Annotated in this window: 105 protein-coding genes and 1 other RNA gene (2 of these 106 cut by a window edge); 42 read left to right on the top strand and 64 right to left on the bottom strand. The window is 54.2% G+C overall.

Features of this window, described 5'->3' with window-relative positions; genetic code table 11:
• On the top strand, positions 1 to 924 hold the 3' portion of the coding sequence (locus tag AC0LWE_RS14955; protein ID WP_219346949.1) for an EAL domain-containing protein. Its footprint begins 639 nt before the window's first position; 924 of the gene's 1,563 nt are visible here — the last part of the coding sequence; the start codon falls outside the window, past its left edge; its stop codon occupies positions 922 to 924.
• A 37-nt stretch (positions 925 to 961) separates the two neighbouring features.
• On the opposite strand, the gene AC0LWE_RS14950 is transcribed toward AC0LWE_RS14955, so the two are convergent.
• From AC0LWE_RS14950 to yczE, 4 genes are all read right to left on the bottom strand, one after another.
• The gene (locus AC0LWE_RS14950; protein ID WP_059177919.1) at positions 962 to 1,315 is read right to left on the bottom strand and encodes a DUF1428 domain-containing protein; all 354 of its coding nucleotides are present in this window, start codon (positions 1,313 to 1,315) and stop codon (positions 962 to 964) included.
• A 62-nt stretch (positions 1,316 to 1,377) separates the two neighbouring features.
• Entirely contained in the window at positions 1,378 to 4,464 is a 3,087-nt protein-coding gene (locus tag AC0LWE_RS14945) for a beta-galactosidase (RefSeq protein WP_219346950.1), read from the bottom strand.
• 103 nt (positions 4,465 to 4,567) lie between these two features.
• On the bottom strand, positions 4,568 to 5,635 hold the full coding sequence (locus AC0LWE_RS14940) for a LacI family DNA-binding transcriptional regulator (protein WP_202694280.1): 1,068 nt from the start codon (positions 5,633 to 5,635) through the stop codon (positions 4,568 to 4,570).
• A 76-nt stretch (positions 5,636 to 5,711) separates the two neighbouring features.
• Positions 5,712 to 6,323: a membrane protein YczE gene (gene yczE / locus AC0LWE_RS14935; protein WP_216981786.1), complete on the bottom strand. Its 612-nt coding sequence runs from the start codon at positions 6,321 to 6,323 to the stop codon at positions 5,712 to 5,714.
• A gap of 84 nt (positions 6,324 to 6,407) precedes the next feature.
• Here yczE and yczR point away from each other — a divergent pair, with 84 nt between their 5' ends.
• Positions 6,408 to 7,829 (top strand): MocR-like transcription factor YczR, encoded by a 1,422-nt coding sequence (yczR, locus tag AC0LWE_RS14930; RefSeq protein ID WP_202667276.1) that lies wholly within the window; start codon positions 6,408 to 6,410, stop codon positions 7,827 to 7,829.
• 66 nt (positions 7,830 to 7,895) lie between these two features.
• Here the strand turns inward: yczR and AC0LWE_RS14925 are convergent, their stop codons facing one another.
• The 3 genes from AC0LWE_RS14925 to ffs form a co-directional block, all read right to left on the bottom strand.
• Positions 7,896 to 8,111 (bottom strand): hypothetical protein, encoded by a 216-nt coding sequence (locus AC0LWE_RS14925; RefSeq protein ID WP_041689306.1) that lies wholly within the window; start codon positions 8,109 to 8,111, stop codon positions 7,896 to 7,898.
• Complete coding sequence (locus AC0LWE_RS14920; protein WP_012016329.1) at positions 8,108 to 8,359, bottom strand: hypothetical protein; 252 nt, start codon at positions 8,357 to 8,359, stop codon at positions 8,108 to 8,110. The genes AC0LWE_RS14925 and AC0LWE_RS14920 overlap by 4 nt, the downstream gene beginning before the upstream one ends.
• A gap of 288 nt (positions 8,360 to 8,647) precedes the next feature.
• Positions 8,648 to 8,744, bottom strand: an RNA gene (ffs, locus tag AC0LWE_RS14915) — signal recognition particle sRNA small type.
• Positions 8,745 to 8,906: 162 nt separating this feature from the next.
• On the opposite strand from ffs, the gene AC0LWE_RS14910 reads away from it, so the two are divergent.
• Together AC0LWE_RS14910 and AC0LWE_RS14905 are read left to right on the top strand one after the other, a co-directional pair.
• On the top strand, positions 8,907 to 9,347 hold the full coding sequence (locus AC0LWE_RS14910; RefSeq protein ID WP_202667277.1) for a GNAT family N-acetyltransferase: 441 nt from the start codon (positions 8,907 to 8,909) through the stop codon (positions 9,345 to 9,347).
• 3 nt (positions 9,348 to 9,350) lie between these two features.
• Positions 9,351 to 9,662, top strand: a complete 312-nt coding sequence (locus AC0LWE_RS14905; protein ID WP_216981789.1) for an MGMT family protein — start codon at positions 9,351 to 9,353, stop codon at positions 9,660 to 9,662.
• Between the two features lie 32 nt (positions 9,663 to 9,694).
• On the opposite strand, the gene AC0LWE_RS14900 is transcribed toward AC0LWE_RS14905, so the two are convergent.
• Positions 9,695 to 10,264 (bottom strand): YbaY family lipoprotein, encoded by a 570-nt coding sequence (locus AC0LWE_RS14900; RefSeq protein ID WP_059177910.1) that lies wholly within the window; start codon positions 10,262 to 10,264, stop codon positions 9,695 to 9,697.
• A gap of 205 nt (positions 10,265 to 10,469) precedes the next feature.
• On the opposite strand from AC0LWE_RS14900, the gene tesB reads away from it, so the two are divergent.
• Positions 10,470 to 11,330, top strand: a complete 861-nt coding sequence (gene tesB / locus AC0LWE_RS14895) for an acyl-CoA thioesterase II (RefSeq protein WP_059177909.1) — start codon at positions 10,470 to 10,472, stop codon at positions 11,328 to 11,330.
• Between the two features lie 184 nt (positions 11,331 to 11,514).
• Here tesB and amtB read toward each other — a convergent pair whose 3' ends face one another.
• The 5 genes from amtB to AC0LWE_RS14870 form a co-directional block, all read right to left on the bottom strand.
• Positions 11,515 to 12,801: an ammonium transporter AmtB gene (amtB, locus tag AC0LWE_RS14890; protein WP_059177908.1), complete on the bottom strand. Its 1,287-nt coding sequence runs from the start codon at positions 12,799 to 12,801 to the stop codon at positions 11,515 to 11,517.
• Between the two features lie 35 nt (positions 12,802 to 12,836).
• Positions 12,837 to 13,175 (bottom strand): P-II family nitrogen regulator, encoded by a 339-nt coding sequence (gene glnK, locus AC0LWE_RS14885; protein ID WP_012016323.1) that lies wholly within the window; start codon positions 13,173 to 13,175, stop codon positions 12,837 to 12,839.
• Between the two features lie 222 nt (positions 13,176 to 13,397).
• Positions 13,398 to 15,179 (bottom strand): SmdB family multidrug efflux ABC transporter permease/ATP-binding protein, encoded by a 1,782-nt coding sequence (locus tag AC0LWE_RS14880; protein ID WP_059177907.1) that lies wholly within the window; start codon positions 15,177 to 15,179, stop codon positions 13,398 to 13,400.
• Positions 15,172 to 16,944, bottom strand: a complete 1,773-nt coding sequence (locus tag AC0LWE_RS14875) for a SmdA family multidrug ABC transporter permease/ATP-binding protein (protein ID WP_219346951.1) — start codon at positions 16,942 to 16,944, stop codon at positions 15,172 to 15,174. Before AC0LWE_RS14875 ends, AC0LWE_RS14880 begins: the two co-directional genes overlap by 8 nt.
• Before the next feature lie 42 nt (positions 16,945 to 16,986).
• Positions 16,987 to 17,445 carry an Lrp/AsnC family transcriptional regulator gene (locus AC0LWE_RS14870; RefSeq protein WP_059177905.1) on the bottom strand — a complete coding sequence of 153 codons (459 nt, stop codon included), beginning with the start codon at positions 17,443 to 17,445 and terminating at the stop codon, positions 16,987 to 16,989.
• A gap of 116 nt (positions 17,446 to 17,561) precedes the next feature.
• Between AC0LWE_RS14870 and AC0LWE_RS14865 the strand changes: the two genes are divergently transcribed.
• Positions 17,562 to 18,608, top strand: a complete 1,047-nt coding sequence (locus AC0LWE_RS14865; RefSeq protein ID WP_202667281.1) for a PLP-dependent cysteine synthase family protein — start codon at positions 17,562 to 17,564, stop codon at positions 18,606 to 18,608.
• A 40-nt stretch (positions 18,609 to 18,648) separates the two neighbouring features.
• On the opposite strand, the gene cof is transcribed toward AC0LWE_RS14865, so the two are convergent.
• Positions 18,649 to 19,467, bottom strand: coding sequence for an HMP-PP phosphatase (cof, locus tag AC0LWE_RS14860; RefSeq protein ID WP_059177903.1), 819 nt, complete (start codon positions 19,465 to 19,467; stop codon positions 18,649 to 18,651).
• 101 nt (positions 19,468 to 19,568) lie between these two features.
• On the opposite strand from cof, the gene AC0LWE_RS14855 reads away from it, so the two are divergent.
• Together AC0LWE_RS14855 and queC are read left to right on the top strand one after the other, a co-directional pair.
• The gene (locus AC0LWE_RS14855) at positions 19,569 to 21,269 is read left to right on the top strand and encodes an SgrR family transcriptional regulator (RefSeq protein WP_474265750.1); all 1,701 of its coding nucleotides are present in this window, start codon (positions 19,569 to 19,571) and stop codon (positions 21,267 to 21,269) included.
• Between the two features lie 66 nt (positions 21,270 to 21,335).
• On the top strand, positions 21,336 to 22,031 hold the full coding sequence (gene queC, locus AC0LWE_RS14850) for a 7-cyano-7-deazaguanine synthase QueC (RefSeq protein WP_219346953.1): 696 nt from the start codon (positions 21,336 to 21,338) through the stop codon (positions 22,029 to 22,031).
• A gap of 87 nt (positions 22,032 to 22,118) precedes the next feature.
• Here the strand turns inward: queC and AC0LWE_RS14845 are convergent, their stop codons facing one another.
• From AC0LWE_RS14845 to bolA, 9 genes are all read right to left on the bottom strand, one after another.
• Positions 22,119 to 22,517: a YbgC/FadM family acyl-CoA thioesterase gene (locus AC0LWE_RS14845; RefSeq protein ID WP_202667284.1), complete on the bottom strand. Its 399-nt coding sequence runs from the start codon at positions 22,515 to 22,517 to the stop codon at positions 22,119 to 22,121.
• Positions 22,518 to 22,617: 100 nt separating this feature from the next.
• Positions 22,618 to 23,007 carry a helix-hairpin-helix domain-containing protein gene (locus AC0LWE_RS14840; protein WP_202667285.1) on the bottom strand — a complete coding sequence of 130 codons (390 nt, stop codon included), beginning with the start codon at positions 23,005 to 23,007 and terminating at the stop codon, positions 22,618 to 22,620.
• Positions 23,008 to 23,155: 148 nt separating this feature from the next.
• Positions 23,156 to 25,030 (bottom strand): peptidylprolyl isomerase, encoded by a 1,875-nt coding sequence (ppiD, locus tag AC0LWE_RS14835; RefSeq protein ID WP_202667286.1) that lies wholly within the window; start codon positions 25,028 to 25,030, stop codon positions 23,156 to 23,158.
• 211 nt (positions 25,031 to 25,241) lie between these two features.
• Positions 25,242 to 25,514 (bottom strand): nucleoid-associated protein HU-beta, encoded by a 273-nt coding sequence (gene hupB, locus AC0LWE_RS14830; RefSeq protein WP_012016312.1) that lies wholly within the window; start codon positions 25,512 to 25,514, stop codon positions 25,242 to 25,244.
• Between the two features lie 210 nt (positions 25,515 to 25,724).
• Entirely contained in the window at positions 25,725 to 28,079 is a 2,355-nt protein-coding gene (gene lon / locus AC0LWE_RS14825; RefSeq protein ID WP_059177897.1) for an endopeptidase La, read from the bottom strand.
• Between the two features lie 183 nt (positions 28,080 to 28,262).
• Positions 28,263 to 29,537: an ATP-dependent protease ATP-binding subunit ClpX gene (gene clpX / locus AC0LWE_RS14820; RefSeq protein WP_012016310.1), complete on the bottom strand. Its 1,275-nt coding sequence runs from the start codon at positions 29,535 to 29,537 to the stop codon at positions 28,263 to 28,265.
• Between the two features lie 127 nt (positions 29,538 to 29,664).
• Positions 29,665 to 30,288, bottom strand: coding sequence for an ATP-dependent Clp endopeptidase proteolytic subunit ClpP (gene clpP, locus AC0LWE_RS14815; protein ID WP_059177895.1), 624 nt, complete (start codon positions 30,286 to 30,288; stop codon positions 29,665 to 29,667).
• Positions 30,289 to 30,547: 259 nt separating this feature from the next.
• Positions 30,548 to 31,846 carry a trigger factor gene (gene tig, locus AC0LWE_RS14810; RefSeq protein ID WP_012016308.1) on the bottom strand — a complete coding sequence of 433 codons (1,299 nt, stop codon included), beginning with the start codon at positions 31,844 to 31,846 and terminating at the stop codon, positions 30,548 to 30,550.
• A 332-nt stretch (positions 31,847 to 32,178) separates the two neighbouring features.
• Complete coding sequence (gene bolA, locus AC0LWE_RS14805) at positions 32,179 to 32,496, bottom strand: transcriptional regulator BolA (protein WP_012016307.1); 318 nt, start codon at positions 32,494 to 32,496, stop codon at positions 32,179 to 32,181.
• Positions 32,497 to 32,802: 306 nt separating this feature from the next.
• Between bolA and AC0LWE_RS14800 the strand changes: the two genes are divergently transcribed.
• The 8 genes from AC0LWE_RS14800 (at position 32,803) to AC0LWE_RS14765 (ending at position 41,870) form a co-directional block, all read left to right on the top strand.
• Positions 32,803 to 33,381, top strand: a complete 579-nt coding sequence (locus AC0LWE_RS14800) for a lipoprotein (RefSeq protein WP_059177894.1) — start codon at positions 32,803 to 32,805, stop codon at positions 33,379 to 33,381.
• Positions 33,382 to 33,427: 46 nt separating this feature from the next.
• The gene (gene ampG / locus AC0LWE_RS14795) at positions 33,428 to 34,903 is read left to right on the top strand and encodes a muropeptide MFS transporter AmpG (protein WP_474265745.1); all 1,476 of its coding nucleotides are present in this window, start codon (positions 33,428 to 33,430) and stop codon (positions 34,901 to 34,903) included.
• A gap of 479 nt (positions 34,904 to 35,382) precedes the next feature.
• Entirely contained in the window at positions 35,383 to 36,330 is a 948-nt protein-coding gene (gene cyoA / locus AC0LWE_RS14790; protein WP_012016304.1) for a cytochrome o ubiquinol oxidase subunit II, read from the top strand.
• Positions 36,331 to 36,346: 16 nt separating this feature from the next.
• Complete coding sequence (cyoB, locus tag AC0LWE_RS14785; protein ID WP_012016303.1) at positions 36,347 to 38,338, top strand: cytochrome o ubiquinol oxidase subunit I; 1,992 nt, start codon at positions 36,347 to 36,349, stop codon at positions 38,336 to 38,338.
• Positions 38,328 to 38,942, top strand: a complete 615-nt coding sequence (locus tag AC0LWE_RS14780) for a cytochrome o ubiquinol oxidase subunit III (protein ID WP_219346954.1) — start codon at positions 38,328 to 38,330, stop codon at positions 38,940 to 38,942. Before cyoB ends, AC0LWE_RS14780 begins: the two co-directional genes overlap by 11 nt.
• Positions 38,942 to 39,268, top strand: coding sequence for a cytochrome o ubiquinol oxidase subunit IV (locus tag AC0LWE_RS14775; protein ID WP_059177891.1), 327 nt, complete (start codon positions 38,942 to 38,944; stop codon positions 39,266 to 39,268). Before AC0LWE_RS14780 ends, AC0LWE_RS14775 begins: the two co-directional genes overlap by 1 nt.
• Positions 39,269 to 39,279: 11 nt before the next feature.
• A complete protein-coding gene (gene cyoE / locus AC0LWE_RS14770) occupies positions 39,280 to 40,167 on the top strand; it encodes a heme o synthase (protein ID WP_059177890.1) in 888 nt (295 codons plus the stop codon).
• 341 nt (positions 40,168 to 40,508) lie between these two features.
• A complete protein-coding gene (locus tag AC0LWE_RS14765) occupies positions 40,509 to 41,870 on the top strand; it encodes an MFS transporter (RefSeq protein WP_204772273.1) in 1,362 nt (453 codons plus the stop codon).
• Positions 41,871 to 41,901: 31 nt separating this feature from the next.
• On the opposite strand, the gene AC0LWE_RS14760 is transcribed toward AC0LWE_RS14765, so the two are convergent.
• Positions 41,902 to 42,393: a YajQ family cyclic di-GMP-binding protein gene (locus tag AC0LWE_RS14760; protein ID WP_012016298.1), complete on the bottom strand. Its 492-nt coding sequence runs from the start codon at positions 42,391 to 42,393 to the stop codon at positions 41,902 to 41,904.
• Positions 42,394 to 42,585: 192 nt separating this feature from the next.
• Between AC0LWE_RS14760 and panE the strand changes: the two genes are divergently transcribed.
• Positions 42,586 to 43,497 (top strand): 2-dehydropantoate 2-reductase, encoded by a 912-nt coding sequence (gene panE, locus AC0LWE_RS14755; RefSeq protein WP_219346955.1) that lies wholly within the window; start codon positions 42,586 to 42,588, stop codon positions 43,495 to 43,497.
• Positions 43,460 to 44,053 carry a protein deglycase YajL gene (gene yajL, locus AC0LWE_RS14750; RefSeq protein ID WP_219346956.1) on the top strand — a complete coding sequence of 198 codons (594 nt, stop codon included), beginning with the start codon at positions 43,460 to 43,462 and terminating at the stop codon, positions 44,051 to 44,053. Before panE ends, yajL begins: the two co-directional genes overlap by 38 nt.
• Positions 44,054 to 44,128: 75 nt before the next feature.
• On the opposite strand, the gene thiI is transcribed toward yajL, so the two are convergent.
• On the bottom strand, positions 44,129 to 45,577 hold the full coding sequence (gene thiI, locus AC0LWE_RS14745; RefSeq protein WP_202667371.1) for a tRNA uracil 4-sulfurtransferase ThiI: 1,449 nt from the start codon (positions 45,575 to 45,577) through the stop codon (positions 44,129 to 44,131).
• 191 nt (positions 45,578 to 45,768) lie between these two features.
• Between thiI and xseB the strand changes: the two genes are divergently transcribed.
• The 4 genes from xseB (at position 45,769) to AC0LWE_RS14725 (ending at position 49,839) form a co-directional block, all read left to right on the top strand.
• Positions 45,769 to 46,011 (top strand): exodeoxyribonuclease VII small subunit, encoded by a 243-nt coding sequence (gene xseB, locus AC0LWE_RS14740; protein ID WP_219346957.1) that lies wholly within the window; start codon positions 45,769 to 45,771, stop codon positions 46,009 to 46,011.
• Positions 46,012 to 46,911: a (2E,6E)-farnesyl diphosphate synthase gene (gene ispA / locus AC0LWE_RS14735; RefSeq protein ID WP_219346958.1), complete on the top strand. Its 900-nt coding sequence runs from the start codon at positions 46,012 to 46,014 to the stop codon at positions 46,909 to 46,911. It abuts the gene before it with no gap.
• A gap of 24 nt (positions 46,912 to 46,935) precedes the next feature.
• The gene (gene dxs, locus AC0LWE_RS14730; protein WP_219346959.1) at positions 46,936 to 48,798 is read left to right on the top strand and encodes a 1-deoxy-D-xylulose-5-phosphate synthase; all 1,863 of its coding nucleotides are present in this window, start codon (positions 46,936 to 46,938) and stop codon (positions 48,796 to 48,798) included.
• 66 nt (positions 48,799 to 48,864) lie between these two features.
• Complete coding sequence (locus AC0LWE_RS14725; protein ID WP_202667291.1) at positions 48,865 to 49,839, top strand: aldo/keto reductase; 975 nt, start codon at positions 48,865 to 48,867, stop codon at positions 49,837 to 49,839.
• 59 nt (positions 49,840 to 49,898) lie between these two features.
• Here AC0LWE_RS14725 and thiL read toward each other — a convergent pair whose 3' ends face one another.
• The 5 genes from thiL to nrdR form a co-directional block, all read right to left on the bottom strand.
• Complete coding sequence (gene thiL / locus AC0LWE_RS14720; RefSeq protein ID WP_219346960.1) at positions 49,899 to 50,870, bottom strand: thiamine-phosphate kinase; 972 nt, start codon at positions 50,868 to 50,870, stop codon at positions 49,899 to 49,901.
• Between the two features lie 77 nt (positions 50,871 to 50,947).
• A complete protein-coding gene (nusB, locus tag AC0LWE_RS14715) occupies positions 50,948 to 51,367 on the bottom strand; it encodes a transcription antitermination factor NusB (protein ID WP_012016289.1) in 420 nt (139 codons plus the stop codon).
• 19 nt (positions 51,368 to 51,386) lie between these two features.
• A complete protein-coding gene (ribH, locus tag AC0LWE_RS14710; protein WP_059177881.1) occupies positions 51,387 to 51,857 on the bottom strand; it encodes a 6,7-dimethyl-8-ribityllumazine synthase in 471 nt (156 codons plus the stop codon).
• Positions 51,858 to 51,944: 87 nt separating this feature from the next.
• Positions 51,945 to 53,048 (bottom strand): bifunctional diaminohydroxyphosphoribosylaminopyrimidine deaminase/5-amino-6-(5-phosphoribosylamino)uracil reductase RibD, encoded by a 1,104-nt coding sequence (gene ribD / locus AC0LWE_RS14705; RefSeq protein ID WP_216981804.1) that lies wholly within the window; start codon positions 53,046 to 53,048, stop codon positions 51,945 to 51,947.
• Positions 53,049 to 53,052: 4 nt separating this feature from the next.
• A complete protein-coding gene (gene nrdR, locus AC0LWE_RS14700) occupies positions 53,053 to 53,502 on the bottom strand; it encodes a transcriptional regulator NrdR (protein WP_059177879.1) in 450 nt (149 codons plus the stop codon).
• A gap of 155 nt (positions 53,503 to 53,657) precedes the next feature.
• Between nrdR and AC0LWE_RS14695 the strand changes: the two genes are divergently transcribed.
• Complete coding sequence (locus tag AC0LWE_RS14695; protein WP_131486710.1) at positions 53,658 to 54,197, top strand: SadB/YajI family lipoprotein; 540 nt, start codon at positions 53,658 to 53,660, stop codon at positions 54,195 to 54,197.
• 273 nt (positions 54,198 to 54,470) lie between these two features.
• Positions 54,471 to 55,349, top strand: a complete 879-nt coding sequence (locus AC0LWE_RS14690; protein WP_131486709.1) for a nucleoside-specific channel-forming protein Tsx — start codon at positions 54,471 to 54,473, stop codon at positions 55,347 to 55,349.
• A 195-nt stretch (positions 55,350 to 55,544) separates the two neighbouring features.
• Here the strand turns inward: AC0LWE_RS14690 and secF are convergent, their stop codons facing one another.
• The 5 genes from secF to queA all read right to left on the bottom strand — a co-directional run bounded on the left by secF (position 55,545) and on the right by queA (position 61,028).
• The gene (gene secF, locus AC0LWE_RS14685) at positions 55,545 to 56,516 is read right to left on the bottom strand and encodes a protein translocase subunit SecF (RefSeq protein ID WP_059177877.1); all 972 of its coding nucleotides are present in this window, start codon (positions 56,514 to 56,516) and stop codon (positions 55,545 to 55,547) included.
• 10 nt (positions 56,517 to 56,526) lie between these two features.
• Positions 56,527 to 58,374 (bottom strand): protein translocase subunit SecD, encoded by a 1,848-nt coding sequence (gene secD, locus AC0LWE_RS14680; protein ID WP_131486707.1) that lies wholly within the window; start codon positions 58,372 to 58,374, stop codon positions 56,527 to 56,529.
• 26 nt (positions 58,375 to 58,400) lie between these two features.
• Complete coding sequence (yajC, locus tag AC0LWE_RS14675; protein WP_012016281.1) at positions 58,401 to 58,733, bottom strand: preprotein translocase subunit YajC; 333 nt, start codon at positions 58,731 to 58,733, stop codon at positions 58,401 to 58,403.
• A gap of 22 nt (positions 58,734 to 58,755) precedes the next feature.
• Positions 58,756 to 59,883 (bottom strand): tRNA guanosine(34) transglycosylase Tgt, encoded by a 1,128-nt coding sequence (gene tgt / locus AC0LWE_RS14670; protein WP_012016280.1) that lies wholly within the window; start codon positions 59,881 to 59,883, stop codon positions 58,756 to 58,758.
• 74 nt (positions 59,884 to 59,957) lie between these two features.
• Positions 59,958 to 61,028, bottom strand: a complete 1,071-nt coding sequence (gene queA / locus AC0LWE_RS14665; RefSeq protein ID WP_059177875.1) for a tRNA preQ1(34) S-adenosylmethionine ribosyltransferase-isomerase QueA — start codon at positions 61,026 to 61,028, stop codon at positions 59,958 to 59,960.
• Positions 61,029 to 61,119: 91 nt separating this feature from the next.
• Between queA and acpH the strand changes: the two genes are divergently transcribed.
• Positions 61,120 to 61,701, top strand: coding sequence for an ACP phosphodiesterase (gene acpH / locus AC0LWE_RS14660; protein WP_219346961.1), 582 nt, complete (start codon positions 61,120 to 61,122; stop codon positions 61,699 to 61,701).
• A 128-nt stretch (positions 61,702 to 61,829) separates the two neighbouring features.
• On the top strand, positions 61,830 to 62,432 hold the full coding sequence (locus AC0LWE_RS14655) for a peroxiredoxin (RefSeq protein WP_012016277.1): 603 nt from the start codon (positions 61,830 to 61,832) through the stop codon (positions 62,430 to 62,432).
• A 71-nt stretch (positions 62,433 to 62,503) separates the two neighbouring features.
• On the opposite strand, the gene malZ is transcribed toward AC0LWE_RS14655, so the two are convergent.
• From malZ to phoB, 5 genes are all read right to left on the bottom strand, one after another.
• A complete protein-coding gene (gene malZ, locus AC0LWE_RS14650; RefSeq protein WP_219346962.1) occupies positions 62,504 to 64,321 on the bottom strand; it encodes a maltodextrin glucosidase in 1,818 nt (605 codons plus the stop codon).
• Between the two features lie 133 nt (positions 64,322 to 64,454).
• A complete protein-coding gene (proY, locus tag AC0LWE_RS14645) occupies positions 64,455 to 65,825 on the bottom strand; it encodes a proline-specific permease ProY (protein WP_219346963.1) in 1,371 nt (456 codons plus the stop codon).
• Positions 65,826 to 65,903: 78 nt separating this feature from the next.
• Positions 65,904 to 67,223: a branched-chain amino acid transporter carrier protein BrnQ gene (gene brnQ / locus AC0LWE_RS14640; RefSeq protein WP_059177871.1), complete on the bottom strand. Its 1,320-nt coding sequence runs from the start codon at positions 67,221 to 67,223 to the stop codon at positions 65,904 to 65,906.
• Between the two features lie 409 nt (positions 67,224 to 67,632).
• On the bottom strand, positions 67,633 to 68,928 hold the full coding sequence (phoR, locus tag AC0LWE_RS14635; protein WP_059177870.1) for a phosphate regulon sensor histidine kinase PhoR: 1,296 nt from the start codon (positions 68,926 to 68,928) through the stop codon (positions 67,633 to 67,635).
• Between the two features lie 21 nt (positions 68,929 to 68,949).
• The gene (phoB, locus tag AC0LWE_RS14630; protein ID WP_059177869.1) at positions 68,950 to 69,639 is read right to left on the bottom strand and encodes a phosphate response regulator transcription factor PhoB; all 690 of its coding nucleotides are present in this window, start codon (positions 69,637 to 69,639) and stop codon (positions 68,950 to 68,952) included.
• Positions 69,640 to 69,943: 304 nt separating this feature from the next.
• Here phoB and sbcD point away from each other — a divergent pair, with 304 nt between their 5' ends.
• Positions 69,944 to 71,149, top strand: coding sequence for an exonuclease subunit SbcD (gene sbcD / locus AC0LWE_RS14625; protein ID WP_219346964.1), 1,206 nt, complete (start codon positions 69,944 to 69,946; stop codon positions 71,147 to 71,149).
• Complete coding sequence (sbcC, locus tag AC0LWE_RS14620; protein WP_219346965.1) at positions 71,146 to 74,277, top strand: exonuclease subunit SbcC; 3,132 nt, start codon at positions 71,146 to 71,148, stop codon at positions 74,275 to 74,277. Before sbcD ends, sbcC begins: the two co-directional genes overlap by 4 nt.
• Positions 74,278 to 74,680: 403 nt before the next feature.
• Here sbcC and mak read toward each other — a convergent pair whose 3' ends face one another.
• Positions 74,681 to 75,586, bottom strand: a complete 906-nt coding sequence (gene mak, locus AC0LWE_RS14615) for a fructokinase (RefSeq protein ID WP_059178038.1) — start codon at positions 75,584 to 75,586, stop codon at positions 74,681 to 74,683.
• A 123-nt stretch (positions 75,587 to 75,709) separates the two neighbouring features.
• Between mak and rdgC the strand changes: the two genes are divergently transcribed.
• Positions 75,710 to 76,621 (top strand): recombination-associated protein RdgC, encoded by a 912-nt coding sequence (rdgC, locus tag AC0LWE_RS14610; protein ID WP_012016268.1) that lies wholly within the window; start codon positions 75,710 to 75,712, stop codon positions 76,619 to 76,621.
• Positions 76,622 to 76,660: 39 nt separating this feature from the next.
• Here the strand turns inward: rdgC and ppnP are convergent, their stop codons facing one another.
• The 5 genes from ppnP to AC0LWE_RS14585 all read right to left on the bottom strand — a co-directional run bounded on the left by ppnP (position 76,661) and on the right by AC0LWE_RS14585 (position 79,427).
• Positions 76,661 to 76,948: a pyrimidine/purine nucleoside phosphorylase gene (gene ppnP / locus AC0LWE_RS14605; RefSeq protein ID WP_174342438.1), complete on the bottom strand. Its 288-nt coding sequence runs from the start codon at positions 76,946 to 76,948 to the stop codon at positions 76,661 to 76,663.
• A 71-nt stretch (positions 76,949 to 77,019) separates the two neighbouring features.
• Positions 77,020 to 77,697: an AroM family protein gene (locus tag AC0LWE_RS14600; protein WP_219346966.1), complete on the bottom strand. Its 678-nt coding sequence runs from the start codon at positions 77,695 to 77,697 to the stop codon at positions 77,020 to 77,022.
• 241 nt (positions 77,698 to 77,938) lie between these two features.
• Positions 77,939 to 78,130, bottom strand: coding sequence for a protein YaiA (gene yaiA, locus AC0LWE_RS14595; RefSeq protein ID WP_059177864.1), 192 nt, complete (start codon positions 78,128 to 78,130; stop codon positions 77,939 to 77,941).
• A gap of 43 nt (positions 78,131 to 78,173) precedes the next feature.
• Positions 78,174 to 78,698, bottom strand: coding sequence for a shikimate kinase AroL (aroL, locus tag AC0LWE_RS14590; RefSeq protein ID WP_202665307.1), 525 nt, complete (start codon positions 78,696 to 78,698; stop codon positions 78,174 to 78,176).
• 270 nt (positions 78,699 to 78,968) lie between these two features.
• Complete coding sequence (locus AC0LWE_RS14585) at positions 78,969 to 79,427, bottom strand: YaiI/YqxD family protein (RefSeq protein ID WP_059177862.1); 459 nt, start codon at positions 79,425 to 79,427, stop codon at positions 78,969 to 78,971.
• 141 nt (positions 79,428 to 79,568) lie between these two features.
• Between AC0LWE_RS14585 and proC the strand changes: the two genes are divergently transcribed.
• Complete coding sequence (gene proC / locus AC0LWE_RS14580) at positions 79,569 to 80,378, top strand: pyrroline-5-carboxylate reductase (protein WP_059177861.1); 810 nt, start codon at positions 79,569 to 79,571, stop codon at positions 80,376 to 80,378.
• A 16-nt stretch (positions 80,379 to 80,394) separates the two neighbouring features.
• On the opposite strand, the gene adrA is transcribed toward proC, so the two are convergent.
• The 6 genes from adrA to AC0LWE_RS14550 all read right to left on the bottom strand — a co-directional run bounded on the left by adrA (position 80,395) and on the right by AC0LWE_RS14550 (position 86,099).
• Complete coding sequence (gene adrA, locus AC0LWE_RS14575) at positions 80,395 to 81,510, bottom strand: diguanylate cyclase AdrA (protein ID WP_131486696.1); 1,116 nt, start codon at positions 81,508 to 81,510, stop codon at positions 80,395 to 80,397.
• 89 nt (positions 81,511 to 81,599) lie between these two features.
• Positions 81,600 to 81,920, bottom strand: coding sequence for a phosphate starvation-inducible protein PsiF (gene psiF / locus AC0LWE_RS14570; RefSeq protein ID WP_059177859.1), 321 nt, complete (start codon positions 81,918 to 81,920; stop codon positions 81,600 to 81,602).
• Between the two features lie 92 nt (positions 81,921 to 82,012).
• Positions 82,013 to 83,428: an alkaline phosphatase gene (phoA, locus tag AC0LWE_RS14565; protein WP_059177858.1), complete on the bottom strand. Its 1,416-nt coding sequence runs from the start codon at positions 83,426 to 83,428 to the stop codon at positions 82,013 to 82,015.
• 98 nt (positions 83,429 to 83,526) lie between these two features.
• A complete protein-coding gene (iraP, locus tag AC0LWE_RS14560) occupies positions 83,527 to 83,787 on the bottom strand; it encodes an anti-adapter protein IraP (protein ID WP_059177857.1) in 261 nt (86 codons plus the stop codon).
• A 244-nt stretch (positions 83,788 to 84,031) separates the two neighbouring features.
• Complete coding sequence (locus tag AC0LWE_RS14555; RefSeq protein WP_096759572.1) at positions 84,032 to 85,246, bottom strand: multidrug efflux MFS transporter; 1,215 nt, start codon at positions 85,244 to 85,246, stop codon at positions 84,032 to 84,034.
• Positions 85,247 to 85,415: 169 nt separating this feature from the next.
• Positions 85,416 to 86,099, bottom strand: coding sequence for an extensin-like domain-containing protein (locus AC0LWE_RS14550; RefSeq protein WP_219346967.1), 684 nt, complete (start codon positions 86,097 to 86,099; stop codon positions 85,416 to 85,418).
• 103 nt (positions 86,100 to 86,202) lie between these two features.
• Between AC0LWE_RS14550 and ddlA the strand changes: the two genes are divergently transcribed.
• Positions 86,203 to 87,303, top strand: coding sequence for a D-alanine--D-alanine ligase (gene ddlA / locus AC0LWE_RS14545; protein ID WP_059177854.1), 1,101 nt, complete (start codon positions 86,203 to 86,205; stop codon positions 87,301 to 87,303).
• Here the strand turns inward: ddlA and AC0LWE_RS14540 are convergent.
• A complete protein-coding gene (locus AC0LWE_RS14540; RefSeq protein WP_059177853.1) occupies positions 87,300 to 87,536 on the bottom strand; it encodes a DUF2754 domain-containing protein in 237 nt (78 codons plus the stop codon). The two genes, ddlA and AC0LWE_RS14540, sit on opposite strands and share 4 nt — an antisense overlap.
• Before the next feature lie 248 nt (positions 87,537 to 87,784).
• Here AC0LWE_RS14540 and AC0LWE_RS14535 point away from each other — a divergent pair, with 248 nt between their 5' ends.
• Positions 87,785 to 88,102 carry a DUF2755 family protein gene (locus tag AC0LWE_RS14535; protein WP_059177852.1) on the top strand — a complete coding sequence of 106 codons (318 nt, stop codon included), beginning with the start codon at positions 87,785 to 87,787 and terminating at the stop codon, positions 88,100 to 88,102.
• On the opposite strand, the gene AC0LWE_RS14530 is transcribed toward AC0LWE_RS14535, so the two are convergent.
• From AC0LWE_RS14530 to AC0LWE_RS14520, 3 genes are all read right to left on the bottom strand, one after another.
• On the bottom strand, positions 88,091 to 89,191 hold the full coding sequence (locus AC0LWE_RS14530; RefSeq protein ID WP_216981810.1) for a DUF1615 domain-containing protein: 1,101 nt from the start codon (positions 89,189 to 89,191) through the stop codon (positions 88,091 to 88,093). The two genes, AC0LWE_RS14535 and AC0LWE_RS14530, sit on opposite strands and share 12 nt — an antisense overlap.
• Before the next feature lie 14 nt (positions 89,192 to 89,205).
• Complete coding sequence (gene sbmA, locus AC0LWE_RS14525; RefSeq protein WP_216981811.1) at positions 89,206 to 90,426, bottom strand: peptide antibiotic transporter SbmA; 1,221 nt, start codon at positions 90,424 to 90,426, stop codon at positions 89,206 to 89,208.
• Between the two features lie 99 nt (positions 90,427 to 90,525).
• The gene (locus tag AC0LWE_RS14520; RefSeq protein ID WP_216981812.1) at positions 90,526 to 91,059 is read right to left on the bottom strand and encodes an isochorismatase family protein; all 534 of its coding nucleotides are present in this window, start codon (positions 91,057 to 91,059) and stop codon (positions 90,526 to 90,528) included.
• 194 nt (positions 91,060 to 91,253) lie between these two features.
• On the opposite strand from AC0LWE_RS14520, the gene ampH reads away from it, so the two are divergent.
• Positions 91,254 to 92,420, top strand: coding sequence for a D-alanyl-D-alanine-carboxypeptidase/endopeptidase AmpH (gene ampH / locus AC0LWE_RS14515; protein WP_410199991.1), 1,167 nt, complete (start codon positions 91,254 to 91,256; stop codon positions 92,418 to 92,420).
• 4 nt (positions 92,421 to 92,424) lie between these two features.
• Here ampH and AC0LWE_RS14510 read toward each other — a convergent pair whose 3' ends face one another.
• Positions 92,425 to 93,051 carry a helix-turn-helix domain-containing protein gene (locus tag AC0LWE_RS14510; RefSeq protein ID WP_174342448.1) on the bottom strand — a complete coding sequence of 209 codons (627 nt, stop codon included), beginning with the start codon at positions 93,049 to 93,051 and terminating at the stop codon, positions 92,425 to 92,427.
• Positions 93,052 to 93,142: 91 nt separating this feature from the next.
• Entirely contained in the window at positions 93,143 to 95,917 is a 2,775-nt protein-coding gene (locus AC0LWE_RS14505) for an autotransporter outer membrane beta-barrel domain-containing protein (RefSeq protein WP_219346968.1), read from the bottom strand.
• A gap of 467 nt (positions 95,918 to 96,384) precedes the next feature.
• On the opposite strand from AC0LWE_RS14505, the gene hemB reads away from it, so the two are divergent.
• Positions 96,385 to 97,359, top strand: coding sequence for a porphobilinogen synthase (gene hemB, locus AC0LWE_RS14500; protein ID WP_059177845.1), 975 nt, complete (start codon positions 96,385 to 96,387; stop codon positions 97,357 to 97,359).
• A 119-nt stretch (positions 97,360 to 97,478) separates the two neighbouring features.
• On the top strand, positions 97,479 to 99,224 hold the full coding sequence (gene olsF, locus AC0LWE_RS14495; protein ID WP_219346969.1) for a bifunctional ornithine lipid synthase OlsF: 1,746 nt from the start codon (positions 97,479 to 97,481) through the stop codon (positions 99,222 to 99,224).
• 652 nt (positions 99,225 to 99,876) lie between these two features.
• Here the strand turns inward: olsF and tauD are convergent.
• Genes tauD through tauA form a run of 4 tightly spaced genes read right to left on the bottom strand, consistent with a single transcriptional unit; the run spans position 99,877 to position 103,288 of the window.
• The gene (gene tauD, locus AC0LWE_RS14490) at positions 99,877 to 100,728 is read right to left on the bottom strand and encodes a taurine dioxygenase (RefSeq protein WP_202694305.1); all 852 of its coding nucleotides are present in this window, start codon (positions 100,726 to 100,728) and stop codon (positions 99,877 to 99,879) included.
• Entirely contained in the window at positions 100,725 to 101,552 is an 828-nt protein-coding gene (gene tauC, locus AC0LWE_RS14485) for a taurine ABC transporter permease TauC (protein ID WP_219346970.1), read from the bottom strand. The genes tauD and tauC overlap by 4 nt, the downstream gene beginning before the upstream one ends.
• Positions 101,549 to 102,316: a taurine ABC transporter ATP-binding subunit gene (gene tauB, locus AC0LWE_RS14480; protein WP_219346971.1), complete on the bottom strand. Its 768-nt coding sequence runs from the start codon at positions 102,314 to 102,316 to the stop codon at positions 101,549 to 101,551. The genes tauC and tauB overlap by 4 nt, the downstream gene beginning before the upstream one ends.
• A 9-nt stretch (positions 102,317 to 102,325) precedes the next feature.
• Positions 102,326 to 103,288 (bottom strand): taurine ABC transporter substrate-binding protein, encoded by a 963-nt coding sequence (tauA, locus tag AC0LWE_RS14475; RefSeq protein WP_219346972.1) that lies wholly within the window; start codon positions 103,286 to 103,288, stop codon positions 102,326 to 102,328.
• 693 nt (positions 103,289 to 103,981) lie between these two features.
• On the opposite strand from tauA, the gene AC0LWE_RS14470 reads away from it, so the two are divergent.
• The 6 genes from AC0LWE_RS14470 to fbpC all read left to right on the top strand — a co-directional run bounded on the left by AC0LWE_RS14470 (position 103,982) and on the right by fbpC (position 111,901).
• A complete protein-coding gene (locus AC0LWE_RS14470) occupies positions 103,982 to 104,611 on the top strand; it encodes a response regulator transcription factor (protein ID WP_059177843.1) in 630 nt (209 codons plus the stop codon).
• Positions 104,611 to 106,152 (top strand): MASE1 domain-containing sensor histidine kinase, encoded by a 1,542-nt coding sequence (locus AC0LWE_RS14465; protein ID WP_219346973.1) that lies wholly within the window; start codon positions 104,611 to 104,613, stop codon positions 106,150 to 106,152. The genes AC0LWE_RS14470 and AC0LWE_RS14465 overlap by 1 nt, the downstream gene beginning before the upstream one ends.
• A 58-nt stretch (positions 106,153 to 106,210) precedes the next feature.
• Positions 106,211 to 107,539, top strand: a complete 1,329-nt coding sequence (gene uhpC / locus AC0LWE_RS14460) for an MFS transporter family glucose-6-phosphate receptor UhpC (RefSeq protein ID WP_279062060.1) — start codon at positions 106,211 to 106,213, stop codon at positions 107,537 to 107,539.
• A 12-nt stretch (positions 107,540 to 107,551) separates the two neighbouring features.
• The gene (locus AC0LWE_RS14455; RefSeq protein ID WP_148400274.1) at positions 107,552 to 108,583 is read left to right on the top strand and encodes an ABC transporter substrate-binding protein; all 1,032 of its coding nucleotides are present in this window, start codon (positions 107,552 to 107,554) and stop codon (positions 108,581 to 108,583) included.
• Positions 108,584 to 108,771: 188 nt separating this feature from the next.
• Positions 108,772 to 110,850 (top strand): ABC transporter permease, encoded by a 2,079-nt coding sequence (locus tag AC0LWE_RS14450; protein ID WP_059177839.1) that lies wholly within the window; start codon positions 108,772 to 108,774, stop codon positions 110,848 to 110,850.
• A gap of 4 nt (positions 110,851 to 110,854) precedes the next feature.
• Positions 110,855 to 111,901 carry a ferric ABC transporter ATP-binding protein gene (fbpC, locus tag AC0LWE_RS14445; RefSeq protein WP_131486673.1) on the top strand — a complete coding sequence of 349 codons (1,047 nt, stop codon included), beginning with the start codon at positions 110,855 to 110,857 and terminating at the stop codon, positions 111,899 to 111,901.
• A 90-nt stretch (positions 111,902 to 111,991) separates the two neighbouring features.
• Here fbpC and mmuM read toward each other — a convergent pair whose 3' ends face one another.
• Together mmuM and mmuP are read right to left on the bottom strand one after the other, a co-directional pair.
• Positions 111,992 to 112,927 (bottom strand): homocysteine S-methyltransferase, encoded by a 936-nt coding sequence (gene mmuM / locus AC0LWE_RS14440; protein ID WP_202667311.1) that lies wholly within the window; start codon positions 112,925 to 112,927, stop codon positions 111,992 to 111,994.
• Complete coding sequence (gene mmuP / locus AC0LWE_RS14435) at positions 112,914 to 114,314, bottom strand: S-methylmethionine permease (RefSeq protein WP_219347717.1); 1,401 nt, start codon at positions 114,312 to 114,314, stop codon at positions 112,914 to 112,916. The genes mmuM and mmuP overlap by 14 nt, the downstream gene beginning before the upstream one ends.
• 417 nt (positions 114,315 to 114,731) lie before the next feature.
• Here mmuP and AC0LWE_RS14430 point away from each other — a divergent pair, with 417 nt between their 5' ends.
• Positions 114,732 to 115,343: the 5' portion of an AI-2E family transporter gene (locus tag AC0LWE_RS14430; protein WP_219346975.1), read on the top strand. 498 nt of this gene lie beyond the right edge of the window; 612 of the gene's 1,110 nt are visible here — the first part of the coding sequence; the start codon lies at positions 114,732 to 114,734; the stop codon falls past the right edge of the window.

Below are 115,343 nucleotides of genomic sequence, written 5' to 3'. Positions count from 1 at the left end.
TACGTCGTCAAATCCGTCCCAGATTTGCGCTTTGCGGTCGTCGCCTGGGCCTCTCTTGAGCCGCTCAAGGCGAGCTGGCATCAACAGCTGCTGTTCTGGTTCCCGTTTGGTGCTCTGGTCAGTCTTGTGGCCGCGGCCTTTGTGATGCGGCTTTTACGCCGCCTGCAATCCCCGCGTAATCGTCTGCTGGATGCGATCCACGCCCGTGAATTTGTTATCCATTATCAGCCCATCGTGGCGCTTGATAGTGGCAAGATAACCGGCGCCGAGGCACTCACCCGCTGGCCTCAGCAGGACGGCAGCCTGCTTTCGCCAAACATTTTTATTCCGCTGGCTGAGCAAACGGGGCTGACGTCTAAATTAACCAGGCTGGTGATTGAGAAGGTCTTTGAGGATATGGGCGAATGGCTACGCCATCACCCCCATCAACATATTTCCATTAACCTTTCCGCCGCCGATCTATTTTGTGATGAACTGCCGCAGGTGTTGAGTCGTCTGCTTAAACACTGGCAGATTCAGCCGCAGCAAATTGCGCTGGAATTGACCGAACGGGAGTTTGCCGATCCCGCGGTGAGTGCGCCGCTCATCGCCAGTTTGCGTCGTTCAGGCCACCCCATCTATATCGACGATTTTGGCACCGGCTACTCCAGCCTCAGCTATCTCCAGGATCTGGATGTCGATACGTTGAAAATTGATAAATCATTCGTGGATGCGCTGGAGTACAAAAATGTCACGCCGCACATTATTGAAATGGCAAAATCGCTCAACATGGCAATGGTTGCTGAAGGTATCGAAACCGAAGGGCAATTAGAGTGGCTGCGTCGCCACGGCGTGCAGTACGGGCAGGGCTGGTTATACAGTAAAGCGTTGCCAAAAGTGGAGTTCATCTTATGGGCAGAGAACAATCTCGACCCTGACGAATAAGTCGCCCGGCACGCGGTGCGTCGCCGGGCGCAAACCCTCACTCATCCAGTAACGGCATAAACCCGCCGTAGATCATTCGCTTGCCGTCGAACGGCATGGAATCTCCCCACTCTTTCATGCGCGGGTCGGACATCAGCTTTTTGTTCGCCTCATCGCGAACCTCTTTCGACGGATATTCAATCCAGCTGAAAACGACTTCTTCGCCCTCTTCCGCTTTGACCGCCATGCGAAAATCGGTCAATTTTCCATCCGGAACGTCCTCGGCCCAACACTCCACAACCCGCGTCGCGCCAAACTCTTTAAACAGTGGAGCCGCCCTGGACGCCATCTCGCGATAAGCCTCCTTATTTTCTGCAGGAACGGCAACCACAAAACCATCGACATACTTCATGAGTCAAACCTCCGAAGTGAGCGTGCGGCCACCAGCTGTGACCGCAACCGACGAGGTTAAGTTTAGTCCTGTCGCCAGCTAAACGCGTAACGTATCACGCGGTGTTGCAGGATAAATTCCGGCGACACGCTTGGGCTCCAGGAGTCATCGCCGCCGACGCCCATATGGAAGGCGTCGATATTCAGCCAGCAGCCCGGTTCAGGTTCCAGCAAATGATGATGGCTGGTTTCACGCAGCTGCTGCTGACTGTAGCGGCTCAATGAAAAGTGGAAATCACCCTGCAGCTGATGCGTGCCAAAAGTCAGTTCGCGCGTATCGCAGCGCAGGCCGTTATCCGTCGGGAAAATATACGGCGTATGCAGCGCGTCCAGCGGCAACGTCCAGCGCCCCTGACGGGCGGCCAGTTTTCTGTCCGGGTAGTTCTCGTCCGGTCCCAGGCCGAGCCAGCTTGCCGTTTGCGGCGTTTGCGCCAGCTGACAGCTCAGGCCAATGCGCGCGGGTTGCGGAATATCATTCGCCACTTGTACCTGCACGTCGCCATGCAGCACGCCAGAACGGTCAATTGTCCAGGTTTTGCGGCTCAGGAACAGCGTTTTGCCGTTTGATTCCCAGGCGTGCAGGGTGGTGATTGTCACGGCCTGCGCGCGTTGTTCTCCTTCGCAGTGCAACAGACGCGGCGTGAGGTTGTACATGCCCGCCGCTTTCCAGCGCTCAACCCACGCATTTGGATCGATACGCGTGGCTTCGCTGACGCCGATATCATTATCGAGCGGCGCACGGGTGAAATTATCACTCAGCGGGGCGAGGAGCGTCGCGGTGCCGTTATTCCACCACTGGGTCAGATTTCCGCTGGTACGATCAAAATGCCAACGCTGTGACTGATGGCTGACTTCGAGCCGATCCTGTTTTACCGTCAGGTCTGGCTTCGTCGTTCCCTCAACGGACGGCGCAATATAGAGCGGCGCGGGCAGCTGCCACTGATCCCAGGCGCAGCGATGATTCGCCGGAGACCAGGCGGTCGACGCCGTCTGAACGATATCCACATTCAGCCAGATTTCGCCTGCCGCCGCGGCAAATTCCGGTGCGTCGATTTCAATACGCTGCGTTTGCTGCGGGGCAATCGTGAGCGCCACGTCCCCACTCGCCAGCACTTCGCCGTCGCGTGCAATATTCCAGGACAACTGCTCATTATCACTCTGGCGGAACAGATAATCGCTGTGCACGTCGACCACCAGCGGTGAAGTGCTTACCAGCGTAAACGTGAAAAATTGCTGCGCGCGCTGGGCTTCAAACAACGCCGGATGCGGCGTGCGATCCGGGAACACCAGCCCATTCAGGCAGAACTGACGGTCATTCGGTGTATCACCAAAATCGCCGCCATACGCCCAAAAAGGGTTGCCGTTGTCGTCTTTTTTGGTCAGCGCCTGATCCACCCAGTCCCAGACGAATCCTCCCTGTAAGCGTGGGTGATCGCGAAATGCCTGCCAGTATTTTGCAAATCCACCAAAACTGTTACCCATGGCATGGGCGTATTCGCACAGGATCAGCGGGCGCGTCTCATCCGGCATGCCGATCCACTTTTTCAGTGACCATTTTGGTACGGCCTCAAACGGCTGATCCTGATCGACACGGGCATACATCGGGCAGACGATATCGGTCGCAGCGGTATTTGCGCCGCCGCCTTCATACTGCACCGGACGCGTGGGATCGGTGGTTTTAACCCAGCGGTAGAGCGCGTCATGGTTGGCGCCATGCCCGGATTCATTGCCCAGCGACCAGATGATAATGGACGGATGGTTACGATCGCGCATCACCATGCGCGTCACGCGTTCGCTCATCGCAGGCAGCCAGCGCGGATCGTCGGCCAGACGGCTCATCGGCACCATGCCGTGTGTTTCAATATTCGCTTCGTCCACCACGTACAAGCCATACCGGTCACACAGCGTGTACCACAGCGGATGGTTCGGGTAATGCGAGCAGCGGACGGCGTTAAAGTTGTGCTGTTTCATCAGCTCGATGTCACGGCGCATGGTGGCTTCGTCCATCACCTGCCCGTTTTCCGGATGGTGCTCATGGCGGTTGACGCCACGGATCAGTAGCGGTTTGCCGTTCACTTTTAACAAGCCGTTGCTGATTTCCACACGACGGAAGCCGACGTCGCAGGCCTCCACGTCCAGGAGTTCACCTTGCCCGCTGCGCAATGCAATCGTTAAGCGATACAGTTCCGGGGTTTCGGCGCTCCACAGCGCCGGATCATTCACCGGCAACGTGACGTTTAAACGCTCCGCCCAATTGCCACGCTCATCAATAATGGCTGACCCGGGCCTGGCGCAGACCGTCGCGACTGAAAGCCCGTCACGCCACAGGGTCACCGCCACTTCGCAATCGGCAAACTGCTCACCGGCAAGCGCCACTTCAACCTGTAATTTTGCGCGGTCGTAATCGGCGTTCAGCTCCGTCACGACATGATAATCCGCTATCTGAGTGTGCGGTTTATGCAGCAGCGACACGTCGCGGAAAATGCCGCTCATCCGCCACATGTCCTGATCTTCAAGGTAACTTCCGTCGCACCAGCGCAACACCAGCACCGCCAGGCGGTTGGTTCCCGCGCGCAAAACCGTGCTTAAATCAAACTCTGCGGGCAAGCGGCTGTCCTGCGAATAGCCAATCCATTTGCCGTTGCACCAGAGATAAAACGCTGAGTTCACGCCCTCAAAAACAATGCGCGTTTGCCCGCTTTCGAGCCACTGCTCATCCACTTCAAATGTGAGCGAGTAACAACCGGTTGGATTCTCTGCGGGCACAAACGGCGGATTCAGCGGAATCGGATAGGTCACGTTGGTATACACAGGCGTATCAAAGCCCTGCATCTGCCAGTTTGACGGAACCGGCGTTGTCACCGCGTCGGCGCAATCGTCTGTCACCCAGCTTTCCGGCACCTGCTCTGGTGCCGCGTAATAGCTAAACTGCCAGTCACCGTTCAGCGAGCGCTTACGGGAGGAATTTTCGTCGGCCCGCGCGAGTGCTTCATCGCGCCAGCTGTTGAACGGGGCATGGGCAGGCAGGCGATGCCATTGGGTCACGCCGGGGTTTTCCCAGTCGCGGCGGGCTAAGATTTTGCTAAGTGACATTGGGGATGCAGTAAACATTTTAACCTCTTTGCGAAGCGCTCACAATTTTAGTCACAATGCCCTGCAGAAATGATCCGGTAAAGGATCGAAAGGCCGCAAAGCGAAGTCGATCACAAAAGCGTTATTGTCGCGCCAGCTGCTCGGCCACGATCGCCAGTGATTTCAGCTGTTGCGCCAGCGCTTCGCGATCGGCCTGCTGTGGCGAAAATCGGGCGCTGGAGTGCCGTTCGACCAGCGTGACGGGCAGCTGCGTTTGCCAGAGTTCATCCGTTGCGGGAGAAAGCAGCCACTCGACGCTGCGCTCACCGGCGTCACGAAACGCCTGGCGAATTGTGGTTAACGGCGGTGAAAACCAGGCGCTGTCAGCGGTATCATCAAATCCCACCACCGATATTTGCCCCGGTACGGCGATCCCTTTTTCTGCGCAGGCGCGCATCACGCCCAGTGCCATCTGATCGTTGGCCACCAGAATGGCGTCGGGAAGCGCTGCGCCAGACAAAAGCTGATGTCCTTTTTCATACCCGGAGGCGGCACTCCAGTCACCGTGAGCAATAGCACACGGCGTAATATCAGACTGCCCCAGCCGCGCCTGCCAGCCGGCTAACCGCGCGCGTGACGAGACCGAGCTTTCAGGCCCTGCGAGGAGTGCAATCTGCTGATGCCCGAGTGAAAGCAGGTGTTCTGCACCCAGCGTCGCGCCCTGCTCAGCGTCAAAAGCCAGGCGATGGACGTTCGCAGAAGGAGAAACATCAAAGAACAGTACCGGAACCGGCGCGGCCAAATGGCGAATTTTTTCCGCTTCGGCATCGTCCAGCGGAACGTTCACCAGCAGGCCCTCAACGCGCTGCGCCAGCAGTTCCTGCAACGCAGCCTGACAAAACTCTGGCTGTTCCACCATCGAGATCATCACGCTCACGCCGCGCTCACCCGCACGGGATTTTACCGCAGAGGCAATCTGCGAGGGCGCATGCAACGCCAGATCGGTGGTAATCAGCCCGAGCGTGCGGGTGCGTTTGCCGGCGAGCTGCTGCGCGCCGCGATTGGGCACGTAATGCAGCTCGGTCATTGCCTGCTGCACTTTTTCACGGGTGCGAGAAGAGACGTGTTCCGCATCGTTAATCACGCGGGAAACCGTCTGATAAGAGACGCCCGCCAGGCGGGCAACGTCATAGAGTGTAATGGCTTTCATGCTGTATACATCGCAACGGAAGATGCCGATATTCTGGCACAGCGCGTCTGTTAAAGCATGTGAGCGCTTCGCAAAATTAAACAACGCTTTCCGGTTGCGGGGTCACACTCATTTTCGGTTTCTGACGAAACCACGGCAGGCAAATTTGAATCAGTGGGCCGATGGCGAGCGCATACAGCACGGTACCTACGCCGAACGTTCCACCCAGCACACAGCCGATCAGTAAAACCGAAACTTCAATCGCCGTACGCACACTGCGCACCGACCAACCCGTACGGGCGTTGATGCCGGTCATCAGCCCGTCTCGCGGGCCCGAGCCAAAACCCGCACCGATGTACATTCCGGTGGCGAGCGCATTCACCACTACCGCTGACAGCAACAGCACGCTGCGCGCCACCAGCGAACTCATTTCTGGGAGCAATGCCAGCGAGGCATCGGCCGCCAGACCAATTACAATCACATTGCTAATGGTCCCCAGCCCTGGACGCTGGCGCAGTGGGATCCAGAACAGCAACACCAGCGCGCCGGTTAAAATCATCACCGTACCGATGTCCATCGCCAGCAGTTTGGCTACGCCAAGGTGAAACACGTTCCACGGATCAGCCCCGAGATCGGCACGGACGAACATCGCGGTGGAAAGCCCGTAAAATCCCAGCCCGACGTAAAGTTGCAGTAAGCGACGCAGCATTCTTTTTCTCCTGAAGTTTATGCTTTCATCTTCGCCGGAAATGGCCCTATGATTAATGTCCAGTTTTCAAATAGTGGACTGCATATGTCATCACGTCGCTTTGGTAGCCAGTCGCTGGTGCGCCTGTTGGGCCACTGGCAGCAAGTTTCTTCGCGCACGCCGCTGTGGCGTCAGTTAGCCGATGCCCTGCGCTTGCTCATTCTGGACGGCAGACTGGCGCTGGATACACGCTTGCCCGGCGAGCGGGAGCTGGCAAGCGCGCTGAATGTCAGCCGCACTACCGTCAGCAGCGCCCTGGCGCATTTACGCGACGAAGGTTATCTGGAAAGCCGTCACGGCAGCGGGTCGCGCGTCATTCTGCCGGAAAGCCACGCCGTCCCGACTCGCGCAGCCATCACCTCGGCGCTGGATCTCTCCACTGCCGCGCTCAGCGCCGGACCGGAAATTCATCAGGCTTATACCCACGCCCTCACCGCCATGACGCAGCATCTGTCGCTAACGGGTTACGATCAGATGGGGTTGCTGGCGCTGCGCGAGGCGATTGCCGCACGGTACAGCGCGCGCGGATTGCCGACGCGCGCGGATGAAGTGATGGTAGTGAATGGCGCGGTCAGCGGGCTGGCATTGGTATTACGAATGCTTACCGGCCCAGGCGATCGGGTGGTGGTGGATCATCCGACCTATCCGCTGGCGATTGCCGCGATTCAGGGGGCATCCTGTCGTCCCGTCGGTGTCTCGCTGCCTGAATCGGGATGGGATACCGACGGTTTTGCCGCCACGGTGGCGCAAACCGCGCCGCGTCTGGCGTACGTGATGCCGGATTTCCATAATCCGACTGGACGTTGTATGGACGCCGCCACCCGCCAGACGATAACGGATATTGCCGCTCAGACCCGCACGACGCTGGTGGTCGACGAAACCATGGTTGATCTGTGGTTTGATGCCCCGCCACCGCCACCGCTGGCGGCATTTAACCCACAGGCCAGCGTGATTACACTGGGTTCAGCAGGAAAAAGCTTCTGGGGAGGATTACGCCTTGGCTGGATCCGCGCGTCTTCTCGCACCATCGCTACGCTTGCGCAGACGCGCGACACGCTCGATCTTGGATCGCCGTTGCTTGAACAGCTTGCTACGCTCTGGTTGATTGAGCATTCAGCGTCGTTTCTTCCGGCAAGACGAGAGATGCTGCTTGAACGCCGGAACCAATGTGGCGCATTGATGCGCGAGCATTTTCCTGAATGGCGCTTTTGTGAGCCAGAAGGGGGGCTTTCTTACTGGGTAGAACTTCCAGGCATGGTGGCGACTCAGCTGGCGGCCCGAGCAGAAGCGCTGGGAATCCATCTGGGTACCGGCACGCGGTTTGGTGTTTCGGGGGCGTTTGATCGCTACCTGCGGATGCCTTTTTCATTGGATCCCGCGGAGCTTGAGAAAGCGCTTTTGCAAATTAAACCGCTATGGGCAAATTTGAATAAAACAGACGTTTTTTTAAAACGCGCTGTTATATAGCGCTTCAGAAATAATAAAAACTGCTGGCTGCAATGCATGCAGTCAGCAGTTTTCACAGGTTTGTTCTCAGTGCTGAGGAGGAATAGGGAAACCCTTAAGAGAAATAACAAAACTTTCTCCTTCTTTCTTTATTTTTGCGCCGGTATCACACCAGTCAGACGCAATGCGAAAGAACTCATCACTTCCTACATTCCAGCCAAGACGTACATGCTTTACATAGCCTGAGCGAAGCAGATCGCAGGCCTCTTTGTAGTCACTGGCATTAGACAGTTGTTGTTTCATTTTCTCTTCTTCAGAATTTTTCGTAGTGCTTTGATTTCTTTAGGAGTAAATGGCGCTACACTCTCTTCTTCCGTATGTTGATTATCGATATCCTCTTCCGATACTCCCGCCTCTTCTACTGCTTCAAAGGCCAGCAGCAGCAGTTTTTCTGTGGTGACACTTAAATTCTCGTTATTCACTTCTGCGTAATGACGAAGTCTTTCTTTTAGCGCTTCATCTATTTTTACGTTAAGTACCGCAGTGACCATGTTTGTGACTTCCCTTCGGAATAAGTTATTTATTTAATACACGAAGTTATCAGCGCAATCCACATATATATTTTTTGCTTATGACAGAATAAAAACACCCAACAATAATTTGCCAGTCTATTATTACAGGTTTATGACAATAATATTTCAGATGGATGAAAGATATATTACATAACCCATTTAATCGTAAGGCTAATAACAAAAAAACAAGCTATGGGTTCTGCGGACGGTGAATGAAGATCGAAGATGTTACGCGAGAGCGTCGAGACAGGCAGAAATGGGTGGGGGCCCTGCCAGCTACATCCCGGCACACACGTCATCCGCTTTGGCTGCTTCCTTCCGGATCTGACCTGGTAAACAGAGTAGTGTTGCGGGAGAACCAACAGAGCCCCCATTGAGAGCGTTGTTCCCAACGCGCTGGCGCATTATCCCTGCACAGGATCGCAATTGCAAGTTCACCGCGACCGGATGATGGTTTATTGCGCAAAGAACATCATTTATCCGCTATTATCGTCATCCCGGCATGAAATGAACGCAAGGATGAGGCATGGCTGTGAAAATTAGACCCGCAGTTCCAGGCGATGTTCCCGGTTTATTCGACGTCCGCACGTCGGTCACGGAAAACGCCATGAACCAGGAAGAGATGCAGGCGCTGGGCATTACGCCCGCAGCGATAACATCCATGATACAGACTTCTGACTGCGCGTGGGTCGCAGTGGATAACGAGAAAACTGTCGGTTTTTCCATGATTATCCCGGAGGATAACTGCCTTTTCGCCGCGTTTGTTCTGCCACAATTTGAAGGTCTGGGGCTGGGTAAACAGCTTGTACACATTGCTGAGCAGGCCCTTTTCAAGCACAGCGCCACGATTTGGCTGGAAACCGGAAAGAACACGCGCGCAGCGGGCTTCTATCGTCATCTGGGATGGGGAAATGAACAAGACGCTGGCGACGGCGATATCCGTTTAGAGAAACGTCGACAGGACTAACGCATGGATAATAACGACACCTTCTCGCAACGGGTATGGCAAATTGTGGCTTCTATTCCGCAAGGTTTCGTCACGACCTATGGCGATGTGGCCCGACTGGCAGGTTCACCACGCGCGGCGCGTCAGGTGGGCGGCGTGCTCAAGCGCTTGCCGGAAGGCAGCACGTTGCCGTGGCATCGGGTCGTGAATCGTCATGGGGAGATTTCCCTGACTGGGCCTGATTTACAGCGTCAACGCCAGGCGTTGCTGTCAGAAGGCGTGCAGGTGTCGGGAAAAGGCCAAATCGATATGCAGAAATATCGGTGGGAGTATTAAAACCCTCTCCCCGCAAGGAGAGGGTCAGGGGATTAATACTGTGTCGGTGCAGGAACCGCAGAAGACGGGTTAACCTGCGTTGGCGAGGTTGATGGAACGGTTGTTGCCGAACCACCGCCCTGCTGCATCGGAACGGCTGTCTGCTGAACCGGAACCAGCGTCAGATCGGCTTTTGTCCCGCCCTGGTTGATCACTGGCTGTACCGTATCAGTGATAAACACCAGTTTGTCATTGACGGTCACCGCTGCGCTCAACAAGATACGCGCGTTCGGCTGAATGTCTGCCGGGTTAAAGGGCAGCACGAAGCTGAACGGGGACTGTTTACCTTCGGTTCGCACCGCTTTCTGCGAAAGCACTTTTGACGGCGCATCAGCCAGCGAAGCATCCGACAGGGTCACGGTTAATACGGCATCCGGCGGCAGAGCCACTTTCTGACGGATCCAAACCGTACCCGAAACATTCGGCTGCTGCATGGTCGGCTGCGTTGTCGCCCCTGCCGCATTTGGGTTTGGCGCTGGCGTCTGAATGTCTGCACTTTTGTCCGCACACGCAGACAGAGCAACCGCTACCGCTAAACCACTTAACATGTGCACGAGTTTCATTGAGTTCTCCTTATCTTCAATGCACAAGCGGGATCGATCCCGCCCGAAGTCGTTAACAAAAACATAACGTGACTAAGTGTGGCACATATCACTTATTTATGCCTGGTTTCGCCTCGTTATTCAGATTATTGCACCCATCGGACCACTTCCCATTCTGCGTTATAATCAGCGTATCTTTCGCGATAGCGCTTTATTGAGGACGACTATGAGTCAAGCATTGAACAATCTGCTGACATTACTGAATCTGGAAAAAATTGAGGAAGGACTCTTCCGTGGACAGAGCGAAGATCTCGGCTTACGCCAGGTCTTTGGCGGTCAGGTCGTGGGTCAGGCGCTGTACGCTGCCAAAGAGACCGTGCCCGAAGACCGTCTGGTTCACTCTTTTCACAGCTACTTTTTACGTCCGGGCGATAGCGCAAAACCCATTATTTATGACGTAGAAGTCCTGCGCGACGGCAACAGTTTTAGTGCCCGGCGTGTGGCTGCCATTCAAAATGGTAAACCGATTTTTTACATGACGGCCTCATTCCAGGCCCCGGAACCGGGTTATGAGCATCAAAAAACGATGCCGTCCGCCCCAGCGCCTGATGAGTTGAAATCAGAAACGGATATTGCGCGTGCGCTGGCGCATTTGTTGCCGCCGCAGGTTAAAGAAAAATTCCTGTGTGATAAGCCGCTTGAAATCCGCCCGGTCGAGTTCCACAACCCGATGAAAGGCCATATCGCCGAGCCAAAGCGTCAGGTATGGATGCGCGCTAACGGCGCAATGCCGGAAGATCTCCGCGTTCATCAATATTTGCTGGGCTACGCCTCTGATTTCAATTTCCTGCCGGTGGCATTGCAGCCGCACGGCGTGGGCTTCCTGGAAAAAGGGATGCAGGTGGCAACTATCGACCACTCCATGTGGTTCCACCGCCCGTTTGATATGAACGAATGGCTGCTGTACAGCGTGGAAAGTACGTCTGCATCCAGCGCGCGCGGCTTTGTGCGCGGTGAGTTTTATACTCAGGATGGTGTTCTGGTGGCTTCGACGGTACAGGAAGGGGTGATGCGAAATCGCGGTTAAGCCTTGTGCAGGCTGATGCCCTCACCCCAGCCCTCTCCCACGGGAGAGGGGGAAACATTAAAAAAGGCAACTTACGTTGCCTTTTTGCCTGGACCTTGTGCGGTCTGCTCCCCTCACCCCAGCCCTCTCCCACGGGAGAGGATGAAACATTAAAAAGGCAACGTAAGTTGCCTTTTTGCTTTTATTACGCGTTATACGCATTCTCGCCATGGCTGTTGACGTCCAGACCTTCGCGTTCCTGCTCTTCCGGTACACGCAGACCCACGGTCATATCAGCAAGTTTGTAGGCGATGAAGGCGACGACACCAGACCAGACAATCGTCACGCCGATGCTTTCCAGCTGAACCAGAACCTGATGGCCCATGGTCACACCTTCTGCATAACCCACACCGCCCAGGGACGTTGAGGCAAAGATACCGGTCATGATGCAGCCAACGATACCGCAAACACCGTGCACGCCGAAGACATCACAAGGGTCATCTACACGCAGAATACGTTTCAATGCAGTCACGCCCCACAGACCTGCCAGACCGGCAACCAGACCCACGATGAGTGCTCCGCCTACGCCCACATAACCACAGGCTGGCGTGATACCGACCAGACCGGCAATTGCACCGGAACACGCGCCCAGCAGAGACGGTTTACCACGTACTACCCACTCACCGAACACCCATGAAAGGATTGCGCCAGCGGTTGCGACAACCGTGTTCACAAAGGCCAGAGCGGCGATTTCGTTCGCGGCGCTCGCAGAGCCAGCGTTGAAGCCAAACCAGCCAAAGTACAGAATCGCGGTGCCCGTGAAGACCATCGGCAGGTTGTGCGGTTTAAACGCTTCTTTGCCAAAACCTACGCGCTTGCCAATCAGGTATGCACCCACCAGGCCGGCTACCGCGGCGTTAATGTGGACAACCGTACCGCCTGCGAAGTCCAGCGCGCCATGGGAAGCCAGCAGACCGCCGCCCCAGACCATATGCGCGATTGGCACATAAGAGAGCGTCAGCCAAACCACCACGAAAATGAGCACCGCTGAGAAGCGAATACGCTCCGCCAGCGCGCCAACAATCAGGCCAACCGTAATCGCGGCAAAAGAGCCCTGGAACGCGACGTGGATATACTGGTAGAAACTGCCCATCAAAGCGGTCAGTTCAATATTTTTCAGCATTACCCAGTTAAAGTTGCCGAAGAAGGCGTTGCCTTCGCCGAACGCGAGTGAATAGCCGTAAACCACCCACAGCACGCAGACCAGCGCGAACGTGACGGCAACCTGAGTCAGCATCGACAGAACGTTTTTACCGCGGATTAAGCCGCCGTAGAACAGCGCGATGCCAGGAATAGTCATGAACAGCACCAGCGCGGTGCAAATCATCATAAAAGCGTTATCGGCTTTATCAGCCACCGCAGGGGCCGCCATTGCCAGGCCCGGCAGCAGTGCCAGAGACCCCAGAGCCAGTTTGATTGTTGTTTTCTTCATTTTCTCGATCCCTATCACTGTGTGCCAGGAGTTACTTACAGTGCCGCTTCGTCAGCTTCGCCCGTACGGATGCGAATGACGCGCTGCAATTCGGCAACGAAAATTTTGCCGTCGCCAATTTTGCCGGTGTAGGCCGCTTTGCTGACCACATCGATCACTTCATCAAGCTGATCGTCAGCAATCGCCACATCAATCTTCACTTTAGGCAGGAAGTTGACGCTGTATTCTGCTCCACGATAGAGCTCCGCATGACCCTTCTGACGACCAAAGCCTTTCACTTCGGTGACCGTCAGTCCCTGAATACCCATTGAAGACAACGCTTCACGTACGTCTTCGAGTTTGAATGGTTTGATGACAACCGTAACCAGCTTCATAGATCCCCTCCAGTCAGAATTCAATAATGGCCGCAGCGTTTACGAAAGAGATATTGCAAGCCCTGTGCCAGAGTTGGAAAAGAGGACAAAATCAGGCTGGCGTGGCGAAGCGAGGGGGGATTTCGGGCTTAACTAAAAAAAACGCACCATGACAGTGCATGATGCGTTGTATTTTTGCACCAACAGAAAATCCCTGTTAGCAATGTGCGTAATTCTGGTGCATTACGCGCTCAGCGATTCCTCTTCGCGTGTGCTGGCGGCCAGCTCTTCACCGGCAAGCTGCAATTGATACATTTGCCAGTAGCGCCCTTTAGCCTCAAGCAGCTGGCGGTGATTCCCACGCTCAACGGCTTGTCCGCGATGCAGCACCAGAATGGTGTCCGCATCGACAATCGTCGAAAGGCGGTGTGCAATCACCACCAGCGTGGTGTGCTCTCTGACGGCAGCCAGCGCCTGCTGAATGGCCTGCTCGGTACCCGAATCTATACTGGCGGTCGCTTCATCCAGGATCAGCACCTGCGGCGTTTCAATCAGCACGCGCGCCAGCGCCAGCAGCTGTTTCTGTCCGACGGAAAGCGTATTCCCCTGCTCACCGAGCATCGTGAATATTCCGTCGTTCATACCGCGAACCAGATCGGCGAGTTGGACTTTCTCCAGCACGTCCCAGACCTGTTCTTCCGTAAACGGCCGTCCCAGCGTGACGTTGGAAAAGAAGGAGTCAGCCATCACCACCGGATCCTGCTGCACCATCGCTACCCCTTTGCGCAGCACGCCGTGACTCAGTGAAGCTAGCGGTCGGCCATCAATGCGGATTTCGCCGTGGCTCAGCGGATAGTAGCCCATCAACAGGCTGGCGAGCGTACTCTTCCCGCTCCCCGTATGCCCCACCAGCGCCACAAAGCTGCGCGACGGGATGTCAAGGTTGATATCCTGAAGCACCAGCCGATCCTCGCGATAGGCGAAAGAGACATTTTCAATCGCAATGGCGCCGCTTTGCAGCTCACGCTCATCATCGCCATAGGTCTGACGCGGGCGGTCCATCAGCTCAAATACGCGCTCCCCCGCCACCACCGCCTGTTGCAGCATGGATTGCTGCGTCGTTAGCTCAATCAGCGGCTCGTTCAGACGCCCCAGATAGCTAATAAACGCATACAGCACGCCGACTTCAATTGTGCCACCGGAGCCGAAACCAAACAGCATCAGCAGACCGCACAGCACCAGGGCCGAAAACAGGCTCAGTAGCGGGCGCAGCAGGAAACCGTCAAGACGCAGCGTTTGCATGCGGGCCATGTAGTGCGAGCGGCTTGCCTCGCCCATACGCTCACCAAAACGCCCCTGCTGGCGGAACTGCTGAATCACGCTCATGCCGTTAATAACTTCGTTGAAGCCGTCATTAATATCAGCGAGATAGGCACGCAGTCGACGCACAATAGGCGTGCTATAGCGCTGATAAATGACCATCACAATCATCACTGCCGGGAAAATGGTAATCGCCACCAGCGCCATCCGCCATTCGAGGCTGAACATCGCCACCAGCATGGCGCCAATTAACGCTGCGCTACGCAGAACCGTGGCCACGACGGTGACGTACAGATCGCGGATCACTTCGGTGTCGTTGGTGACGCGCGAAATCACCTGCCCGACGGGTTGGGTATCGAATTCACTCAGCGGCTGGCGCAGTGCGGCGTCCATCACATCCGTGCGCAACTGCTGCACGACGCCGACCGCTGCCTGATTGAACAGTAGCGATTGCGCATAATGCAGCGAGGCGGCCAGCAGTTGCAGGCCCACATAGGCCACACCCAGCCCGGCCACCAGCCCTAATGGCATGTAGCTTTTCGCGACCATATTGTCGATAAAATAGCTGATCAGCAGCGGACCACTGACCTCGGCAATCGCCGCTATCCACAGCATGACGACCGCGATAGAGAGCGGTTTACGCCATGGCGAACCGTAGGCCAGCAGCCGTTTTAGCGTAGGCCAAAGCTGGACGAATTTACGCATCGGTGGCCTCCTCATTCAGATCTGGCGCGTCGTTCAACGCCGCTTCCAGCTGTTGATAGCGATACATATCGCGATACCAACCCGCCTGATCGGCAAGCTGGTCGTGATGGCCGCGCTGGGCAATATGCCCGTGCTGCATCACCAGAATTTCGCTCGCTTCGGTCAATGCCGACAATCGGTGAGCGCTGATGATCACCGTGCGCCCCTCGCCCCACTGGCGTAAGTTGTGCAAAATCTGGTGTTCCGTCCGACCATCAACCGCTGAGAGGGCATCGTCCAGAATCAGGATTTCGGCATTCAGTAACAACGCGCGGGCAATGGAAATTCGCTGTTTCTGCCCGCCGGAGAGCATCACGCCGCGCTCGCCGACTTCAGTTTCATACCCCTGAGGCAGGCGCAGAATATCGTCGTGGACGCTGGCAAGCCGCGCCATATGCTCAACTTCTTCTTGTGTCGCATTCGGGTGCCCCAGCGCAATATTGTTTGCCACCGTATCGGAGAACAAAAACGGCGTCTGACTCACAACCGCAAGACGGCTGCGCCAGGCGTCGAGCTGCAAATGCGTCAGCGGGAGATCGTGAAAACGAATTTCACCCTGCGTGACATCAAAGTGACGCTGAATCAGAGACAGCACGGTACTTTTCCCGGCACCTGTCGGCCCGCAAATCCCCAGCATTTGTCCCGGATGCAACGTGAAATTCACGTTCTCAAGCGTCGGGTTTTCGGTTTGCGGATAGGTGAACTGACGGATGGCAACGTCCAGCACACCGCGCCCTTCCGGCACGGATTCGGTGCCGTCGTTAACAACAGGCGCTTCGGCGAGCATCGCGCGAATACGGCTGTACGCTGCACTGCCGCGTTCAACGATGTTAAACATCCACGCCAGCGCCAGCATCGGCCAAATCATCAGGCCAAGATACATGGCAAAGCTGGTCAGTTGGCCCAGCGTCATTGAACCGTTGACGACCATCCAGCTTCCGCCACCGATCGCCAGCATGTTCGCGGTACCGATGGCGATATAAATTGTGGGATCAAACCGGGCGTCAATCCGCGCCACGCGGAGGTTTTTCGCGCCGGTGTCCGCGGCATCCGCAGCAAACAGCGCCGACTGGCGATCCTCAAGACCAAAAGCTTTGATCATCCGGATGCTGGTCATGCTCTCCTGGGTTCTGTCGTTGAGCGACGAGAACGCCGCCTGCGCCAGCTTGAAACGCTCGTGCAGTTGATCGCCATAGCGCTTGATCGCCAGCGCCATAATCGGCATCGGCAACAGCGCCAGCAGCGTGAGCTGCCAGCTGATTTGCGTCGACATAACAATCAGCACCGCACAGCCCATCACCAGCGAATCCACCAGCGTTAAGACCCCTTCCCCGGCGGCAAAGACCACGCGATCCACGTCGTTGGTCGCGCGCGCAATCAGATCGCCAGTACGATGGCGGAGGTAGAACTCAGGATGCTGACGGCTTAACTGGCGATAAAAATCCTCGCGTAGCTCCACGGCCAGCTGATAAGACGCCCCGAACAGCAGCACACGCCAGACGTAGCGCAACAGGTAGACAATCACCGCAGTCAGGACCAGCGTGCCTACCCACATCATCACCCGTGCGGTGGTGTAATGTTGTTCCGTGACGCCATCCACCACATATCCCACCACTTTGGGCGGAATCAGTTGCAGAATGGCAATGATAATAAGCAGGGCTACTGCGCCGAGATAGCGTCGCCACTCCCGGCGGAAGTACCAGCTTAATTGAGCAAATAATCGCACGCGGTAAATTCCTGAAGGTGTTGTTCCGGCAAAGTCCGGATGTTATTCAATGGGTAAAGCTGTGGTGTATTTTATCTGTTCCATGGCAAAACTCGAGGTGACATCCGAGAGGCCCGGCACGCTGTTGACCAGCCGTTTGTAGAAGTCATCATAGCGTTTCATGTCCGCCACCTGAACGCGCATCAGATAGTCATACTCACCCGCCATGCGCCAGAACCCGAGCACTTCTGGCATCTCCGAGACTTCGGTGACAAATCGGCAATACCAGTCGCTGCTGTGATGCTGCGTTTTTATCAGAACAAACGCGGTCAGTCCTAGCCCCAGTTTTTCGGGATCCAACAGGGCCACGCGGCCCAATAAAACGCCTTCATCTTCGAGTCGTTTGAGCCGTTTCCAGCAGGGCGTGGTGGTCAGATTAACGGCATCAGCGAGTGCCTGCAAAGAGAGGGTGCAATCCTTTTGCAGCAAAGAGAGCAGCTTGCGGTCAATTTTATCTAACATACCCCACCTCACAGAGAATATTTTTCTCCTGTCATTCTATTTTAAAGGCCAGATAGCAACAATTTTTTCCGTGCTATTCGCTATGCTGGGCACAAAATGACAAACGGATTCCTACGATGAATAGCACTTGGGTCAAACATGCGATCAGTGAGATTAACGCCGATTATCAACGTTCGGCGGATACGCATCTGATTCGCCTCGCACTGCCGGGTTTTACAGGCATTCAGCTCTATCTAAAAGATGAAAGCACTCACCCTACCGGCAGCCTGAAGCACCGTCTGGCGCGATCGCTGTTTTTGTATGGTTTATGCAACGGCTGGATCAAAGAAGGCACAACGATTATTGAATCGTCATCGGGTTCAACTGCCGTGTCAGAAGCCTATTTCGCGCGCCTGCTTGGCCTGCCGTTTATCGCCGTGATGCCCTCCTGTACCGCGAAACGTAAAATCGAACAGATCGAATTTTACGGCGGACGCTGCCACTTTGTTGAAAGCGCCTGCGAGATTTACGCCGCCTCGGAAATGCTCGCCCGCGAGCTAAACGGCCATTATATGGACCAGTTTACGTTTGCCGAACGTGCGACCGACTGGCGCGGGAATAACAACATTGCCGACAGTATTTTCCGCCAGATGAACAATGAGCCGCATCCGCAGCCGTCCTATATCGTCATGAGCGCCGGGACGGGCGGCACCTCAGCGACGATTGGCCGCTATATTCGCTGCCAGGGATATGACACTCAACTGATGGTGGTTGATCCGCAGAACTCTGTGTTTATGGACTACTGGCAGAGCCGCGATGCCACGCTTCGAAGCCTGGTGGGCAGCAAAATCGAAGGGATTGGTCGCCCGCGCGTTGAGCCTTCTTTCATCCCTGATGTTGTCGACGAGATGTTGCGTGTGCCCGATGCGGCAAGCGTGGCGACGGCGCACTGGCTGGAAACGCAGCTTGGCCGCAAAGTGGGCGCGTCAACCGGTACCAACATGTGGGGCGTTCTGCACCTGGCTTCGCGGATGCGCGAAGAAGGCCGCACGGGTTCTATCGTGACTCTGCTATGCGACAGCGGCGAGCGCTATCTCGACACCTATTACAACGCAGAATGGGTGAAAATGAATATCGGGGATATCGCCCCGTGGAAAGCACAGATTGCGCAGATGCTGAAATAAAAAAAGCCAGACCGAGGTCTGGCTTGCTGGAAGGGTCTCACTATTCGGGGGAATACGGGAGGTTTGGTTGATCCAGCCAATGTGTCAAAAAATGGGACACCGCTTCGTTACGGCAATGCCCGATAACCGGTAGATGGGATAGCTCCGCCTTAAGCTGCGGCATCGCATTCCCCATAATCAGACCGCGACCCACGCTTCCCAGCATTTCGCGGTCGTTCATGGCGTCACCGAACGCCATACAATCCTGCAGGGTTAAGCCCAGGTGGTCGCTCAGCACCGCCAGGGCGGAGCCTTTGTTGCATCCCACGGGCAGCACTTCCAGACAATCCATCGCCGAAAACGTGAGATGCGCGCGGCTGCCTAACGCTTCGTTAAGCTGAATGCGCAGACGGCGGAGATCGTCGTGATCGCCGCAGAAACAGATTTTCGTCACCGAATGTGAGGGGATACGGCGCAAATCTGTGAGTTGATAGCGAAACCCGCTGTAGACATGGGCATGCAGCAACTCCGGAATCTCTTTGCCCGTTAACCAGCCCGTATCATTGAACACGTGAATACTCGCCTCGGTCTCCCAGGTGCTGTGCAGAACTAAATCTGCGACCTCAGGATCGAGATCCTGACGATGCAATACCTCACCTTCTACAGAGTGAATACGTGTGCCATTGCCGGTTATCAAAAACGCATCAATCGAAAGCGCCCCCAGCAGATGGCGCATCTCCAGTTCATGGCGACCCGTGGCAAACGTCAGCGTGATATCACGCTCATGCAGGCGCTTCAGCGTGCTCAGGGTTTTATCCCCTAAGCGGTGGTCCGGCATTAAAAGCGTGCCGTCCATATCAAATGCTGCAAGCCGCGCCATGATGACTCCTGAAATGTGATGGGATTAACTTGTGGATCAGTATTGCCTGAGATATACGGAAGTAATAGTGAATAGATGACAATAATTGTTCCGGGTTTAATATGCGCCAGCTAAATCGTCTCAACCAATATCAACGACTGTGGCAACCGTCTGCGGGTGCCCCCCAACACATTACGGTGACCGAACTTGCCAGCCGCTGCTTTTGCAGCGAACGGCATGTACGCACGCTGTTGCGACAGGCTCAGGATGCCGGATGGCTGAGCTGGCGGGCACAATCAGGGCGCGGCAAGCGAGGTGAATTGACCTTCCACGTTTCGCCAGACTCGCTGCGCAGTAACATGATGGAAGAGGCGCTAAAAAGCGGGCATCAGCATAATGCGCTGGAACTGGCGCAAATTGCGCCGCAGGAACTCCGCACGCTGCTGCATCCGTTTCTGGGGGGGCATTGGCAAAACGATACGCCAACGCTGCGTATTCCTTACTATCGTGCGCTTGATCCGCTGCACGCGGGTTTTTTACCGGGTCGGGCAGAGCAGCATCTTGTGGGGCAAGTCTTCTCGGGGCTTACACGGTTCAACGGTAACAGTAGCGAACCCACAGGGGATTTGGCGCATCACTGGGAGGTGTCAGCCGATGGGCTACGCTGGCATTTTTATATTCGCTCGACGCTGCACTGGCATAACGGCGACAAGGTCGAAACGGCACAGCTTCAGCGCAGCCTGATAAAATTGCTCGCTCTGCCTGCGCTACGCCGATTGTTCAACAGCGTATTGCGCATCGATGTGACGCATCCACAATGCCTGACGTTTGTTTTACATCAGCCGGATTACTGGCTCGCGCATCGCCTGGCTAGTTATTGCAGCCGCCTGGCCCATCCTGATCGCCCGTTGACGGGAAGCGGCCCCTTCCGTTTGACGGCATATGAGCCTGATCTCGTCCGCCTGGAGAGCCATGAGCAGTACCACCTCAGCCATCCTTTGTTGAAGGCCATTGAATACTGGATCACCCCGCAACTTTTTGAGCAGGATTTAGGCACCAGCTGTCGCCATCCCGTGCAAATCGCGATTGGTGAGCCGGATGAACTGGCCAATCTGAGTCTGGTCAGCAGTAGCACCAGCCTGGGATTCTGTTATCTCACGCTGAAACAAAGCCCGCGCCTTAGCCAAACACAGGCGCAGCGGCTCATCACTATCATCCATCACACCACGCTTTTACATACGCTCCCGCTGGATGAAAACCTGATCACTCCTGCGCAGGAGTTGCTGCCGGGCTGGACCATCCCAGACTGGTCAACGCAAAATGGTGTCGCGCTGCCCAAATCACTGACCCTCGTTTACCATTTGCCCGTTGAACTGCATACCATGGCAGAGCAGCTCAAACGTTATCTGGCTAAACTGGGCTGCAATCTGACGGTCGTTTTTCATGACGCCAAAACCTGGGACGGATGCAGCGGGCTTGCCGACGCCGATCTGATGATGGGCGACAGGCTCATAGGCGAAGCGCCGGGCTATACGCTGGAGCAATGGCTCCGCTGCGATACGCTGTGGCCGCATCTGTTAAGCGCGCCGCACTATGCCCATCTGCAGGCAACGCTGGACGCGGTACAGATTCAAACTGATGAGCAAGCACGCCACGCGGGGCTGAAATCAATCTTCACGCATCTGATGGAAAACGCCGTACTGACGCCACTGTTTAACTATCAATACCAAATCAGCGCCCCGCCGGGGGTTAACGGTATCCGTCTCAATACCCGTGGCTGGTTTGATTTCACGCAGGCATGGGTTCCAGCGCCAAATACGTGAAGAAGCTGGTCGGCACGATCGTCAGACGTTACCATGATGCCTTTACCGTTCCTGATGAGATTATTTATGAAACGTGCCGTCGTCGTGTTCAGCGGAGGACAAGACTCCACCACCTGCCTGATTCAGGCTTTGCATCAATATGATGAAGTGCATTGCGTCACGTTTGACTATGGACAGCGTCATCGTGCAGAAATCGACGTGGCTCAGGAACTGGCGCTAAAGCTTGGTGCACGTGCGCATAAAGTCCTGGACGTTACGCTGTTAAACGAACTGGCCGTTAGTAGCCTCACGCGCGACAGTATTCCCGTGCCCGACTATGAACCCGATGCCGACGGCATTCCGAATACTTTCGTCCCTGGCCGCAATATTCTGTTCCTCACGCTAACAGCGATTTATGCTTATCAGGTGAAAGCCGAAGCGATCATTACGGGCGTCTGCGAAACAGATTTCTCCGGCTATCCAGATTGCCGTGACGAGTTTGTTAAAGCGCTCAACCACGCCGTCGATTTGGGTATGGCAAAAGAGATTCGCTTCGAAACACCGCTCATGTGGCTCGATAAAGCGGAGACCTGGGCGCTGGCGGATTACTGGGAAAAGCTGGAACTGGTCCGTACTGAAACGCTGACCTGTTATAACGGCATTAAAGGCGACGGATGCGGACAGTGCGCCGCCTGCAACCTGCGCTCCCACGGGCTGAATCATTATCTGACCAATAAGCCCGCTGTGATGTCGGCAATGAAAGCCAAAACAGGGCTGAAATAACGGCCTTTGACTACCGTGCTGTCGAACGATTCGCCGCGCCAGCACGGTCACGAAAATCTTTCCAGTCCCTTCCCTTTTCCAGGGGCGTTATACGATCATCAACTCGAGCTTTTCTCGTAACTCGCCTTCCAGCGGCAGCGCTTTCTGCGTTTTGAGATCGATACAGACGAAAGTGATCAGCGCATCTGCCACAACCTGCCCTTCGGGATCAAGCGTCACTACCTGACTTAGCACCCCGCTTTTACCGTTTAGCTGCTGCACCTGGCTCGTCACCGTGAGCCTGTCGCCCAACACGGCTGGACGGCGATAGTTGATATTGATGTTAGCGACCACAAAAGCAATGTTATGCGCCGTGAGCCACTGGAAACTTTCGCTATTTTCCAGCCCGTCCCAGCGCGCTTCCTCCAGGAACTCAAGATAGCGTGCATTATTCACATGCTGGTAAACATCAAGATGATAACCGCGAACTTTAATTTGGGTCTGCATAGCACAATAGCCTTTACTGTTGTTATAGGATAAAAAGGTCACAACTGGTATGACCTCTTTATCCTGGCAAATTTTTGCTGCTCTGCAAGCTATTACATGATTACAACGTCAAGTGTGTGAGGTTACGCTCAACCAATGAGCTGCCAATGCCTGGTACTTGCTTAAGATCGTCGAGGGTTTTAAAGGGGCCGTACTCATCGCGATAGGCAACAATCGCCTGCGCTTTCTTCAACCCTACACCGTTCATGGCATGGGCCAAATCTTCTGCTGATGCAGAGTTGATACTCACCTGCGTGCCCTCTTCATCCGAGGCTTTGACGGTCGCTTTTGCCTTGGTTTGTTCAGATGCCGATGCCGACGTAGCCGTTGAATCTGCTGCGGATGAAGTGGCATGGGTTTTCGCCACTGGTGTCGCCGCCAAAGCGCTAAAGCTCATTCCCGCCGTAGCGATTGCAAGAGTAATAAAAAGTACTTTGATTCCACGTTTCATGCTGTTTTCTCCTTGTTTGTTGACAGCCAGGTGACGATAGCGCCCGGACGAAACAAGAACAAACGGCAGATTGCAGAAATGGAAAAGGCCGCGAAAGCGGCCTTTGTGTTTTGCATTACGTTACGAAAATTTGCGAGCAGCGACGTAATTACTGCTGCTGAGTGATGATATCGCCCAGCTTGATTTTCGCTTCTTTACGCAGGTTACTCATCAGTGCTTCGAAAGCGATCTGAGCGTTGTTCTGAGTGATACCCTGAACCATCGCCTTTTTCTGCTCATCCGGCATTGTGCCTGCTTTCACTTCATCCAGTGCCAGCACAACGATGTTGCCCTGCATGTCGGATGCGGTACCAAAACTTGGCTTATCTTTCGCTGGAAGACTCAGACCAAACGCCGCCTGGCTGATCGGATCCTGACCCGTACGGCTTAAGGTTTTCGCTTCACCAAAGCTCAGGCCCGCCGCTTTCAGCGCTGCGTCACCCTTACCTGCTTTCAGCTCAGCCAGCAGTTTTTCAGCATCGAGTTTCGCCTGCTGTTCAGCTTTAATGTGTTTCACCAGAGCTGCAATCTGATCTTTGACTTCTGCCAACGGCTTAATGGCTTCTGCTTTATGTTCGGTAACACGAAGCACGAAGGCACGATCGCCATCGACTGTGATGATGTCAGAGTTGTTGCCCGGCGCACCGTTGTCACCCAACAGACCACCGTTGAAGATGGCATCCGCTACCGGTTTAAAGTTCAGTTCTTCCGGCAGGTTATCGTGCCCAAACCAACCGGTCACAACGGCTTTAACGCCTGCGGCTTGCTCAGCACCGGCCAGCGATTCGTTGTCGTTGCTCGCAGCATCGCTCACTTTCTGCTGCAGCGCATAGTAAGCGTCCAGCGCTTTTTCCTGCTTCACTTTCGCCGCGATATCATCACGAACTTCAGCCAGTGGTTTGGTTTTTGCAGGTTGGATATCATCCAGACGCACAACCAGGAAACCAACAGAGGATTTAATGACTCCGGACAGCTGACCTTTTTCTTTCAGGCCTGCATTTTTCAGCTCTTCTGGCGTCGTCGCATCTTCCAGCCATCCCATATCACCGCCATTTTTAGCAGAGATGATATCGGTGGATTTCGCTTTCGCCACGGTCGCAAAATCTGCGCCTTTAGCGAGTTCGTCAACGACGGCCTTCGCGTCGGCTTCCGTTTTCGTCTGAATCACGCTGTAACGGTTACGCTGCGCCTGAGTGAACTGATCCTGATGCTGGTCGTAATAGGACTGAATATCGCTGTCGGAAGCGGTTTCAGGCATAGTCGCCGCGTCCAGCTTGATATAGCTCACGCGGAACTGCTCAGGTGCGGTGAAGTTGTTTTTATTCTGCTCATAATAAGCTTTAACTTCTTCGTCGCTGGCCTGCTGTTTTGCCGCCAGGGCATTCACGTCGATCGTGGCTGTACGCACTACGCGCTGCTGTGACACCAACGCCGCCAGCTCGTCAGTTTCGCCTTTGAGCATGAAATCGGTACCCACTACCGCGTTGATCAGTTGCTGAGAAGTCAGCTGATTACGCAGAGCCTGCGCGTACTGATCCGCCGTCATCCCCATCTGGTTGACGATAGCGTTATAACGGGTGTTGTCGAATTTGCCGTTTGTCTGGAAAGCCTGAGTCGAGAAAATGGCTTTTTTGACCTGGTCATCACTGATGCCCAGACCCAAATGTTTAGCGTATTGGTCCAGTAGCGCTTCGTCGATAAGACGATTCACCGTCTGCTGGCGTAAGGTTTTCATGTAGCCTTCGTTCGCTGCAAGCTCAGAAAACTGGTCGCCGAGCTGCTGCTGCATGCGATTGCGTTCTCCGGCAAAGGCATTTTCAAACTGCCCGCGGCTGATTTCCTGGCCATTCACTTCCGCGGCGTAGTTGCTGCTACCGCCAATCAGGTATCCACTCACGCCGGTCAAAATGAATGACAGGATAATGATACCGAAAATAATCTTGAGCACGAGACTGTTAGCAGCCGTGCGTAAGCTGTCCATCATGGTGTGACCACACTCCGCTGTAGGTGACTGGAGACCTGACGCTGGCGGAAATCCTGACCGCAGCGCATAAAGTCCTATTGTGACAAGAAACCGGGGCAATTGTCAGCCCACAACTCGCATAAACTCGTATAAAGTCGTACTGGACAAACAAAAAAGGCACATCAAATGATGCGCCCTTGTACTTTTCAACTTCCCTTGAACGAGAATTCGATCAGTTTACTGCGTCTTTCAGTGCTTTACCTGCACGGAAACCCGGTACTTTGGCGGCAGCGATGGTGATCTCTTTACCGGTCTGAGGGTTGCGGCCAGTACGGGCAGCACGCTCTTTAACAGCAAAAGTACCAAAACCTACCAGCGCAACGTCATCCCCAGACTGCAGAGTTTCGGTTACAGAGGCAATTAATGCATCTAACGCACGTCCAGCCGCAGCTTTAGAGATATCAGCACCCGCAGCAATTTTGTCAATCAGTTGAGATTTATTCACTGTTCTCTTCCTCTCTTTATAATTTATATCGCGCCTGAATCCTTCACGACGCGACCGCGCAGCAGTTATATCAGGCCTGCCATGACCTTACAACACCCGTTGTTGATGGCTAACCCAATCAGCAATCTAAATTAGCTATACAAAAAAAGGCTGGCAAGTGCGAATTCACTTACCAGCCCTGTTTTTATTGACGCTCTTTGCGCGAGGTCACTATTTTGCGGTCACAACCTGCATTCCTGAAGGCTCATTCTGCAATGCGAGGGTCAAAACCTCTTCAATGCGTTTCACCGGATGGATATCCAGATCGGCAATAACATTGTCAGGAATCTCTTCCAGATCACGTTTGTTCTCGTATGGAATCAATACGGTTTTGATACCACCGCGATGCGCAGCCAGCAGTTTTTCTTTTAAACCACCGATCGGCAGCACCAAACCACGCAGTGTGATTTCACCTGTCATCGCCACATCGGCGCGAACAGGGTTGCCTGTCAGGCAAGAAACCAGCGCTGTACACATGGCGATACCGGCACTTGGGCCGTCTTTTGGCGTCGCCCCTTCCGGAACGTGAACGTGGATGTCGCGCTTTTCGTAAAAATCGGGATTAATACCCAGTTTTTCCGCACGTGCACGCACCACAGTCAGCGCTGCCTGAATGGATTCCTGCATCACTTCACCGAGAGAACCGGTATAAGTCAGTTTCCCTTTGCCTGGTACACAGGCGGTTTCGATGGTCAGCAAATCGCCGCCCACTTCCGTCCATGCCAGACCAGTGACCTGACCCACGCGGTTTTCGTTATCAGCACGGCCGTAATCGAAGCGCTGTACGCCCAGATATTCGTGCAGATTGTCGCCGTTAATCTCGATGTGTTTCAGGGATTTATCCAGCAACAGCTGTTTAACCGCCTTACGACACAGTTTAGAGATTTCACGTTCCAGGCTACGCACACCGGCTTCACGCGTGTAATAACGAATGATGCTAACAATCGCGCTGTCGTCGACTGTGATTTCACTTTCTTTCAGGGCGTTACGCTCGATCTGCTTGGACAACAGATGGCGTTTGGCAATATTCAGCTTTTCGTCTTCGGTGTAACCGGAAAGACGGATCACTTCCATTCGATCCAGCAGCGGTGCTGGAATGTTCATGGAGTTGGACGTTGCAACGAACATGACATCGCTCAGATCGTAGTCAACTTCCAGATAATGGTCACTAAATGCCACGTTCTGCTCTGGATCTAACACTTCCAGCAGAGCCGACGCCGGATCGCCACGCATGTCTGAAGACATTTTGTCGATCTCATCCAACAGGAACAGCGGGTTTTTAACGCCCACTTTCGCCATTTTTTGGATCAGTTTACCCGGCATAGAACCGATGTAAGTTCGACGGTGACCGCGGATTTCAGCTTCGTCACGCACGCCACCCAGCGCCATACGGATGTATTTGCGTCCGGTCGCTTTCGCGATAGATTGCCCCAGGGAGGTTTTACCCACCCCCGGTGGCCCAACCAGGCAAAGAATCGGGCCTTTGAGCTTATTCACACGGCTTTGAACCGCGAGATACTCAAGAATACGATCTTTGACGCGTTCCAGACCGTAATGGTCGGTATCGAGGATTTCCTGTGCCTGGCGCAGGTCTTTTTTGACCTTGCTACGCGCATTCCACGGAACCTGAACCATCCATTCGATATAGCCGCGCACGACGGTCGCTTCGGCTGACATCGGAGACATCATTTTAAGCTTCTGCAATTCTGCTTCAGCTTTCTCTTTTGCCTCTTTCGGCATTTTTGCCGCGTCAATCCGGCGCTTCAGCGCTTCGTTTTCGTCAGGGGCATCATCCATTTCACCGAGTTCTTTCTGAATGGCTTTCATTTGCTCGTTCAGATAGTACTCGCGCTGGGATTTCTCCATCTGCTTTTTAACGCGGTTACGGATGCGTTTCTCGACCTGAAGCAGATCGATTTCAGATTCCATCATCGCCATCAGATATTCCAGACGTTCATTCACGTCGGACATCTCCAGCACTGACTGTTTATCTGCCAGTTTCAGCGGCATATGTGCTGCGATAGTGTCCGCCAGACGCGCAGGATCGTCGATGCTATTCAGTGACGTCAGCACTTCTGGTGGGATTTTTTTGTTTAGCTTGATATAGCCTTCGAACTGGCTAATCGCGGTGCGCACCAACACTTCCTGCTCACGCTCATCAAGCTGAGGCGACTCGAGGTACTCCGCTTTCGCGGAGAAATGTTCGCCATCGTCAGATAGCGTGGTGATACGCGCACGCTGCAGGCCTTCTACCAGCACCTTAACGGTGCCGTCAGGCAGCTTAAGCATTTGTAAAATAGAGGCCACGGTCCCGACGGTGAAAAGATCGTTAACACCCGGCTCATCCGTTGATGCTTCTTTCTGCGCAACCAGCATGATTTTTTTATCATGATCCATGGCAGCTTCAAGGCAACGGATGGATTTTTCCCGCCCTACAAATAAGGGTATGACCATGTGCGGATAAACCACCACATCGCGCAACGGCAATACGGGGATTTCAATGCGTTCAGAACGCTCAGGATTCATAGAGCTCTCTCTTAGTTTAGTGTCCGCCAGGGAAACTGGTTCTGCAACTGTGCTTTACATAACCATTAACATGTAACCAGTATATGGGGATGTTTCCCACACATTCAACGCTATGAATACGGAAAAATAAAAGGGGAGATAAAATCCCCCCTTTTTGAGTAACTGCTTGTATGATTTGGTTAATTATTCGCCAGATGCCTGCTGCGCTTCCGGTTTGCCATAAATCAGCAGTGGCTTGGTTTGCCCACTGATAACGGCCTCGTCGATAACCACTTTCTCAACATCTTCCATGGACGGTAGATCGTACATGGTGTCGAGCAGAGCCGCTTCAACAATAGAGCGCAGACCACGCGCACCGGTTTTGCGGATCATCGCTTTCTTCGCGATGGCGATTAACGCTTCGTCACGGAATTCCAGATCAACACCTTCGAGGTTAAACAGCGCCTGATACTGCTTGGTCAGGGCGTTTTTCGGCTCTTTCAGGATCTGAATCAGCGCATCTTCACTCAGTTCGTTCAGCGTTGCCACAACAGGCAGACGACCAATGAACTCAGGAATCAGACCGAATTTGATCAAATCTTCTGGCTCAACCTGAGACAGCAGCTCACCTTCGTTCGCTTTTTCGGACTTCGCTTTCACCGTCGCGCCAAAACCAATGCCGGAGCCGGTTTCTACACGATGGGAAATGACTTTATCCAAGCCTGCAAACGCACCGCCGCAAATGAAGAGGATCTTAGAGGTATCCACCTGCAAGAATTCCTGCTGCGGATGCTTACGACCACCTTGTGGCGGAACAGCGGCAACCGTGCCTTCGATTAGCTTCAGCAGGGCCTGCTGCACGCCTTCACCTGAAACATCGCGGGTGATTGACGGGTTATCGGATTTACGGGAGATCTTGTCGATCTCATCGATATACACGATACCGCGCTGGGCTTTCTGCACGTCGTAATCGCACTTCTGAAGCAGTTTCTGGATGATGTTTTCAACGTCTTCACCCACGTAACCGGCTTCGGTCAGCGTGGTAGCATCAGCCATAGTAAATGGAACGTCGAGCAGGCGTGCCAGCGTTTCGGCCAGCAGGGTTTTCCCAGAACCGGTTGGGCCGATCAGCAAAATGTTACTTTTGCCCAGTTCAACCCCATTGCTGGTATCGCCATTGCGCAGACGTTTGTAATGGTTATACACCGCAACAGCCAGCACTTTCTTAGCCGGCTCCTGACCGATGACGTAATCATCAAGATGATGACGAATCTCGTGCGGAGTCGGCAATGCGCTGCGCTCACGGTGCGGTGCTACTTCTTTAATCTCTTCGCGGATGATGTCGTTACATAAATCGACACATTCGTCGCAGATATACACGGACGGTCCGGCAATCAATTTACGCACTTCATGCTGGCTTTTGCCGCAAAAAGAGCAATACAGCAGTTTGCCCGAACCATCTTTGCGTTTATCTGTCATGAGTCCAAACCTCTTTTTAAGTTCTTTGTGCCGCACATGACGACGCAAATGCCATTCTCGGACGCAAGTTGCTATTCAGCAAAGTGCCGCCCTACCTTAGTATAGCGGCACACTCGCGCCGTGGGCATCAATTACGATGGGTCAAAATGGAGTCGACTAAGCCGTACTCAACTGCCTCTGATGCGGAGAGGAAGCGATCGCGCTCGGTATCACGCTCGATCTGCTCAAGTGATTGACCCGTATGGTGCGCCATAAGTTCATTCATACGCCCTTTTACCTTCAGGATTTCACGCGCATGAATTTCAATATCTGTTGCCTGACCCTGATATCCGCCCAGCGGTTGGTGAATCATCACGCGGGAATTAGGCAGACAGAAACGCTTGCCTTTAGCGCCTGCCGTCAGCAAGAACGCCCCCATGGATGCCGCCTGCCCCATACAAATGGTGCTGACATCAGGCTTGATAAACTGCATGGTGTCATAAATTGACATCCCAGCAGTAATGACGCCGCCTGGTGAGTTAATGTACAGGTAAATGTCTTTTTCCGGGTTTTCCGCTTCCAGGAACAGCATCTGCGCCACGATCAGGTTTGCCATGTGGTCTTCCACCTGGCCAGTCATAAAGATGACGCGCTCCTTGAGCAGACGGGAATAGATATCAAAAGAACGTTCACCGCGAGATGTCTGTTCGATAACCATTGGCACCAAAGCCATATGGGGTGCAATGTTATCTCGTTCGCCATTGTATGACATTTCCGTCTCCTGGATAAAAATTGGAAAATACCTGCTGTACTGATTGTAACCTTATGGACGGATTATCAGCCAGTCTCATTCATCGTGATTACACACTTATGGGGACGGCAGCGCCCTATTTCAAGCATAACAATATTTTGCTGTTACGCTAACACTGAAAGGGCGTTTTAGCACTCTTCCTGGTCTATTACAGCGATAAAAAAACCCGTCACCGGAAGGCAACGGGTTTTTGTTCAAACTTTAAACCGCTTGGGCAGAATTACGCCTGCTGGTTCATCAGTTCGTTGAAAGAAGTCGCTTTTTCAGAAACTTTAGCTTTAGCCAGAACCGCTTCAACAGCTTGTTCTTCCAGCGCTACGTTGCGCATGTTGTCCATCAGTTCTTTATTGCTGCCGTAGAACTGAACAACTTCGCTTGGATCTTCGTAAGCAGAAGCCATTTCTTCGATCAGACCTTTCACGCGCTCATCGTCAGCTTTCAGCTCGTGGGTACGAATCACTTCGCCCAACAGCAGACCAACAACAACGCGGCGCTTAGCCTGCTCTTCAAACAGTTCGCGTGGAAGTTCCAGCGCTTGCTGCTGGTTGCCACCGAAACGCTGAGCAGCCTGACGACGCAGAACGTCGATTTCGCTGTCGATCAGTGCAGCAGGAACGTCGATTTCGTTCGCTTTAACCAGGCCGTCGATAGCCTGAGATTTCACGCGGTTACGCACAGCGCCGTTCAGTTCGCGTTCCATGTTTTTACGCACTTCAGCACGCAGACCGGCAACGGAACCATCTTCAACGCCGAAACGTTTGATGAACTCTTCAGTCAGTTCTGGCAGTTCGCGCTCTTCAACTTTCTTCAGGTTGATAACGAACTTCGCTGCTTTACCTTTCAGGTTTTCAGCGTGGTATTCTTCAGGGAAAGTCACGTCGATAGTGAACTCTTCGCCCGCTTTGTGGCCTTTGATACCTTCTTCGAAGCCTGGGATCATACGACCCTGACCCATCGCCAGTACGAAGTCAGACGCTTTGCCGCCTTCGAACTCTTCACCGTCTACAGAACCGGAGAAATCGATGGTGACACGGTCTTCAGCGTCAACGGCGCCGTCTTTGTCTTTCCAGTTCGCCTGCTGCTTGCGCAGGGTGTCCAGCATGCCATCAACATCAGCATCGGTCACTTCAACAACTGGTTTTTCAACTTCGATCGTTTCCAGACCTTTCAGCTCAACTTCTGGGTACACTTCGAACTCTACGGAGTAGGTGAAGTCTTCGCCCTGCTTGTATTCGCCTGGAACGTAGTTAGGTGCGCCAGCTGGATTGATTTTTTCTTTGATGATGGCATCAATGAAGTTGCGGCTCATCAGCTCGCCCAGCACGTCCTGGCGAACAGACGCGCCATAACGCTGAGCAACAACGTTCATCGGTACTTTACCTTTACGGAAGCCGTCAATACGTACCTTTTTTGCTACGTTGACCAGCTCGCTTTTCACAGCAGTTTCGATGCTGTCAGCAGCGATAGTAATCGTTACACGGCGGCCAAGGCCTTGAGTGGTTTCAACTGAAACTTGCATCTTGTTACCTCAAAAAAATCACGGTGCTCGGTCAACTCTGAATTTGTCTCGCAATCCCGGGATGCTCACTATTAGCAGATTCACATTCCCTGTCGCCAGAATCATCCCGAAGACATTCATTAAGACGCGGCATTATAGCGGCATCACATAGGTGAGTCGAGAACGGTTGGGGTATCTTCCTGCGGCTTTTTTCACAATTTAAGGCTATTTTTGGCCTAAAATCTGCCCCACACGCTCAAAACGCAGACAAAACAAAACGGCCCGCAGGCCGTCTTGATATCATTCTGCATGCAACATACTGGAAAAACTCCCGCTGTTGCAACCAGGATTTATTAAGCGATGCTTCCCGCGCCTCGACAAGGCGGAGAGGCGAAAATGGTATCCTGCAACCCTTCCCACTCCTTAATGGTGTAGGTATGCAGCGCCAGCGCGTGCACGGTAGTGGAAAGCTCTTCCGTCAATGTCCCGTAAATCATACGGTGACGATTAAGAAAACGTTCGCCAGCGAAGCGATCGCTCACAAGCACCACTTTGAAATGACTCTCAGAACCAGCCGGTACGTTATGACGGTAGCTCTCGTCGACGACTTCGAGAAACACGGGATTAAACGCTGTCCTTAGTTTTTCTTCGATCTGTTCACGTATCATCATGAAATTACTCCTCCGACAACGCTGATATGTCACCCATCCCTTTAAATGTTAGCCGCTTTTACCGCTTCCATTACATCAAGGCAACAAATATTTAGCTTTCGTCTGATTTTCTCATTCAAACGGATGATCTTAACTGTGTTGCTCATACGTTTTGTCTCGAATGACATATGTAAAGTACATAGAGTGGTCATATTTCGGACAACACGATGAATTTACATGCGTTGACCACTTCCCCTTGCCGATTGCGATGTTATGATGGCGACAATTTTCCTCTTTACTATGCTTACGATCCGTTGAGAACCTGAAATGTTAAAAAAACTCTTCTTTCCGTTGGTAGCACTCTTTATGTTGGCGGGTTGTGCAACGCCTCCTACGACCATTGATGTTTCCCCGAAAATTACCCTGCCACAGCAGGACCCTAGCCTGATGGGTATAACCGTAAGCATTAACGGTGCCGATCAGCGTCAGGATCAAGCGCTGGCAAAAGTGACTCGTGACAACCAGCAAGTGACGCTGACAGCCTCTCGCGACCTGCGCTTCCTGCTGCAGGAAGTGCTTGAGAAGCAAATGACTTCTCGCGGTTACATGGTTGGTCCAAGCGGTGCCGTTGACCTGCAAATTATCGTGAACAACCTGTACGCAGATGTCTCTCAGGGCAATGTGCGCTACAACATCGCCACGAAGGCCGATATCGCCATCATCGCCACCGCGAAGAACGGCAACAAAATGAATAAAAACTATCGTGCTAGCTACTCTGTTGAAGGGGCTTTCCAGGCCACCAATAAGAATATTGCTGACGCGGTAAACAGCGTGCTGACCGATACCATCGCCGATATGGCACAGGACACCAGCATTCACGATTTCATCAAGCAGAACGCGCGTTAATTCTGCCCACTGACCCGGCGATTCGTCGGGTCAGTTCTGTCTACTCATGCCCAATAATTACTTACGCATTTTCCAGCAACCTAAATCAGCCATTCTGCTGATCCTCGGTTTTGCCTCTGGTTTGCCACTCGCCCTCACTTCCGGCACGCTTCAGGCGTGGATGACCGTGGAGAATATCGATCTTAAAACCATCGGTTTTTTCTCTCTCGTCGGTCAGGCCTACGTCTTTAAGTTCTTGTGGTCGCCAGTGATGGACCGCTACACCCCGCCTTTTCTCGGACGCCGACGCGGCTGGTTAATCATGACGCAGGTCATGCTGCTGCTGGCCATCGCTGCGATGGGGTTCCTGGAGCCTTCCACACAGTTGCGCTGGATGGCGGCATTGGCGGTCGTGATTGCCTTCTGTTCAGCGTCGCAGGATATCGTTTTTGACGCCTGGAAAACGGACGTCTTACCGGCCGAAGAACGCGGCGCAGGTGCGGCGATCAGCGTCCTGGGCTATCGTCTGGGCATGCTGGTCTCCGGCGGATTAGCGCTATGGCTGGCGGACCGATACCTCGGCTGGCAGGGCATGTACTGGATGATGGCCGTGCTGCTAATACCCTGCATTATCGCCACCGTATTTGCGCCAGAACCCAGCGATGTCATTCCTGTTCCGCGATCGTTAGAGCAAGCCGTCGCAGAACCATTAAAAGATTTCTTTGGCCGCAACAATGCCTGGCTGATTTTACTGCTGATCGTCCTTTATAAGCTTGGTGACGCCTTTGCCATGAGCCTGACCACCACATTCCTGATTCGTGGTGTCGGATTTGATGCGGGTGAAGTGGGTGTGGTCAATAAATCATTGGGGCTGTTGGCTACAATTATCGGCGCCCTTTACGGCGGCGTGCTGATGCAGCGTCTAACGCTGTTCCGCGCGCTTCTGATCTTCGGCATTTTGCAGGGCATTTCCAACGCGGGCTATTGGCTCCTTGCCATTACTGATAAGCACATGATCAGTATGGCAAGCGCGGTGTTCTTCGAAAACTTATGCGGCGGGATGGGGACGGCAGCATTCGTGGCGCTTCTCATGACGCTGTGCAATAAGTCCTTTTCTGCCACGCAGTTTGCGCTCCTCTCTGCCCTTTCTGCCGTGGGCCGCGTTTACGTGGGGCCGATTGCGGGCTGGTTTGTTGAAACGCATGGCTGGCCAACGTTCTATCTCTTCTCCGTCTTTGCCGCTGTGCCAGGGATACTTCTTTTATTGGTGTGTCGGCAGACTCTGGAATATACCCAGAAGACAGCGCATTTTATGCCTCGTACGGAATATCACTCTGCCTATCGATTCGCTCTGCGTTTATTAATGGCGGGATGCCTGTTGCTCGCACTGTGGTTGGTGGTACTTATCATTAATGCTGCAACGATGCTTGAGCTGCCGTTTGAAGCGCTACTGCTGGACATCGGCGCGCTGCTCGCCGTGTCAGGTATCGTCACGGGCGGTGTCCTTGATTTTATGGCGCTACGTAAAACGCAGATGACCTAAAAATATCCCCGACAGTTATTTCCCGTTGTAATCACGGATCGGAATTATAACGGTGAAATAACGGCGTCTGATCAAAAAAAATATTTGTTGTTTTGTGCGGGATAGTTTCCGGAAATTACTGGAAGGCTGAACGAGTCCGCCTTTTTAATTAACCGATTCAGCATTCGAAAGATTAAATTTTCGTATTTTAATTGTCTCCCAATTGATGCTTTATTGTTAATTAATTGTATATTTACAGCAATGGTTATACCAATTGCCCCTTTTAGGGTATCCTTGAGACTCCATTCGTTATAACTCCCGTCTCATGCGGCTTTTGTCTTAAAATTAGACATAATTTGCAACACATGTGACATGTGCGGCAGAACCCGGTAACACCTTCCTGACACAGGGCTAATGATGTTTACAGTAATGTAACCTTCCCGTAAAATGCCCCCACACTTTAAACGCCACCAAGGTCCCCGTGGAATTGAGGTCGTTAAATGACACTTAGGAAATACAATAAAAGTTTGGGATGGTTGTCGTTATTTGCAGGCACTGTATTACTCAGTGGCTGTGATTCTGCGCTTCTTGACCCCAAAGGACAGATTGGACTGGAACAACGTTCACTGATTCTGACGGCTTTTGGCCTGATGATGATTGTCGTCATTCCCGCCATTTTGATGGCAGTGGGTTTTGCCTGGAAGTACCGTGCAAGCAATAAAGATGCGAAGTATAGCCCTAACTGGTCACACTCCAATAAAGTGGAAGCTGTGGTCTGGACGGTTCCTATTCTGATCATCCTGTTCCTGGCCGTACTGACCTGGAAAACCACTCACGCGCTTGAGCCGAGCAAACCTCTGGTTCACGATGAAAAACCGATTACCATTGAAGTGGTCTCCATGGACTGGAAATGGTTCTTCATCTATCCGGAACAGGGTATTGCTACCGTGAATGAAATCGCCTTCCCGGCGAACACTCCGGTTCAGTTCAAAGTGACGTCTAACTCCGTGATGAACTCCTTCTTTATTCCGCGTCTGGGCAGCCAGATTTACGCGATGGCCGGCATGCAGACTAATTTGCATCTGATCGCGAATGAAGCAGGCACCTACGATGGTATCTCCGCCAGCTATAGTGGCCCGGGCTTCTCAGGTATGAAGTTCAAAGCTATCGCTACGCCGGACCGTGCCGCTTTCGACCAGTGGGTTGAAAAAGCGAAGCAGTCTACCAACACCATGTCTGACATGGCGGCATTCGATAAAGTGGCAACACCTAGCGAATACAACAAGGTGGAGTACTTCTCTAACGTGAAACCAGATTTGTTCAAAGACGTTATTGGCAAATTTATGGACCACGGCAAGAGCATGAACGTGACCCAACCTGAAGGTGAGCACAGCTCGCACGAAGGAATGGAAGGCATGGACATGAGCCACGCGGAAACCTCTCACTAAGGGGCCGAGGAAGAAAATGTTCGGAAAATTGACACTGGATGCGGTGCCGTACCATGAGCCTATTATCGTGGTTACGATCGCTGCAATTATCATTGGCGGCGCGGCCTTACTGGGCCTGATCACTTACTTTGGTAAGTGGAGCTACCTGTGGAATGAGTGGCTGACCTCGGTTGACCACAAAAAACTCGGCATCATGTACTGCATCGTCGGTATCGTCATGTTAATTCGTGGCTTTGCCGATGCAATCATGATGCGTAGCCAGCAGGTGCTTGCCTCTGCGGGTGAAGCGGGCTTCTTGCCACCGCACCACTACGACCAGATCTTTACCGCGCATGGCGTGATTATGATCTTCTTCGTGGCGATGCCGCTGGTTATCGGTCTGATGAACGTTGTCGTTCCGCTGCAGATTGGCGCACGTGACGTTGCGTATCCGTTCCTGAACAACCTGAGCTTCTGGTTCACGGTTGTCGGCGTAATCCTGGTTAACTTGTCTCTGGGCGTCGGTGAATTCGCGCAGACGGGTTGGCTGGCCTATCCGCCGCTTTCGGGAATTGAATACAGTCCAGGCGTTGGCGTCGATTACTGGATATGGGCGATTCAGCTCTCCGGTATCGGTACGACCCTGACCGGTATTAACTTCTTTGTGACCATTATCAAGATGCGTGCCCCTGGCATGACGATGTTCAAGATGCCGGTATTTACCTGGGCATCTCTGTGCGCCAACATCCTGATTATCGCGTCATTCCCAATTCTGACTGTCACCGTCGCGTTGCTAACCCTGGATCGCTATCTGGGCACCCATTTCTTCACCAATGATATGGGCGGCAACATGATGATGTACATCAACCTGATTTGGGCATGGGGTCACCCTGAAGTGTACATCCTGGTTCTGCCGGTCTTCGGTGTGTTCTCCGAAATCGCAGCGACCTTCTCGCGTAAGCGCCTGTTTGGTTACACCTCGCTGGTGTGGGCAACCGTGTGTATTACCGTTCTGTCGTTCATTGTTTGGCTGCACCACTTCTTCACGATGGGTGCGGGCGCGAACGTTAACGCCTTCTTCGGTATCACCACGATGATTATCGCCATCCCAACAGGGGTGAAGATTTTCAACTGGCTGTTCACCATGTATCAGGGCCGTATCGTGTTCCACTCAGCAATGCTGTGGACGATTGGCTTCATCGTCACCTTCTCCGTAGGTGGGATGACCGGCGTACTGCTGGCTGTACCAGGTGCTGACTTCGTTCTGCACAACAGTCTGTTCCTGATTGCGCACTTCCATAACGTGATCATCGGCGGCGTCGTCTTCGGCTGCTTTGCAGGTGTGACGTACTGGTGGCCTAAAGCGTTTGGCTACACGCTGAACGAAACCTGGGGCAAACGCGCATTCTGGCTCTGGATTATTGGCTTCTTCGTCGCATTTATGCCGCTGTATGTGCTGGGCTTCATGGGCATGACCCGTCGCCTGAGCCAGCAGATCGATCCGCAATTCCACCCAATGCTGGTTATCGCAGCCTGTGGTGCGGTGCTGATTGCTTGCGGTATCGCGTGTCAGCTGATTCAGTTCTACGTTTCTATTCGCGACCGCGAGCAGAACCGTGACCTGACCGGTGACCCGTGGGGTGGTCGTACGCTGGAGTGGGCAACGTCTTCTCCGCCTCCGTTCTATAACTTTGCCATTGTGCCGCAGATTCATGAGCGTGACGCATTCTGGGAAATGAAAGAAAAAGGCGAAGCGTACAAGCAACCTGAGCATTACGAAGAGATCCACATGCCGAAAAACAGCGGTGCAGGCATTGTTATTGCTGCGTTCGCGACGGTATTTGGCTTCGCCATGATCTGGCACATCTGGTGGCTGGCGATCGTTGGCTTCGCTGGCGTGATCATCAGCTGGATTGTGAAGAGCTTTGACGAGGACGTGGACTACTACGTACCAGTCCGTGAAGTTGAAAAACTGGAAAACCAGCATTTCGACGAGATTTCTAAAGCGGGGCTGAAAAATGGCAACTGATACTTTGGGGCACTCAACTGCCCATGCGCATGAACACGCGCACCACGATACAGGACCGATGAAAGTCTTCGGTTTCTGGATCTACCTGATGAGCGACTGCATTCTGTTCTGCTGTCTGTTCGCGACCTATGCCGTTCTGGTGAACGGCACGGCTGGCGGCCCGACCGGTAAAGACATTTTTGAACTGCCGTTCGTTCTGGTTGAAACAGGTCTGCTGCTGTTCAGCTCCATCACCTACGGCATGGCGGCTATCGCCATGTACAAAAACAACAAGAGCCAGGTTATCTCCTGGCTGGCGTTGACCTGGCTGTTTGGTGCTGGATTTATCGGGATGGAAATCTATGAATTCCATCACCTGATTGTTGAAGGCTTTGGCCCGGATCGCAGTGGTTTCCTGTCAGCGTTCTTCGCATTGGTAGGGACTCACGGTCTGCACGTCACCTCTGGTTTGATCTGGATGGCGGTGCTGATGTTCCAGGTTTATCGTCGTGGCCTGACCAATACTAACCGCACGCGTATCATGTGCCTGAGCTTGTTCTGGCACTTCCTGGACGTTGTGTGGATCTGTGTGTTCTCGGTTGTTTATCTGATGGGGGCGATGTAATGAGTCATTCAAACGATCATGGCGCTTCCCACGGTAGCGTCAAAACCTACATGACAGGTTTTATCCTGTCGATCATCCTGACGGTCATTCCGTTCTGGATGGTGATGAACGGTTCTGCTTCTAAGCCGGTACTTCTGGGCGTAGTCCTGGTTACCGCCGTGATTCAGATTCTGGTGCATCTGGTTTGCTTCCTGCACATGAACACCAAATCCGATGAAGGCTGGAACATGACGGCCTTTGTCTTTACCGTGATTATCATCGCTATCCTGGTAGTCGGTTCCATCTGGATTATGTGGAACCTCAACTACAACATGATGGTTCACTAAGAGCGGCGAGTATGTTTAAGCAATACCTGCAAGTCACAAAACCAGGCATCATCTTTGGTAACCTCATCTCCGTGATCGGAGGGTTCCTGCTGGCCTCTAAGGGCAGCATCGATTACACCCTCTTTGCATCGACGCTGGTTGGGGTATCACTGGTGGTTGCGTCCGGTTGTGTATTTAACAACTACATCGACATGGATATCGACAGGAAGATGGAAAGGACCAAAAATCGGGTGCTCGTCAAAGGCCTGATGTCTCCTACCGTCTCGCTGGTGTACGCCACCTTGCTGGGTATTGCTGGCTTTATGCTGCTGTGGTTTGGCGCTAATCCTCTGGCCTGCTGGCTGGGGGTGATGGGTTTCGTGGTGTATGTGGGCGTCTACAGCCTGTATATGAAACGTCACTCCGTCTATGGCACGCTGATTGGTTCTCTCTCCGGCGCTGCGCCGCCGGTGATTGGCTACTGTGCTGTCACGAATGAGTTCGACAGTGGTGCGCTTATCCTGCTGGCTATCTTTAGCCTGTGGCAGATGCCGCACTCTTACGCCATAGCGATTTTCCGCTTTAAGGATTATCAGGCGGCGAACATCCCGGTACTGCCGGTCGTGAAAGGCATTTCCGTTGCCAAGAATCACATTACGCTGTACATCATCGCTTTCGCCGTGGCGACGCTGATGCTCTCTCTGGGCGGTTACGCTGGATACAAATATCTGGTCGTGGCGGCTGCGGTGAGCGTCTGGTGGCTTGGTATGGCGCTGCGCGGTTACAAAGTAGAAGATGACAAAGTTTGGGCTCGCAAACTGTTTGTGTTCTCGATTGTCGCTATCACTTCGTTATCCGTGATGATGTCCGTAGACTTTATGGTGCCGGATTCACATAGCTTGCTGACTTACGTCTGGTAAGAGATCGGTCTGGTCAACAAAAGGGTGCTTCGGCACCCTTTTTCATTCAATAAATCAATTCATCACGCATGCATTCCCTAAATAATTTGAGTTGCAGGACAAAACGCTTTTAGCGTTTTGAATAGTGCTGCACTGGCCCCGACGGGGCGAGCCATAGGCCGAGTAACGTAGTAAGAGAGTGAATTCCCTAGAGCTTACATAAGTCAGGACTGGGGAGAATGAGCGAACCCACCGCACCTGCAGCTTGAAGTATGACGGGGGTAATATTTGTTAAATAACCCTTTGTTGTCCCCGCCCCTTCCCCACACTACACTAGTGCCTGCTTTTGAACTGAGGTGGTAATGAACGATTATAAAATGACGCCAGGCGAATTGCGCGCGACCTGGGGTTTAGGGACTGTTTTCTCGCTGCGTATGCTTGGCATGTTTATGGTCCTGCCGGTTCTGACCACTTACGGAATGGCGCTTCAGGGGGCCAGCGAAGCATTGATTGGTCTGGCGATCGGCATTTACGGTCTCGCGCAGGCTATTTTCCAAATTCCTTTCGGGCTGCTTTCCGATCGCGTGGGCCGTAAGCCGCTGATCGTAGGCGGGCTGATTATCTTTGTTATCGGCAGCATCATTGCCGCGCTGTCGCACTCCATTTGGGGCATCATTCTTGGGCGAGCGCTACAAGGCTCTGGGGCCATTGCTGCCGCCGTCATGGCGCTACTTTCCGATTTAACGCGTGAGCAGAACCGCACCAAAGCGATGGCCTTTATCGGCGTCAGCTTTGGCGTGACCTTTGCCATCGCCATGGTGCTTGGCCCTGTCATTACCCATAAACTGGGGCTAAATGCGCTGTTCTGGATGATTGCCGTTTTAGCCACTCTCGGTATTGCGCTCACGATTTGGGTGGTTCCGGACAGCAAAAACCATGTGCTGAACCGCGAATCAGGCATGGTGAAAGGCTGCTTTAGTAAAGTCCTTGTTGAGCCGCGTCTGCTCAAGCTCAACTTTGGCATTATGTGTCTGCACATTCTGCTGATGTCCACGTTCGTGGCCCTTCCCGGTCAGTTGGCCGCGGCAGGATTCCCCGCCGCTGAACACTGGAAAGTGTATCTGGTGACGATGCTCATCTCCTTCGTCTCCGTTGTGCCCTTCATTATCTACGCAGAAGTGAAACGCCGCATGAAGCGCGTATTCCTGACGTGTGTTGCGCTGCTGCTGATTGCCGAAATCGTACTATGGGGCTCCGGTCCGCACTTCTGGGAACTGGTCATCGGCGTACAGCTTTTCTTCCTCGCCTTTAATCTCATGGAAGCCCTGTTACCCTCGCTTATCAGTAAAGAGTCCCCGGCGGGCTACAAAGGTACGGCGATGGGAATTTACTCCACCAGCCAGTTTCTCGGCGTGGCCATTGGCGGTTCGCTGGGCGGTTGGGTAGATGGCTTCTTTGATTCGCAGACGGTATTTCTTGCCGGTGCGCTGTTGGCGATGGTTTGGCTGCTGGTTGCCAGCACCATGAAAGAACCACGCTATGTCAGCAGCTTGCGAATCGAGATCCCGGAAGGCGTCGATATTAGCGACGCGCTGAAACAGCGGCTGGAGACAAAAGAGGGTATCAGCGAGGTACTGCTTGTCCCGGAAGAGCGCAGCGCGTATGTCAAAATCGATAGCAAAGTGACAAACCGCTTTGAAGTGGAGCAGGCGATAAAAGCCTAAAAAAATGCCCGGTTCGCCGGGCATTTTCATTTTAATCGCGGAAGTTTTTGAACTGGAACGGTTGCCCTAAATCGCCGCCACGCACCAGCGCCATCGCGCCCTGCAGGTCGTCACGGGATTTACCGGTCACACGAATCTCTTCACCCTGAATTTGCGACTGCACCTTCAGCTTACTGTCTTTGATGAGCTTAACGATTTTCTTCTGCATCGCGCTCTCAATACCCTGCTTCAGTTTCGCTTCAACGAACCAGGTTTTGCCGCTGTGCACAAACTCTTCAGGCACATCGAGAGACGCGCCCTCAATGCCGCGCTTTAGCAGTTTTGCGCGCAGAATGTCGAGTAACTGATTCACCTGGAAATCAGATTCACTCAGCACCTTAATGGTCTTATTTGCGTCGTTCAGCTCAAAAGTCGCTTCAACACCGCGAAAATCAAAACGCGTCTCAAGTTCGCGGCTTGCGTTATCCACCGCGTTACGCACTTCCTGGATATCAACTTCTGAAACAATATCGAAAGATGGCATCTTTTCTTCTCCCTTCACTTTTGTTGCGTTGCATAATACCCGCAACGAGACATTTACCCCAAATAATTCGCGTTACAGGCAGGCCGGCGGCCATGCAACGAGAAGTATGAACGGGTTGACTCAATAGAAGCTTAGCTGACAACGCTATACTTAGGCTGTAACACCTGGCGCAGTTGCAGGTGAGGAGGAACAATGAAAATTACTGTGCTCGGATGCGGTGCCCTGGGACAACTTTGGCTGACCGCGCTGTGCAAGCATGGACATGAGGTACAAGGCTGGCTACGTGTGGCACAACCGTATTGCAGTGTAAATCTGATTGGTGAAGACGGGAGCATTTTCAACGAGTCTCTCATCGCTAACGATCCCGATTTTCTGGCACAAAGCGATCTTCTGCTGGTGACGTTAAAAGCGTGGCAGGTGTCGGACGCGGTAAAAGCGCTCAGTGCAACGCTTCCTCACACCACGCCCATTTTGCTCTTGCATAACGGCATGGGCACGATTGACGAGCTTAAAAGCATTCCTCAGCCCCTGCTGATGGCCATTACCACCCACGCGGCACGGCGCGACGGCAACATCATTGTTCACGTCGCCAGCGGCGTTACGCATATGGGACCGGCTCGCGAGCAGAATGGCGATTACAGCTATCTGGCTGACGTTCTGCAGAATGTGCTTCCGGATGTGGCCTGGTACAATACCATCCGTCCGCAACTGTGGCGCAAGCTGGCGGTCAGTTGCGTGATTAATCCACTCACTGCGCTGTGGAATTGTCCAAACGGTGAGCTTAAAAATCATCCTGAGGAGGTTGCCGCTCTTTGCGCTGAGGTCGCCGCCGTGATGGAGCGCGAAGGCATCCATACTTCCGCGGAAGACGTTCGCTATTACGTCGAGCAGGTCATCGACAGTACCGCTAAGAACATCTCGTCAATGCTGCAGGACGTTCGCGCATTGCGGCACACAGAAATCGACTACATCACTGGCTATCTGCTAAAACGTGCCCGCGCACACGGCATCAGCGTGCCGGAAAATATCCGCCTGTATGACATGGTTAAACGTAAGGAGAGTGAGTATGAGCGCGTCGGCACTGATTTGCCTCGCCCATGGTAGCGAAGAAACAGAAGCAGTCACCACCATTGATTTGCTGGTTCGCGCCGGCATTGCCGTCACAACGGCAAGCGTCGCCAGCGATGGCAATCTGACCATCACCTGCTCGCGCGGCGTAAAGATTTTGGCGGATGCCCCGCTGGTCGAAGTGGCAGACGGTGACTACGACGTGATTGTGCTGCCAGGCGGAGTGAAAGGCGCGGAGTGTTTCCGTGACAGCCCGCTGCTGGTTGAAACGGTCAGACAATTTCACCTGTCGGGCCGAATTGTGGCCGCTATATGCGCCACTGCCGCAACCGTCCTAGTGCCGCATCAACTCTTTCCAGTCGGAAATATGACCGGTTTCCCGACGCTCAAAGACCAAATCCCGGAAGAACAATGGGTGGATAAACGCGTGGTATGGGATCCACGCGTTAATCTGCTGACCAGCCAGGGTCCCGGCACGTCGATAGATTTTGCGCTTAAGATTATCGATTTAGTGATGGGGCGTGAAAAAGCGCACGAGGTGGCATCATCCCTGGTGATCGCTGCGGGAATTTATAATTACTACGGCGCGTGATGAATTCTCGCCAGTCAGAAAAACAAAACGGCAACCCTGAGGTTGCCGTTTTTGATCTGCGAGGAATACAGCCGGTTACGGGCGATATACCTTCACATTGGCAAAGCCCTGCTCGCGCAGATACAGGGCCTGCAAACGACTCATCACGCCGCGCTCACACCACAGGAGATAGGTTTTGCTCTGTTCCAGATCGCCAAACTTGGTGCTCAGCTTATAGAAAGGCAGAGACATCACCTCGACGCCATCCACTTTCAGCGGGCTGGCATCCTGTTCATCAACGGAACGAATATCGAGAATCACGTCATTTTCGCTGAAACCACTGACGGTTTCGACTTCAACCACTTCCTGCGCGGTCTGGGTCGCGATTTCACGGATATCCACGTTAGTGGCTTCGGCGACAACTTTATCCAGAATCGCAAAATCAAAATTCTGCTCTTCGGCTTCGATTTTCGCCTTCACCGCTTTCACCGTTGGGCTTTTCGAGATCACGCCGCAGTATTCCGGCATGGTACGGGCAAAGTCTTCGGTACCGATTTCGCGCGCCATATCAATGATATGTTCTTTATCGTGAGAGATCAGCGGACGCAGAATCAGCGTGTCGGACACATTGTCGATCAGACGCAGGTTGGTCAGCGTCTGGCTGGAGACCTGGCCCAGCGCTTCGCCGGTGACCAGCGCCTGTACGCCGTAGCGTTCAGCCACCTGAGAGGCCGCGCGCACCATCATGCGCTTCAGCACCACGCCCATCTGGCCGTCGTCCACTTTTTCGAGGATTTCGCCGACAACCGGTTCAAAGTTAATCGCGACAAAACGCACGCGGTGGGAGCTGCCAAAGCGCTTCCAGAGGTAATGCGCAACCTGACGAACGCCGATTTCATGCGCCGCGCCGCCCAGGTTAAAGAAGCAGTAGTGCACGCGGCAGCCGCGACGCATCAGCATGTAGCTGGACACGCCGGAGTCAAAACCGCCGGAGATCAGCGACAGCACATCTTCCTGGGTACCGATAGGGTAGCCGCCGATACCTTCGTAACGGCCTTTAACCAGCAACAGGCGGTCGTTCTCGATTTCGAGATTAACGGTCACATCCGGACGCGTCAGTTTTACGCGCGCGGATTCAATATGCTGATTCAAACCGCCGCCAATATAGCGTTCGGCTTCGATAGAGGTGAATTCATGCTTGCCGCGACGCTTGACGCGCACGCAGAAGGATTTCCCTTCAACTTCGGCACGGAACTGTTCCAGCGCTTTCTCGAAGATATCGTGAAGCGAAGTGAACGGCACATCTTCGACGTCCAGAATGTGGTGAATCCCTGGAATACGCGTCAGCGCATCGCGGATATCCAGACGTTGGCTTTCGTCTTTGGCGCGAACTTCGATGTGATCCCAATGGCGCACAATGGCGAGCGTTTCTTCGTACTCTTTTAATACGTTTCGAATGTTTCCGGTCAGCATTTTAATAAAGCGCAAACGCACAGATTGGCTTTTGATGGTGATTTCCGGGAACAATTTAATGATAAACTTCATGGCGGCAATGTTTCGTTGGCAAGCCCGTAAAGGCTTGTGATGGAAAGAGACAGCAACCCACACCCGTGGTTGCATCCAGGCGCAGGAGTATACCACCATCGCAACGCTCCTGTGCACATTGCGCGTTATTTGATAATTGTCCCGAGTCCGTTACCATGGCGGGGCTTAAAATATGAGAGTCAATATTCACTATGCCGAAGAAAAATGACGCCCCCGCCAGTTTCGAAACTGCGCTGAATGAACTGGAACAGATTGTGAACCGTCTGGAAAGCGGCGATCTCCCGCTGGAAGACGCGCTCAATGAATTCGAACGCGGCGTACAGCTTGCGCGCCAGGGGCAGGTCAAGCTGCAACAGGCGGAACAACGCGTGCAGATCCTGCTTTCCGACAGCGAAGATGCCGTCCCAACGCCTTTTACACCGGACGCTGAGTAAATGGATTTTTCCACAGAGCTTCAGGCGTGTGTTAAGCGTGCCAACGATGCGCTACGCCGTTTTATCGAGCCGCAGCCTTTTCAGAACACTCCTCTGGTTGCCGCCATGCACTATGGCGCACTCTTAGGTGGAAAGCGCCTTCGCCCGTTTTTAGTGTACGCCACGGGAAATATGTTTGGCATCAGCAGCAACACGCTGGATGCGCCCGCCGCCGCCGTTGAATGTATTCACGCTTATTCGCTCATTCATGACGATTTACCGGCCATGGACGACGACGATTTGCGTCGCGGTCAGCCCACCTGCCACATTAAGTTTGGCGAGGCGAACGCGATTCTGGCAGGCGATGCATTACAAACGCTGGCGTTCTCCATCTTAAGCGATGCGCCAATGATCGAAGTGGCCGATCGCGACCGTCTGGCGATGGTGTCTGAGCTGGCGATGGCCAGCGGCGTCGCAGGGATGTGCGGCGGACAAGCACTGGATCTGGAGGCTGAGGGGCATCAGGTTAATCTGGAACAGCTTGAACGTATTCATCGTCATAAAACCGGCGCGTTGATTCGTGCAGCCGTTCGTCTGGGCGCGCTGAGCGCCGGTGAACGAGGCCGCGAAGCCTTGCCCATTCTGGATCGTTACGCTGAGAGTATCGGTCTCGCGTTCCAGGTACAGGATGACATTCTGGATGTGGTGGGCGATACTGCAACATTGGGAAAACGTCAGGGAGCGGATCAGCAACTTGGCAAAAGTACCTATCCAGCCCTACTGGGTCTTGAGCAAGCCCAACAAAAAGCCCGGGATCTGATTGATGATGCCCGCCAGTCGCTAAATGCGCTGGCCGCGCAGTCACTTGATACCTCGGCACTGGAAGCGCTAGCGGACTACATAATCCAGCGTGATAAATAAACACACTTTCTCGATGAGCCTTTGATGAGTTTTGATATTGCCAAATACCCGACACTGGCGTTGGTTGACTCCACCCAGGAGTTACGTCTGTTGCCGAAAGAGAGCCTGCCGAAGCTGAGTGACGAATTACGTCGCTATTTGCTCGACAGCGTGAGTCGTTCCAGCGGACATTTCGCCTCCGGACTTGGCACGGTGGAGCTGACCGTGGCGCTTCACTACGTCTATAACACCCCATTCGATCAGCTGATTTGGGACGTCGGGCATCAGGCTTATCCCCACAAAATTTTGACCGGGCGTCGCGATAAAATTGGCACGATTCGCCAGAAAGGCGGCCTGCATCCGTTCCCGTGGCGCGGTGAGAGCGAATTCGACGTTTTAAGCGTGGGGCACTCTTCAACCTCCATTTCCGCCGGTATCGGCATCGCCGTTGCGGCGGAGAAAGAGAATAAACAGCGCCGCACCGTGTGCGTGATTGGCGATGGTGCGATCACCGCAGGCATGGCGTTTGAAGCGATGAACCACGCGGGCGACATCAAGCCGGATATGCTGGTGATTCTCAACGACAACGAAATGTCGATCTCCGAGAACGTCGGTGCGCTGAATAATCATCTGGCACAACTGTTATCCGGCAAGCTTTACTCCACCCTGCGCGAAGGCGGCAAAAAAGTCTTCTCCGGCGTCCCACCGATCAAAGAGTTGCTCAAACGCACCGAAGAGCACATCAAAGGCATGGTTGTGCCAGGCACGCTGTTTGAAGAGCTGGGCTTTAACTATATCGGCCCGGTTGACGGGCACGATGTGCTTGGCCTGGTCACGACGCTCAAAAACATGCGAGACCTGAAAGGGCCGCAGTTCCTGCACATCATGACGAAAAAAGGGCGTGGCTACGAGCCCGCGGAAAAAGATCCGATCACCTTCCACGCCGTGCCTAAATTTGACCCAACCAGCGGCTGTCTGCCGAAAAGCAGCGGCGGTATGCCGAGCTATTCTAAAATCTTTGGCGACTGGCTGTGTGAAACGGCGGCCAAAGACAACAAGCTGATGGCCGTAACGCCCGCCATGCGCGAAGGCTCCGGCATGGTGGAGTTTTCCAAAAAATATCCGGATCAGTATTTTGACGTCGCGATTGCTGAGCAGCACGCGGTGACATTCGCCGCAGGCCTCGCGATTGGCGGCTATAAACCGATTGTAGCGATCTACTCTACCTTCCTGCAGCGCGCGTACGATCAGGTGATCCATGATGTCGCGATCCAGAAACTGCCGGTGCTGTTTGCTATCGATCGCGCGGGTATCGTCGGTGCCGACGGCCAGACGCATCAGGGTGCGTTTGATCTCTCCTTCCTGCGCTGTGTGCCAGATATGGTAGTCATGACGCCGAGCGATGAGAACGAGTGCCGCCAGATGCTGTTCACTGGCTATCACTATCAGGATGGTCCAAGCGCAGTGCGTTATCCGCGCGGCAACGCCGTGGGTGTCGAACTTGAACCGCTGACAAAAATGCCGATTGGCAAAGGCATCATCAAACGTCACGGTGAAAAGCTGGCGATTCTGAATTTCGGGACATTAATGCCCGAAGCGGCAAAAGTCGCCGAGTTGATGAACGCGACGCTCGTGGATATGCGCTTCGTCAAACCGCTCGACGAAGCGTTAATTCTGGACATGGCGACACGTCATGAGGCGCTGATTACGCTCGAGGAAAATGCCATTATGGGCGGCGCGGGCAGCGGCGTGAACGAAGTGCTGATGGCAAATCGCAAGCCAGTTCCGGTACTCAATCTCGGTTTGCCAGACCGCTTTATTCCGCAGGGCACGCAGGATGAAGCCCGCGCGGAGATTGGTCTTGATGCCGCAGGCATCGAAGCAAAAATCCGCGCCTGGTTCGCCTAATCCCTCCCCTTTCCGCTCCTGCTATGCTTAAAGGTAATTTTTTAAGTGAACAGCAGGAGTGGAACCATGCAATACAATACATTAGGAAAAACAGACCTTAAGGTTTCCCGTCTTTGTCTGGGCTGCATGACATTTGGCGAGCCAGACCGGGGAAATCACGCCTGGACGCTGCCGGAAGAGAGCAGCCGTCTCATCATCAAACGCGCCCTCGAGGGCGGCATCAATTTTTTTGATACGGCGAACAGCTATTCCGACGGGAGCAGCGAGGAGATCGTGGGTCGTGCGCTGCGGGATTTCGCCCGCCGCGAGGATGTGGTGGTGGCCACCAAGGTTTACTATCCATCAGGTGAATTACGCGAAGGCCTTTCCCGTGCGCAGATCCTCCAGTCCATTGACGACAGCCTGAGACGCCTGAACATGGATCATGTCGATCTGCTGCAAATCCACCGCTGGGATTACAACACGCCAATTGAAGAAACCCTTGAAGCGCTGAATGACGTGGTGAAAGCCGGCAAAGCGCGTTTTATCGGTGCGTCATCCATGCATGCCTCCCAGTTTGCCGAAGCGCTCAATCTTCAGGCGCAGCACGGCTGGGCACGATTTGTCACCATGCAAGATCACTACAATCTAATCTATCGCGAAGAAGAGCGTGAAATGCTGCCGCTGTGCTATCAGGAAGGTGTGGCGGTTATCCCGTGGAGCCCGCTGGCGCGTGGACGTTTAACCCGCCCGTGGGGCGAAACGACCGCCCGTTCCGTTTCCGATGAAGTCGGTAAAAAACTCTATAACGACACTGAAACCAGCGATGCCCAGATCGCTGAGCGTCTGGCTGCCATTGCGGAAGATACGGGCGCAACGCGTGCGCAAGTGGCGCTGGCCTGGCTGCTCAGCAAACGTGGCGTCGCCGCGCCAATTATTGGCGCATCGCGAGAAGAACAGTTAGATGAGTTATTAAATGCGGTGGATTTAACGCTGACACCCGAGCAGATCGCTGAACTCGAAACACCGTATCAGCAGCATCCGGTGGTGGGATTTAAATAACCGTCGTGCATTTTGCTCCCCTCTCCCAAAGAGAGAGGGGATTGAATGGCCGCACTGCGTTACGCGAAGTGATCGTAACCTTTCCAGTCGAGCGTAACGGGCGCACCGTTGCGGGCAAATTGCAGCCCTTCACTCTCAGGGAGAATTTGCCCAATGCAGGTAAAAGGCGCGCCAAGATTATTCAGCGCGACATCCAGCGTGCCACGATTAAGTTCCGGCACGGTGAAGCACAGCTCATAATCTTCGCCACCGGAAAGCGCCCAACGCAGTGCCTGCTCAGGTTCAACGTGTCGGCAAAGCTGTTCTGAAAGTGGGAACGCATCCAGATCAACGCGCGCGCCCACACCGCTGGCTTTCAGAATATGGCCCAAATCAGAGATCAAACCATCGGAGAGATCAATGGCCGAGTTGGCACGATCGCGCAGCGCCTGGCCGTGTAAAATACGCGGCGTTGGGCGCAAATGGCGCTTCACCAGATAGGCCGCGTCAGACGCGTCGCTCACCGTTAAACGGTCCTGCAAAATCGCCAGTCCCGCCGCACTGTCGCCCGGCGTACCGGTGACATAAATCCAGTCTCCGGGCTTCGCTCCCGAGCGTTTCAGCGCGCGCCCAACGGGTACATAGCCGTGGATCGCTAACGTCATCGACAGTGGACCGGCCGTCGTATCACCGCCAATCAGCTGCATATCGTAGTAATTGAGCTGTTCAAACAGCGCGTCGCTAAACGCTTCGAGCCAGGCTTCATCCACGTTGGGTAACGTCAGAGCCAGCGTTAACCAGGCCGGATCGGCTCCCATCGCTGCCAGATCGCTCACGTTGACCGCCAGTGCTTTGTAAGCCAGATCGGCCGGATCGATATCCGCAAGAAAATGACGCCCGCACACTAAGGTGTCGGTGCTGATCGCAAGGGTCTGTTTTTCAGGAATATTAAGCAGTGCGCAGTCATCGCCGATACCGGTTTCAACATCAAGACGAGAGGTTCTAACACGGTCAAAATAACGGGCAATCAGGGAGAATTCGCCGCAAGCCATACGTTATGCCTCAGCAAAGAAAAGAAAAAACCGGAGCCTGCGCAGCCCAACGGCCACACAGAACTCCGGCTTACGGATCACTTTTTACGGGGACGGATCGCAGGTGCGGCTTTATCCAGCACGCCGTTCACAAACTTGTGGCTGTCTTCAGCGCCAAAGGTTTTCGCCAGTTCGATCGCTTCGTTGATCGCCACTTTATAGGGCACATCATCACGTTTAGCCAGTTCAAACAGCGCAATGCGCAGCACCGCTTTCTCAACCTGACCCAGCTCTTCGAGCAGACGGGACAGGTACGGCTTCATCAGTCCGTCGAGATACGCGCTATTAGTCGCCACTCCCGACAGCAGTTCACGGAAGTACAGGACATCAACGTCTTTGACGTCTTGTTCCGCCAGGAACTGGTATTCGACATCAGCGATGTCGTTCTGGGACAACTGCCAGGAGTAGAGTGCCTGGACAGCACACTCACGGGCGCGGCGACGAGCAGCAGGTTTCACGGATTTCCCCTTACAAAAATCAGGCCTTAATGGCTTTCAATACGTTGATCATCTCAAGCGCAGTCAGTGCAGCTTCTGCACCTTTGTTGCCAGCTTTAGTGCCAGCACGTTCAATGGCTTGTTCAATACTTTCAGTGGTCAGCACGCCGAAAGCGACAGGAACTTCAGTTTCCTGCGCAACGTGCGCCAGACCATTACTTGCACCACCCGCAACGTATTCGAAGTGAGCAGTGCCGCCACGAATAACCGTACCCAGTGCAATCACCGCGTCGTATTTACCGGTTTTCGCCAAAGCGCCCGCTGCCAACGGCAGTTCGTAAGCACCTGGAACCCAAACAACGGTAATGTTTTCGTCTTTCACCTGGCCAATACGTTTCAGCGCGTCAATCGCACCGTCCAGCAGGCTGTCGTTGATGAAGTTGTTGAAACGCGCAATGGTGATGGCGACGCGAGCGTCCGGGGTAGCAACAGCAGCTTCAATAATGTTCATACTCTTCCTTTACGGGTTCATTTGGCCCCGCAGGGGGGCGGATTTTATCATAATACTTCGCGTACTGCTTCCCTATTTAAGAAAGCCTCACGCAGGGATTAAATGCAGACAAACGTCCGGGCCAACCGGCCGGATGTCACTGAATTTGAGTTGCGGCGCATCAGCCAGTTTGTCGAGCCCCGGCAGCGCAAACAAGCCACGCGCCTCATGACCTAACAATTTTGGCGCAACATAGACGATCAGTTCATCCACCAGCCCGGCCTGCAATAGCGCGCCCGCAAGCGTCGGTCCCGCCTCAACCCAGATACTGTTGACCTGCTGCTTGCCGAGCAACATCATCAGGACGACTAAATCGAGATGACCTTTATGTTCCGGCACCATAATGCTGCGCACATGTTCAGGCCACTCGCGATCGTCTTCTTTTGTCCGTGCAAAAAGCGTTTCACCCGGTTGCTGCACGATACGGTGCGCGGGGGTAACGCGATTCTGGCTATCAATCACAATGCGCAGCGGCTGGCGCAAATTCTCTTGCGGATAGAGCGCCTGGGTATCCTGATTGAGTTCATCCCAGCGCACCGTCATGGCAGGATCATCGGCCAAAACCGTTTCGCTGCTGGTGAGAATAGCATGGCTTTGCGCACGCAGACGTTGCACATCGCGCCTTGATTGCGGTGACGTGATCCACTGACTTTCACCGTTTGCCATCGCCGTTCGCCCGTCAAGCGAAGCTCCGAGCTTCAACTGAATATAGGGGAAACCGGTGCGCATGCGTTTAAGGAAGCCCTTATTCAGCGCTTCGGTATCAGCCATCATTAAGCCATGGCTGACATCAATACCTTCCTGCTGCAGGCGATACAGTCCGCGTCCGGCAACCTGAGGATTGGGATCTTGCATCGCGGCAACGACGCGCGACACGCCGGCATCAATCAGCGCCTCGCAGCACGGCGGCGTTCGCCCATGATGGCTACAGGGTTCAAGCGTGACGTAGGCCGTGGCACCCCGCGCCTTCTCACCTGCCATACGCAAAGCGTGGACTTCGGCGTGAGGCTCACCGGCGCGATAGTGGAAACCTTCGCCGACAATTTCGCCGTCTTTAACGATAACGCAGCCCACGTTGGGATTGGGATGGGTAGTGAAACGTCCACGCTGCGCCAGCTTCAGCGCGCGCGCCATGTAAATCTCATCCTGCATGCGCTTAATCCTGTAGACGGGCGATCTCTTCGCCAAATTCTTTAATATCTTCGAAGCTGCGATAGACAGACGCGAAGCGGATATAGGCCACTTTATCGAGCTTTTTCAATTGCTCCATGACCAGATTGCCGATCATTTTGCTCGGCACTTCACGCTCGCCGGTGCCACGCAAATGCGATTTGATGTGATTCAACGCCATTTCAACGTCATCTGCGCTGACTGGCCGTTTTTCCAGTGCTTTCAGCATCCCTTTGCGCAGTTTTTCTTCGTTAAATGGCTCGCGCACGTCGTTACTTTTCACGACGCGCGGCATCACCAGCTCTGCCACTTCAAAAGTCGTAAAACGTTCGTTGCAGACCAGACACTGCCGACGACGGCGTACAGAGGAGCCTTCCCCTACGAGACGAGAGTCGATTACTTTGGTATCCACGGCGGAACAGAATGGGCAATGCATACGGTGTCCTGACTATCTGGTTAACTGAACTCTATTTTAACCCGAACTGGGCTGACAACAAAGGAAGAGCGCTTTTTGAGATAAAGGATCTATACCAGACGGCATCTTACTGACTACCATTACGATAATCCGTTATTTTTATGGAAATAAACGCAATGACAAGACGTTACCTAAGAATACTCGCGCTGGGAAGTCTCTTCACGTTGAGCGCCTGCGCACAGCAAAGCGAAGTTCGTCAAATGAACCAAAGCGTCAGCACGCTGAACAGCGCCATGACGAAACTGAACCAGGAAACGGTCAAGATCACCCAGCAAAATGCGCTGAATGCAAAATCCAGCAGCGGCGTGTATCTGTTACCAGGCGCTAACACCCCAGCACGACTGCAAAGCCAGGTCGGTACGCTGAAAATGTCTCTGGTTAATATTGCGCCAAATGCAGACGGCACAAGCGCTACATTGCGAATTCAGGGCGAATCTAACGACCCATTACCTGCGTTTAGCGGCACCGTGGAATGGGGGCAAATTCAGGGAACGACCGAAAGCTTCCAGGAAGTGAACGTGAAAAACCAGCTTATTAACGCCCCAGCAAGCGTGCTCGCGCCGAGCGATGTGGATATCCCGCTGCAATTAAGCGGCATTACACCCGATCAATTAGGCTTCATCCGCATCCACGATATCCAGCCTGCCGTTCAGTAGTACTTTTTAGCGGAACGCGTGACAAGCGTTCCGCTCCCACCCCCCTGACCTTCCGCAAAGATTGGCAATATTGCTGTTTGCCATTACAATCCCCGCCGTTTAAAGTACGCAAACGTGAACGCAATCGATTACGCGTATGATAGATATGTGAAACAACACATATTTTTGTGAGCGAGGATTCCTATAATAGGCTCCGCAGAAACACGAAATATTTTGAAACGCAAATCGCGCATTTTTCACTCCCGGAAGGGAATTTCAATCAGTGGCATGATTATGAAAAAAACATTATTAGCAGCCGGTGCAGCGCTGGCACTTTCCTCTTCTTTCGCTGTTAACGCAGCAGAGAACGCAAAACCTGAGTATGTTTCCGACTGGTGGCATCAGAGCGTCAACGTAGTGGGTAGCTACCACACTCGTTTTGGACCACAAATCCGTAACGATACCTATCTGGAATATGAAGCTTTCGCTAAGAAAGACTGGTTTGATTTCTATGGTTACCTGGATGCGCCCGTATTCTTCGGTGGTAACACCGATGCGAAAGGTATCTGGAACCACGGTTCTCCACTGTTTATGGAAATCGAACCGCGCTTCTCTATCGACAAGCTGACAGGCGCAGATCTGAGCTTCGGTCCATTCAAAGAGTGGTATATCGCGAACAACTATATCTACGATATGGGTCGCAACTCTTCTGGTCGCCAGAGCACCTGGTATATGGGTCTGGGTACTGACATCGACACCGGTCTGCCGATGAGCCTTTCCCTGAACGTGTATGCGAAATACCAGTGGCAGAACTACGATGCAGCAAACGAAAATGAGTGGGATGGCTACCGTTTCAAAGTGAAATACTTTGTACCGATCACCCAGCTGTGGGGCGGTAATCTGAGCTATATCGGCTTTACCAACTTCGACTGGGGTTCGGACTTGGGCGAAAAGAGCGACTATGCTGAAAACGGTATTAAGCAGCGTACCAGCGACTCTATCGCGTCCAGCCATATCCTGGCGCTGAACTACGATCACTGGCATTATTCTGTCGTTGCCCGTTACTGGCACAACGGCGGCCAGTGGAACGACGATGCCGACCTGAGTTGGATGAAAGAAAACGTCCGTTCTACCGGTTGGGGTGGTTACCTGGTAGTAGGTTACAACTTCTAACCCCATGACAAAGGCGCTTCGCTGAATCAGCCTTGCGCCTCGCAGACAAAAAGCCAGCTATGCTGGCTTTTTTATGTCTCGAATCCAGCGCCATCGTCCGGCCTGAGTGCAGGATATTGACTTACCGTCTGGATACCCTCCATAAAAAAATCCCGGCCTTGCGACCGGGATTTCAGTGTCAGAATGCTGTTGCCGTTACGGCAGAATAGACGGCTGATCCGCCCCTTCCTTTTCAACTTTCTGCTGGATCAAGTGCTCACGCTTCATACCCAGTTTCAACGCCAGCGCGGACGCGACGTAGATTGAGGACGCCGTACCGATGGAGACACCGATCAACATGGTCAGCGAGAAGCCTTCCAGAATCGGGCCACCGAAGAGGAACAGCATCAAGATAACCATCAAGGTCGTGCCGGATGTGATCAACGTACGGTGCAGCGTTTGCGTCAGTGAAACGTTAAAGATTTCATACGGCGTACCGCGACGAATCTTACGGAAGTTCTCACGAATACGGTCCGATACCACGATACTGTCGTTCAGAGAGTAACCGATAACCGACATCAGAGATGCCACGATCGTCAGGTCTACCTCAATATGGAACAGCGACAGCACGCCCATTGTAATGACCACGTCGTGCGCCAGTGAGATAACCACACCCGCAGCAAGACGCCACTCGAAGCGAAAACCGACGTACACCAGAATGGAAATCAGCGCCACCAGCAGTGCCATGGCACCGTTTTGCGCCAGATCCGCACCGACACTCGGGCCGACGAATTCGATACGCTTAACGGTCGCATCCTGGCTGGTCGCTTCGTTAATCACGTTAACGACCTTGCTTCCCAGTTCCTGGCTGCCGTTGGCATCGTGAACCGGAGGCATACGCACCATGATGTCGCGGCTGCTACCGAAGTTCTGCAGCTGCGGCTCTTCAAAGCCCGCCTTCTGCAGCGCTTCGCGCATTTGGTCCAGATCAGCGGGTTTTTCCAGCGTGATTTCAATCACCGTACCACCGGTGAAATCAAGACCCCAGTTAAAACCTCGGACACCAATGATGGCAATCGAGACAATCAGCAGAAAACCTGAAATGCCGAAAGCCCAGTAGTCCCAGCGCATAAAGTCCCAGACTTTACGGCCGTGGTTCAATTGTTCAACAGTATATTCCTGTGCCACAACGCACTCCTCAGATAGACAGCTTTTTGACGCGCTTGCCGCCATACAGCAGGTTCACGATGGCACGGGTGCCGACAATAGCGGTAAACATTGACGTTGCCACACCGATACCGGTTGTAATAGCAAAGCCTTTGATTGCGCCAGTCCCCACTGCATACAGGATAAGAACCTTAATCAGTGTTGTTACGTTTGCATCGAAGATAGAGCTGAAAGCGCCTTTATAGCCTTCGTCGATCGCTTGTTGTACCGAGCGACCGTTGCTCAACTCTTCTTTGATACGTTCGTTTATCAATACGTTAGCATCGACCGCCACCGCAAGGGTTAGAACGATACCTGCAATACCCGGCATGGTCAGCGTCGCCCCTGGCAGCAGGGACATAATGCCGATGATCAATACCAGGTTTGCGATCAGCGCGGTCGTCGCAATCAGGCCAAACTTCTTATAGAAGAACAGCATGAAGATAATAGAAACCGCCAGACCAGCCAGACACGCTTCCAGGCCCTGAGTGATGTTCTGCATCCCCAGCGTTGGACCAATGGTACGTTCTTCAACGATCTGAATAGGCGCAATCAACGCACCGGCACGCAGCAGCAGAGAGAGCTGGCGGGCTTCGTTCGGGTTGCTGATGCCGGTAATACGGAAGCTGTTACCCAGGCGAGACTGGATATTAGCGACGTTAATCACCTCTTCCTCTTTCACCAGGATTGCACGACCGTTAGCATCTTTCTTACCGCTGTCTTTGTACTCCACGAACAGGGTTGCCATCGGTTTACCGATGTTATCCTTGGTGAAGTTCGACATGATGTTACCACCCGCGCTATCAAGCGAGATGTTAACCTGCGGCTGGTTGTATTCGTCCTGGTTAGACGTGGAGTCAGTGATGTGGTCACCGGTCAGAATCACACGCTTGTACAGCACAACAGGCTGGCCTTCACGCGTTTCTTTCACTTCGGAATCACCCGGCACACGACCAGACGCCGCGGCAGATTGATCCACATTGGTGTTCACCAGACGGAATTCCAGCGTCGCTGTCGCACCCAAAATTTCTTTGGCGCGCGCAGTGTCCTGGATACCCGGCAGTTCTACCACGATACGGTCTGACCCCTGGCGCTGTACCAGCGGCTCAGCAACACCAAGCTGGTTTACACGGTTACGCAGGATATTGATGTTCTGCTGTACAGCGTATTCACGTGCTTCGCTCAGACGCGCATCGGTCATCACAGCACGCAGCTGGTTGCTACCCTGACGTGAAATCACCAGATCGCGGTGACGCGTAGAGAGATAATCCACCGCCTGATCGCGCGCGGCAGCATCACGGAACGTGATGCTCATTCCGTAGTTATCTTCCTTACGCACGGTGGTGTAAGGAATGCCTTTTTCGCGCAGATCGCTGCGCAGGCCGTCCATATTCTGTTCCTGCAGTTTGCCAAGCGCGGTATCCATATCCACTTCCATCAGGAAGTGAACGCCACCACGCAGATCAAGACCGAGTTTCATCGGCTCTGCATTGATGGAGGCTAACCAACGCGGGGTTGCAGGAGCAAGGTTCAACGCCACGACATATTTATCACCCAGCACGCTCACCAGCGCTTCACGAGCGCGGAGCTGCGTGTCGGTGGTGTCGAAGCGAGCAAGAATAGCGCCCTCTTCCAGTGCCACAGACTTAGCGGTAATTTTTTCTTGTTGTAAAGTGTTCTGGACCTGGATCAGCGTTTGCTCACTGGCGGCGACACCGCGCGCGCCAGTGATTTGAACAGCCGGATCCTCACCATACAGGTTGGGAAGCGCGTACAGCAGGCCGACGATAATCACGACGACCAGCATGATGTACTTCCACAAAGGATAACGGTTTAACACGGCAGTTCCCTTTGGGAGAAGTTAGATTACAGCGCTTTCATAGTGCCTTTAGGCAGTACGGCAGCGACAAAGTCACGTTTGATAACCACTTCAGTGGTGTCGTTCAGCGCGATAGAGATATAGCCAGTTTCAGCTACTTTCGTTACGCGACCGACCAGACCGCCGTTGGTCAGAACTTCATCACCTTTCGCGATGGAGCTCATCAGGTTTTTGTGTTCTTTGGTACGTTTCTGCTGTGGACGCAAGATCATGAAATAGAAAATCAGACCAAACACCGCCAGCATAAGAATCAGAGACATCGGGCTGCCCTGCGACGGAGCGCCTGTTGCTGCTACCGCATCAGAAATAAAAAAGCTCATTCAAATTCCCTCATTTATAAAATTAGTCAACGTTCAAAGGTGGAACATCACGTCCCTGACGTTGGTAAAAATCAGTTACGAAGCTCTCTAATTTACCCTCTTCGATAGCCTTACGTAAACCAGCCATTAAGCGCTGATAATAACGAAGATTATGAATGGTATTAAGACGCGCCCCTAAAATCTCATTGCAACGATCGAGATGATAAAGATACGCGCGAGAATAGTGACGACAGGTATAGCAATCACACTCGGCGTCAAGCGTACTGGTATCGCTTTTATGCTTCGCATTACGAATTTTCACCACGCCATCGGTTACAAAAAGATGTCCGTTACGCGCGTTACGGGTTGGCATAACGCAATCGAACATATCAATGCCGCGACGTACACCTTCAACCAGATCTTCTGGTTTGCCTACGCCCATCAGGTATCGTGGTTTGTCTTCAGGGATTTGCGGGCAAACATGCTCCAGAATACGGTGCATGTCTTCCTTCGGCTCACCTACAGCCAAACCGCCGACAGCGTAGCCATCAAAACCTATCTCTACCAGACCTTTAACCGAGATATCACGTAAATCTTCGTAAACACTGCCCTGAATAATGCCGAACAGCGCATTTTTATTTTCAAGGGAGTCAAAACGGTCACGGCTGCGCTGCGCCCAGCGCAGGGACATTTCCATCGAACGCTTCGCGTAATCCCAGTCCGCCGGGTATGGCGTACATTCGTCGAAGATCATGACGATATCGGAACCGAGATCGTACTGAATCTCCATCGATTTTTCTGGATCGAGGAAAATAGGATCGCCGTTGATCGGGTTGCGGAAATGCACACCCTTTTCAGTGATCTTGCGAATATCACCGAGGCTGAAGACCTGGAAACCACCTGAATCGGTCAGGATCGGGCCTTTCCACTGCATAAAATCATGCAAGTCGCCGTGCAGTTTCATCACTTCCTGGCCCGGGCGCAGCCACAGGTGGAAGGTGTTACCGAGGATAATCTGTGCGCCAGTGGCTTCAACTTCTTCCGGCGTCATTCCTTTTACGGTGCCGTAAGTGCCCACAGGCATAAATGCTGGCGTTTCGACCACGCCGCGATCAAACACCAGGCGACCGCGACGAGCGCGTCCGTCGGTGGTATCGAGTTCAAATTTCATTTTTTTCTCCGGCGTCAGAAAAACAGTCCAACGCAATTTCTCGTCATATGCCGAGAAGTTTATGTGCCGCGGACTTATTCCCCGACACGCTCATTCAAAGCCTGCGGATTGTACGTGATAAACATCGCGTCCCCGTAGCTAAAAAAGCGATAATTTTGTTCTACCGCAGCCTTATACGCATTCATTGTATTCTGGTAACCCGCAAACGCGGAAACCAGCATAATCAATGTCGATTCAGGCAGATGGAAATTGGTCACCAGTGCATCAATCACGGTGTATTGATAGCCCGGGAAAATAAAGATTTGCGTGTCGCCAAAGAACGGCTCGATCAGATCTTTTTTGGCCGCCTGGGCCGCACTTTCGAGCGAGCGCACCGACGTGGTTCCCACGGCGATCACGCGGTTGCCGCGCGCTTTGGCGGCCAGCACCGCATCAACCACATCCTGAGGCACTTCGGCATATTCGGAGTGCATAATATGATCTTCAATGGTGTCCACACGCACCGGCTGGAAGGTCCCCGCGCCGACATGCAGCGTCACAAACGCCATTTCGATGCCTTTCTCGCGCAGTCTTTCAAGCAGCGGCTCATCGAAATGCAGCCCCGCCGTTGGCGCGGCTACCGCGCCAGGCTTCTGGCTGTAAACGGTCTGATAAAGTTCACGGTCTGCGTCTTCATCCGGGCGATCGATGTAAGGCGGCAGCGGCATATGGCCGATAGCGTTCAGAATATCCAGCACGGGACGCTCGTCATTAAACTCCACTTCGAACAACGCATCGTGACGGGCGACCATGGTGGCATTAATGCTTTCGTCATCGCCCAGCAGCAGTTCCGCCCCCGGCTTTGGCGCTTTGGATGCGCGAATATGTGCCAGAATACGTTTGTCATCAAGCATACGCTCGACGAGCACTTCAATCTTACCGCCGCTGGCTTTGCGGCCAAACAGACGCGCCGGGATCACGCGGGTATTGTTAAAGACCAGCAAATCACCGGGGTTGAGCTTGTCGAGTAAATCGGTGAAAGTACCGTGCGTCAGCGCGCCCGTTGGCCCGTCCAGCGACAGCAAGCGGCAACCACTGCGCTCAGGCTGCGGATAGTGGGCAATCAGGGATTCGGGTAATTCAAAGGAGAAATCGGCGACGCGCATGACTTATACTCGTGACTTAAAAACAGGCGGCTTAGTCTAGTGCTCGCGCCTCTTTGCTGCAACACCTAGCCGTAATCGGATACCAAAACGCATGAATTTTCTCGCACACCTGCACCTCGCCCACCTCGCGGAGAGCTCACTTTCCGGCAATTTGCTGGCTGATTTTGTGCGCGGCAACCCTACGCAAGCGTATCCCGTTGACGTGGTGGACGGTATTTTCATGCATCGCCGCATTGATGTGCTGACCGATAATCTGCCCGAAGTGAAAGAAGCTAAAGAGTGGTTCCGCCCCGAGACGCGCCGCGTCGCGCCGATCACGCTGGACGTGATGTGGGATCATTTTCTCTCGCGTCACTGGGCGCAGCTTTCGCCTGAGATGCCGTTACCGGAATTTGTGCGTTACGCCCACGCCCAGGTCGCGATGATTTTACCGGACTCACCGCCGCGTTTCGTCAATCTGAACGAATACCTGTGGTCCGAGCGCTGGCTGGAACGCTATCGCGAGATGGAGTTTATCCAGCGCGTGTTATATGGAATGGCGAGTCGTCGCCCGCGTCTGGATGCGCTTCGTGACTCCTGGCAGGACTTAGACACCCATTACGACGCGCTGGAGACCCGCTTCTGGCAGTTCTATCCGCGCATGATGGCGCAAGCGAAAAACAAACAACTGTAATAGAGACGCGATTGATAGGTAAAAGCTCGTTGAACGATTGCTCACGCCTCTTTGTCTTAATCACAATCCCTCTCTATAATCGCCCGCGTTGCGTTCCAAAATAACCTTAGTCACTACAGGAGAATCACATGGTTCTGGTAACTCGTCCGGCTCCGGATTTTACAGCTGCAGCAGTTCTGGGCAACGGTGAAATCGTTGAAAACTTCAATTTCAAACAGCACACCAACGGTAAAGCGACCGTCCTGTTCTTCTGGCCGATGGATTTCACCTTCGTTTGCCCGTCTGAACTGATCGCATTCGACAAACGTTACGAAGAATTCCAGAAACGTGGCGTGGAAGTTGTGGGTGTTTCCTTCGACTCTGAGTTTGTACACAACGCATGGCGTAACACCCCTGTCGACAAAGGCGGCATCGGTGCAGTGAAATACGCAATGGTTGCGGACATCAAACGCGAAATCCAGCAGGCTTACGGTATCGAACATCCGGACGCTGGCGTTGCGCTGCGCGGTTCTTTCCTCATCGACGCAAACGGCATCGTTCGTCACCAGGTTGTGAACGATCTGCCACTGGGTCGTAACGTTGACGAAATGCTGCGCATGGTTGACGCGCTGCAGTTCCACGAAGAGCACGGCGAAGTGTGCCCGGCTCAGTGGGAAAAAGGCAAAGAAGGTATGAACGCGTCTCCAGACGGCGTGGCAAAATACCTGTCTGAGAACGTATCCAGCCTGTAATTGGCATGGTTTATGCAAAAAGCCCGCTGATGCGGGCTTTTTTGTGTCGGTTATGCAACGCCATAGAATCGCTAATTACCGAACCACACCGACGCAGAAATCGCAGGTAGAGAAAGCACACCCTCTTGCAGATCCGCTTTGCCCTCTTTCAGCTGCCAGCGTTCAACGTTGAGCAACGGCGAATCGTCCAGCACCACTTCACATGCCTCACCGCGGTTAATCGCCACCAGCACGCGCTGTTGATTATACACACGCGCAAACACCACCACGTTAGCGTGGGCATACACTACCTGACATCCCCCGTAACGCAGCGCCTGACTGTGCTTACGCAGTTTCGCCAGCCGTTGATAAAGCGCAAACAGGTTTTTATCCTGCTTGTCGGGATCCCACGGGAAGGTCTTGCGACAGAACGGATCGTTGTTGCCGTCCAGCCCGACTTCATCACCGTAGTAAATGCACGGCACGCCCGGCCAGGTAAACAGCCACGTCACCGCCAGCGGCAAACGCGCAACGTCTTTACCGAGTAACGATTTAAAACGCGCGGTATCGTGGCTATCCAGCTGGTTGAACATGCGTAACTGCTGCTGATGCGACAGGCTGGCGCGGTAGTTATCCATCCACTTGATACAGATTTCGGCATCAATCAGCTGCGGATCGTACGAAATATCCGTGTTGGCGAGAAATCCCCATAACGGGAACGTAAAACCGCGATAGTTCATCGCCGAATCTTCCGCATCCGCCTGCAGCCACTGACGCGCATCGCCAAAATGCTCGCCAAACACAAACGCATCTGGATTGGCGGCCTTTGCGGACTGGGTGATGCCGGTAACATGCTGAATGTTATTCCGCGCTCCGCCGTCCTCGCCCAGCATATGCACCACGTCCAGACGCCAGCCGTCCATATTCCACGGCGCTTTCAGCCAGTGGCGTACGATGCTGTCGTCCCCGCCGTAAATCTCGTCGACTAATGACGGCGACTGGAAATCCAGTTTCGGCAGGCTGGCATATCCCAGCCAGTCAAGCGCATGGCCATCATCGCTAAAGCTATACCAGTCGCGCTGCGGTGAATCCGGGTTGTGGCACGCGCCGCCCATCGTTTGATTGTGGCGGTCAAACCAGGCGTGGGAATCGCCGCTATGGTTGAACACGCCGTCCAGAATCAAACGCATTCCCTCACGTCGCGTGTTCTCCCGCAGGCGCAGCAGGGCTTCATCACCGCCAAACTGTTCATCAACGTGGCGATAATCTTCGGTGTCGTATTTGTGCACGCTGGGTGCTTTGAATACCGGATTAAGATACAGCGCGGTCACGCCCAGTTTTTTCAGATACGGCAGTTTCTCGCTGATCCCATCGAGGTCGCCGCCGTAAAACGTCGATCCGCCCGCCTGAGCGGTCAGCGGCTCATCCCACGCTTTACGAATAATGTCGTGCCCTGCGGCGTGATGGTAATAGACCTTATCCTGCTCAGACGTCCGCGCTTCGCTGCGCGCAAACCGGTCGGGAAAGATTTGGTAAAAGATCTGATCGTTAACCCACTGCGGACCCTTGTCCGGATAATCGACGGCGAACTGTTCCATTCGCGTCGGCGGGAAATGGCTAAATCCTTGCGGGGTGAACCACAGCTGGCGGTTATTCCACAGCAGCTTAAAGCTGTAACGGCGGCGCGGCTGGCCGGAGCGTAAATCGATTGTTGCCCGCCACGCCGTAACGCCAGGCTGTGGCTGACTGCGCTGTTTATGCATCGGTAGCGACGTTTCTTCGTTGTCGACTTCAGCGCGCAGCGTGACGCGCAGTGGCTGATTTTCACCCGTCAGCCACAGCGTTATCACCAGTTTATCTTTGTTTTGCTTAACAAATGGGGCAACCGGAAGGTGCCAGGCGTTCAACATCACGAATCCCCTTTAATGAAATTGAGGCCACCTTGCCACAGCGTAGTGGAGGATCACTCATCATGAAAAGGTTTATTAGGGGAGGAGGATGGGGGAGGAGAAAAAATGCCCGACGGAGGTCGGGCACGTCTCTTTATGCTTGTGCTAACTGACGCTCGCGGCGGCGTTTAAACACCCAACCGATCAGCAACAGCGCGATCCAGGCAAAGCCGACATACAGCGAAATACGCGTATCCGGATGGTAACCAATCAGGCCGATAATAAAGACCAGGAAGATCAGGCCAACCACCGTCGTCGGCACGCCGCCCGGCACTTTGAATTTCAGCGCTTTCACCTCTTCAGGCGGCAGACGGCGGCGGAACGCAATCTGCGACAGCAAAATCATGATCCACACCCACACCGTCGCAAAGGTCGCCAGTGACGCAATCACCAGGAAGACATTTTCCGGCATGATATAGTTCAGATAAACCGAGAGCAGCAGCGCAACGGTCATCACCAGCACGGTGACCCACGGCGTTCCGCGGCGCGAGGTTTTGGCGAACACTTTTGGTGCGTTCCCCTGCTCCACCATGCCGTGGAGCATACGTCCCACGCCAAATACATCGCTGTTGATGGCCGAAAATGAAGCCGTCAGCACCACAAAGTTCAAAATACTGGCCGCGAACGCAATGCCTAATTGCTGGAAGGTGAGGACAAACGGACTGCCATTGGTACCCACCTGATTCCACGGATAAATGGACATAATCACAAACAGCGTTCCCACGTAGAACACCAGAATGCGCATCGGCACGGAGTTAATCGCGCGCGGAATAGATTTCTCCGGGTCTTTCGCTTCACCGGCGGTAATCCCGATAATCTCGATACCGCCATAGGCAAACATCACCATTTGCAGCGACATCACCATCCCGAGCCAGCCGTTGCTAAAGAAGCCGCCGTTGGTCCACAGATTATGGATCCCGGTCGGCTGTCCGCCGTTACCAATACCCCAGATAATGATGCCAAAACCGGCTGCAATCATGATGATAATCGTCGCGACTTTGAAGAAGGAGAACCAAAACTCCAGCTCACCAAACACCTTCACGCTCATCAGGTTAACGCCACAGATGATCAGCACCACGCTCAGCACCCAAATCCAGTGCGGCACCAGCGGGAACCAGACGCCCATATAAATGCCAAAGGCCGTCACGTCGGCAATCGCCACAATCAGGATTTCAAAACAGTAGGTCCAGCCGGTGATATAGCCGGCCAGCGGGCCTAAGTTTTCCTGCGCGTAGCGAGAAAAAGAGCTGGCAGAGGGATTGTGGACCGACATTTCGCCCAGCGCGCGCATAATGATATACGCCGCCACGCCGCCGATAATGTACGCCAGCAGGACGCTCGGGCCGGCCATTTTGATGGCATCTGCCGAGCCATAAAAAAGACCCGTTCCGATCGCAGAACCCAGCGCCATAAAGCGAATATGGCGGGTGCTTAAGCCACGTTTTAGTTTGTTAGTGCTTTCCATTTAAATCTTGCCATTCAACACGAAAAAAACAAAAAACCACGGGGCCATAAGCCCCGTGGTTAAACAATTTGTGATTGATTAATGCGCGCTGGAAGTGACCTGCCGCCCTGCTGCTCGATCCCAGATAATCGCCAGAATCAGTGCCACAACGGAAGGCATCAACCATGCCAGCCCCTGCTCTGACAGCGGTAAACGCTGAGTCCAGGCCGGAAGTATACCGCCAATCGCCGACGCTTTAATCCCGTCAAGGATACCAAAAATAAAGCTGATAAACATGGCAGGCGCAATAATTCGGGAGGAATTGTTCCACCACGGACGGGTGAAGCTCAACACCACCAGCACGATACACGGCGGATAAATCGCGGTCAGCACCGGGATAGAGACCTGAATCAGGTGGCTCAGCCCCAGGTTAGATACCGCCATCGAGAAACCGCCGAGGATAAACACCAGCGTGCGATAGGACAGCGGAACGTACTGAGCAAAAAACTCTGCACAGGCGCAGGTGAGACCAACGGCCGTGACCAGACACGCCAGGAAAATCAGAACTGCCAGCATGAAGCTGCCCGCACCACCAAAGGTGTGCTGAACGTAAGCATGCAGAATCGCGGCACCGTTCGCGCTCTGATCGACCAGAGATGCGCTATCAGAACCCAGGCGGAACAGCGCCAGATACAGCAGTGCCAGGCCCGCACCGGCCATCAGACCAGCCCAGACGGTATACCGCGTCAACAGTCGCGCTTCGGTCACGCCGCGAGACCGTGCCGCGTTGACGATAACAATACCGAACGCCATCGCGCCCAGCGTATCCATCGTCAGATAACCGTTAACGAAACCGTTCGAGAACGCCGCATTCTTATAGGCGTCCATTGCATCGCTGATCGGGCCCGCAGGCCAAATCACAGCGGCAACCGCCAGCACAATCAGGGCGAGGATTTTCAGCGGAGCAAGGAAATTGCCGACGGTATCCAGCAATTTACCCGGATAGAGCGAAACCAGAATGACAATCGCGAAGTACACCACGCTGTAAATCAGCAGCGGCAGCGGACCGTCACCGGTCAACGGCGCGATACCGACTTCAAAAGAGACGGTCGCGGTGCGCGGTGTTGCAAACAGCGGCCCGATGGCCAGATAGCACACGACCGCCAGTAAAACACCCGCTACTTTGCCAATCGGTGCGCTGAGGCTATCAACGCCGCCGCCCACTTTCGCCAGCGCGACAACGGTAAGCACCGGCAAACCCACGGCCGTAATCAGGAAGCCAAACGCCGCCATCCAGACGTGTTCACCCGCCTGCAAGCCAACCATGGGAGGAAAAATGATATTACCTGCGCCGACGAACAGCGCGAAAGTCATAAAGCCCAGCGCGATAATGTCACGCGATTTTAAGTGATGGGTCATAGAACCTTACTGCCTGTGGATGTGGTGTTGAAAACGTTGAGATTTTCGCCATCCCTAACGGGACGATACGGCGGAAAATTAACTCAATTTCAGCGGGATATGCTCCCGTCCTGGCGCAGCGAAGAATAGTTTTTCGGTTTACCGCGCAAATACAGTCGGTCTGACAGTATATGGGGCGCAATTTAAACGCTTATAACGTTTAAAGGCAAGGAGGGATCTTAAAACCAGAACAATATGCCAGCATGAAAATACAGACCAGCACAATCCGCTAAGTATAAGAAAAACCCATGGCTAATCATGCGAACAAAAAAGCATCAGCCGTATAAAATTCATCCGCGTTTTGCTTGACTGCAAAGCAAACAGGCCAGCAAACGCTGGCCTGTGGAAAGTAAGGCTGACACACCGGCTGTCAGGCACTTTTTTTGGCAATTAATCGTTCCGGGATAACAAAACTGAATCGCGTACCTTTGCCCGGCGTACTCTGAATATCAAGACGACTATCGTGATGATTCAATGCATGCTTCACAATCGCCAGGCCCAGCCCACTGCCGCCGGTTTGTCGTGAGCGCGCTTTATCGACGCGATAGAAACGCTCGGTCAGACGCGGAATGTGCTCCGGCCCAATGCCCGGTCCGTTGTCTTCAACGCTAAACTCAGCCCCCATCGGCACAGGCTGCCAGCGCACCACAATGTGTGTGCCTTCCGGCGTATGGTTCACGGCGTTATAGACCAGATTCGATATCGCACTGCGCAATTGCTCTTCACTGCCGAGGATTTTGAGCGCGCTATCAACCTCAAACGTCAGCTGGTGTTTTTTATGGCTCAGGGTCTGCGCTTCCCGCTCCACAACACGCAGCATCATCGGAACATCAATGGTTTCATTCAGTGCCAGCGTCGGGGCGGCTTCAATTTTCGACAGCGTCAGAAGCTGCTTCACCAGCCCCTCCATGCGATGCGTTTGCTCGCGCATCGTATGTAATGCTTTCTCTCGCGGCGCGCCTTCCAGCGTTTGCTCCTGCATCATCTCCAGATACCCCTGAAGCACGGTCAACGGGGTGCGCAATTCATGGCTGACGTTGGCAAAGAAATTACGACGCGCCCCTTCAAGCTGATGCATTTGGGTAACATCACGCGCCACCATCAGCCACTGCTTATCGCTATAGGGCATAACGCGAATCTCAAGGTGACGGCCGTTATTCAGCACCAGATTGTGCGGGCGAGTAAATTCACGCTTTTTCAGATACAGCGTGAACTCGGGGTAACGCAGTAGATTCAGTATGTTCTGGCCATTATCGTCCGGCCAGCGGAGTCCAAGGAGTTGTTGTGCCAGACCATTACACCAGAAAATCGTCCCTTCTTCGGTAGTGAGGATCACGGCATCCGGCAGCGACTCTGCGCCGCTACGAAAGCGCTTTATCAGACTTCCCAGCTCGCGACGACGCTTTTTATTACGCATCTGCATCTGGTGCAGGCCGTAAAGTAACGGCTCCCAGCTTCCGCTACCGGGCGGTGGCGTCATGCTGCGATCCACCCACAGCCACCACGACAGGCGCAGTAAATTCCAAAAATGCCAGATCAACAGGCCGGTCACTGCCGCCAGTAAAAACCACGGCAGGTAACCAAAAATAGCCCCCAAAATGAAGGCCGGGAGACAGCATAAGATCAGTTCAAAAACGAGCCTTTTCCATGACAGACGTTCCAGCACGCGTCACACTCCTGTCAGTGTTCAGAAACGGGTCGAAAAACGATAACCCGTGCCGCGGACCGTTTGCACCATGCGATCGTGGCCGCTGTGTTCCAGCGCTTTACGCAAGCGGCGAATATGCACATCAACCGTTCTGTCTTCAACATAGACGTTGGTTCCCCAAACGTTATTCAGCAACTGCTCACGACTGTAAACGCGTTCCGGATGCGTCATAAAGAAGTGCAATAGCTTAAATTCGGTCGGTCCCATGTCGAGCGGGTTTTCACCCGTCATCACGCGATGCGACGTGGGATCCAGGCTCAGCCCCTGCATCTCAATCACCTCTTCCACCGCCATCGGTGAAATACGGCGCATCACCGCTTTAATACGTGCCACCAGCTCCTTCGGTGAAAACGGCTTGGTGATGTAGTCATCCGCACCCGTTTCCAGCCCGCGCACGCGATCTTCTTCTTCGCCGCGCGCAGTCAGCATCACAACCGGGATCTCGCGGGTCATCGCTTCACGTTTGATGTGTTTGATAAATTGCAGTCCAGAGCCGCCAGGCAACATCCAGTCAAGCAGAATCAAATCAGGCCAGGGTTCGTTCAGCTGATTCACCGCGCTGTCATAATCTTCAGCTTCTATCGGCTGAAAACCGTTTTGTTCGAGCACGAAGCACACCATTTCACGAATCGGAGCTTCATCTTCTACGACCAGAATACGTCTCGCCATACTTTACCCTGTCTTATTGAGGTTAAAAGTTTGTAATGCGGCGTCATTATGCGTCAGATTTATGACAGATTTATGAAAAACATTACCACTATGAATAGCAAACTATTGTTTTATTACAGCTGTAAATTCCCGTTCCCAGGACATTTATCACCGCAAAAACCGTCACGCTAGCTAACACCGTCACATTTCGGAACCCCATGCTGACGCCCGTAACACTCAGAATTGGGCCGATGCAGCCAACACAGAGGCGGCCTGAAGGATCAAGTGTATAATCCCTTTCACCTTTTTTTGCCACGGATCTGTTATGCGCATACTTCACACCTCGGACTGGCATCTGGGTCAAAATTTTTACAGTAAAAGCCGCGCGGCCGAACACGAAGCGTTCCTGAACTGGCTGCTGGAAACGGCGCTAACGCACCAGGTTGACGCAATCATTGTCGCCGGTGATATTTTTGACACCGGATCGCCGCCCAGCTATGCGCGCGAAATCTATAACCGCTTCGTGGTCAATTTACAGAAAACGGGCTGCCATCTGGTCATCGTCGCGGGCAATCACGACTCGGTGGCAACGCTGAATGAGTCGCGCGATATTCTGGCCTTTCTGAATACCACTGTAGTGGCAAACGCCGGGCACGCACCGCAAATCATCAAAAAACGCGACGGCACGCCGGGCGCCGTTATCTGCCCGATCCCCTTTTTGCGTCCGCGCGACATCGTGCAAAGCCAGGCCGGACTGACCGGCGGCGAAAAGCAACAGCACCTGCTGCAGGCCATCACCGACTACTATCAGCAGCAATATCTCGACGCCTGTGCCTTACGCGGTGAGGCGGCGCTACCCGTCATCGCCACCGGCCATTTAACCACCGTCGGTGCCAGTAAAAGCGACGCGGTACGCGAAATTTATATTGGTACGCTGGATGCGTTCCCGGCGCAGAACTTCCCGCCTGCCGATTACATCGCGCTCGGGCATATCCATCGGGCACAGAAGATTGGCGGCAGCGAACATATCCGCTATTGCGGCTCGCCCATTTCGCTCAGCTTTGACGAAACGGGCAAGCCCAAAAGCGTGCATCTGGTGAGTTTTGTCGACGGAAAACTGCACGCGGTAGAAACCCTGGAAGTGCCGGTGACGCAGCCGCTGGTGGTGCTGAAAGGCGATCTGGCGGTCATCACCGCGCAGCTTGAGCAGTGGCGCAATGTGGAGCAAATCCCGCCCGTCTGGCTGGATATCGAAATCACGACGGATGACTATCTGCACGATATGCAGCGCAAAATCCAGGCGCTCACGGAAACGCTGCCCGTTGAGGTATTACTGGTGCGTCGCAGCCGCGAACAGCGTGAGAAAATTCTGCTCAGTGCGCAGCGCGAAACGCTCAGCGAGCTGAAGGTCGAAGAGGTTTTTGAACGCCGACTGGCGCAGGAAGAAATTGACGACGCGCAGCGCGCAAGACTCAACGAGCTGTTCACCCATACGCTGCATGCGCTCAATGATGAGGAAGAAAACGCATGAAAATTCTCAGCCTGCGCCTGAAAAACATCAACTCTTTGAAGGGCGAATGGAAGATAGATTTCACCGCTGAGCCGTTCGCCAGCAACGGTTTGTTTGCGATAACCGGCGCAACCGGCGCCGGGAAAACCACCCTGCTTGACGCCATCTGCCTCGCGCTGTATCACCAGACGCCGCGTCTGAATAAAGTCACACAATCACAAAATGATCTGATGACGCGCGACACCGCTGAATGTCTGGCGGAGGTAGAATTTGAAGTTAAAGGCATCGCTTATCGCGCATTCTGGAGCCAGAGCCGTGCGCGTAATCAGCCAGACGGGAATTTACAGGCGCCGCGCGTAGAGCTGGCCCGCTGTGAAGACGGTAAAATCCTGTCTGACAAAGCCACAGACAAAATTGAGCAAACGGCCTCGCTGACCGGGCTGGATTACGATCGTTTCACACGCTCAATGCTGTTGTCGCAGGGGCAATTTGCCGCCTTCCTCAATGCCAAACCCGGTGAACGCGCCGAGTTGCTGGAGGAACTGACCGGAACCGAAATTTACGGTCAGATTTCCGCGAGAGTCTTTGAACAACACAAAGCCGCGCGCACGGAACTGGAAAAGCGTGAAGCCCAAGCGGCTGGCGTGATTTTACTGAGCGACGAGCAGCAACAGCAGTTGAAGCAAAGTTTGCAGGTGCTTACTGACGAAGAGAAAACGCTGCTGCTACAACAACAGAATCACCAGCGCGATTTTCACTGGTTGACCCGTCACGAAGAGCTTCAGCGCGAACAGCAGCGTGCTTTAACCTCGCAACAGGAGGCGCAACAGGCGCTCACCGACGCCGCACCAGACCTCGAAAAATTGCTGCACGCCCAGCCCGCTGCAATACTGCGCCCACTCTGGGAGCGTCAGCAGGAGCAGACGACGCGTCTCGCACAAACCAAACAGCAGACTCAGGAAGTGAATACTCGCTTACTGTCCAGGGCGGCGCTCCGTGCGCGCATCCGCAACGGTGCGCTGCGCGCCCGCGACCAGCTGCAAACCGAGCTGTCTGCGCTGACACAGTGGCTCGCCGGGCATGACCGCTTCCGTCTGTGGGGTCAGGAAATCGCAGGCTGGCGTGCCCATTTCGCTCAGCTTCATCGCGACAAAAGTCAGATAGCGACATTGACCGGACGTATCACCGAGCTGCGGCAAAAACTGGCGAACGTACCAGAGATCGCCCTGACGCTGACCGCCGATGATGTCGCTGCGGCGATGGACCAGCAAACGGCGACGCGTGCGTCTCGCCAGCAGCTGACCACCCTTCACGCCCGTTATCAACCGCTGCAAAAGCGCATCGCTCAAAACGCTGAAAGCGTGCAAAAGGCGCAGGCGGAGCAGCGAAAACTTAACGAGACGTTGGCCCTGCGCCGACAGCAATACAAAGAGAAAAACCAGCACTATCTGGATATTAAGGCCTTATGCGAGCGAGAGGCCGAGATTAAAGATCTTGAGAGTTATCGAGCGCGTCTGGAAGCGGGAAAACCCTGCTTGCTCTGCGGTTCAACTGAACACCCTTCGGTGAAGCAGTATCAGACGTTAGAGATATCAGAAAACCAGCGCCGCCGTGATGCGATGGAAAAAGAAGTCGCCGCGCTGAAAGAAGAAGGCCTGCTGGTATTAGGGCAAGTCAATGCCCTGGCCAGTCAGATCCAGCGCGACACCGAAGAGGCGCAGACGCTCTCCCGGGAGGCACAAACGCTCACGCACGCATGGAGCGAAGTCTGTGCAACACTGAACGTGACGTTGAACATTCAGGATGATATTGCCCCGTGGCTGAACGAACAGGAACATTACGAGCGCCAGCTGTATCAGCTCAGCCAGCGTCTGGCCTTACAAAGCCAGCTTAACGAGCAGGAACACCAGGAGCGGCAACTCCAGCAGCAGATTGCGGCAACACGCCTGACGCTGGAAAACGCGCTGAATGCGCTGTCATTGCAGATCCCCGATGAGGGCGCTGAAACGCTCTGGCTCACCGATCGCGAAAACGAATCGTCGCACTGGCAAGCGCAGCAGAAACAGCTCACCGCCCTTCAGGAACGTATCAACGCGCTAACACCGCTGTTGGATACGCTGCCCGCGACGGACACCGAAGACGCGGAATCCGTTATTCCTGATAACTGGCGCGAGATCCACAATGAATGCGTCTCGCTGCAAAGCCAACTCGCGACATTGCAGCAGCAGGAAAGCCTGGAAACCGAGCGCATGCAGCAATCGCAGGCTCAGTTTTCCGCCGCGCTGGCAAAAAGCGCGTTCGCCGACGGCGAGGCATTCCTGAGCGCGTTGCTTGATGCCGACACAATGCAGCGTCTGGAAACGTTAAAACAGACGCTGGAAAACCAGATTCAACAAGCGACGGCGCTGGTGCGTCAGGCAAATCAATTGCTCAACCAACATCTGGAACAACGCCCGGAAGGATTGCAGTTGGATGCACCGACATTGCAGCATGAACTCCAGCAACTGGCGCAACGTCTGCGTGAAAACAGCACCCGTCAGGGTGAGATCAGCCAGCAGCTCAGACAGGATGGCGAGAACCGGCAGCATCAGCAGGCGCTTATCCAGCAGATTGACGAAGCCGCTCGCCTTGCGGATGACTGGGGGTATTTGAACGCGCTGATCGGGTCCAGTACGGGCGATCGCTTCCGTAAATTCGCTCAGGGGCTGACGCTCGACAATCTGGTGTGGCTGGCGAATCAGCAGCTGAATCGCCTGCATGGCCGCTATCTTCTGCAACGCAAAGCGAGCGACGCGCTGGAGCTGGAAGTGGTGGATACGTGGCAGGCCGACGCGGTGCGTGACACACGAACCCTTTCCGGGGGAGAGAGTTTCCTGGTGAGCCTGGCGCTGGCGCTGGCGCTTTCTGACCTGGTGAGCCACAAAACGCGCATTGATTCCCTGTTCCTCGACGAGGGATTCGGCACGCTGGACAGCGAAACGCTGGATACCGCGCTCGATGCGCTCGATGCCCTGAATGCGACGGGGAAAACCATCGGCGTGATCAGTCATGTGGAGGCGATGAAAGAGCGCATTCCGGTGCAGATCAAAGTGAAGAAAATTAATGGACTGGGCTACAGCAAGCTGGATAAGGTGTTTGCGGTGGAGTGAGGGTATCTCACCTCTTGATGAGAGGTACAGCCGTTCCCCTCTCCATTGAGGAAGAGGGTCAGAATGAGGGGGAACATGTTGCTCAGGAGGTGATTCCGTTCACTTCAAGACACGCGCCTCTCTATAAAAACGGAACCAGTGAACGTGCCATGGCGGCTCAATCGCCGCCGCCCTGGCGACCCGGGCTCCCGGCAAGAAAATCGCCGCTACGCGGTGCCTTCGTCTTATTCCCTCCGGCTTCGAGTCGGGCGCGATCCTGCATCCCTGCAGGTCACGCCCTCTCCGCGCATCCCTGCGCGTCGCCCCGGCCTTTGGTCAACGACTCAGCGATTTACAGCCGGACCAGTCGTCGCTTTAAGTCTTTTATTCCTGGCTGCCATCTTGAGTGCTTCAACATCAAGAATTACTGCGGCCACAGCCACGCTGCGCCGCGTACGCCACTTGAATCGCCATGCACCGCTTTGCGGAGCGGGGTCTCACATTCGCCGCCAAAGACCCACTGCTTCATCAGGTGCGGAACCGTGGTGTAGATCCGGTCAACATTACTCATCCCGCCGCCGAGGACGATCACGTCCGGGTCGAGAATGTTCACCACATGCGCCAGCGATTTCGCCAGACGCATTTCGTAGCGATTGAGCGCCAGCTCGGCAACGGCATCGTGCTCTTCGACAAGACGCATAATCTCGTTGCCTTTTAACGCATGTCCGCTCAACCGACGATAATCGGTGGCAAATCCGGTTCCGGAAATAAAGGTCTCGATACAGCCTTGTTTACCGCAATAACACGGCACTTCGGCGCGGTATTTCAGTTCATCTTCGTCCATCCACGGCAGCGGATTGTGCCCCCATTCGCCCGCCGTCCCGTTGCCGCCAATGTGCGCGCGTCCACCAAACGCCAGGCCAGAACCGCAGCCAGTACCAATAATTACCGCAAATACCGTTTGCGCGCCCGCAGCTGCACCGTCTATCGCTTCCGAAACGGCCAGACAGTTGGCATCGTTCGCCAGACGCACTTCTCTGTTCAGGCGCACGCTCAAATCTTTATCAAAGGGCTGACCGTTAAGCCATGTGGAGTTCGCGTTTTTCACGACCCCGGTATAAGGCGAAATCGAACCCGGAATTCCCATCCCCACAGTGCCGGTCTGTCCCGTTGCCTTTTCCGCCATCTCCACCAGCGAGGCGATCGTTTCAATGGTTTGCTGATAATCATCACGCGGCGTAGGCAGGCGGTGTCGGAACAATTGTTCGCCCTGATCGCTAAGCGCAATGACTTCTGTTTTGGTGCCGCCCAAATCAATACCAATACGCACAGGACTCTCCTCATTATTTTGATTATCAACAGAGTAGAAGCAGGCCACCTGATTAGCAATGCAAGCCATGCCACAATTCGTTATCATGCCCGCTGATTTAACGACAAGACCGTGGAAATTATCATGCTGTGGTTCAAAAATTTGATGGTTTACCGTCTCAGCCGCGAGGTTTCGCTGCAGGCAGAAGAGATGGAAAAACAGTTAGCCGCGTACACGTTTACCCCTTGCGGTAGCCAGGATATGGCGAAAACCGGTTGGGTTGCACCGATGGGTTCACAAAGCGATGCACTGACCCACACGACCAATGGTCAAATCATCCTTTGCGCCCGTAAAGAAGAGAAAATCCTGCCCTCCCCGGTGGTGAAGCAGGCGCTGGAAGCCAAGATCTTCAAGCTTGAGGCTGAACAGGGCCGTAAGCTGAAAAAAACGGAAAAAGATTCACTGAAGGATGAAGTGCTGCACTCGCTGTTGCCGCGCGCCTTTAGCCGTTTCAACCAGACCATGATGTGGATCGACACCGTCAACGATTTGATCATGGTTGACTGCGCCAGCGCCAAAAAAGCGGAAGATACGCTGGCCCTGCTGCGTAAGAGCCTGGGGTCACTGCCGGTCGTTCCGCTGACGATGGAAAATCCTATCGAACTGACGCTCACCGAATGGGTGCGCAGCGGCAGTCCGGCGCAAGGGTTCCAGCTGCTTGATGAAGCCGAATTAAAAGCGATCCTTGAAGATGGCGGCGTGATCCGCGCGAAGAAACAGGATCTTGTGTGTGACGAAATTGCGGTACACATTGAAGCCGGCAAACTGGTGACCAAGCTGGCGCTCGACTGGCAGCAGCGAATTCAGTTTGTGATGTGCGATGACGGCTCGATTAAACGTCTGAAGTTCTGCGATGAATTGCGCGATCAAAACGAAGATATTGAGCGCGAAGATGTCAGCGGACGCTTTGATGCCGACTTCATCCTGATGACGGGTGAACTGGCCGCGCTGATTAAAAACCTGGTCGAAGGTTTAGGCGGAGAAGCACAGCGTTAAGGCTGTGAAACCCTCTCCCCATGGGGAGAGGGAGAATCACTATTTCAAATAGCGGCACAGATAAGACGTCGGTTCCGCAACCTGCAGATGGAACTCGCTATGGCCAGGGACGTTGAAAACTTGTCCAGCGGTATACACTTTCCACTCTGTTTCATCCGGCAACAGCACGTTTAACGCCCCGCTAACCACCGTCATCTCTTCGGGCTCTGCGGTACCAAAGGTGTATTCCCCTTCAGCCATGACGCCAACACTGGCACGGCCAGTACTGCTGCTGGTAAAACCAATGGATTTCACTTTACCGGAAAAGTATTCGTTACTCTGAAGCATGAACTGGCCCTTATGTCTTTGGAGAAAAATCCACTATAGGGGCCATCCTTCGTGCCTGTCACGCAAAATCATCAGGCCAATAATTCAGACGCCAGGCGCGTCACCAGCACGTTGGATAACAGCACAGGCACATCGAGCGCTTTTTGCAGTAAATCGCGATGATGCTGGTGGAATCCCAGACAATCGAGCATTAAAACGTCCGCCCCCTGGTCGAGCAGTTCACGCCCTGCGGCGATGAGTTTTGTTTCGCTGTCCCAGATAGGATTGGCCAGCGCAAAGAGCGGCATTTTTTGCAGGACTTTCCATTTATTCACCTGATTATCCAGCAGTTCCTGGATCGGGACGATAACGCCCACCTGATGACCATCCACAATGGAGGCCACCAGCGGTGGAATAATGCGCATGGGTTCAAGCAGAATAGAATTTCGAGCGACCAACCCGGAGATCGGCGCGGTGCTCATCAGCAGAATAACGTCATACCCTTGATTATCGAGGACTTCGATGATGCCCTGCAACGCCCGCTCAACTTTCTGGTGCGAGACATGCGCCAGCGCACCGTCGCTTAACAATGTCGGCAGCGAATCCTCCCCGGTCCCAATCGCGTAGTCTTCCATGACCTCTTCCCGACCGATCCCAGCGAGCAGGCTGAGATGCGTAATCTGTTGTTCAGAGACATGCTCCGTTAAGAGCGGTAACACTTCGCTAACAGGAACCACACCAATGGTGAGGATCGCCAATGTTGCCTTCATTTTCGTTGTCGCCTTTCATTACTGCCACTGCACTTATACAGGCACAAGCTCACTACGCTGCGCGGCTCTTGTTTCAGGTTAAACAGCTCAAAAGCGTAGCAGCAGATCTTTACACCGAAGTGTAAAGATCGTTCACCGTTTCCGAATCTAACTGTAATAACTAAATATTAACTCTCACTTAACATTCACGCTGAGCCAAAAGTGTGATGCAGGCACGTTTATCCCCGCTTTCAGATTTATGTCAGGTCTTATCGGGGTCTTCGTAGCGGCGCTTCGCATCCAGCGCTTCCTGCTCAGTTTCATGCTCACTGATGAGTGAGTTTGGCTTCGGGTGATCCGCGCGCAGTTGGTACCAGGTAACGGTTTGATCGCCGTTACCTTTTTCAATCGTTTCGATTCGTGCTTCGCGTGGATAGGGAGGTCTGGTTGGCATAGTTCATCCTTTTTTAACGTTGAACTATGAGTATAGACGCCTGCTAGCTGGCGCAAGCCAGACGCAGCGCGGTAACGATCTGGCTGACAACCTGTTCCGGCGTCTGCGACGCATCGACGACGTGATGCGCGGCTTCACGATAAAGGGCATCGCGTTCAGCAAGCACTTGGCTCACTTCGTCACCGATCGCCTTTCCGGTGAGCGTAGGACGTTGCCCCTCTTCCGGAAATGCTTCGAGCCGTTCCACCAGGGTGGCGACGGGCGCGCACAGATAAATGACGATGCCGTGCTCACGCATAAAGCCGCGATTATGTTCCGCCAGAATAATGCCCCCGCCGGTCGCAATGACGCTCGACGGTGCCGTGACGGCTTTCAGGGTTTCGGTCTCAAGCGCACGAAATGTTTCCCAGCCCTCTTTTTCCACAATCTCCGCGATAGTCCGCCCGGCTTTCGTTTGCAGCCAGTGATCGGTATCGACAAATTGGCTTTGACACGCGCGCGCCAGTGCGAGGCCGACGGTGGTTTTCCCGCAGCCGCGAGGGCCAACTAAAAAGATGGGTTGGGTCATAACCAGGTGTTCCCCTTGATACCGCGAGGTTGCGGCGTGTGAAATCAAAAAACGAGCAATAATACCATTAAACTAGTACACAAAGTAATTGTAAAAATTGGATTACAGCAAGAATATGTGTGTATGACAGAGAGCGTAAACACTGAGAATATCAATCGCACCCTGTAAAGAAATCATTGCATATGTGGGTGCGTTTACTTTACTGCAAAGCATCTGATGATGACAACCCTGCGGTTGTCATACTCTATCACATTTTAGCAATGCTTATCATTACGCGGTACGGCGTTTCACTTCCAGCAGCCATTTATCCAGCTCAGCGGCAAATTGCTGCCGATCGCGTTGGGAAAGCGTGTCAGGTCCACCCGTTTGCACGCCGCTCGCGCGCAGGGTATCCATGAAATCACGCATCGTGAGGATCTGACGAATGGTCGACGGCGAGTAACGCTCGCCGCGCGGATTCAGTGCTGCCGCCCCTTTTTCCAGAACTTCCGCGGCCAGCGGGATATCCGCAGTTATCACTAAATCTTCCGGGCTGCACAGCCGCACAATCTCGTTATCCGCCACGTCAAAGCCGGCAGGGACGCGCATCGAGCGAATAAATTTTGACGGCGGAATGCGCAAATTCTGGTTTGCCACCAGCGTTAACGGCATCTGCACGCGCTCAGCGGCGCGAAACAAAATCTCTTTGATGACATTCGGACACGCATCCGCATCCACCCAAATCGCCATAGTGTCTCCCTTGTTTAGCATGAGCGGCTATTGTCGCCTGCTTTTCGTCGACAGGCAAAGCAGCGTAAGCTTTAGCCCTGAAGAAAAATCCACGTTAAGCTATAGAGTAGAACGCAAAACGCATAATTACGGAGAGACGTGATGGATAAGAAAATCGGTTTTATTGGCTGCGGTAACATGGGAAAAGCCATTCTCGGCGGCCTGATCGCCAGCGGCCAGGTGTTGCCGGGACAAATTTGGGTGTACACCCCGTCACCGGATAAAGTGGCTGCCCTTCGCGATCAGTACGGGATTAACGCTGCCGAAAGCGCACAGGAAGTGGCCCAGATTGCCGATATCGTCTTCGGTGCCGTGAAACCTAACATCATGATTAAAGTGCTGAGCGACATTACCTCCAGCCTCAACAAAGAGACGCTGGTGGTATCAATTGCAGCGGGCGTCACGCTGGATCAGCTCGCGCGCGCGCTGGGTCACGACCGTAAAATCGTCCGCGCCATGCCAAACACGCCGTCGCTGGTGAATGCGGGCATGACCTCTGTCACACCGAATGCGCTGGTGACGTCTGAAGACGTGGCGGACGTGCTGAATATTTTCCGCTGCTTTGGCGAAGCCGAAGTGATTGCCGAGCCGATGATCCACCCGGTTGTCGGCGTCAGCGGATCTGCCCCGGCCTACGTCTTTATGTTTATTGAAGCGATGGCTGATGCTGCCGTGCTGGGCGGAATGCCGCGCGCGCAGGCGTACAAATTTGCCGCTCAGGCGGTGATGGGTTCTGCAAAAATGGTGCTGGAAACGGGGAAACATCCCGGTGAGCTGAAAGATATGGTGTGCTCGCCTGGCGGGACCACCATTGAAGCCGTGCGGGTGCTCGAGGAGCGCGGATTCCGCTCTGCGGTGATCGAAGCGATGAGCAAATGCATGGAAAAGTCAGAACAGCTGAGTAAATCCTGATAACGATTGCCGGGCGTCAGGCGGCCACTTCGGTGCGGTTGCGTCCGGCATTTTTCGCTTTATATAACGCAACGTCAGCCGCTTTCAGCCATTCACGGTAGTGTCCAAATTCCGGTGTTAACGGTGCCACGCCAACGCTGATACGCAAGCGCACCTGCGGGGCACAGGGTAAGGTGAGCGCCGCCAGCCGTTCATGCACGCGAGACATCGCCGCTATCGCACTCTCCGCAGGTGTTCCACTCATCACCACGGCAAATTCATCGCCACCAAAACGGCCGATCAGATCCCCTGCACGTAACGCCAGTTGCAGTTGACGCGTGACGGCGATAATCGCCTCATCGCCCACGTCGTGGCCCCACGTATCATTGATATTTTTAAAATGATCAATATCGATAATCAAAATGGCGGCGTCGCGATGGCTCCGTAAGCACGTGTCGTATTCATTGCGTAACAGAATTTCCCAGTGCCGACGATTGAACACGCCGGTCATTCCGTCGCGAGTACTCATCAACTCCAGACGACGCTTATGCTCCGCCAGTCGGATCGCTGTCTGATGACTCACCCAGGCAAAAATCAGCGGATAAAGCACCAGGACCGGTAGCGAAAGCCATAATTCGAGCGGGGTCAACGTCAAGGCGGGGGTGGTACCGGTGAGTTGCAGCGTGATGAGCGTGGCGACGGCAGTAATGACGGCGCCAGCGCTAAACAACTTCACGCCGCCCGCCCCCATCAGGTTCATTCCGATCATCATGACCAGCGCGACCGTGGGCAACACGTCAACGCCCATTAACCCCATCCAGACGCCTGCCACCATCGCATCGGCTTTGAGATTTAAAATTTCGCTGCTGCGGGGATCGGCGGAACGGTAAGCCAGCTGCCAGGCCAGATGTGGCCAGATGAACGACCACCCCACCAGCAATAGCCACCAGCCTCCAGGCGGAGCATGTGCCACCATTGCCCCTGCAATCGGGAAGAACATTGCGGCCAGTCCCAACATGCGCGGCAATCGAACTCGCCGGGCAAACCGAATGCCGGAACGGTGGTGGTCATCCTGAGAAAGGTCCTGTTGCCACTCTTCTCGGGTGACGCCTTTATTGTAAAAGTTTTCGTCATTCATAATTTTTGGGAACATTCTGAAACATTTCCCAAATTATAGAGAGGGGGGGAGCGGGGAAAGTATGAAATTTCGGGTGAGCCAATACCCAGGCTCACCCGTTAGGACTACACGGATTTCTTGAGGCACGCGCTCATAAACTTGCTGCGGTCTTCTCCTTTGAGCATCTGTTGCGTCGCCTGAGAATTACACTCGCGCATTTTTTGCTGCTGTGGCGTCAGGCTCTTCTCGCCGGGTTTTGTGTCTTTGTTTTTCAGGCAATCGCTCATATAGGTTTTACGGGCATCGCCTTTCAGCGTCTGGGACGTGGCCTGCTGATTACAGGTCGTCATTCGCTGCTGTTGAGGGGTAAGCGTTCTTTCCGCCGCCGTTGCCGTCGACATCAGGAACATCGCGGAAAGCAGAGTCACAGACAGGGTCAGTTTCATAGCACCATCCTTTCATGAAGGTTCACACTAAGTCTGGTTCGTGACGGGGAAAAAACCACCCGGCGGAGGGGAATTTCCGCCGGGTTTCTCTTTTATTTCAATCCAAGCGCCGCTTTCATGGTGTAGAACAGATCGGTCTGATCCGTCAGCCCTACCACGTTTGCTGCATGAGGACCATACGCCGCAATGCGTAGCTGCGAGCCAGTATGTTCCATGGAGTCTTCTTCGGAGTTGCCATAGCTCATCACCATTACCGCCCCGTCTTTGGTGTTCAGCGCCTGAGTCAGGCCCGGCGCTTTGGTGTCTGGTGCAACGATCTGGCTGGCGTGTGCGTGGTCAGCCGTAACCACCACCAGGGTGTTGCCGTCTTTCTTCGCAAACTCCAGTGCCTTTTGCACCGCTTCATCCAGATCGACCGTTTCGCCAATCTGACCACACGGATTCGCAGCGTGATCCTGTTTATCGATCGACGCGCCTTCCACCTGCAGGAAGAAACCTTTATCGCCTTTGTTCAACAGGGTGATCGCTTTATCCGTCATCTGCGCCAGCGTAGGAATGCTGTCATTGCGTTTCGGATTTGGCGCACAGGTGACCACAGGCTTGTCGAGGTTACCGTGATAAGAGGCTTTTGGCCCTTCCCAGCGCACCGGCATATTGCCGTCTGAGAACAGGCCAAGCAGCGGTTTATCCTGGTTTGCTTCAGTAATGGCCGCCAGAGAAGTCGCATCGCTCACCATCTGATAGCCGCGAGCCTGCGCCTGCTCGCGCAGCGTTTTGCCCTGCCAGTCTCCCGCGGTTGCGGTTTCGGCGAACGTCTTCGCCCCGCCGCCCAGAGTGACATCAGCGCGGGCATTCAGCAGTTGCTCGGTGATCGAGCCTTTACCGCCTTTTTCCAGCGCGTTAGAGGGGCATTTTTCGCTGGTCACGGTCGGGCCGTAGCATTTACGCGACGTCACGTGCGCCACCAGCGCGGCAGGGGTTGCATCCTGGAGCTCCGCCGTAGAGACGTTACCCGTTGAAAGCCCAGCGGCTTTTGCCATCTCCAGAATGGTCTGGTGATCTTTTTCGTGAATATCGACGCCCAGCGCGCCGTTATAGGTTTTAACCCCGGTGGTCCAGGCAGTTGCAGAAGCCGCAGAGTCGGTCACGTAATCCGGCTTGCCGGTTTTTTTGTCCAGCGCGTAATGGGTATATTGGCCGGTCAAAGGCAACGCATCGATCCCTTTAAAGAAACCGCCTGCACCCTCGGCGTAATTGCGCGCAGCGGTAATTTCAGAATCGCCCATGCCGTCGCCGATTAACAGAATAATATTTTTGGCCGGCTTATCATTAAGCGATGCACGGATAGCGGCGGTTTGATCTTCCGACAAACGGCGGGCACCGCCGGGTTGGGTGATATCCCCGTGCGCAGCACGATTGTCCAGGACGTGGGTATCGGTGGTTTCGGCGTGTGACGTTGCGGTGAATAACAACGGAATTAATGCGATGAATAGTGCGCTCTGTTTCACTTTATTTTCTCCATGTACAAATACATAAAAAATAAACAGAGCGACTATAGGCAGTCCATATGACAATGCTATGACAGCGTTTTCGATTTTGTGAAAGATTAATTACGGGGATGTCGCAACAACTTTTTTACGTATTCCTGTAGCATCTCGCTATCCTGAACCGGCACCTGAGAGCCGGGCCTGGCATCCTCCAGAGCGCCTTCGATACTTCGTATCAGCGCCTGTTGCTCGGTCTGTGCCATTTGTCGTAACAATGCAGTGACGACAATCTCTAACGCTTCAACCTGGGCAACCAGCTCTTTTGACTCTTCTTCCTTTTGGGCAAGCTTCACCAGCAACTCGGCAATGAGATTTTTCATTGGGTATTTCCTTATCAGATTTTTGCTGAACTTATCACTCCGATGGAATAATGCAAAGAGGCGAAAACTATTATCGTTATGAAAAAACACGCTATGTCGCAAATAACGATGATTTAGCGTGAGCGAAACGTTTTGCTATTATAAAAACTGATTACACCCCTTATGAAAAGTAGAAATTGACATCTTCTTTTCTATTCATAAAATTCAGCCGCTCTTAAATACATCCTATATTGTCGCTACATTATTATCGGGCACCAGCCCTATCGGCTTTTTGACGTCGGCGCTGTAAAGCAATGGCGAGTTGAATAATATTGAGCAACACCACCACCGCCGTGGCGGCAAACACCCAGCGGAATCCCGCCATCGCCGACACAGATGCGCCAATCAGTGGACCAATCACATTTCCCAGATACATAAATGACTGGTTGTACCCAAAGATCCGGCCTGTTACCTGATCGCTGGAGTACTTCACCAGCAGCGTTTGTACCGCCGGGAGCATCGCTCCGTCGGCGAACCCCAACAGAAAACGCAGAACGCCAAGCTGGAAGGGTGACGTCACAAATGACATCGCGAAAAACAGCACCACCGCAAAAATAAGCGTCGCCATTAATATGCGCGCCGTGCCGATCCGATCGCCCAGCTTGCCCAATTTTGGTGCAGACATCAGCGCAGACACGCCGGGCACGGCGGCGATCATGCCGCTCAGAAACGCAATATTGTTGCTGTCCGGGGCCATCGATTTAATAAACAGCGTCAAAATCGGCCCAATCGAGCCGTTACAAAGCTGAATCACCATCGTGGTGACAAACAGGCTAATCATCAGCCCTGGATAAGGAAGCGTGGCGAATACGGCTTTGCCGCTCAGACGCTCGGCTTTGCTGATCGTCGGCCGCACGCCCTCTTTGATCAGGAAAAACGTGACCAGAAAACTCACCATCAGCAGCAGCGCGGTGATGAAAAAGACCGCGCGCAGGCCAACATGGTCAGCCAAAAAACCGCCCATCAGCGGGCCGCCAATCACGCCGCTAATCTGCGCGGTGGAAAGCGTACTGATCGCCCACCCGCTGCGCTCGCGCGGGACTTGCGACGCCACCAGCGCCATCGCGTTAGGAATATAGCCCGACGTTAGCCCCATCAGACCGCGCAGCAAAAACAGCTGCCAGACGTTGGTCGCGTAAGCCTGAAGCAGAATTGCGATCGCCATCCCCAGCGAGGCGCGCAGCAGCATGAGTTTGCGCCCTTTACGATCCGCCAGGCTGCCCCACATGGGCGAAACAATCGCTGAAACCAGGAAAGTGATACTGAACGTCAGACCGGACCACATCGACAGCGCCTCATGCGACGAGACGCCGAGCTGTGAGACATACAGCGGCAGGAACGGTAAAATCTGGCTGATGGCAAGGCCGGTAAAAAAGCAGCCAAACCAGACGGAGATGAGGTTTACTTTCCAGGATTCCATAACAGGCGGTATCTTCATTTTTAGGCGAATTCGCCGACAGATTAGCAAGTTACGTTAATTCAGATGGCACCAGAGATGCGGTATCGACGACTTTGGTGTTTTATCTCCCCAGTCATCATATTTGTGAAACAAGTCACATTTTATCCACTTTATGCTGGTGATTTATGCTTTAACGACACAGTCCAAAACCGCGCATCCCAAGATGGAAATGGTTGGCGTGCGCGGCGTTATATTCCGGGCCTAAGCCATTGCCATAATAATCACAGCTGGCACTCAACAGCGCTTTAAGCCAGGGCTGCGTTTTGTCTTCGCGCCAGCCGCGGAGCACCGTCACCCGCTGCCCATCAGAGAGCTGAAACGCGCTGATATCCAGGGCTTCGGCGCTGGCGTGTTCACTGCGGCGCGCATCGGGGCGATGATAAATATTGCGGCAGGCAAAACTGCCCAGATGTTCGATACGCTTCAGCTCACTGCCCATTATCGTATGGGTCAGCGGACGCGCCTGCTGCTGAATAAACAGCGCGGAGCTCAGCGCCAGCGGGCAGCTGGCGATAAAACTGCTGCTCAGCGTCACCGGACCAAAATTTCGCACGCGCACCACGTCAGTCAGCGGGCACTCCCCCGCGCTATCGGCCATGGACTGGGTCTGGATCCACTGTTTTTGGTTCGCCTCTGCCAGCAGAGTCGTACAGGCCTCCGGCGTCAGGCGACGCAGTTTGAACTGGGTGATCTTGCCAGGCTTGTCGTCGAGCTTGAGTGGCGTAAAAGGATTGTAATACGACGGTAGCCAGCGATAACCCACCACGGCGGCACCCACAATAATCGCGCAGACAAACAGACTTTTCCCTCTCACATTCTCTCCTCTTTTATGCGTCAAAACATTATGGCAGAAGGCGGCGAATCCCACAGGGCATGTGGTATGTTATAGGCTTTGAGACAGACTGGAAGAGTGTGAGATGGCGAAGCAGCGGGTAGGAATTGTCTTTGGGGGAAAATCAGCAGAACACGAAGTGTCGCTGCAATCGGCTAAAAATATCGTGGATGCGATTGATAAAAGCCGCTTTGATGTGGTCCTGCTGGGCATTGATAAACAAGGCCAATGGCATGTAAACGATGCCAGTCAGTATCTGCTGAATGCAGACGATCCAGCGCATATCGCGCTCAATCCTTCAGAAATCAGCGTTGCGACCGTGCCTGGCGTCATCCACGGCCAGCTGATCAACGCGGGCAATGCTCAAACGTTGGCGCAGATTGACGTCGTTTTCCCGATTGTTCACGGCACGTTGGGCGAAGATGGCTCCCTGCAAGGGATGTTGCGCATGGCTAACCTGCCGTTTGTCGGCTCGGATGTGCTCGGTTCTGCCGCCTGCATGGATAAAGATGTCACCAAGCGTTTGCTGCGTGACGCCGGTCTGAACATTGCGCCATTTGTGACCCTGACCCGCGCCAACCGCGATAAACACAGTTTCGCCCAGATCACCGCTCAGCTTGGCCTGCCGCTGTTTGTGAAACCAGCCAACCAGGGTTCATCCGTTGGCGTCAGTAAAGTGACCAGCGAAGCGCAATTCGCAGATGCAGTGCGCCTGGCGTTTGAATTCGATCATAAAGTGGTAGTTGAACAAGGCATTACAGGTCGTGAAATCGAATGCGCCGTTTTAGGCAACGATTTCCCACAGGCCAGCACCTGCGGTGAAGTGGTTCTGAACAGTGATTTCTACTCTTACGACACCAAATATATTGATGATAAAGGCGCGCAGGTCGTGGTGCCGGCGGTATTGGATCCTGAAATTAACGACAAGATCCGCGCGATCGCCATCGACGCTTATCAGGCGCTTGGCTGCGGCGGTATGGCGCGCGTCGATGTGTTCCTGACGGCAGAAAATGAGGTCATTATTAACGAGATCAACACGCTGCCGGGCTTCACCAACATCAGCATGTATCCAAAACTCTGGCAGGCGAGCGGGCTCAGCTATCCTGCGTTAATCACCCGTCTTATCGAACTGGCGCTGGAGCGACACACCGCCGACAGCGCCCTGAAGAGCTCAGTAAACGGTTAATCCGCTTTCTCAGAACGCTCTACGTTTTCCGTCGTCGCGTCTTCAGGCCGACGGCGGATAATTAACCCTGCCAGCCAGAAACAAATCACCCACGTCACCAGCCCCAGCGCATAGGTTTGCCAGCCTTTGGCTTCAAACCCAAGCAGCCCAATCACACCGTTAAGAATAAAAATCAGCCCAATCGCAAAGGCATAGTAATGCCAGTCACGGCGTAGTTTGTCAGACAGCTTCATGGCAACTCCGGCAGGATAAAAAGACATCCTCTCACAGTTTTGTGATGCGGTCTGTGGCGGATGCGGAAATTCTTAAATACGAATCAATTTAACTTAAGTTAAAAAACTGTGATGCGATGCAGAAATCGACAATCCAGGAGGAATACCAGGCGTAAATTACCACGATTCTGATATTGACAAATGTTATGACCTGTCAAACTCACCTTGTACGACTGGCACTCGGCCAGAATCAATATCGGGAGGTTTATATGGCAGACTTTACACTGGCGAAGCCGATTTTTGGCGGCAAGCAATCCAAAACCTCCGCGCCGGGTAATATCGCCTATGCCCTGTTTGTGCTTTTTTGCTTCTGGGCGGGTTCCCAACTTCTGAACATTCTGGTGCACGCACCCGGCGTGTATGAGCATCTGATGCAAGTTCAGGACACCGGTCGGCCGCGCGTCGATATCGGTTTAGGCGTCAGCACGATTTTCGGTGTGATTCCGTTTCTGATTGGATGCGTCATTCTCGGTGTTGTCGCGTTGGTCCTGCGCTGGCGCCGTTATCACTCACGTTTAGTTAAGTGACATACAGCGAGCCCGACGGTCGTCTACCCGTTTTGCGAACCACGCCGTGGTGAGATTACGAGTAATTTTCGGGCTTTCAAGCTGAATGCCTGGCAAAATTTCGCGCGGTAACGCTTTGCCGCTTTTCTGCTCCGCAAGCTTATACACCTGCTGGTAGAGATCCGTTTTCTCGAACGCCAGACTGTCGCCTTTTTCCAGTTGGTGGCGAATGTCGCTGTTGCTCATATCCAGCTTTATCGCCAGCTTGCGCACCGCAAGTTCAGTGGTACCTGCCTCGCTGCTACCGTAAGCAATCAGATCGCCATCCAGCGCCAGTTTTGTGCCTGTTGCACGACTCACCGCATTCTGGAACGCGGCGTTGCGGCTCGCATACCATCCCGCGTTGAAATCGGCAAAACGGTACAGCGGCTCGCTGTAATTGACCGGATAATTCAGCAGATGATAGGTACCAAACCACAGCCCGCCACGCAGGGAGAACACTTCCTGACGCACCGTACCGTCGATTTTCCATGGGTAACCGCGGGTGTGTTTCTCTGCAAAATCAATGCTGACCTGCATGGGCCCGCCGGTATGGACCGGATTGAGCGATCCGAAAAGCGTCTGCCCCATCGGCACCATATTGATAAAGTCATCAAAAATGGCGCTGAGCTGCTTCTCCGTTTTCACCGTATCCAGCCGTTCGCTGTAGCTTTTACCGTTTGGCGACGTGATTTTGAGCGCCGTATGCACCAGGAACACCGGGATGTGCATTTTTTCGGCACGTCGGTCGATCTCTTTCCAGGCGATTTTGTTCAGCCCCGGAACCGCCGGATCGGACTGATACATCGACTCCTGCTGCGCCACCGCCAGCACCGAGCAGATATTCTCCTCGGTCGGCGCAATTTTTTGGCTCTCAAACGTTTTCGCCAGCACGATCGCCCAGTCGTCACGATCTTTAACGCTGGCCGGCATCTTTTGCCGTACCACGCTTGCCACATCAACCGGCTTTTCGCCCTTTTTCAGCGGTGCAGCGCTTTTTTCGGCGCATCCGGCCAGCACCAAGGCGGCGAACAGCGATAAAGGCAACGTTCGTGATACGGCAAATGGCATAGCGATTCCCTGTCTTAACCTAATGTATGAGTGACTTCCTGTAGATCCTGGCCATCCAGTTCGCGCTCAAAACTGCGTAAACGCTTATAGATAGACATCAGCTCGACAAGCGTAGTCCATGATGCGATGAGATACTGGAATGAACCACGAACCTGACTGAAAACGTTAGTTATCTGCGTCATCAGACCGAGCGTAATCGTACCTGCTACAATCGACGGAAACAGCAGGAACAAACCGAAAACGTTATCGACCTGCAGATATAAAATACGCGCGATGTTGAAGTACATGTAGTGGAAATAGAGACGGAAATAGTTGCGGCGCACCGCGCCAAACAGCTCACGCACCGTCGGCGGCGAGGCGCGATTGGCGTCGTCTTCGCCGTACACCAGCTCTTTACGATAAGCCGCTTCCACGCGCTGATTTTTAAATTCCAGCCCCGGCAGTTTGATCCCAACGACCGCCAGCAAACCGGTTCCCATCAGCGACCAGACAATTGCCGCAATCACCAGGCCATAAGGCAGATGGCCGACAATCGGCAGTTCCTGAACATGGACGGAGAGTGCCACCAGTACCGGCAGGAAGGCGATGAGCGTCATAATGGCGTTAATAAAGCTCACGCCCATATCTTCCAACGTCGAAGCAAAACGCATGGTGTCTTCCTGCACACGCTGCGCCGCACCTTCGATATGACGCAGCTGCTGCCAATGCGCCATATAGTGTTCGTTCATCGCGGTACGCCAGCGGAACACGTAGTGGCTCACAAAGAAGTTATTCATCACCCCAACGAATACCGCAATAAGCGCAATCCCCAGGAAAATACCAATTTCTTGATAGAACCGGTTAATCGTAACCTTGTGCGGTGAACTGAGCGCCGTTTGGATCAGGTCATAAAACGGAGCATACCAGGCGTTGACGGCCACGCCCACTTCCACCAAAAACCAGGTGACGAAGATGATGAGCGCGGTCCCCAGTATTGACCAGTATTGCCAGCGATGCGGGGAATACGTAAACCAGAACAGGGCGAACAGACCGACGCACAGGGCGTAATAGGCATAAAACAGCAAATAGCTCCGCGACCAAAAACGCGCGGCGCTGATAGGGACATCGCCTGTCGCCCCGACCAGGCGCTCAAGCCATGCTCCACCGCCCGCCTGCCAGAAAATGACCGCGATCAGTGCCCAAATAAATGCCGAGAGGAAAAACGGTCCCGGCTTTGGGAAAAAAGATTTAAACATAGTGTTTCCTTCTTGTTGTTATCTCATTGCTATGCACGACACATGACTCTCACGAGCCGCTCACCGGCTCGTGCAAAAAATAGACCAGGGCTTTAGGGGTTAGTTCGCTTTCCAGTGGTCCAGAATTGTTTCTGTGGATTTCACTGCAGGAGGGTTGTGCGGTGCAGTCAACGTACGCCAGACATCGTTATAGTGCTGAATCAGGATGTGTGCCTGCGCGGCCGGGCGATTAGCCGTGGTATGAGCATCCTCCGCGACGGTGATGTGATATCCCCGGCTGACGCCATTTTTAAGCGTGGTATCCACACAATAGTCGGTTGCGCACCCGCATATCACAAAATGCGTGACGTCTTGTTCGCGCAGCAGGGCCTCAAGCGTCGTGTGGTAAAACGCATCACAGGCCGTTTTAGTCACATAAAACGCGCCTGACGGCTGATAGATTTCCGGCAACAGCGCAAACCCTTCGCTCCCCTCTTCCAGCCCACCCGATTCGGTATGCTGGATAAAAATTACCGTGTCGGCGGCCTCAACAAGTTGGTTAATCCGCGATACGCATGCTTCGCGTTGAATACGGGGCGTTTCGAAAACCCCTTGCTGCATATCGACAACCATCACCACACGCTTTTCACCCATCAACCTTCTCCGCAAATTGAACTACACCTACGCTTATCATAAGCCTGATGTCACAAAATTGGAGAAAGCGTGCAACGAAAATGTTCTTATTTACTCGTGGTTACGTTTTTCCCACTATCGTTATGCTATTCGGCCCATTGCGCCGTGCCGTTTAGTAGTATAAATACGCATTACTTTGTTCATTCACTTCATGGATGCTTTCGTTGAAACGTTGTCTGTTTTCCATTGCCGCGCTGTGTGCGGTAAGCCTCTCCACAGTTCAGGCTGCTCAGCCGATCACGGCCCCCGTTTTCGCCTCCGATATTGCGGATCGTTACGCCAATCTGATTTATTACGGCAGCGGTGCCACCGGCATGGCAATGGTCGTGATTGACGGTAATCAGCGCGTTTTCCGTAGTTTTGGCGAAACGCGCCCGGGCAACAATGTTCATCCGCAGTTGGATTCCGTGATCCGCATTGCATCGTTGACGAAGCTGATGACCAGCGAAATGCTGGTGAAACTGCTCGATCAAGGCGTGGTGAAACTCAACGATCCATTAAGCAAATACGCACCGCCGGGTTACCGCGTCCCGACGTATCATGGCACCCCCATTTCACTGGTGAATCTGGCAACGCATACCAGCGCGCTGCCGCGTGAACAGCCAGGCGGTGCCGCGCATCGTCCTGTTTTCGTCTGGCCCACGCGCGAACAGCGCTGGAACTACCTGACGACAGCGACGCTGAAAACAGCGCCGGGCGCACAGGCGGCCTATTCAAACCTGGCATTTGATTTGCTCGCCGATGCGTTAGCCACGGCATCCGGCAAGCCGTATCCGCAGCTGTTTGAAGACAACATCACCCGTCCGCTGGGCATGAAAGACACCACCTTTACGCCGTCACCGGATCAGTGCAAACGCCTGATGGTGGCCGAAAAAGGGGCCAGTCCGTGTAATAACACCCTCGCGGCCGTCGGCAGCGGCGGCGTTTACTCCACGCCAGGCGATATGATGCGCTGGATGCAGCAGTTCCTGTCGTCTGATTTCCATGCACGCAGCAATCAGGCTGACCGCATGCAGACGCTCATCTACAAACGCAACCAGCTCACCCGAGTTATTGGCATGGACGTGCCGGGTAAAGCCGATGCGCTTGGTCTGGGCTGGGTGTATATGGCACCGAAAGATGGCCGCCCGGGCATTATTCAGAAAACGGGTGGCGGCGGCGGATTCATTACCTACATGGCGATGATCCCGCAGTCCAATGTTGGGGCCTTCGTGGTCGTGACCCGATCGCCGAATACCCGCTTCACCAATATGAGCGACGGGATTAATAATTTGGTCGCCGAATTGAGCGAGAATAAGGCGAAAGTGATCCCGGCCTCCTGATCGTTTAATACTCCGCGGGCAAACGGTGAATACTGACCAGTTTGCCCCGATTCATATTGATATAATTTCCCTTACGCAACGCGGCCAGCACCTCCGCAACAACCGAACGCGAAATACCTGTACTTTGCTGAATATGATGCATCACGCCTATTTTTGAGCGCAGCGTTTCATCCCACTCTGCCATCACCAGCAACACTGACCTGATCTGGCTGTAGGAGTTATTTCCCACCAGGTTCATGTCCCGCTTTTCCATCATTAGGTTAATCCATGACAGCCAGCCAAATGCATCCCGCCAAAGATGAAATTGCTGGAGACAATGATGCGTGGTGATTGCTGGCAGATAAAAGCCTGTGCAGGGCGATTGTGCAACCAACGTATATTCCTGACGGTTTTTTACCATGCCAGCCGTCAGGCCGAAAATGAAAGGCGCCTTCACGATTCCAACAAGTAAATCGTCAGTTTTTCGATGGACTGCCACGACACCCGTCTGTAAAAACCAGGTGTGATGATCGTCGTCATAAAAGCCATCACCAAGAATTTGCTGAGGAGAAACGCTGAAAGGAGTGCTTTCGGCTTTCAGACACTGTTCAAGCCGCTTAAATTCGGAAAGGGGTTTCGCGTGGGGATTCATGCAGACCTCAAGGCATCCATACTTATCGGTTCTGTTTCATTATTATCGAGTTATAAAAAAAGCGGGGATGAACCTCCCCCGCTTATTGGCATTACCAGGCGTATTTCACACCCAGATTTGCGCCCCAGTTTTGGTCAACATCGCCGCCACCCAGGTAGTTTGCACCGGTATAGGTGCTAAAGTTTTTCGTGAAGCTAAACTGTGTGCCCAGACCCACACGTACGGCGGAACCTTTCACCCCGTTGTCTATGTTGTCCCCGTTAACATCCGCATCGTTACCCGCATCGTCATAGACATATGCCAGAGTGAAGTACGGTGTTAATGCCTGCTCGCTACCGTAATTAAAGGTGTAGCCCGCATCAAGACCCGCTTCATAACGCATACTGTCGTAAGACTGGCCGTCTACTTGCATATTGTTACTTAACTGATAGTCATCGCCTGACTGGAACAGACCCGACACTGCCGCATACGGCGTAATGTAGCCTGACGCGTTGGGTTTCCAGTCGTAGCCGAGCTTCAGACCAAAGCCCCAGGCATCCGTGGTGGTGTTGCCGTCCACGTACTGGTCGTTGCTCATCGTGGCAGTAAGATCGTTGTTAAAGCGAGAGTAGCTCAGGGAGCTATCAATAAAGATATTGTTAGCAAAATGTGCAGAGGAATAGATCATCGCCGTCTGGCTATCCTGATCAACCTGACCAGACCCCTGGCTCATATCGCCTTTTGCAAAGCCTGCCGCACCCCCGACAATCCATTTAGCATTATTGCCATCAATCTGCGTATCCAGACCGACCATAATACCGCTGACGTCCTGATCGTAGCTGAGAGTGCCGTTATCACCGTTGAAACTGCCACCGAAGTAGCTCACCCACGCACCACCGTTATCCGCCAAACCGTGACGACTGTTGGTCAGACGCGAGCCCACTGTGTCCTGCTGCAGATTCCAGATATTGGTGTTTGCGGAGGGGATGCTCAACGCCATATTTGCGTAGTCGGTCAGCGCTTCCTGATGAAGAACAACGGTATCGCCCTTCTGCTGCGCCTTGTACGTATATGCGCCTAAATCGGCTGTATTTGCCGCCGTAAAGCTCGCCTGAGTATCCGTGTTGTTGTCATACACACGGATGATTTCGGCATTCTTGTAATCAGCGACAGAACCCGCACCTGTCGCATTATCGATACGCACTTTATAGTTGCCCGCGACGTCACCGTTCACCGCCAAATGACCATCAGAGTTGAGCGCCACAACACCATAGTCGTAATCCGCTTTGCTCGTATCGTTGGTAACATAACGCGCATTGTTCAGATCGGAATTCAACACCTCATCGCGACTGGCGATGTTCAACACGCCGCCGTCGGTCAACACCATGCTGTGCGTGTCAACCTGGCCCAGACCCAGTGCCAGTTCCGCACCGTTATCCACGGTGATGGTATTGGCATAGAGCTGCGCCGTTTCTTCCGTCAGCGTGGTCAGGCTATAGCTGTCCAGATAAAGGCTATCCGTGGCAACGGCTCCACTGTCACCAATATTCAGCGACGAGCCGTTGGTCATTGTGATGCTGTCCGCGAGAAGACCCGAATTTTCCACGTTGACCTGCGAGTGATTATTCACCGTCAGCTTATCAATGTTAGAGGTTTTACGCGTGTCCCACTCGGAACCGTTATCCAGCGTCACGTTGAACAAGCCGCTCTGATACACCTCTTCGCCAGAGACGTGACCGTCGCTGTTGAACGTGGAATCCGGCCAGATGCTGTTAGGTGAAAGCGTGGTCCAGTCAGCGTCGCTGTAGCCCAGGCCATACATCTGCGCGGGGCTGATAGCCTCAACGCTCGACTGCGCTGCGCCCACCCATTTGCTGCCGTTAGTCAAGGTGACATCCAGTTTATCGGTGTCGTCCCAACCGTTGGTCGTCGGGTTATAGATACCATCGTCGGTGGTGTCAGTCGCCGGATCGCCGTTCTCAAAGAAGTTGTTATCAAACGTGCTCGAGAAAAGAATATCCCCCGTCACGGTAGAGTGATCGAACGTTGCCGTCGTCTGCATCGCGTTATCTACGTCGCTCGACGCCACAATTAATGCCGCGTCATCCGCAGCCGTGGCATTGGTTTCGCCGTAATCACTTGGCTTCGCGCTTTGACCGTAAAAACCGCTCGTCCCCAAATCGCTGTAAGCACCAGAGGTTAACACTGAATCTTTGACTACCAGCGTATCGGTAAAGATGTTACTGCTATTTGCGACGCCCTCAGTGCCATCATAAGGCGTATTATCCAGCTCCTGATAACCCTGCGTTAACGTAATACCGGCAACGTGCGAGTTATTTTGAATAACAATATCGGACTCGACATCAAGAGTAATCGCATTACCGAGCACGTAAGTATCCTGATAATGCGTTTCGGTATTATCGCCATCAATAACGTCATAAGCATAATGCTCATAGGCATCATTAATCGTCGTATTATCGACAGTCAGGCTAAAACGATCATATTGCGTATGCGTTGTACCGTCTGGGTTAACGCCATTATCGCAAGAGGTGGTCATGCATTTAGAGGTAATCATTCCATTGATTGTGCTATTCGAAATGCTCAGCGCATTCGCACGGCCATTAATTCCATCGTCAAGATAGTAGCTGGAAATAACGCCATTCACCGTGGAATTATTGATAACGGGATAGATATCACTGTCATGTGTAGCATCAGAGCTATCCCAGTCAGCGTACCCATCATACCAGGGGGTAGTCACGGTATTGTCATACCCGAAAGTATCGTAAGTGCTGTTAGAGATATCTTTAGCATTAGCCTGAGAAGCGATAGCCAATGTGCAGGCTAATGCAATTTGAGATACCGCGAGTTTCTTTTTCCATGTTTGCATTGAGTCATCCCTCCTCAGGGACGTAAGCAGTTTTTCCGTCAAAACATAAATGCGACATAATATATTGCGAAGGGAATTATGCAGTCTGAATTGAAAAAGGTTCAATGAATGATTCAATTAAGTCCGTATCCAGACAATAATCATAAAAAATAAAAACAAGGGAGGAGTAAAACGAGAAAACGCTATAAACACAATAAATTACATCAGAACTATATTATTTCAGAAAATATCAGCAGACCATATATACCTAGAAAATACAACCACGGATTTTGAGAAATAATATGAATAGATGTCCGTAACCTTGGACCGATGTAAAATCACGCGCGATAATGCCTTTGCACGTTTTAACGACATTCCAGGGTACAGGGCTCCCCCCTTCTTGCCTTCATAAGAACCACTTTCGTAAAACAGCCTGCAGGGATTTCGAGTACACTATCCCGCATTGTTCTCCAGACATCAGGCATATCATGACCGATTTAATTGCACGTCCCCGTCGCCTACGCCAATCCCCTGCGTTGCGCGCTATGTTTGAAGAGACAACACTGAGCTTAAACGATCTGGTGTTGCCGATTTTCGTCGAAGAAGAGATCGATGACTACAAAGCCATCGACGCTATGCCAGGCGTAATGCGCATCCCCGAAAAGCATCTGGCGCGTGAGATCGAACGCATTGCCAACGCAGGCATCCGCTCGGTGATGACGTTTGGCATCTCTCACCACACCGACGCCACCGGCAGCGATGCGATGAAAGAAAAGGGTCTGGTCGCGCGCATGTCACGCATCTGCAAAGAGACCGTTCCGGAAATGATCGTCATGTCCGATACCTGCTTCTGCGAGTACACCTCGCACGGTCACTGCGGCGTATTGTGCGATCACGGCGTCGATAACGATGCAACGCTGCTGAACCTGGGCAAACAGGCCGTCGTGGCTGCGGCTGCCGGGGCTGATTTTATCGCACCATCCGCAGCGATGGATGGTCAGGTTCAGGCAATTCGTCAGGCGCTGGACGCTGCGGGTTTCACCGACACCGCCATCATGTCCTACTCCACCAAATTCGCCTCCTCCTTCTACGGCCCGTTCCGTGAAGCCGCGGGCACGTCGCTGAAGGGCGATCGTAAAACCTATCAGATGAACCCGCTTAACCGCCGCGAGGCAATCCGCGAATCCCTGCTCGACGAAGCGCAAGGTGCAGATTGCCTGATGGTCAAACCGGCAGGTGCGTATCTGGACATTCTGCGTGACATCCGCGAGCGCACCACTTTGCCGCTGGGCGCATACCAGGTGAGCGGTGAGTACGCGATGATCAAATTCGCCGCACTGGCAGGGGCAATTGACGAAGAGAAAGTCGTTCTGGAAAGCCTTGGCGCCATTAAACGCGCGGGCGCCGATCTGATCTTCAGCTACTTCGCACTCGATCTGGCCGAGAAAAAAATCCTGCGTTAACGCTCGCTCCCCTCTTCTGAACGGAGAGGGGAATCCCCCCTCACAAAACTTCACCCAACTGCAATACAAACGACATCTCGCGCTTCTACTGTCTCGGCAAGACGGTAGGAGAAACCATCATGTTTAGTCTCGATAGCGTTCTTGATGATCTTTGGCCTCAGGCGAGGCCCGCACCCTGGCAAAAAAGTCTGTTAAAACGGTTATTCCACGAAGAAGAGTTCCAGCAGTTCGCCGCAACACACCGCCACCTGAAAGGGCTGGATATGGTGGAACAGGTTCTTGAACACCTCGATATTATCTGCACTATTCCCGCTCACGACCTCGAACAAATCCCTGAACATGGCCCGCTGGTTATTATCGCTAACCACCCCACCGGCACGCTGGATGGCCTGGCGCTGATGTACGCCGCATCGCGCGTTCGCCGCGATGTCAAAGTCGTGACCAATCGTCTGTTATCACACCTCGAACCGCTGAGTTCGCTGTTTATCCCGGTGGATAATATGGGCGGAAAAACAGCCAAATCCTCGCTGATGCACATGGAACAGCACCTGCAAAACGCGGGGGTACTGATTTTCTTCCCGGCTGGCGAAGTCTCGCGCCCCACGCGCACAGGTATTCGCGACAAAAAATGGCACTCGGGCTTTATCAAACTGGCGAACAAACTGCGCGTGCCGCTGCTGCCCATGCACATTCAGGCGCACAACAGCCTGCTGTTTTACGCCAGCACTCTGGTCTCACCTACGCTGTCGATGCTGCTGCTTATGCAGCAAATGTTCCGCCGTCAGCACAGTCGATTGCCGATCAAAATCGGGCAGCAGATTGCCTGGAGCCACTGGTTCAGCGCCACGCTTTCACCGCGTGAAATGGCCGAGCAGTGCCGCCAGCATGTGATGCGTCTTGGCAAGGGACTGCCGGGAACCTTCAAAACGCAGTGCGCGATTGCACGACCGGAAGACCGTGCAACGCTGAAACGCGAACTGGCGCTGGCTGAATGTCTCGGCACCACCAGCGACGGCAAATCGATTTATCTGTGGCAACGCAACGGGCAGGAAGACGCCCCGATTTTGCGCGAGCTGGGACGGTTGCGCGAAATTGCCTTCCGCGCCGTGGACGAAGGCAGCGGAAAGCGTCGGGACACCGACAGCTATGACGACGATTATCTGCATCTGATTCTGTGGGACGACGACGATCTGGAAATCGTCGGTGCGTATCGTTTTATGCCCACGGCAAAACAGGTCGAAAACCAAGGGCTGGGCGGGTTATACAGTTTCAGCTTGTTCCAGTATGACGACAAAATGGAAGACATACTGGAACACGGCATCGAGCTTGGCCGCAGCTTTATCCAGCCGCGCTACTGGGGCCGCCGTGGCCTGGATTATTTGTGGTCAGGGATTGGCGCCTATCTGGCGCGCTATCCGCAGTATCGCTACCTGTTCGGCCCGGTTTCGATTTCAGGCGGACTCCCCCCCGCCGCACGCGATCTGCTGGTGGCGTTTTACCGTCTGTGGTTTCCGGCGAACCATCCGTTAGCCGTGTCGCGCCAGCCGTATCCGGCGTCCTTGCCCGACGTGCTGGCCCAGTTTGAGGGTAAAGCGTATGTCGATGATCTGACAAAGCTGAAATCCCTGCTCGGCAATCTGGGCTGCGGCATTCCACCGCTCTACAAACAGTATTCCGAGCTGTGCGAACCGGGCGGCGTGCAGTTTATCGATTTCGGCAGCGATCCGGCGTTCAACAACTGCGTGGATGGGTTGGTGCTGGTGGATTTGTGTTATCTCAAGGCGAATCGCTATCAGCGGTATATTGGGGTGCACTCTGAGGGGCATCAGGCGACGCAGTGTCAGGATTCTCTCCCTCTCCACTAGGGAGAGGCTTGGGTGAGGGGGGGCTCTGCTTTTCTCCCTCTCCATTGGGGAGAGGGCTGGGGTGAAGGGGAACAGGCGGATCTGCTTTTCTACCTTTCCATTGGGGAGAGGCTTGGGTGAGGGGGAACAGGCGGCTCTGCTTTTCTCCCTCTCCATTGGGGAGAGGCTTGGATGAAGGGTAACAGGCGGCTCTGCTTTTCTCCCTCTCCATTGGGGAGAGGGCTGGGTGAGGGGGAACAGGCGGCTCGATGGTTCGTTCCGTTCATCTTACACACTCAGTCCATCTGCATACCTGAACCAGCATTCGTCATATCTAATGTTTTGTTTATCAGCACAGAATTTGCCCATTAGAATTTCGGGACTGAAGCGCGGCCCTTGGTCCGGCTGTAAATCGCTGAGTCGTTTTCTGAAGCAGGGGTGACGCGCATGGATGCGCGGCGAGGGCGCATTTACAGGGACGTTACCTGCGCCCGTCCCCGAAAAGCCGTAAGAAAAAGACGAAGGAATCGCAAAGCGACGATTTTCTTGCCGGGAGCCCGGGTCGCCAGGGCAGTGGCGATTGAGCCGCCCTGGCACGTTCACACGTTCCGTAGCCAAAGAAAGACGGGGAACATGAAGTGAACGGAACAACCTACAGATTCGCATATCCCCTTCATCCCGCCCGATAAAACGGCTTATCACCCAAAATCGTGGCGCGCTCCATAATCCTGCGCTGCGGCAGATAATCGGCGTTGGCATAGTGCTGCGTCACGCGGTTATCCCAGATCGCCAGATCGTGTTGTTGCCAGCGCCAGCGTACCTGGAACTCTGGTTTGGTTATGTGCGCAAACAGGAACGATAAGAGCGTTTCACTCTCTTTCTCGTTCACATCCACAATGCGCGTTGTGAATCCTTCGTTCACAAACAGCGCCTGCTTACCCGTCACGGGATGCGTGCGGATCACCGGATGCAGCACCGGTGGATGTTTCGCTACCGCGTCCAGCCAGCGCTGATGCTCTTCTTCCGTTTTACGGTATTTGTATTCCTGAAACGATTTCCTGAAATCGTGCTCCGCACTCAGGCCACTCAGTAACTGCTTAAACGGTTCTGAAAGTGCCTGATATGCCGCAATTCCACTGGTCCATAAGGTATCGCCCCCGGTTTCTGGCAGCTGTTTTGCCGCCAGAATTGCCCCTGCGGGCGGCGTCTCGATAAACGTCACGTCGGTGTGCCAGTTGTCATTATCCGGTGGATTATCGTTGTGGGTATCCAGCACGATAATTTCTTCCACCCCTTCCGCATGCGGATACACCGGGTGAATGTGCAGATCGCCAAAACGTAACGCCAGCGCGCGCTGCTGCTGGGCCGTCACCGCCTGCTCACGCAGAAACACCACCTGATGGCGCAATACCGCGTGATACAGCTGCTCGAACTGGTTATCGCTCAGCGGGCGAGCCACGTCGAGACCCGAAATTTGCGCACCAATATTCGGTCCCAGCGGGGTAATGGTCAGACGTTCACTCATTGTATTTCTCCATGCCAGGGCGTCAGACGGCGCTGTAGCGCGCGCAGCCCCAGTTCTAAACCAAAGGCAATCACGGCGATCACCATGATCCCAGCCAGCACCACGTCGGTTGCCAAAAACTCGCCCGCCGACTGCACCATAAATCCAAGCCCGCGCGTCGCAGCGATAAGCTCCGCCGCTACAAGGGTCGACCAACCCACGCCCAAACCAATGCGCAAACCGGTTAATATTTCCGGCAACGCGCCGGGTAAAATCACGAACCACAGCACCTGAGCGCGACTTGCCCCCAGCGACTGCGCCGCGCGCAAACGCACCTGTTGCGCGCTTTTTACCCCCGCGACCGCCGACATCGCGACAGGGGCAAAAATCGCCAGATAGATCAGCAGGATCTTTGACGTTTCGCCGATGCCAAACCAAATCACCATCAGCGGCAAATAGGCCAGCGGCGGCACCGGACGATACAGCTCAATCAGCGGGTCGAGAATGCCGCGCACCGTTGGGCTTAACCCCATCGCGATCCCCACCGGGATCCCTAAAACCACCGCCGCCAACAGCGCCACCAGAATACGACCCAGACTCGCCGCCAGATGCTGCCAGAGCGTCGCATCCATAAAGCCCTGCGGACCGGCGATGGTGATAAGTTTCGCCAGCACCTGTCCCGGCGGTGGCAAGAATAGCGGGCTCACCCACTGCTTCGCGGCCACTGCCCACCAAATCGCTAACAGCACCAGCAATGTGACGGTGCTTAAGGTGATTTGACGGGAAAACGGCCAACGAAAGGTGAGGCGTTTTCGCGCGCGTTTTTCGCTAAACACGATGCTCATGAGAAGGCCTCCCGCTGCTCAAACACGCGGCTCAGCACATATTCGCGCTGGGCAATAAACTGGGGATCGGACTTGATGCTGCGCACCGGTTCTCCCGCGACATAGCGACGCGCGTAGTCGAGCGGCAAACGTTCCAGTACGCGCCCCGGCCCCGGCGATAACAGCACCAGCTCGGTCGCCATAAACACCGCTTCTTCAATATCATGGGTAATCAGCAACACCTGCTTGCCGGTGTCGTGCCACAGACGCAGCAGCAGGGTTTGCATCTGCTCGCGAGTGAAGGCATCCAGCGCGCCAAAAGGTTCGTCCAGCAGCAACAGCTGTGGATTGGCCGCCAGCGCCCGAGCAATCCCCACGCGCTGACGCTGACCGCCGGAAAGCTGCCAGATAAAACGTTTTTCTGCCCCTTCAAGCCCTACCTTTTTTAGCATCTGACGCGCCCGTTCCAGTCGTTGTGTCCGTTCCGTTCCCGCCAGTTGCAGACCAAACGCCACGTTCTCCTGCACGTTGCGCCAGGGCAGCAGCCCTTCGTTCTGAAAGACCACTCCACGATCCGCCCCTGGGCCTTCCACCTTTTTACCCTCAAGCTGGATCGAACCGTGCTGATAAGGTACAAACCCGGCGATCAGATTCAGCAGCGTGGTTTTGCCGCAGCCGGACGGCCCCAGCACCACCAGCAGTTCACCGCTCTCCAGCGTCAGATTGATCTCTTCCAGCGCGGGTTTCCCGCCGTAGCTGGCGGACAGGTTTGTAATATTCAGCATCTCGCCCCCTTATTTCACAAAGCGATCGGTCACGAACTGGCTGTAATCCGCCGCCACCGCAGGCACTTTGCCCTGCTCTTTCAGGAATCCGGCGGTGTCGATAATCGCTTTATTCACCGGGCCAGAAAGCTGCTGCACCTGCTGCGCTGGCGTCATATAGGTATTGCCCTTGACCAGACCCGGCACGTCAGATTCAGGTACACCGCTCAGGCGCGAGAGTTTTTCCAGATTGGCCGGTTGTTTCAGCCATTCATCAGGATTGGCAATGTAGGGCTGTTGCGCGTCGATGGCGCTTTTCGCAAAGGCTTTCACCACCTCAGGATGCTGCGCAGCAAAATCTTTACGCACCACCCAAACATCAAGCGTTGGTGCGCCCCACTCCCCCACTTTTGCGGAATCCGTCAGCACCGTGCCGTCTTTTTCCAGCGCGTTCACTGCCGGTGCCCAGACATAAGCCCCGTCAATATCACCGCGCTGCCAGGCAGCAATAATCGCGGGCGGTTGCAGGTTAAGGATCTCCACCTGACCCGGCTTGATACCCCAATGCTTGAGCGCCGCCAGCAGGCTGTAGTGGGTGGTTGAGATAAACGGCACGGCGATACGCTTGCCGATCAGATCTTCAGGTTTGGTGATCCCTTTCTTCACCACCAGCGCTTCGGAATTCCCGAGCTGCGAGGCCAGAAGAAATACTTCAATGGGCACCTGCTGGCTCGCCGCAACCGCCAGCGGGCTGGAGCCGAGATTACCGATCTGCACGTCGCCGGACGCTAAAGCCCGCACGATGGCTGCGCCGCTGTCGAACTTTCGCCAGTCCACTTTCGCGCCGCTCTCTTTCGCAAACGTACCATCCGCCTGTGCGACTTTTGCCGGTTCCGCGGAAGTTTGATACGCGACGGTCACATCGACTGCCTGCGCCTGAAATGCCCACAGCGCCAGAGCGCCGAGTAGTGTGATACGCGATGCAATTGCCATGGTGTCTGCTCCCCTCTTTTGTTATGGGTGCAGTATTTCCGGCGTGAGAATTTTGATAAAGGAATAAAAAAGCATCGTTAATGCCGAAAGGTTTTTAGAAAAAAAGCGGCAAAGGATAGTGAATTTTGTGGAATCTGGATGCGTCTTCGTTTGAGCTAACGCAGCCCGAAGCATTTAGCATCGGCACAGTCTGCTCCTTCTCCCCTGGGGGAGAAGGTTGGGATGAGGGGAAAGATAGCTCTGGCGGTCATTCCGTTCACCTTAGGTTTCTTGCTTCACTGTGACACGTTGACCTGTGAACGTGCCAGGGTGGCTCATCGCCACCACCCTGGCAACCCGGGCTACCGGCAAGAAAATCGCCGCTACGCGGTGCCCTCAGCTTATTCCTGCAGGCTATCGGGTCGGGCGTGATCCTGCATCCATGCAGGTCACACCCTCTCGGCGCTTCCATGCGCCTCGCCCCGGCCTTGCGGAAACGCTTCGGCGATTTACAGCCGGACCAAAGGTCATCGCTGAATTATCGTCAGTGTCATCAACACTTTTCCTGCGACCATAAGAATGGAATAGCAAAACCAGCACGGGACACTCTATATATTGCAATTCTGTTACATCCGTTACATAACCGTACGCACACGATTGCCAGCCCGGCGGCGGCAGGCATCATAGAGAAACTATTCAGCAAAGGTATGAATGATGATCAAAGTGGTGCTGGTGGACGACCACGTGGTGGTCCGATCTGGATTCGCTCAGCTGTTAAATCTGGAAGAGGATCTGATCGTCGAAGGCCAATACGGTAGCGCTGCCGAAGCGTGGCCTGCCTTGTCACGTAACGATATCGACGTCGCGGTGATGGATGTCGCCATGCCCGACGAAAATGGCCTCAGTCTGCTAAAACGCCTGCGACAGCAGCGCCCCGGCTTTCGCGCAATCATTCTCAGTATTTATGATACGCCTGCGTTTGTGCAGAGCGCACTCGACGCTGGCGCCAGCGGGTATCTCACCAAGCGCTGCGGGCCGGAAGAGCTGGTGCAGGCCGTACGCTCCGTCGGTATGGGCGGACATTATCTCTGCGCCGATGCGGTCAAAGCCCTGCGCGGCGGCCAGCCCGCCGCCAAAGTGCTCGATGTACTAACCCCACGCGAGCGCGAAGTATTCGACCTGCTGGTGAAAGGCGAAAGCGTCAAAGCCATCGCCTATACGCTCGAACTGAGCCACAAAACGGTGCATGTGCATCGCGCCAACGTGCTGGGAAAATTGCAGTGCAGCAGCACCATCGAACTGGTGCATTTCGCGCTCGACAATCAGCTGCTGACGGGCCACTGATGCGGCGATCCGTGCGGCACATTATCCTCTCACTGTTCATTATGCTGGCCTGGGGCACCGGCTGGCTGATGCTGTGGACGCTCAGCTTTTATCTGACGCACAACGGCCAACAGGCCGCGTTATTCCTGCCGCAGGGCGTCTATCTGGCGCTGCTGATTTTGCTGTCGCGCCGCTTCTGGCCGGCATTGATTCTCTCCACTCTCGTTGCCATCGGGTGGCTGCACAGCGAACAGCTCCTGACCCGCTACGAGATGCTCGTGGTACCGCTGATTGGGACTGTCGCCGCCTGGCTGACGCAACGCTACTGGCACCGTTTTCCGCTCTACTGGCAGCGTCTTTCCCTGCTGATTGCGGCGGTGACGTTCAACGCGCTGCTGCAAACGTTACTGCTGTCACCGTTTCTGGAAAGCCCTAACACGCTTCTGCTGCTGGCCTCCTTCACCGGCGGGGTGTTGCTCACGCCGTTTGTCTATCTGGTGTTTGAGTTTTTGCGCCAGCAGCATCGCTCCCATTTACTCGGGCTGGACACCAGTAATCCGCCGCTACGCACCTCGCTTATCATCTGGTGCAGCCTGTTTTTTATCATCGGTATCGGCACGCAAATGGTGCTCTCCCCCGCCCTTGAGCGCCTGCTGCTGATCGTCGTTTTTCTGCCAAACGTCGTGATGGCGTGGAAGTTTGGCTGGCAGGGCGGCGTATTGTCTGGACTGCTGGGCAGCATGATGATCACCATTGCGCGTCAGGTTGGCGTCGGTTTTACCGATCTGATGGAGCTGGAGATTTTCCTCGCCACCCAGTCGTTGCTCGGGATTGGTCTGGGGATCGCCATCAGTCGTCAGCAGCAGTTGGCACGAAATCTCGATCACTATCGCCGCCGACTGGAGGCCGAACTTCAGGCGCGGCGGGCGCTCACCGAAAAGCTGATCCACACCGAAGAAGATACCCGCAAGCACCTGGCCCGCGAGCTGCACGATGAAATCGGCCAGAACATTACGGCCATTCAAATTCAGTCTCAGCTGGTCAAGCGCGCCGCCGATACCCCGCTGGCGGTTGAAGCCGCCGGGCAGATCAACGAACTGGCGCGGCGGATTCATCACTCGACCCGTCAGCTGCTGCGCCAGTTACGCCCGCCCGTTCTCGACGAACTGTCGCTCAAAGAGGCGCTGCATCATCTGGTCAACGAATTTGCCTTTGCCGAACGCGGGATTACCTGTCGGTTTGACTATCAACTGCCCTCGCCACCGGAAAATGAAACCCTGGTGTTCACCCTGTATCGCTTGCTACAGGAATTGCTGAATAACGTCAGTAAACACGCCGATGCCAGCGAAGTGACCATCGTCCTTCGCCAGCAGGAAAACCGGCTGCATCTGGAGGTCGCGGACAACGGCGGGGGTATCAGTCCGGAAAATGTTCCCGGCTTTGGTATTCAGGGAATGCGCGAGCGCGTCCACGCCCTCGGCGGCGAATTCACGTTGAACGCCCACGCTGGCACGCGCGTAATTGTTAACCTGCCCACAATTTTGCAACAAACACTTCACTAACCAGGAAAAAGTCTTAGTCACTCCAGACTTTCTCTCATCCCTTTTTCATCACGCTTTCATACAGTCATCTCAAACGGAGAACGCCATGCACGCACTGTCTGCTGAAGAGATCACGCAACGCTATCGGGCGATACGCCCACGATTGCTGTTGTGCATGGCCATCGGTTACGCCGCGTTTTACCTGACGCGCAAGAGCGTGAATTACGTGTTACCCGCGCTGCAAATGGATTTGGGGCTGAGTAAAAGCGATATCGGGCTGATCGGTTCGCTGTTTTATCTGAGCTACGGGCTGTCTAAATTTGCCGCCGGTCTGTGGCACGACAGCCACGGGCAGCGGGCGTTTATGGGCATCGGCCTGCTGGCAACGGGCGTGCTGAACGTGCTGTTTACGTTAAGCGATTCGTTCCCGCTGCTGCTGTTTATCTGGACGCTGAACGGCTTCTTTCAGGGATGGGGCTGGCCGCCGTGCGCCAGATTGCTCACCCACTGGTATTCGCGCAACGAGCGCGGTTTCTGGTGGGGCTGCTGGAATACCTCCATCAATATTGGTGGTGCGATTATTCCATTGATATGTGCCTTTGCCGCCCATCTTTGGGGCTGGCAGGCAGCGATGCTGACACCGGGGATCATCAGCATTGTGCTCGGCATTTGGCTGACCACACAGCTGCGGGGAACACCGCAGGAAGAGGGTCTGCCGACGGTAGGGGAGTGGCGCAACGATCCGCTGGAGTTGCGCCAGGAACAGCAAAGCCCGCCGATGGGGCTGTGGCAGATGTTACGCACGACGATGCTGCAAAATCCGATGATCTGGCTGCTCGGCGCGTCGTATGTCCTGGTGTATCTGATCCGTATTGCGCTGAACGACTGGGGCAATATCTGGCTGTCAGAAAGCCACGGCGTAAATCTGTTGAGCGCCAACGCCACGGTGATGCTGTTTGAAGTGGGCGGTTTACTGGGCGCGCTGTTCGCCGGATGGGGTTCGGACCTGCTGTTTAGCGGCCAGCGTGCGCCGATGATTTTGCTGTTCACGCTGGGGCTGATGGTTTCCGTCGCCGCGCTGTGGCTGGCACCGGTTCACCACTATGCCCTGCTGGCGATGTGCTTTTTTACCGTAGGATTTTTTGTGTTTGGCCCGCAGATGCTGATCGGCCTTGCCGCCGTTGAATGCGGGCACAAACAGGCGGCAGGCTCGATTACCGGTTTTCTCGGCGTCTTTGCCTATCTGGGGGCGGCGCTGGCGGGATGGCCGCTGTCGCTGGTTATCGAACATTACGGCTGGTCGGGGATGTTCAGTTTGCTCTCGATTGCCGCCGTACTGATGGGTTTATTGCTGATGCCGCTGCTGATGTCGGGCATCACCGCTTCTCGCAGTCACATAACGTCATAAAAAGGCTGAATAATGAAAACAACACTCCTCTCTACCCTCATTGCATCTGGGATCGCGCTGGCCACCTTAACGGGTGCCGCGCAGGCTAAAGGCCGTCTGGTGGTGTATTGCAGCGCCACCAACGAAATGTGTGAAGTCGAAACGAAAGCCTTTGGCGAAAAGTACGACGTCAAAACTTCGTTTATCCGCAACGGCTCCGGCAGCACGCTGGCGAAAGTCGATGCGGAGAAGAAAAACCCGCAGGCTGACGTCTGGTATGGCGGCACGCTAGACCCGCAATCGCAGGCCGGAGAAATGGGGCTGTTGCAGCCGTACAAATCGAAAAATCTTGAGCAGATCATGGAGAAATTCCGCGATCCGGCCAAAGTGAAAGGCAACCTCTCTTCCGCTGTCTACGTCGGCATTCTGGGCTTTGGTGTGAACACTCAGCGCCTGAAAGAGAAAAATCTGCCGGTCCCCAAATGCTGGAAAGATCTGACCAAGCCGGAATACAAAGGCGAGATCCAGATAGCCGATCCGCAAAGCTCCGGTACGGCGTATACCGCACTGGCGACTTTCGTGCAGCTGTGGGGCGAAGATCAGGCGTTCGATTACCTGAAACAGCTGAACAGCAACGTGTCGCAGTACACCAAATCCGGTATCGCCCCGGCGCGTAACGCCGCGCGCGGTGAAACCGCCATCGGGATTGGCTTCCTGCACGATTACTCGCTGGAAAAAGAACAAGGCGCACCGCTGGAGCTGATTTCGCCGTGCGAAGGCACCGGGTATGAAATCGGTGGCGTCAGCATTCTGAAAGGCGCGCGTAACGAAGAAAACGCGAAGCTGTTTGTGGATTGGGTGCTGTCGAAAGAGGCGCAGGAGCTGGCGTGGAAGAAAGGCAAATCCTACCAAATCCTGACCAACACCACGGCGGAAACCTCCCCGAACTCGCTGAAGCTCGACGACCTGAAATTGATCAGTTACGACATGGATAAATACGGCTCAACGGACGTGCGCAAGGCACTGATCAACAAATGGGTCAGCGACGTGAAGATGGGTAAATAAGCCCGCAAACCGTAGTTATACCCAAAATAATTCGCGTTGCAGGCAGGCGGCAAACAAGCAAATATCCAGGAGCTGACTCAAGTCAGTGACTGGGGTGCGTGAGAGCAGCCAACGCTTCTGCAACTCAAGTATGACGGGTATATCGCCCGGCGGATTTTCCCGTCGGGCCTCCAACACTCGGAAAACGTATGTCACACACATTAGCTCTCCATCCCGCCAAGAAACGGGATGCGGTATTCCTTTGGGTTTTGCTTGGCTGGCTGGCGTTTGCCCTGCTGCCAAGCTGGAGCCTGGATTACGGCCTGCTGGAGTCGACGCGCGACGAGATCCTCGACGCCTACAGCTGGTCACATTTCAACGTTAGCTGGCTGTGGTATTTACTGCCGAGCCTGCTGCTGGTGCGTCCGTTTAGTGAAGCGAAACGCGAGCAGATTAGCCGTCATTATATTGATGCGGGATGGGCGCTGCTGTGCATGGCGTTTATCGTCATCAGCGCCACGGTCGAAGGACGCGGGTTAGGCTACGCGTCGATCGTGCTGTTCGTCGCACTTGGGGCGATCATGACGCTGGCGCTCACGCGACTCGAGTGGCTGGGCGGCGACCGCTTTGTGATTGCCTCCCTGATAACCATCGTGGCGCTGATCGGCATCTTTATCGTCTGGCCGAGCATCGCCATTTTCATTCCGATGTTCACCACCGATACGGGCGAATTTGCGCCGCTGGCCTTTATGACGGTGCTGTCGCAGGCGCATATCGTTCAGGTCATTATCAACTCGATTGTGCTGTCGATTGCCGTCGGTATCGGCTGTACGTTCTTTGGGTTGGTGCTGGCAATCTACACCACCCGCATCGCCAGACGCAGCGCCATTATTGGGCGTATCTTCTCGATTCTGCCGATCGTCACCCCGCCGTTCGTGGTGGGGCTGGGCGTGACGCTGATGATGGGCCGCTCCGGCTACATTACCGAGCTGATGGTGGACTGGTTTGGCCTGACCAACACTAACTGGCTGTATGGGTTTACCGGTATCTGGCTGGCGCAGGTGCTGGCCTTTACGCCGATGGCGTTCATGATCCTCGACGGAGCCATCAAGACGATTCATCCGTCGCTGGAAGAGGCGTCGTATACCCTGCGCGCCAGCCGCTGGCAGACCTTTAACGGCGTGTTTGTGCCGTTGCTGAAACCCGCGCTGGCAAACGCCTTCCTGATTGTTATCGTGCAGTCGCTGGCCGACTTCAGTAACCCGCTGGTGCTGGGCGGCAACTTCGACGTACTCGCCACGCAAATCTACTTCTACATCACCGGGTCGCAGTTGGATTATCAGGCGGCCAGTACGCTCGGCGCGTTCCTGCTGGTCTTCTCGCTGCTGGTGTTCTGCATTCAGTACATGTGGATCGGCAAGCGGTCTTACGTAACCGTATCCGGCAAATCCTACCGTGGCGACGTGCAGCCGCTGCCGGTGACGCTGGTCTGGGCCGTGGTGGCGCTGTTAACCGTCTGGATCGCGTTTAACGCCCTGCTTTACGGCAGCATTTTCTACGGCAGCTTTACGGTGAACTGGGGCGTGGATTACACCCTGACGCTGGATAACTTTATCAAGCTGTTCGGCCAGGGCATGAGCGACGGCGCGTGGCCTTCACTGCTTGATACGCTGCTGTACGCCGGGATCGCCGCACCGATCACCGCGGGCTTTGGTCTGTTGATCGCCTGGGTGGTCGTGCGCCAGCAGTTCCGTGGCAAAAAGACTATCGAGTTCACCACCATGCTGTGCTTTGCCGTGCCAGGCACCGTGGCGGGCGTGTCGTACATTCTGGCCTTTAACAGCGCGCCGGTTTACCTCACGGGAACGGCTGCGATTGTGATTATCTCAATGGTGATGCGTAACGTGCCGGTGGGCATTCGCGCCGGGATCGCGGGGCTCGGGCAGATCGATAAATCGCTGGATGAAGCGTCGCTCAGCCTGCGCGCCGGGAGCTTCCGGACCATCACGCATATCCTGCTGCCGCTGCTGCGCCCGGCAATTTTGTCGGCGCTGATTTACAGCTTTGTGCGCGCCATTACCACCGTTAGCGCCATTGTGTTCCTCGTCACGCCGGATACCCGCGTGGCAACAGCCTACATTCTGAACCGCGTGGAAGACGGCGAATACGGCGTGGCGATTGCCTACGGCTCGATCCTGATTGTGGTCATGCTGGCGATCATTTTCCTCTTTGACTGGCTGATCGGTGAATCTCGTACCTCCCGTTCAAAAGCCAAAAACCAGGCGTAACACTATGACTCAAAAACATTTCGTTGAATTGCGCAATGTCACCAAGCGCTTTGGCAACAACACCGTTATCGAGAATATCAATCTTGCGATTCCGCAGGGGCAGATGGTGACGCTGCTCGGCCCGTCGGGCTGTGGCAAAACCACGGTGCTGCGTCTGGTCGCGGGGCTTGAAAAACCCACCGAGGGGCAGATTTTAATCGACGGCGAAGACGTCACGCATCGTTCCATTCAGCAGCGTGATATCTGCATGGTGTTCCAGTCTTACGCCCTGTTCCCGCACATGTCGCTGGGCGAGAACGTGGGCTACGGCCTGAAAATGCTTGGCGTATCGCGCAGTGAAATGAAAACCCGCGTCAAAGAAGCGCTGGCGATGGTGGATCTTGACGGCTTTGAAGACCGCTACGTCGACCAGATCTCTGGCGGACAGCAGCAGCGCGTGGCGCTGGCGCGTGCGCTGATCCTCAAACCGAAAGTGCTGCTGTTCGATGAGCCGCTGAGTAACCTCGACGCCAACCTGAGGCGCAGCATGCGCGACAAAATTCGCGAGCTACAAAAGCAGTTCAACATCACGTCGCTGTACGTGACCCACGATCAGAGCGAGGCGTTTGCGGTGTCCGACACCGTGCTGGTGATGAACAAAGGCAATATTATGCAGATTGGCTCGCCGCAGGATCTGTATCGCCAGCCCGCATCGCGCTTTATGGCGAGCTTTATGGGCGACGCCAACCTGTTCCCGGCACGCTTTAGCGAGGATTTTGTCGAGATCCACGGCTACCGTCTGCCGCGCCCACTGCATTTTGCCCGCGAGGGAGCGGGATCGGTCGGTGTGCGCCCGGAAGCGATCACCCTGAGCGAGCACGGCGAAGAGAGCCAGCGCTGCGTGATTCGCCATGTGGCGTATATGGGACCGCAATATGAGGTGATTGTGAACTGGCACGGCCAGGAGATTTTGTTGCAGGTGAACGCCACGCGCCTACAGCCGAACGAAGGCGATAATTATTACCTCGAAATCCACCCCTACGGAATGTTTGTGCTGGCGGATGCCGCCTAGGTAAAAACAAAACGGCAACGTCCGTTGCCGCATTTAGTGTCTACCCTCTCCCATTGGGAGAGGGTCAGGGTGAGGGCATCAGGCTCGCACTCATCCGCGCTGCGCGTTCAGCTCCGCAATATCTTTCGGCGTGGTGCGACAGCATCCGCCAATCAGCTTTGCCCCTGACGCCAGCCACTTCGGTAGATACCCCGACAGCGTTTCGCAGGCTTCGCCGTGGTGGTGCCAGGTTTTGCTCACTGCGTCATAGTGCTCGCCGGAGTTGGGATAGACCACCAGCGGCAGCGCAGTCAGGCTGTGCAGATGCGCAAGCGCTGCAGGGGTGTTTTCCAGCGCGATACAGTTGATGCCCAGCGCGACAACGTGCGGATAATCCGCCAGGGCGGCAACAACGTCACGCAGCGGCGTGCCATCGCTGAGGTGCTCGCTGTCACGCAGGGTAAACGAGAACCACGCCCGAGCACGGGGATATTCACTCAGCAACGCCGCCAGGGCTTTGATCTCGGCAAAAGACGGCAGCGTTTCGCAGGCCAGTAAGTCAGCTCCCGCATCCAGCAGCGCTTCTACGCGCGGGCGGTGAAATTCGGTAAATTCTTGTGCACTGCGCACGTAATCCCCGCGATACTCAGACCCGTCCGCCAGATACGCGCCGTAAGGCCCGACGGAACCGGCGACCAGCAGCGTGCCCGCGTGCGCGTTTTCAGCCAGATACGCTTCGCGAGCTTTACGCGCCAGTTCGACGCTTTTACCTATTAGCGCACGCGACTGCGCCTCATCCAGACCGCGTGCGGCAAAGCCCGCCGGCGTGGCCTGATAGCTGGCGGTGATTGCCACCTGTGCACCCGCGCGGAAATAGTCCAGGTGCACGTCACGGATCAGCTCCGGGTTTTCGACCAGCACTTTTGCCGACCATAAGCTATCAGCCAGGTTACACCCGCGCGCTTCAAGCTCCGTCGCCATTGCGCCGTCCAGCACGATAAACGGCTGTTTCTCAAGGAGGGCGGTAAGCGGATTATTCAGCGACATGTTCAGGCTCCTGCTTTTTAAGATTTTGGGTGAGGTAATACGCACCATAACACAGGGCGACAAACGGAATTCCGCAGTAAAGCGCAATGCGCTGGCTCGGATCAAAGGCCAGACCGACACAGGCCACCACGCACAGGACAAATCCCAATACCGGCACCAGCGGATACCACGGGGCACGATACTGTAAATCCGCCAGCGGTTTACCCGCATGGAGGTGACGGCGGCGGAACATAAAGTGCGAGGCGCAGATGCTTATCCATACCGCCACCACCGCAAATCCCGAAATCGCCGACAGCGCGACAAACACCGTATCCGGGGCGATCACGCTTGAGAACAGCGCCAATACGCCGCCCAGCATCGACACCGAGATCGCCGTCAGCGGAACGCCGTTTTTATTCACGCGGGCAAAGCAGCGCGGCAGCGTTTTCTCATTCGAGAGCGACCACAGCATGCGGCCCGACGCATACAGCCCTGAGTTCGCTGCCGACAGAATGGCCGTCAGGATCACGAAGTTAAAAATGTCGGCTGCATAGGGGATGCCGACTTTCTCGAACACCAGCACGAACGGGCTTTTCTCCACGCCGGCCTGCTGCATCGGGATCAGCGCCGCCAGTACAAAAACGGTGCCAATGAAGAACAGGATCAGGCGCGCAATCGTGGTGCGGATCGCCACCGGGATGACTTTATGCGGATTCTCCGTTTCACCCGCAGCGATACCAATCAGCTCGGTACCGGAGAACGCGAAGTTCACCGCCACCATGGTCATCAGAATCGGCAGGCCGCCGTGGGGGAACCAGCCTTCGGCGGTGATATTGGATAAGCCCGGTGCGGGTGAACCGTCCTGCATCGGGATAAAGCCGAAGATCGCTGCTCCGCCCAGGATAATAAAGGCGATGATGGTGATGACTTTCACCAGCGAGAACCAGAATTCGCCTTCGGCGAAGAAACGCGTCGAGATGACATTGAGGGCAAAAATCACCGCGCAGAACACCACGCACCACACCCAAACGGGCACCTGCGGGAACCAGTACTGCATGCAGAATCCGGCGGCGGTAAAGCTTGAGCCGAGCGCTACGGTCCAGGTGAGCCAGTAAAGCCACGCGACGGTATAGCCCGTTGCTGGCCCCAGATAGCGCGTGGCGTAAACATGAAATGCCCCGGTTTCCGGCATCGCGACGGAAAGCTCGCCCAGACACTGCATCACCAGCCAGACCACCAGCGCGCCGATCAGATACGCCAGAAGCGTGCCCGCCGCACCGGTCGTGGAAATGATGTAACCCGTATTAAAGAATAGCCCTGTGCCAATCACGCCACCCAGCGACAACATAATCAGGTGACGCGTTTTCATGGTGCGCTTTAGCTGCCCATTGTCGTGTTCTGTTTGCATATTACCTTCTAAACGTATGGACATCTAAACATCCAAAGAAGGTTTTGTTATACCGCGATTGTTAACAAAAAGCTAGCCGCGCACCAAACGTAGACGCGCACGGCGGGCGCTGAGTCGGGGTTGGTTTGTCATGATCACGTAGAGAATTGGTCGCCAGGCCATAAGCACCTCCGTAAGCCGATACTGAGAGCATGGCGCGGACGGAGGGCATTTTCGGTCAGTCAAAAGTGGGAACCCATTGCGCTGTCTCATACAGAAAGGTGTGATTGCCCCTGCGTCGTCGGGATTTACGCGTGCAAGGCGTCCGATAACAGCGTGGAGGAGGTAACTCAAACAGTGTGATCCTGACGACAAAATTGGTAAATCCGCCAAAGGGTTCTATAGTCGACGGTGATTCTACGTTACCAGGACTGGCTCATGCGCTTTAAAGGACTTACCAAAGGTTTCTTCATTCTGATTCTCGTCATCGTTTCGCTGGCTTTCTTTGACATACTGGCCCCCTACTTTTCGGCCGTTTTCTGGGCGTCGATACTGGCCGTCATCTTCCATCCGGTGAAGAACAAAGTGCGCAGTCTACTGGGGGAACGTAACGGGCTGGCATCGCTACTGACGCTGGGCATTATCTGTCTGATCGTGTTTACACCGCTGATCGTGATTCTCTCGTCGCTCGCCATCGAGCTGAACGTGGTTTACACCAAGCTCCAGCATACGGATTCCCAATTCCCGGAAGTGGTGGCAAGCCTGTTTACACACCTGCCGGACTGGGCACGGAATTTCCTTGTCGATCACAATTTGGATAATGCCACGCAAATCCAGCAAAAACTCTCTGATGCGGCCTTAAAAGGCGGACAGTATCTGGCGGGCAGCGCCTTCTTGATCGGCAAGGGCACGTTCGGCTTTGCGATTAGCTTCGGCATCATGATTTATTTGCTGTTTTTCCTGCTCAAAGACGGGCCATATCTGGTGCGTCAGATTCTTGATTCCCTGCCGCTGTCCGATTTTGTTAAGCAGCATCTGTTCGCGAAATTT

Source organism: Lelliottia sp. RD5, from assembly GCF_056032945.1.
This window is presented reverse-complemented; position numbering and strand designations above follow the sequence as displayed.

Coding starts and splice junctions, on each gene's coding strand:
- AC0LWE_RS14845 (WP_202667284.1), bottom strand. CDS start 22,517: ATGCAGACCCAAATTAAAGTTCGCGGTTATCATCTTGATGTTTACCAG.
- AC0LWE_RS14900 (WP_059177910.1), bottom strand. CDS start 10,264: ATGAAACTCGTGCACATGTTAAGTGGTTTAGCGGTAGCGGTTGCTCTG.
- AC0LWE_RS14530 (WP_216981810.1), bottom strand. CDS start 89,191: ATGCCATTTGCCGTATCACGAACGTTGCCTTTATCGCTGTTCGCCGCC.
- AC0LWE_RS14775 (WP_059177891.1), top strand. CDS start 38,942: ATGAGTCATTCAAACGATCATGGCGCTTCCCACGGTAGCGTCAAAACC.
- AC0LWE_RS14655 (WP_012016277.1), top strand. CDS start 61,830: ATGGTTCTGGTAACTCGTCCGGCTCCGGATTTTACAGCTGCAGCAGTT.
- iraP (WP_059177857.1), bottom strand. CDS start 83,787: ATGAAAAATCTCATTGCCGAGTTGCTGGTGAAGCTTGCCCAAAAGGAA.
- AC0LWE_RS14760 (WP_012016298.1), bottom strand. CDS start 42,393: ATGCCATCTTTCGATATTGTTTCAGAAGTTGATATCCAGGAAGTGCGT.
- AC0LWE_RS14925 (WP_041689306.1), bottom strand. CDS start 8,111: ATGAAACAACAACTGTCTAATGCCAGTGACTACAAAGAGGCCTGCGAT.
- panE (WP_219346955.1), top strand. CDS start 42,586: ATGAAAATTACTGTGCTCGGATGCGGTGCCCTGGGACAACTTTGGCTG.
- clpX (WP_012016310.1), bottom strand. CDS start 29,537: ATGACAGATAAACGCAAAGATGGTTCGGGCAAACTGCTGTATTGCTCT.
- tauC (WP_219346970.1), bottom strand. CDS start 101,552: ATGAGCATCGTGTTTAGCGAAAAACGCGCGCGAAAACGCCTCACCTTT.
- cyoA (WP_012016304.1), top strand. CDS start 35,383: ATGACACTTAGGAAATACAATAAAAGTTTGGGATGGTTGTCGTTATTT.
- AC0LWE_RS14465 (WP_219346973.1), top strand. CDS start 104,611: ATGCGGCGATCCGTGCGGCACATTATCCTCTCACTGTTCATTATGCTG.
- acpH (WP_219346961.1), top strand. CDS start 61,120: ATGAATTTTCTCGCACACCTGCACCTCGCCCACCTCGCGGAGAGCTCA.
- xseB (WP_219346957.1), top strand. CDS start 45,769: ATGCCGAAGAAAAATGACGCCCCCGCCAGTTTCGAAACTGCGCTGAAT.
- hemB (WP_059177845.1), top strand. CDS start 96,385: ATGACCGATTTAATTGCACGTCCCCGTCGCCTACGCCAATCCCCTGCG.
- AC0LWE_RS14905 (WP_216981789.1), top strand. CDS start 9,351: ATGGATAATAACGACACCTTCTCGCAACGGGTATGGCAAATTGTGGCT.
- AC0LWE_RS14945 (WP_219346950.1), bottom strand. CDS start 4,464: ATGTTTACTGCATCCCCAATGTCACTTAGCAAAATCTTAGCCCGCCGC.
- AC0LWE_RS14450 (WP_059177839.1), top strand. CDS start 108,772: ATGTCACACACATTAGCTCTCCATCCCGCCAAGAAACGGGATGCGGTA.
- sbcC (WP_219346965.1), top strand. CDS start 71,146: ATGAAAATTCTCAGCCTGCGCCTGAAAAACATCAACTCTTTGAAGGGC.
- nrdR (WP_059177879.1), bottom strand. CDS start 53,502: ATGCATTGCCCATTCTGTTCCGCCGTGGATACCAAAGTAATCGACTCT.
- AC0LWE_RS14510 (WP_174342448.1), bottom strand. CDS start 93,051: ATGAATCCCCACGCGAAACCCCTTTCCGAATTTAAGCGGCTTGAACAG.
- ribD (WP_216981804.1), bottom strand. CDS start 53,048: ATGCAGGATGAGATTTACATGGCGCGCGCGCTGAAGCTGGCGCAGCGT.
- ribH (WP_059177881.1), bottom strand. CDS start 51,857: ATGAACATTATTGAAGCTGCTGTTGCTACCCCGGACGCTCGCGTCGCC.
- yajC (WP_012016281.1), bottom strand. CDS start 58,733: ATGAGCTTTTTTATTTCTGATGCGGTAGCAGCAACAGGCGCTCCGTCG.
- tauA (WP_219346972.1), bottom strand. CDS start 103,288: ATGGCAATTGCATCGCGTATCACACTACTCGGCGCTCTGGCGCTGTGG.
- ddlA (WP_059177854.1), top strand. CDS start 86,203: ATGGCGAAGCAGCGGGTAGGAATTGTCTTTGGGGGAAAATCAGCAGAA.
- cof (WP_059177903.1), bottom strand. CDS start 19,467: ATGGCGCGGCTTGCAGCATTTGATATGGACGGCACGCTTTTAATGCCG.
- AC0LWE_RS14690 (WP_131486709.1), top strand. CDS start 54,471: ATGAAAAAAACATTATTAGCAGCCGGTGCAGCGCTGGCACTTTCCTCT.
- cyoE (WP_059177890.1), top strand. CDS start 39,280: ATGTTTAAGCAATACCTGCAAGTCACAAAACCAGGCATCATCTTTGGT.
- ispA (WP_219346958.1), top strand. CDS start 46,012: ATGGATTTTTCCACAGAGCTTCAGGCGTGTGTTAAGCGTGCCAACGAT.
- yczE (WP_216981786.1), bottom strand. CDS start 6,323: ATGCTGCGTCGCTTACTGCAACTTTACGTCGGGCTGGGATTTTACGGG.
- AC0LWE_RS14840 (WP_202667285.1), bottom strand. CDS start 23,007: ATGAAACGTGGAATCAAAGTACTTTTTATTACTCTTGCAATCGCTACG.
- AC0LWE_RS14920 (WP_012016329.1), bottom strand. CDS start 8,359: ATGGTCACTGCGGTACTTAACGTAAAAATAGATGAAGCGCTAAAAGAA.
- phoB (WP_059177869.1), bottom strand. CDS start 69,639: ATGGCGAGACGTATTCTGGTCGTAGAAGATGAAGCTCCGATTCGTGAA.
- psiF (WP_059177859.1), bottom strand. CDS start 81,920: ATGAAACTGACCCTGTCTGTGACTCTGCTTTCCGCGATGTTCCTGATG.
- yczR (WP_202667276.1), top strand. CDS start 6,408: ATGTCATCACGTCGCTTTGGTAGCCAGTCGCTGGTGCGCCTGTTGGGC.
- tesB (WP_059177909.1), top strand. CDS start 10,470: ATGAGTCAAGCATTGAACAATCTGCTGACATTACTGAATCTGGAAAAA.
- queC (WP_219346953.1), top strand. CDS start 21,336: ATGAAACGTGCCGTCGTCGTGTTCAGCGGAGGACAAGACTCCACCACC.
- AC0LWE_RS14695 (WP_131486710.1), top strand. CDS start 53,658: ATGACAAGACGTTACCTAAGAATACTCGCGCTGGGAAGTCTCTTCACG.
- tig (WP_012016308.1), bottom strand. CDS start 31,846: ATGCAAGTTTCAGTTGAAACCACTCAAGGCCTTGGCCGCCGTGTAACG.
- proY (WP_219346963.1), bottom strand. CDS start 65,825: ATGGAAAGCACTAACAAACTAAAACGTGGCTTAAGCACCCGCCATATT.
- mmuP (WP_219347717.1), bottom strand. CDS start 114,314: ATGCAAACAGAACACGACAATGGGCAGCTAAAGCGCACCATGAAAACG.
- AC0LWE_RS14725 (WP_202667291.1), top strand. CDS start 48,865: ATGCAATACAATACATTAGGAAAAACAGACCTTAAGGTTTCCCGTCTT.
- olsF (WP_219346969.1), top strand. CDS start 97,479: ATGTTTAGTCTCGATAGCGTTCTTGATGATCTTTGGCCTCAGGCGAGG.
- lon (WP_059177897.1), bottom strand. CDS start 28,079: ATGAATCCTGAGCGTTCTGAACGCATTGAAATCCCCGTATTGCCGTTG.
- AC0LWE_RS14780 (WP_219346954.1), top strand. CDS start 38,328: ATGGCAACTGATACTTTGGGGCACTCAACTGCCCATGCGCATGAACAC.
- bolA (WP_012016307.1), bottom strand. CDS start 32,496: ATGATGATACGTGAACAGATCGAAGAAAAACTAAGGACAGCGTTTAAT.
- AC0LWE_RS14470 (WP_059177843.1), top strand. CDS start 103,982: ATGATCAAAGTGGTGCTGGTGGACGACCACGTGGTGGTCCGATCTGGA.
- AC0LWE_RS14555 (WP_096759572.1), bottom strand. CDS start 85,246: ATGGAATCCTGGAAAGTAAACCTCATCTCCGTCTGGTTTGGCTGCTTT.
- thiL (WP_219346960.1), bottom strand. CDS start 50,870: ATGGCTTGCGGCGAATTCTCCCTGATTGCCCGTTATTTTGACCGTGTT.
- AC0LWE_RS14880 (WP_059177907.1), bottom strand. CDS start 15,179: ATGCGTAAATTCGTCCAGCTTTGGCCTACGCTAAAACGGCTGCTGGCC.
- fbpC (WP_131486673.1), top strand. CDS start 110,855: ATGACTCAAAAACATTTCGTTGAATTGCGCAATGTCACCAAGCGCTTT.
- malZ (WP_219346962.1), bottom strand. CDS start 64,321: ATGTTGAACGCCTGGCACCTTCCGGTTGCCCCATTTGTTAAGCAAAAC.
- sbmA (WP_216981811.1), bottom strand. CDS start 90,426: ATGTTTAAATCTTTTTTCCCAAAGCCGGGACCGTTTTTCCTCTCGGCA.
- thiI (WP_202667371.1), bottom strand. CDS start 45,577: ATGAAGTTTATCATTAAATTGTTCCCGGAAATCACCATCAAAAGCCAA.
- clpP (WP_059177895.1), bottom strand. CDS start 30,288: ATGTCATACAATGGCGAACGAGATAACATTGCACCCCATATGGCTTTG.
- ampH (WP_410199991.1), top strand. CDS start 91,254: ATGCTTTCGTTGAAACGTTGTCTGTTTTCCATTGCCGCGCTGTGTGCG.
- AC0LWE_RS14855 (WP_474265750.1), top strand. CDS start 19,569: ATGCGCCAGCTAAATCGTCTCAACCAATATCAACGACTGTGGCAACCG.
- tgt (WP_012016280.1), bottom strand. CDS start 59,883: ATGAAATTTGAACTCGATACCACCGACGGACGCGCTCGTCGCGGTCGC.
- mmuM (WP_202667311.1), bottom strand. CDS start 112,927: ATGTCGCTGAATAATCCGCTTACCGCCCTCCTTGAGAAACAGCCGTTT.
- AC0LWE_RS14600 (WP_219346966.1), bottom strand. CDS start 77,697: ATGAAGGCAACATTGGCGATCCTCACCATTGGTGTGGTTCCTGTTAGC.
- AC0LWE_RS14765 (WP_204772273.1), top strand. CDS start 40,509: ATGAACGATTATAAAATGACGCCAGGCGAATTGCGCGCGACCTGGGGT.
- AC0LWE_RS14910 (WP_202667277.1), top strand. CDS start 8,907: ATGGCTGTGAAAATTAGACCCGCAGTTCCAGGCGATGTTCCCGGTTTA.
- adrA (WP_131486696.1), bottom strand. CDS start 81,510: ATGTTCCCAAAAATTATGAATGACGAAAACTTTTACAATAAAGGCGTC.
- AC0LWE_RS14505 (WP_219346968.1), bottom strand. CDS start 95,917: ATGCAAACATGGAAAAAGAAACTCGCGGTATCTCAAATTGCATTAGCC.
- AC0LWE_RS14535 (WP_059177852.1), top strand. CDS start 87,785: ATGGCAGACTTTACACTGGCGAAGCCGATTTTTGGCGGCAAGCAATCC.
- AC0LWE_RS14950 (WP_059177919.1), bottom strand. CDS start 1,315: ATGAAGTATGTCGATGGTTTTGTGGTTGCCGTTCCTGCAGAAAATAAG.
- ampG (WP_474265745.1), top strand. CDS start 33,428: ATGCCCAATAATTACTTACGCATTTTCCAGCAACCTAAATCAGCCATT.
- cyoB (WP_012016303.1), top strand. CDS start 36,347: ATGTTCGGAAAATTGACACTGGATGCGGTGCCGTACCATGAGCCTATT.
- proC (WP_059177861.1), top strand. CDS start 79,569: ATGGATAAGAAAATCGGTTTTATTGGCTGCGGTAACATGGGAAAAGCC.
- aroL (WP_202665307.1), bottom strand. CDS start 78,698: ATGACCCAACCCATCTTTTTAGTTGGCCCTCGCGGCTGCGGGAAAACC.
- AC0LWE_RS14520 (WP_216981812.1), bottom strand. CDS start 91,059: ATGGGTGAAAAGCGTGTGGTGATGGTTGTCGATATGCAGCAAGGGGTT.
- ppnP (WP_174342438.1), bottom strand. CDS start 76,948: ATGCTTCAGAGTAACGAATACTTTTCCGGTAAAGTGAAATCCATTGGT.
- tauD (WP_202694305.1), bottom strand. CDS start 100,728: ATGAGTGAACGTCTGACCATTACCCCGCTGGGACCGAATATTGGTGCG.
- brnQ (WP_059177871.1), bottom strand. CDS start 67,223: ATGACCCATCACTTAAAATCGCGTGACATTATCGCGCTGGGCTTTATG.
- rdgC (WP_012016268.1), top strand. CDS start 75,710: ATGCTGTGGTTCAAAAATTTGATGGTTTACCGTCTCAGCCGCGAGGTT.
- queA (WP_059177875.1), bottom strand. CDS start 61,028: ATGCGCGTCGCCGATTTCTCCTTTGAATTACCCGAATCCCTGATTGCC.
- AC0LWE_RS14585 (WP_059177862.1), bottom strand. CDS start 79,427: ATGGCGATTTGGGTGGATGCGGATGCGTGTCCGAATGTCATCAAAGAG.
- ppiD (WP_202667286.1), bottom strand. CDS start 25,030: ATGATGGACAGCTTACGCACGGCTGCTAACAGTCTCGTGCTCAAGATT.
- AC0LWE_RS14940 (WP_202694280.1), bottom strand. CDS start 5,635: ATGAAAGCCATTACACTCTATGACGTTGCCCGCCTGGCGGGCGTCTCT.
- sbcD (WP_219346964.1), top strand. CDS start 69,944: ATGCGCATACTTCACACCTCGGACTGGCATCTGGGTCAAAATTTTTAC.
- tauB (WP_219346971.1), bottom strand. CDS start 102,316: ATGCTGAATATTACAAACCTGTCCGCCAGCTACGGCGGGAAACCCGCG.
- AC0LWE_RS14800 (WP_059177894.1), top strand. CDS start 32,803: ATGTTAAAAAAACTCTTCTTTCCGTTGGTAGCACTCTTTATGTTGGCG.
- amtB (WP_059177908.1), bottom strand. CDS start 12,801: ATGAAGAAAACAACAATCAAACTGGCTCTGGGGTCTCTGGCACTGCTG.
- AC0LWE_RS14455 (WP_148400274.1), top strand. CDS start 107,552: ATGAAAACAACACTCCTCTCTACCCTCATTGCATCTGGGATCGCGCTG.
- AC0LWE_RS14540 (WP_059177853.1), bottom strand. CDS start 87,536: ATGAAGCTGTCTGACAAACTACGCCGTGACTGGCATTACTATGCCTTT.
- AC0LWE_RS14870 (WP_059177905.1), bottom strand. CDS start 17,445: ATGTTAGATAAAATTGACCGCAAGCTGCTCTCTTTGCTGCAAAAGGAT.
- AC0LWE_RS14865 (WP_202667281.1), top strand. CDS start 17,562: ATGAATAGCACTTGGGTCAAACATGCGATCAGTGAGATTAACGCCGAT.
- glnK (WP_012016323.1), bottom strand. CDS start 13,175: ATGAAGCTGGTTACGGTTGTCATCAAACCATTCAAACTCGAAGACGTA.
- yajL (WP_219346956.1), top strand. CDS start 43,460: ATGAGCGCGTCGGCACTGATTTGCCTCGCCCATGGTAGCGAAGAAACA.
- dxs (WP_219346959.1), top strand. CDS start 46,936: ATGAGTTTTGATATTGCCAAATACCCGACACTGGCGTTGGTTGACTCC.
- yaiA (WP_059177864.1), bottom strand. CDS start 78,130: ATGCCAACCAGACCTCCCTATCCACGCGAAGCACGAATCGAAACGATT.